Genomic DNA, 113334 nt, shown 5'->3' with positions numbered 1-113334 from the left:
TACGTTGGAAGGGGATTGTAATCGGCGCATCGGAAGGCAGCGAAGTGAAAGCTATCGCCGATGGCCGGGTGATTCTCGCCGACTGGCTGCAGGGTTACGGCCTGGTGGTTGTGGTTGAGCACGGTAAAGGCGACATGAGTCTTTACGGCTACAACCAGAGCGCGCTGGTCAGCGTTGGTACCCAGGTGCGGGCCGGTCAGGCTATCGCCCTTGTGGGCAGCAGTGGCGGTCAGGGCCGCCCGTCACTCTATTTCGAAATTCGTCGCCAGGGTCAGGCGGTCAATCCACAGCCGTGGTTGGGAAGATAAGTTTTGCTTCAATTTCGTCGTATGGTTTTTCCCCTCGTCAGCGCACTGGCGCTGGCGATGCCGGTTTACGCAGGTAAACTCGCTATCGTTATTGATGACTTCGGTTATCGTCCACACACAGAAAATCAGGTCCTGGCGATGCCGTCCGCCGTCTCTGTCGCCGTCCTGCCAAACGCACCTCACGCGCATGAAATGGCCACCAAAGCCCATAACAGCGGGCATGAAGTGTTGATCCATCTGCCGATGGCACCGCTCAGTAAACAGCCGCTGGAAAAGGACACGCTGCGCCCGGAGATGAGCAGCGACGAGATCGACCGCATCATCCGCGAGGCGTACAACAAAGTGCCTTACGCGGTAGGGTTGAACAACCATATGGGCAGCGCCATGACCTCCAGCCTGTTTGGCATGCAGAAGGTGATGCAATCCCTGGCGCGCTATAACCTCTACTTTCTGGACAGCATGACCATCGGCAACAGCCAGGCGATGCGTGCCGCGCAGGGCACCGGCGTGAAGGTGATTAAGCGTAAAGTGTTTCTCGATGACACGCAGAACGAAGCCGATATCCGCTTCCAGTTTAACCGCGCCGTGCAGGTAGCCCGCCGTTCAGGTTCGGCTATCGCTATTGGTCACCCGCATCCGTCCACCGTTCGCGTATTGCAGCAGATGCTGCCATCCCTGCCTGCGGATATCACCCTGGTTCCGGCGAGCAGCCTGCTCAACGAGCCGCAGGTGGATACCTCCCGGCCGGTCAGCCCGCCGCCCGCCGGCGCTGCGCCTGGCACAAAACCGCGCAATCCTTTCCGTGGCGTGACGCTTTGCGCACCTAAACAGCCGCCGGAGCCGGTCTACGTCACCCGCTACTTCTCGGTGATTGGTGAAAGCATCAGCCAGAGCACGCTGGTGAAATATGTTCAGTTGCAGTGGCAGGGATGGGGTAAGAAAAGTTAATCCCACCTCAGGCGGGATGGCTTACTCAATGACGTGGGAGTCCGCGTGCTTTTTTTTGCTCGCGGACGCCTTTTGCTCCTTGTGCTGATACCAGGCTTTGAAATATTTCAGAAAGCTGTAAAAGGTGGCGTAAAGACCGGTCACTACGCCGACTCTCCCCTGGCGCCACGCGCCGCTGAACAGATACCACTTGAAGAACGCACCGATGGCGCTGATTGCACCGCGCGCAATCGACGGCCTGATGGTCTGGTACTTCACCAGGCGAGTGGTGTAGCTGTTGAGCTTGTTGAACACTTCATGCAGGGAATAGAAGGTGTCATGGCGCACGCGGCCCGGGATTTTTACCGACTGGATCGCCCCTTCCACTTTGTCATCCACCGGCCGCTGATTAAAGCGCGCCTGGGTCCGGTTAAACAGCCGTACCGGGAAGTCAGGTGAAGAGATGGGATAAATAGTGCGTACCTCTTCCCCCAGCACGTGCCAGTAGCGGGAGATGCGCCACGCCAGCTGCGGATGAGGTTCCTCGCCCGCCTTCAGCTGCAGGATGAAATCCACGGTTTCCGCATCCAGAATCTCATCGCTGTCCATGCATAACACCCAGTCGTTGCTCGCCAGATCGATGGCGTGATTCATCTGTACGCCATGCATGGCATAAGGGTGATGATGGGTGCTGATGCCGTACTCCTGGCAAATGGCTAACGTGCCGTCGTGACTGCCGGAGTCGAGGACAACGATCTCATCGGCGACCACCATCAACGGAGGTAACACCTCTCGCAGCAGTCGCGCTGAGTTACAGGTCAATAAACAAACGGTGAGCTTGAACATAGGCGCTGTAAAGTTGAGTAAACTTCCAAAGACTCTATAAGCGCAGGGGGAAAAAAGCGAAGAAAAGTTGGTGGCATTCCGGTTGTGGACTAAAAAACGTGAGGCCAGCGAAAAAAAAGCGCCCGCAGGCGCTTTTTTACTTAATTCCAGCTCAGGATAACTTTCCCTGACTGGCCTGAACGCATCGCGTCAAAGCCCTGCTGGAACTCATCGATGGAGAAGCGATGAGTAATGATTGGGGAGAGATCCAGACCAGACTGGATAAGCGCCGCCATCTTGTACCAGGTTTCGAACATCTCGCGGCCGTAAATACCCTTGATGAACAGCCCCTTGAAGATAACTTTGTTCCAGTCGATGGACATATCCGACGGCGGAATACCTAACATTGCAATACGTCCGCCGTGGTTCATGGTGTCGAGCATAGTGCGGAACGCCGGCGGCGCACCGGACATCTCCAGACCGACGTCAAAGCCCTCGGTCATGCCCAGCTCTTCCATCACGTCGTTCAGGTTCTCTTTAGAGACGTCCACCGCACGGGTAACGCCCATTTTGCGCGCCAGCGACAGACGGTATTCGTTCACATCGGTGATCACCACGTTACGCGCACCGACGTGTTTCGCCACGGCTGCTGCCATGATGCCGATTGGGCCTGCACCGGAAACCAGTACGTCTTCGCCCACCAGATCGAACGACAGCGCGGTGTGCACCGCATTACCAAACGGGTCGAAGATGGAGGCCAGATCGTCGGAGATGTTGTCCGGGATTTTGAAGGCGTTGAACGCCGGGATCACCAGGTATTCTGCGAAGCAGCCCGGGCGGTTAACGCCCACGCCGACGGTGTTGCGGCACAGGTGGGTGCGTCCGCCGCGGCAGTTACGGCAGTGGCCGCAGGTGATATGGCCTTCGCCGGAGACGCGATCGCCAATTTTAAAGCCTTTCACTTCCTGACCGATGCCAACCACTTCGCCGACGTATTCGTGACCGACAACCATCGGGACCGGAATGGTTTTCTGCGACCACTGGTCCCAGTTGTAGATATGTACGTCAGTACCGCAGATGGCGGTTTTACGAATTTTAATCAGCAGATCGTTATGACCGACTTCCGGCTCCGGAACGTCGGTCATCCAGATGCCTTCTTCCGCTTTCAGTTTGGATAACGCTTTCATCACACGTCCTCAGGCAATCACGCCCAGTTGTTTACCGATGCGGGTAAAGGCTTCCACCGCACGCTCAATTTGTTCAGGGGAATGCGCCGCAGACATCTGGGTGCGGATACGCGCCTGACCTTTTGGCACCACCGGGAAGAAGAAACCGGTGACGTAAATACCCTCTTTCTGCAGTTCGCGGGCGAAGTTCTGCGCTACCACGGCATCACCCAGCATGACCGGGATAATGGCGTGATCGGCACCGGCCAGCGTAAAGCCTGCGGCGGTCATTTTTTCGCGGAACAGACGGGCGTTGGCCCACAGTTTGTCGCGCAGATCGGCACCCGATTCCACCATCTCCAGCACTTTAATGGAGGCGGAAACAATGGCCGGGGCCAGGGAGTTGGAGAACAGGTACGGACGGGAACGCTGACGCAGCCACTCTACCACCTCTTTGCGCGCCGCGGTATAGCCGCCAGACGCGCCGCCGAGGGCTTTACCCAGGGTGCCGGTGATGATGTCCACGCGGCCCATCACGTCGCAGTATTCGTGGGATCCACGGCCGTTTTCGCCGACAAAGCCGACGGCGTGGGAGTCATCGACCATCACCAGCGCATCGTATTTGTCTGCCAGGTCGCAGACGCCTTTCAGGTTGGCGATCACGCCGTCCATGGAGAACACGCCGTCGGTGGCGATCAGCACGTGACGCGCACCGGCTTCACGGGCCTCTTTCAGACGCGCTTCCAGCTCAACCATGTCGTTATTGGCGTAGCGGAAACGCTTCGCTTTACACAGACGCACGCCGTCGATGATCGACGCGTGGTTCAGGGTATCGGAAATAATCGCATCTTCCGCGCCGAGCAGGGTCTCGAACAGACCGCCGTTGGCGTCAAAGCAGGACGAGTACAGAATGGCGTCTTCCATCCCGAGGAAGGCGGCCAGCTTGCTCTCCAGCGCCTTGTGGCTGTCCTGGGTACCGCAGATGAAACGCACGGAGGCCATGCCAAAACCGTGGGTGTCCATGCCCGCTTTCGCAGCGGCAATCAGCTCAGGGTGATTCGCAAGACCCAGGTAGTTGTTGGCGCAGAAGTTAATCACCTGGCTGCCGTCGGCAACGGTGATATCCGCCTGCTGAGCGGAAGTAATGATTCGCTCTTCTTTGAACAACCCTTCCGCCCGCGCGGTTTCCAGGTCACTGGTTAACTGTTTGTAAAAATCACCACGCATTGCAATTCTCCAGACTCAACAAATTTTGGCACATATTACCCAAAGCTATACGTTGATACGAGATGACGCTTTAACTGTTATCGTTTTTGCAGCATAAATCACGTGTACCCCTGCGCTAAGTCGGTGAATGGCTGAAGGGTGGTCATACTAATGATATGATATGAATATTAGTGCCCGGGATTGTCCCCGGGCTCCACACTTCAAAGGTTACAGTTATGATCATCGTTACCGGCGGCGCGGGCTTTATCGGCAGCAACATTATCAAGGCCCTCAATGACAAAGGCATCACCGACATTCTGGTGGTGGACAACCTGAAAGACGGCACCAAGTTCGTAAACCTGGTGGATCTGAACATTGCCGACTACATGGATAAAGAAGACTTTCTGATCCAGATTATGGCGGGCGAAGAGTTCGGCGATATCGACGCAATCTTCCATGAAGGTGCTTGCTCCTCCACCACCGAGTGGGACGGCAAGTATATGATGGACAACAACTACCAGTACTCTAAAGAGATCCTGCACTACTGCCTGGAGCGCGAAATCCCGTTCCTGTACGCCTCTTCTGCGGCGACCTACGGCGGACGCACCTCTGACTTCATCGAATCCCGCGAATACGAGCAGCCGCTGAACGTGTACGGCTACTCCAAGTTCCTGTTCGACGAATACGTGCGCCAGGTGCTGCCAGAAGCGAACTCCCAGATTGTCGGCTTCCGCTACTTCAACGTCTACGGACCGCGCGAAGGCCACAAAGGCAGCATGGCGAGCGTGGCCTTCCACCTCAATACCCAGCTGAACAATGGCGAAACCCCGAAACTGTTCGAAGGCAGCGATGGCTTCAAGCGTGACTTCGTCTACGTGGGTGACGTGGCAGCGGTAAATCTGTGGTTCTGGGAAAACGGCGTTTCCGGCATTTTCAACCTGGGGACCGGTCGCGCAGAGTCCTTCCAGGCGGTGGCTGACGCAACCCTGGCGTACCACCAGAAAGGCAGCATTGAGTACATCCCGTTCCCGGATAAGCTGAAAGGCCGCTATCAGGCATTTACTCAGGCAGATCTGACCAACCTGCGCGCGGCGGGCTATGACAAGCCGTTCAAGACCGTTGCCGAAGGGGTAACGGAATATATGGCCTGGCTGAACCGCAAGGCGTAAGAAATAAGCATGAAGATACTGGTGATCGGCCCGTCATGGGTGGGCGACATGATGATGTCGCAAAGTCTCTATCGCACGCTCAAGGCGCGCTATCCCCAGGCGATAATTGACGTGATGGCACCCGCGTGGTGCCGTCCGCTGTTATCGCGGATGCCGGAAGTAAATGAGGCGATCCCGATGCCGCTCGGCCACGGGGCGCTGGAGCTCGCCGAGCGGCGCAAGCTTGGCCATAACCTGCGCGACAAACGCTACGACCGCGCCTTCGTGCTGCCTAACTCCTTTAAGTCTGCCCTTGTCCCGTTCTTTGCGGGGGTGCCGCACCGTACCGGCTGGCGCGGCGAGATGCGCTACGGCCTGCTGAATGACGCCCGCGTGCTGGATAAAGAGGCCTGGCCGCTGATGGTGGAGCGCTATGTGGCCCTGGCCTATGACAAAGGGGTGATGCGCAGCGCGAAAGACCTGCCGCAGCCGCTGCTCTGGCCGCAGCTTCAGGTCAACGAGGGTGAGAAATCCCAGACCTGCAACACCTTTGGCCTGCTGGCCGATCGCCCGATGATTGGCTTCTGCCCCGGCGCGGAGTTCGGCCCGGCGAAGCGCTGGCCGCACTATCACTATGCCGAGCTGGCGAAGCAGCTGATCGATGAAGGCTATCAGATTGTCCTGTTCGGCTCGGCGAAAGATCACGAGGCGGGCAATGAAATTCTCGCCGCCCTGAGCATCGAGCAGCAGGCCTGGTGCCGTAACCTGGCCGGGGAGACCCAGCTGGAGCAGGCGGTGATCCTGCTCGCCGCCTGTAAGGCGGTGGTGACAAACGACTCCGGCCTGATGCACGTAGCCGCGGCGCTCAACCGCCCGCTGGTGGCGCTGTACGGCCCGAGCAGCCCGGACTTCACGCCGCCGCTGTCCAGTAAGGCGCGCGTCATTCGTCTGATCACCGGCTACCACAAAGTCCGTAAAGGTGATACCGCCGAAGGCTATCATCAGAGCCTGATCGACATTACCCCGCAGCGGGTCCTCGACGAGCTCAACGAGCTGCTGTTGAGCGAAGAAGGGTAACGGATGCGGGTACTGATCGTTAAAACCTCCTCCATGGGCGATGTGCTGCACACCCTGCCCGCGCTCACTGACGCCATGCAGGCGATTCCGGGCATCCGTTTTGACTGGGTGGTGGAAGAAGGCTTCGCGCAGATCCCCACCTGGCATGCCGCCGTCGACCGGGTGATCCCGGTGGCGATCCGTCGCTGGCGCAAAGCCTGGTTCTCCACCCCGATCAAGGCCGAGCGTAAGGCCTTTCGCGATGCGGTGCAGGCTCAGCGTTACGATGCCATCATCGACGCCCAGGGGCTGGTGAAAAGCGCGGCGCTGGTCACCCGGCTGGCGCACGGCGTGAAGCACGGCATGGACTGGCAGAGCGCCCGCGAACCGCTGGCCAGCCTGTTCTACAACCGCCGTCACGCCATCGCTAAACAGCAGCACGCGGTAGAACGCACCCGGGAGCTGTTCGCCAAAAGCCTCGGCTATGCCAGACCAGAGATGCAGGGCGACTATGCGATTTCGCAGCATTTCCTGCACGATGCAAAACCAGACGCGCCTTATCTCATCTTCCTGCATGCCACCACCCGCGATGATAAACACTGGCCGGAAGCGCACTGGCGTGAGCTTATCGGCCTGCTGGGCAACGCGGGTCTGCACATCCGGCTGCCATGGGGCGCCCCGCACGAAGAGGCGAGGGCGAAACGTCTGGCAGAAGGGTTTGCATACGTGGACGTGCTGCCCCGCATGAAGCTGGATGGCGTCGCGCAGGAGCTGGCGGGGGCAACGGCAGTCGTCTCGGTTGATACCGGACTCAGCCACCTGACGGCGGCGCTGGATCGTCCTAATATTACGCTTTACGGCCCGACGGATCCGGGTCTGATTGGCGGCTACGGCAAAAATCAATATATCTGCCGCCCGGAACATTCATCGCAGCTGAGCGACCTGTCCGCCACTGCGGTATTTGCGCAATTAGAGCCTTTGCTGGCAGCAGAGAGAGCCTATGTCTGATTTTTTCTCAGCGGAGCGCCCACCGAAGCGCGTGCTGATTGTTAAGCTGCGTCATCACGGTGACGTTCTGCTGACCTCGCCGGTCTTCACGGTGTTGAAAACTAACTATCCCAACGTCGAAGTGGATGCCCTGGTGTATGACGACACCCAGGCGATGCTCACCAGCCATCCGTTTATCGACCAGGTGCATACCATCGGGCGTAACTGGCGTAAAAAAGGCTGGTTCGCGCAGTTCCGGCTGTACCGTGCGTTGCTGAACACCCTGAAAGCGCGTGACTACGACGTGCTGATCAACCTGACCGAACACTGGCACGGCGCCCGTCTGGCGCGTCGGCTGAAGCCCCGCGTCTCCGTCGGCTTTAAGCTTGATAAACGTGGCGGGCTGGCGCGTCGTCGCTGGGTGAAATCCTTTACCACCCTCTATCCGGCGATCCAGGATAACAGCCGCCATATGGTGGAGGTGAACCTGGATGCGCTGCGGCGGATCGGCATTCATCCGCAGACCGATGCCGACAAACATACCCTGTTTGTGCCGGGCGACGCGGCAGAAGCGTCGATTGCGGAGAAACTGGCCGGATTCGGGCTGAGCAGCGGCTCTTATATTCTGGTCCATCCCACGTCGCGCTGGATGTTTAAGGCCTGGGATATCAACAAGCTGGCGGCGACCATCGATACGCTGGCGGCCCGCGGCCTGCCCATTATCCTCTCCGCCGCGCCGTCAAAAGAAGAGACAGCCTATATGGATGAGCTGCGCGCTGCGCTCACCCAGCCGGTGTTTGATTTGAGCGGCCAGCTGAACCTGAAAGAGCTGGGTGCGCTGATGAAGCATGCGCGGATCTATTTCGGCGTCGACTCTATGCCGATGCACCTCGCCAGCGCCGTGGGCACCCCGACCGTCGCCATCTTCGGCCCGACCGGGGCGATCAAATGGGCGCCGTGGGGAGTAAACTATCGCGTCATCACTGCAGGATTTACCTGTCAGCCCTGCGGTAAAGCGGGCTGCGGCGACAGCGGCGTCTCCGACTGTATTACGGCCATCACCCCGCAAATGGTGCTGAGCGCCATTGATACCCTGCTGCTGGAAAATCCGGCATGAAGCTGGCTATCGTCCGACAGACCTATAACCCTAACGGCGGCGCGGAGCGCTTCGTCTCCCGCGCGCTGAACGTCCTGGCTCAGGATACGGCCCTGGACGTCACGCTGATCGCCCGCCAGTGGGAAGATGCCGCTGGCTGGAAAACGCTGACCGTTAATCCCTCATTCCGTAACCGCCTTGACCGCGAATCGGGCTTTGCCGACGCCGCGGCGGCGCAGTTTGCGCAGTTCGATATCGTGCAGAGCCACGAGCGCATTCCGGGGGCAACCATCTTCCGGGCCGGTGACGGCGTACACGCCACCTGGCTTGAGCAGTACAACCGCATCCAGTCGCCGCTGGCGCGCTGGGCGCAGTCCCTGAGCCGCTACCATCGCTATATTTTGCGGGCGGAAGCGCAGATGTTTACTCACCCTGCACTGCGCAAAGTGATCTGCAACTCGAAGATGGTGCGGGACGATATTGCCCGCCGCTTTGGCCTGACGGATGACAAGCTGACGGTGATCTACAACGGTGTGGATACCAACCACTTCAGCCCGGCGGTGCGCACGCACTCTCTGCGCGATGCGCAGGGGATCCCACAGAATGCGCCTGTTCTGGCCTATGTGGGTTCCGGCTTCAGCCGTAAAGGGGTGGCGACGGCGCTGCGGGCTATTGTGCCGCATCCTGACGTCTGGCTGCTGATTGCCGGGCGCGACAAGCACGCCCGCAAATTTGAAAAGCTGGCGCAGACGCTCGGTGTGGCATCCCGGGTACGTTTTCTGGGGCCGGTTGCCGAGGTGCGCCAGGTTTACGGCACCGCCGACGCGCTGATCCTGCCGACGCTTTACGATCCCTTCCCGAACGTCTGTGTCGAAGCGCTGGCCTGCGGCCTGCCGCTGCTCACCAGCCATGGCTGCGGTGCGGCAGAGTGGATTGAAGAGGGGGTAAACGGCTGGGTACGCGACGCGCTCGACAGCGACGGTTATCAGCAGACAATCGGACTCTGGCTTGAAGGACGCAGGCAGGGCACTGATTACTCAGCAGCAGCACGCGCGACTGCTGAGCCTTATACCCTGGAGCGAATGGCGAAAGAGCTGCAGGCACTCTATCGCGAACTGCTGCGCTGAGCCGCGGTGGAGAAGACCTTCTCCATCGTCTCCAGCATGCACTCCCGGGTAAAATGGCTGCACAGGTAATCGTAACCCTGCTGCGCCAGCGTTTCGCGCAGCAAAGCGTCCTCATACAGCTTCACAATCGCCTCGCGCAGCGCCGCTTCGTCGCGCTGCGCAATCAACATCCCGGTCTGGCCGTTAATCACCGCATCTGCCGTGCCGCCTGCGTCGGTGGCAATGGTCGCGATCCGCGAGGCCAGCGATTGCAGTACCCCCTGCGGAACGCCCTCCATATCGTGCGAAGGACTGAGCGCGATATCAAACGCCGGGAACCAGCGTTCCGGATCGCTGCGGTGCCCCGCCATCACCACCCGCTCCTGTAGCCCCAGGGCCACGATCTCCTGCTCCAGCGTGGCTTTATGCGGCCCTTCACCGACAATCACCAGCTTAATGTGCGGGTTATCAATGGCGGCGAGAGCGCGTAACAGCACGCTATGGCCTTTGTTTGGGCGCAGATGCGACACCACCCCCAGCCAGAAATCCTCCTGCGACAGACCGCAGTGCGCCCGGGCCTGCTGTTTATCCGCCGGATGAAAACGCCGGGTATCGACGCCGCTGGGCACCGAGGTGCTCTGGGCCATTGGCACGCCAATGTCCGCCATCTGCTGACGCAGCGCCTCCCCGGTGGTCACGATGTGGGCGCAGGCTTTGCGAAACAGCCAGCGGGTGGTCCAGTTATTGCGCGGCACGCCGGAGGCATGACGGGTACGCACCAGCGGGACCGGATTTGACAGGGTGAGATTAGCCAGCGCCACCAGCCAGGTATCGGCAGAATTGTGACTGTTTATAACATCAACAGAGTGGCGGTTCGCTTTCAGCCAGCCGCGCAGCTGCTGCAGGTTATGAAGGTTCTTGCGCCTTAACGGCATGGTGACCACCGTTAACCCGGCATCGCGTGCCAGGGCGTGCAGCGGGGCACTCTCCGGGCAAAGTATGGTTACCTGATGGCCGCGCTGAATCATCCCAAGGGATTCATTAATGATGCGTAACGGCTGGCCGCCCTTACCCCCGTCTGCTTCAGTGTGAACAATATGCATACTTTTCCTGGTTATTGTGCAATAGCTGGCATAACAACAAATTATAACCGTTACGGACCCGGTAATACATAAACTCCCGGTGCCGGAAGGCGCGATAGGGATTATTCTTGCTTACAAACATTGTCCTTCTGTAGGTCAGGTATTTGTGATAGTTTTCTTTGGCTTTTTATTTCCCACTGAAAAACCGTGGAAATCGCTCACTGCATTGTTAATTAGCCGGTAAGAACCGAAAATCCTTAACCAGCCCAAAATATATGACAAATACTCGTAACATTCTGACAGGTCTGTTAGTCCTTGCTGTACTGGCTTTATGTTTTGTCTGGCCTATTCCCAACGATCAGCTGCCGTTTCACCGCAATGGTTTGATTTATCCCATTGTTGCTGTCGCCCTTGGCCTGTTTTTTAGCAAAAGCACTACCAGACAACGGCTGGATTTAAGCAAAATTAAGTTCGTTCTTATTGTTATATGGGCGTTAACTTTCTTTATTCTGATTAATGGTTTTTTTGTCGCGCCAGACATAAAAGAGATGGTTTCTGCCTGGAGCGGCCAGTGGTTACGTCCGGTATTACTGTTCTGTGCGGGCCTGGTACTATTACCGGCGATCCAAAGGACATACCCTTCCGTGACCGCCGCGCGCTACTTTACGCTGGTGATCCTCTTTTTCTGGGGCGTGGTCTGCGTCCATCTGCTTGATACTCTCTGGCTCTACTGGCGTGACGGCTTTATTCACTGGGGCGAAACGCGGATTGTCTATAATCGCACCCGCATGAGCTTCCAGGTCAACATGATCACCGGCTTTATCCTTGCGGAGTTGCTGGCGCGCGGTCTGTTAAAACAACGCTTCCTGCGCCTGAAAACCCCGTTCCTGACGCTGATCCTGTTGAGCAACCTGGTCTGTACCGCGCTGGTGGATACCCGCTGGGGCACCATCGGTCTGGTCGGTAGCCTTTTCTCTACATTTATCCTGCTGAGCCTGCACAGCATGCGCCGCAGCCGGGTTATCGTCACCGGTGGTATTCTGGTTGGCCTTATTGTTGCCTCTGCGCTGCTCGGCTATGCCTCCTGGAAAACTGACCCACGCTGGCAAACCCTTGAAAGTGATGCCATTGCTGGCTGGAATGCTCCTTTCACCAGCTTTTGCTATAACAAAACAGACGGTGCCGTACCGGTAAACAGTCTGGGTGTACCGATGAACCATTCTAATGGCTGTCGGGCCAGCTTCTTCCACCAGGGCTGGATGTTAATTGCCGAACACCCGGCAGGCGTAGGAGCCAAAAAAGAGGCCTTCCGCTATGTGCTGCGCCGGGATACCCAGGATAACCGCATTAACATTCCCCACAGCCACTACGGCCTGATTGAATTCGGTATTCAGAACGGTGTTGTCGGCATCGCGGGCTGGCTGCTCCTGCTGGTGGGCTGCTGGTACATCGGCTGGCGGGAGTTCCGTCGCGGTAAAATGATGGTAGGGATGTTCCTGCTGCTCTTTACCGTCGGCTTCTTCTGCCGAACCATGGTCGACCATAACCTCAAAGATCACTATCTTGAGCAGTATATGTTACTGACCGGCCTGCTGGTTGGCATGTGCGCGCTACGCCCTGCGCCGACTGAAAAGCTAACATCCTGATAATTTATCCGCGCCAGAGGTGTTTAACACTCTGGCGCGGAACGCTTTAGCCTGTCGGCTGTCGAAATGCCGTTGAATGTAATGGTTATACCCTTTTAATTGCTGCGTATTTTTACGGAGAAAGCATGTCTGAAACGCCTCAATTAAGCCTCATCGTTGCCGTTTATAATGGCGAAAAATTCCTGAGCGCTTTTTTTGACAGCATTAAACAGCAGAATTTACCGAGTCTGGAATTGATTATTGTTAATGACGGCTCGACGGATCGCTCAGCTGAAATTATTTCCCGCTATGCCGACGAATTTACCCATTTTCAGGTCATTAACCAGCCTAACGGCGGCGTCTCAGCCGCGCGCAATACCGGCCTTGCCGTGGCTACCGGCGAATACGTTGCTTTCCCGGATATTGATGACGTTATTTACCCTGGCATGTATCCCCGTCTGCTGGAGATAGCCTTTGCGGGCCAGCTGGATGTCGCGACCTGCAACGGCACCTATATTTATGACGATGGCCGCCCATCGAAAAAGATTTTCCCGTCCGACAAACTGGCCTCAACCGGCGTACTGGACGGCCCTGAATGGCTGCAGATGGCGCTGGCCTCGCGCAAATTCCTGCACGTCACCTGGCTGAATATTTATCGCCACGCCTTTATCAAAGCCCAGGGTTTTACCTTCGAGCATGGCCTGCGCCATCAGGATATTCCCTGGACTACAGAAGTGCTGCTTACCGCAAAACGCGTTCAGTATATTGACGAAGTCTATTACGACTATCTGATCCACTCTGCCTCGGTTTCCCATACGCCTGGCACTGACGACACCCGTATGCGTTCGTCACGTCACTATATGAAGATCCTCGAAATGCTGGACGCCATTAATAAGCGCCACCCGGAACAGGTGAAGCGTGTCCCGGCCTGTCAGTGGCAAATCGCCAAAGAGGGTCTGGGTATTCTGCACAGCATTAACAACATCGAAGACAGCGCGAAAAAACGCGAAATCACCCAGGAACTGTTCGATCGCGGCATCTGGTCGATGATCTGGCAAAACGCGCGTGGTTTGCGTCAGCGCTGGCGCCTGGGGCGTCGCTACTTCCGTCTTAAGAAAATCATCGGCTAACGGACATTATGAGCAAACTTAAATTACACGCAGTCTCCCGCGCTGATTTCATCGCTAAAAACTATGCAGATTTCCAGACGCTGCTGGATAACCGCGTAAACCCGGACACCATTCCGGAGCGTTTTTACTGCGGCGGGCGCGGCGGCTGGACTTTCCAGACCACCCTGGCGCTGAAGCACTATTACGGCGACGACATTGAGTGTTCTTTTGGATCAGAGTGTCGCCCGGATGCCATCAACCTGATGCACAACGATGATTTTGGCTCGCGCGTCAAACCCTGGCGTGGCGTGACCGTTGTGGCTCGTGCCGACCGCCCACCGGTGATTGGCGCTGACGTGGTGGTGGATCAGAACCCGGAAGCCGGCAACCGCAGCAACGGCGTTTTCGTCCCCTACTGGCCGCAGCCGGGGGTGAAACCGCGCGAACGTACCGATGAAACCATTAAAACCGTGGCCTTTTTTGGCCGCGTGGACAGCTTCCCGGAGGCGTTCCGCAGCGAGGCTTTCAAACAGCGTCTGGCTGAGCAAGGCATAGACCTGCGTATCTCCTTCGATAACTGGACCAACTACCAGGACGTCGACATCTGTATCAGTTTCCGTAAATCACATGACCACAAACTGGCCCGCAAACCTGCCAGCAAGCTGATTAACAACTGGCTCGGCAAAACGGTGATGATCTGCGACGATGAACCTTCCTATCGCGCTATTCGCGAAAGCGAACTCGATTACCTGATAGCCAAAACGCCTGATGAAGCCTTCGATGCCATCATGCGGCTGAAAAACCACCCTGAACTCTATCGTCAGATGCGTGAGCAGGGTGACAAGCGTCTGCAGGTCTACTCCCGCGAAGCGGTCGCCGCGCGCTGGTTCAGCCTGTTTGAAGATATCTGGCGTAAAGGACTGCATAAACGCCCTACCCTGGTTCGTGCACTGCGTTTTGGTTTCGGTAAAGCCATCCGCCCGCTGACTAAAAAGTTTTGAGTTACTTTGAGTCCATTTATGTTTAAAGCATCCTTACGATCGTCATTGACGCCACGCCGCAATATTCTGCGTACTCTGATATTAACCCTGGTATTCCTGGTGCTGTTTTCACTGTGTGAAATCATCATCCTGCTGAAAGACCATGTGTACCAGCCGAAATCCAGCGACATGTCGCTGTACCTGATTATCTCCCTGCTGGCGGCCGTCAGCGCCCGCTACTTCCTGACCCGGCTCCTGCTGGCGGTCACCTTTATCGTGCAGATATCGGAAGCGGTCTATTACCAGTTCTACGGCCAGTTTTATGGCCCGAGCGAAGTGTGGCTGGCCTTTGTCGAAACCAAAGATATCGCCAGCGGCATTACGGACAGTCTGGGATCGCTTGGGATCTACTTTATCATCATGGCCGTCGCGGTGATCTTCGCGCTGGTCTTTACCCGTCGCCTTGCGCCGCAGTGGCATAAGTGGGTGGCTATGCCGTGCCTGCTGGCTATCGTGGTGATGTTTGCCGGTCAGTTCTACAAAGCCATCGACGGGCAGATGTATAAATTCAACCCGGATCTGCGCCACTCCCTGCTGCGTAACGGTTTGTCGGCCATGAGCTACAGCGCCATTCGCCTGATCCCGGAAGCCCTTTCCGGTGAGAACCAGAACATCGCGCACTATGAGCCCTATGAGGTTAAGCCGGTTGAAGGCAGCCAGGTCGGGAAATACTCCATCATCCTGGCGATTGGCGAGAGCCTGAATCCGCACCACGTCAGCGCGCTGGGCTATGAGCGCGACACCACGCCTGAGCTGAACGCGCTGATGCAGCAGTATCAGGGGACCGGCCGTCTGATCGTGTCGAACGCGGTCTCCACACGTGTGGCGATCCCGATGCTGGTCAACAACCTGCGCGAGCCGGACAACTACGCCGCCTATAAGTCTAAGTCGACCAACATCTTCACCAATGCTAAAAAGCAGGGCTACCAGACGGCGTTTATCTCCGCCCAGGGTCTGGAAGGGCTGAGCAACTGGATTGGTATCCACGATATTGACCTGTGGGAAGATACGCAGATCCGCCCGGCGCCGGACGTGGGTGCCGATGTGGTGCTGACCCCTTCCGTTGAGCAGGCGAAGCTGGACTGGAACAAACCCTTCCTGATGGTGCTGAACAGCCGTGCGCCGCACATCCCTTACGAGCGCAATATCCCGCAGGGCTTTGCCAAATTCTCTACCCCACGCCTGAGTGATGACGTGGCGCAGAAGAAGAACGAGTACGATGATGCCGTGCGCCTGTATGACAAAGAGCTGGCGTCGGCGATCCGTACTGCGATGGCAAAATCCAAACTGCCGGTACTGGTCTTTATTACCTCGGATCACGGCGAACGCGTGGGCGATGGCGGTCTGTTCGGTCACTCCATCGTCGAGATGCCCATTGCCCAGGTGCCGTTCCTCTACTTCAGCAACGACCCGGCGTATACGATGAGCGACATTAGCCCGCAGGTCCCGCTCAACCATTACCAGATGGCGACGCTGATCAACAAGATGCTGGGGTATGCGGTCAGTAACCCGAACCAGAAAGACGACAGCTACTACATCACCGGGGGTGATATTCGGGGACTGTCGGAGCGCGTCACCTATCACCTGAACGAGCTGCCGGAAGCGGAACGTTAAGCAGAAATAATTAAACGGGCAGCTAATGCCCGTTTTTTATCTGTGAACGCACGTAACGCAGGCAAATGGCTGAGCAAAAGCGCCAAAGGGATAGCTTTAAACGGCCTAAATGCTTAGAATTTGCCCGCCGAAACTGAAAAAACGGATAATCGCTTGGAATTGTTGTATACCGCTCTGCTCTATATTATTCAGCCACTGGTGTGGCTACGACTGCTGCTGCGTAGCCGTAAAGCGCCTGCCTACCGTAAACGCTGGGCTGAACGCTATGGTTATTGCCGCAACAAAGTTGCGCCGGACGGTATCCTGCTCCACTCCGTTTCGGTGGGCGAAACGCTGGCCGCTATTCCGCTGGTCCGCGCCCTGCGCCACCGCTATCCGTCTTTGCCGATCACCGTCACCACCATGACGCCAACCGGTTCCGAACGCGCCATGTCCGCCTTTGGCAAAGACGTGCATCACGTCTATCTGCCGTATGATTTACCCTGCGCCATGAACCGTTTCCTCAACACCGTGCGCCCAAAGCTTGTGATCGTGATGGAAACCGAGCTGTGGCCGAATATGATTTCTGCCCTGCACGCCCGCAAAATTCCGCTGGTAGTAGCCAACGCCCGTCTGTCGGAGCGCTCCGCGAAGGGGTATGGCAAGCTGGGTAACTTTATGCGCCGCCTGCTGAGTAAAATCACCCTGATTGCGGCACAAAACGAAGAAGATGGCGCCCGGTTCCTGTCGCTGGGCCTGAAGCGCAACCAGCTGGCAGTCACCGGTAGCCTGAAGTTTGATATTTCGGTTACGCCGGAGCTGGCAGCCCGGGCAGTGACCCTGCGTCGCCAGTGGGCACCGCGCCGCAAAGTGTGGATCGCCACCAGCACCCACGACGGTGAAGAAGAGATTATCCTGCAGGCGCATCGCCAGCTTCTGGAAACCTTCCCGGATCTGCTGTTAATTCTGGTGCCACGTCATCCTGAACGCTTTAAAGACGCCCGCGAGATGGTGCAAAAGGGCGGGTTCAGCTTCACGATGCGCAGCAGCGGTGAAATCCCGTCTGCAAGCACCCAGGTGGTGATTGGCGATACCATGGGTGAACTGATGCTGCTGTACGGTATTGCCGACCTGGCGTTTGTTGGCGGCAGCCTCGTGGAGCGTGGCGGGCATAACCCGCTGGAGCCCGCAGCGCACGCCATTCCGGTGCTGATGGGGCCACATACCTTCAACTTCAAAGATATCTGCGCCAAACTGCAGCAGGCTGACGGGCTGATTACGGTCACCGACGCGAACTCTGTCGTGAAGGAAATTTCCACCCTGCTGACCGACGAAGACTATCGTCTATGGTATGGCCGCCACGCCGTTGAAGTGCTGCATCAGAACCAGGGGGCGTTGACCCGCCTGCTGCAACTGCTGCAGCCTTACCTGCCCGTGCGGAGCCATTGATGCCTGCGCGTCTTTCGGTGGTCATGATCGCCAAAAACGCCGCTGACCTGCTGCCGGACTGCCTTGCCTCCGTGGCATGGGCCGATGAGATTGTCCTGCTTGATTCCGGCAGTACCGACGACACGGTTAACGTCGCCCGCGCCGCCGGTGTACAGGTCCATGTTAATACCGACTGGCAGGGTTATGGCATTCAGCGCCAGCGGGCGCAGCAGTTCGCCACCGGCGATTACGTCCTGATGATCGACACCGACGAGCGCGTCACGCCTGAGCTTCAACAGGCCATCCAGCGCGTACTGGCTGCCCCTCAGCCCGACGCCGTCTACAGCATCGCCCGGCGCAACTATTTCCTTGGCCGCTTTATGCGACACAGCGGCTGGTATCCCGATCGCGTGATGCGCCTTTACCCGCGCACGCGCTATCACTACAACGATAACCTGGTTCATGAATCGCTGGCCTGCGACGGCGCGCCAGTGATTGCCCTCGACGGCGATCTGCTGCATCTCACCTGCCGTGATTTCGCCAGCTTCCAGCGTAAACAGCTTAATTACGCCACGGCGTGGGCCCAGGAGCGTCACCAGCGCGGCAAGAGAACCTCACTGGCAGGAATTTTCAGCCACACCGCAGGGGCGTTTCTGAAGACGCTGGTGCTGCGTGGTGGCGTGCTGGACGGGAAACAGGGCTGGTTACTGGCGGTGGTTAACGCCCAGTATACTTTTAATAAATACACCGAGCTGTGGGCGTTGAGCCGCGGCTACTCAGAGAAAGCGTGAGCCATGAGCACAAAAGCGATTTATCCGGGTACCTTCGATCCCATCACCAACGGCCATATTGATATCGTCACCCGTGCCGCCAGCATGTTTGATACGGTGATCCTGGCGATTGCCGCCAGCCCCAGCAAAAAGCCGCTGTTCGACCTCGATGAGCGCGTTGCGCTGGCAAAAGCCGCAACGGCGCACCTGCCCAATGTTGACGTAGTAGGCTTTAGCGATCTGATGGCGAATTTTGCCCGCGCCCAGCAGGCCAATATCTTAATTCGTGGGCTGCGCGCGGTGGCCGACTTTGAATATGAGATGCAGCTGGCGCACATGAACCGCCACCTGATGCCGGAGCTGGAAAGCGTCTTCCTGATGCCCTCCAAAGAGTGGTCGTTTATCTCTTCGTCCCTGGTGAAAGAGGTAGCGCGCCACGCGGGTGATGTCACCCATTTCTTACCGACAAGCGTGCATCAGGCGCTGATGGATAAGCTGAAATAACTCTTTTTGCCGGGCGGCGCTGCGCTTGCCCGGCTTACATCTGCATCACTTCTGACACTGACGGCAATAGAACGTGGCGCGCTGGGCGTGCTTCGTTGCCACAATCGGCGTACCGCACACCCGGCACGGCTCATCTTTACGGCCATAGACCTGCAGCTCCTGGGCAAAGTAGCCCGGCTTGCCGTCGCTTTGCAGAAAGTCCTTCAGGGTGGTTCCGCCCTGCTCAATCGAGCGCAGCAGCACCGCCTTAATCACCCTTACCAGCAGCTCGCACTCCTGAGCGGAAAGCGATGAGGCTAACCGATCGGGATGGATCCCGGCGGCAAACAGCGATTCGCTGGCGTAGATATTCCCCACGCCGACCACCAGCTTGTTATCCATCAGCCAGGGTTTGATAGGGGTTTTCTTCTTCGCGCACTTTGCCTTCAGGTACTCCGCGTTGAACGCGTCTGAGAGCGGCTCCGGCCCCAGGTGCGCCAGCACGTTATGCCCTTCCAGCTCCTTCGTCCACAGCCAGGCCCCGAAGCGGCGCGGATCCGTATAGCGCAGCACTTTGCCGTTGCTCATCACCAGATCGACGTGGTCGTGCTTTTCAGCAGGCAGCTCTTCGCTGAGGATGCGCAGGCTCCCGGACATCCCCAGGTGAATGATGATCCAGCCGTCGGGCAGCTCCAGCAGCAGGTATTTTGCACGGCGCTGCACGCTAAGGACGGGTTTATCGCTCAGGGCGTGGATCTCATCAGACACCGGCCAGCGCAGACGACCGTTGCGGACAACAGCATGAAGAATGGTCGCACCGACCAGGTGAGGCTCAATGCCACGGCGGCTGGTCTCTACCTCAGGTAATTCAGGCATGGTTCCTCCGTTGGGATGCAGAATGCAAAAAACCCCGCAGATGCGGGGTTTTTCAATACAAGGATTCTAAAATTATTTAATTTTAGCTTCTTTGTACAGTACGTGCTGGCGTACAACTGGATCGAATTTTTTCAGTTCCAGTTTTTCCGGCTTAGTACGTTTGTTCTTCGTGGTGGTGTAGAAGTGACCTGTACCAGCAGAAGAAACCAGCTTGATTTTCTCGCGAATACCTTTAGCCATGATTTATTTCCTCTTTAAGTACTTAGTACTTTTCGCCACGGGCACGCAGTTCGGACAGAACTGTATCGATGCCTTTCTTATCAATAACACGCATACCTTTAGCAGATACACGCAGGGTGACAAAACGCTTCTCGCTCTCAACCCAGAAACGGTGAGAGTGCAGGTTCGGCAGGAAACGGCGTTTAGTCGCGTTCAGTGCGTGGGAACGGTTGTTACCGGTCACCGGACGCTTGCCAGTAACTTGGCAGACTCGGGACATGTCTATTCTCCAAAAATCAAATTAGCTCGAGCTTCGTATGGGGTATCGGCGCCTCGTCAGGCTTTACAGCCCAGTCATCGCGATTCTAAGTGAACCATCGATTGCCAGGCCCAAATGCCAAACCCGAGATTCTCAAAGGTGGCGTAGTATACGCTGACTCGAGGATGTGCTCAAGTCCCGAACAGACAAAGATCCCGATGGATCGCGAGAAATGGCTTAAATCCACCCACGTTCAGCAAACGAAACGTACTCTCCGCGGCCAATGACCAGATGATCAAGAACACGAATGTCCATGAATTGACAGCATTTGATGATGCGTGCAGTCACCTCTCTGTCGGCTTTGCTCGGTTCGGCGCGCCCTGAGGGGTGATTATGCGCGAGGATCACGCCCGCAGCATTCACTTTTATCGCTTCGCGTGCAATTTCCCGTGGATGCACCTCAACATGGCTCAGAGTTCCCGAAAATAAGCGGCTGTGGCTCAGTACCCGGTTTTGGTTATCGAGGAAGATAACCATAAAGATCTCGCGCTCCTCTTCCGCCAGCTGGCTGCGCACAAACTCCCGGGTCATCTGCGGGTCTTTCAGCGGGTTGATGCCTCGTATCCCCGAGCAGTAGTAGCGTTGAGCAAGCTCAGCAATGCCTTTCAGCTGAGCGAATGTCGCCAGACCAATACCCTCTACTCGCCGGAAATCCTTCATCTCTGCGGACAACAAACCATGCAGAGAGCCGAAATGCTGCAAAAGATCTCTGGCAAGGGCAAACACATTTTTACTCCGGGTCCCGGTACGCAGGAACAGCGCCAGCAGCTCTTCGTCCGTCAGCAGCATCGCGCCATCGCGCAGCAGTTTCTCTCGCGGCAACAGCGGGGATAACGTCTCCATACTCTCTCCTCTTCCATGACCAGGCTATGCTGCCACAGACCCCGATGCCTCACGACGACGGATTTCTCGTCTTGCGTAACGCCTCGCAAAGTGGCGGATGGACAACATCACGATGCTTTTCGGATTGTGATAAAATGCCCGCCTCTCAGGTGAACCCAACAGGAAAGAATCATGATGAGCCTGGCCGGTAAAAAAATCGTTCTTGGCGTGAGCGGCGGCATTGCAGCCTACAAAGCGCCAGAACTGGTGCGCCGTTTACGCGAGCGCGGGGCGGACGTGCGGGTGGCAATAACCGAAGGGGGCAAAGCGTTTATTACGCCAATGAGCCTGCAGGCCGTTTCAGGCTACCCGGTCTCGGACAGCCTGCTCGATCCTGCAGCTGAGGCTGCGATGGGCCACATCGAGCTGGGTAAGTGGGCCGATTTAGTCATCCTCGCCCCGGCTACCGCCGATCTCATCGCCCGCGTTGCCGCCGGCATGGCCAACGACCTGGTTTCCACTATCTGCCTGGCCACGCCGGCGCCTGTCGCCGTGGTCCCTGCCATGAACCAGCAGATGTACCGCAACGCCGCAACCCAGCATAACCTGGCGACCCTCGCCTCTCGCGGACTGCTGATTTGGGGGCCGGACAGCGGCAGCCAGGCCTGTGGCGACATCGGCCCGGGCCGCATGCTGGATCCGCTGGCAATTGTGGATCTGGCCGCCAGCCATTTTTCACCTGTCAACGATCTGCAACATCTCAGCATCATGATTACCGCGGGTCCGACGCGTGAACCGCTGGATCCGGTGCGCTATATCACCAACCAGAGCTCCGGCAAGATGGGCTTTGCGATTGCCGCCGCCGCCGCACTGCGCGGGGCAAAGGTCACGCTGGTGAGCGGCCCGGTGTCGCTACCTACACCGCCGGGCGTGCAGCGCATCGACGTTACCACTGCGCTGGAAATGGAAGCCGCAGTGCAGGCCCAGGCGCAACAGCAGCAGATTTTTATTGGCTGTGCCGCCGTGGCGGACTACCGCGCTGCCGCCATAGCGGATGAGAAAATCAAAAAGCAAGGCGATGAAATCACACTGAAAATGGTGAAAAATCCCGATATTGTTGCCGGGGTCGCCGCACTAAAAGATCGTCGCCCTTACGTCGTTGGGTTTGCCGCTGAAACGAATAATGTGGAAGAATATGCCCGGCAAAAACGTACCCGCAAAAACCTCGATTTGATTTGCGCGAACGACGTATCGCTGGCCTCACAAGGATTTAACAGCGACAGCAACGCATTGCACCTTTTCTGGCAGGATGGAGATAAAGTCTTACCGCTTGAGCGCAAGGAACTCCTGGGCCAACAATTACTGGACGAGATCGTTACCCGTTATGATGAAAAAAATCGACGTTAAGATTCTGGACCCGCGTGTTGGTCAGCAATTTCCACTGCCGACCTATGCCACTTCCGGCTCTGCCGGTCTTGACCTGCGTGCCTGCCTCGACGACGCCGTAGAGCTGGCACCGGGCGCCACCACGCTGCTGCCGACCGGCCTTGCGATCCACATTGCCGATGCCTCTCTGGCAGCGGTGATCCTGCCGCGTTCCGGCCTGGGCCATAAGCATGGTATCGTGCTGGGCAACCTGGTGGGGCTTATCGATTCTGACTATCAGGGTCAGCTGATGGTTTCCGTCTGGAACCGTGGCCAGGACAGCTTCACCATTCAACCCGGCGAGCGTGTCGCCCAGATGGTGTTCGTCCCGGTGGTACAGGCTGAATTTAATCTGGTAGAAGAGTTCGACGCGACCGATCGCGGCGAAGGCGGCTTTGGCCATTCCGGGCGTAAATAAACCCGGCTATACGCATTCCACAACGCATAACGTAATAACAAACCGCAAACATCCGTTTGCGGTCGTTGTGTGGATGCCAGCCTGACAGGTGCTTATTTTCAGGGGTATTTTGTAACATGGCAGAAAAACAAACAGCGAAAAGGAATCGTCGCGAAGAAATACTTCAATCTCTGGCTCTGATGCTTGAATCCAGCGATGGTAGTCAACGCATCACCACCGCAAAACTGGCCGCCTCAGTGGGCGTGTCGGAAGCGGCGCTTTACCGTCATTTTCCCAGCAAAACGCGGATGTTCGACAGCCTGATCGAGTTTATCGAAGATAGCCTGATCACGCGTATCAACCTGATCCTGAAGGATGAAAAAGACACCACCGCACGGCTGCGTCTGATTGTCCTGCTGATCCTCGGTTTCGGCGAGCGCAATCCGGGTTTAACCCGTATCCTGACCGGCCACGCGCTGATGTTTGAACAGGACAGGCTGCAGGGGCGTATCAACCAGCTTTTTGAGCGTATTGAAGCGCAGCTGCGCCAGGTATTACGCGAAAAGAAGATGCGCGAAGGCGAAGGTTTCAGCACAGATGAATCGCTGCTTGCCGGACAGGTACTGGCGTTCTGTGAAGGGATGCTCTCTCGCTTTGTGCGCAGCGAATTCAAATATCGTCCGACGGACGATTTCGATGCTCGCTGGCCGTTAGTGGCGGCCCAGCTGCAATAACATTGCAGGCCCGGTAAGCGAAACGCCACCGGGCAATTAACTCAGACGCCGAACTCTTCGCGATACGCACGCACCGCCGTCAGGCTGTCAGCCATCTCCGGCTTCTCCTCCAGATAGGCAATCAGGTCTTTCAGGGTGATGATTGAGGTCACTTTGCAGTTGTAGTCGCGCTCCACTTCCTGGATAGCAGAGATGTCGCCACGTCCGCGCTCCTGGCGGTCCAGCGAGATCAGCACGCCCGCAAGCGTGGCATTGTTGGCCTGAATAATCTCCATGGATTCGCGGATAGCGGTACCGGCGGTGATCACGTCGTCTACCAGCATCACACGGCCCTGCAGCGCGCTACCGACCAGGTTACCGCCTTCACCGTGGGTTTTGGCCTCTTTACGGTTAAAGCAGTACGGCACGTCGCGATCGTGATGCTCCGCCAGCGCCACGGCGGTGGTGGTGGCAATCGGGATGCCCTTATACGCCGGGCCAAACAGCAGGTCGAACTCAATTCCGGAATCCACCAGCGCTTCGGCATAGAAGCGGCCTAACAGTGCCAGATCGCGCCCGGTATTAAACAGCCCGGCGTTAAAGAAATAGGGGCTCTTGCGCCCGGATTTCAGCGTAAATTCGCCAAACTTAAGTACCTGCTTGCTAAGCGCAAACTCAATAAACTGGCGCTGATACGGTTTCATGGATTCGCTCCTCATCTTACTTTCGCTTTTCTACGGACAAAAAAAAGGCGACTCATCAGTCGCCTTTAAAATCAATTTTCTAACGCCGCCTTCTGCGTCGTTACGATAGATTCGATTCCCCCTCGGGCTAGCGCCAGCAGGGAGAGCAGCTCTTCGTGGGTAAACGGCTCACCTTCTGCGGTGCCCTGAACCTCAATGATACGACCGTCTTCGGTCATCACCACGTTCATGTCGGTTTCTGCCGCCGAGTCTTCAACGTATTCCAGATCGCACAGCGCTTCGCCGTTGACGATACCCACAGACACCGCCGCAACCATGCCTTTCATCGGGTTCGCTTTCAGCTTACCGGCTGCAACCAGCTTGTTCAGGGCATCGGCCAGCGCCACACAGGCACCGGTAATAGAGGCAGTTCGGGTGCCGCCGTCCGCCTGGATCACGTCGCAGTCCAGGGTAATGGTAAACTCGCCCAGGGTTTTCAGATCAACCGCGGCGCGCAGGGCTCGGGCGATCAGACGCTGGATCTCCATGGTACGGCCACCCTGCTTACCCTTCGCCGCTTCGCGAGCGTTACGGGTATGGGTGGAGCGCGGCAGCATGCCGTATTCGGCAGTGATCCAGCCCTGGCCCTGGCCTTTCAGAAAGCGCGGCACGCCCTCTTCAATGGAGGCGGTGCACAGCACTTTGGTGTCACCAAATTCAACCAGCACGGAGCCTTCAGCGTGTTTTGTATAGTTACGGGTCAGGGTGACGGGGCGCACCTGATTAGCGCTACGGCCTGATGGACGCATGATGATATCTCCGGCTTGAAACGAATGTGTGGGCGGCATTATACGAATTTCATGGCTAAAAGCCTATGCCAACCCCTGCCGGGCACACACATAATGTCAGTCCAGCGTTTTGCGATAGGATTTCAAGCCTATGGCAATCACACCCACCGCAAGGCCAATCAGCGGCAAAAGATCGGGTAGCAATGCCGCTGCAGAATATCCTTTCAGCATAATGCCCTTAACCAGCCGGATAAAATAGGTCAGCGGTAAACAGGAGCCAATCGCTTTCGCCCAATCCGGCATACTAATAAAGGGGCTGATAAAGCCGGAAAGCATGATTGAAGGGATAAAGTAAAAGGACGACATTTGCAGCGCCTGCAACTGATTTTGCGCCAGGCCAGAAATGCCAATGCCAATGGAAAGGCAAAGAAAAACATAAATCAATAACACCATAAACAGCAGGAAAACGCTGCCGTGAAGAGGGATATCGAACAACAGAACGGCGGCGATCAGTATTAACGTCGCCTGAAAAAGGCCAATGATAACAAACGGCGTTATTTTCCCAACAATCACTTCCAACCCGGTCAACGGAGAGACCAGCAAATTTTCTAACGCGCCGTTTTCTCGTTCACGCGTAATAGACAAGGCTGTCATGAGAATCAATGTCGTGCTGAGTATCGACCCCATAATACCGGGTATGGTATTAAACTGGGTAATTCCTTCTGGGTTAAACATTCGATGTATAACCAGATCGAAATCATCCTCTTTTTGCGCTACGCGCATGTTTCCCGGCAAATCTTGCCGAAATGCCGATTTCGCAACCTGTACCAGCGCGCTTAGCGCATTCCCCGTTGTCATTGGGTCGATAGCATCGCCCTGAATTAACAGTTGAGGCTTGTCGCCGCGGAGCAGGTTACGTGTAAACCCTTCCGGAATAGTCACGATAAAGGTGACGTCTCCCCGGACAAACGCTTTATGCGCAGCCTCTTCAGACTCAACAGGTATCATCGAAAAGTATCCGGTATTTTGCGCACTCGTCACAAAAACCTGGCTCATGCGTTCGGTATCGTAATTTAATAACGCAGTTGGCAAATTATGGGGATCCATATTTATTGCATAGCCAAGGATAATCAGCTGAAAAATAGGCGTAAGGATCACCATGCCGATACTGACTTTATCACGACGCAATTCGTGAATTTCCTTGATAACCACGCCAATCCAGCGGGTTATGGAGAAGTTTATATTAATTTTTTTCACAGTCACTTTTCATTAAATAGGTAAATGCATCTTCCAGATTGGTATCAACCTGGCAGAACTCATAGCCCTTTTGGGTAAATGCAAAAAGCGTGGCTTTTAACTTCGCCTCATCTGTGGAGGTAATATAAAGCTGATTGCCAAAAATAACGGTTTGTTCAATCTCCGGTAGACGCTGCAACTGGCTTTCAAGTGCCGTCAATCCGGCACCGCTGGTCCTCACTGTGATCAGATTCTGCGCCGCGATAATGGAAGGAATAGTCCCATTCGCCAGTAATCGGCCATAAGACAGATAGGCAACCTTATGGCAGCGCTCAGCCTCATCCATATAGTGCGTGCTGACCAGTATCGATATTCCCCTGTCAGATAGCTGATGCAGCATCTGCCAGAACTCGCGTCGCGCCTTTGGATCCACGCCAGCGGTAGGTTCATCCAGAAACAGCAAAACAGGCTCATGCAGCATGCATGCCGCAAGGGCCATTCTCTGCTTCCAGCCGCCAGAAAGGACCTTCGCCAGTTGATGCTGTCGGGAGGTAAGACCTAACTCTGAAAGTGCGCGTTCAACCCGTGCTTTAGGTTGGTCGAGACTATATAACCGGGCGATAAAAAGTAAGTTTTCCCGAATAGTCAAACTTCCCCACATGGAGAAATACTGGGTCATGTAGCCAATATTTCTTTTGATTTCTTCCCGTTGGGTAAAAATGTCCATATCCAGACAAGAGCCTTCTCCTGAATCTGGGGTGATCAAACCGCACATCATCCGGATAGACGTTGTTTTTCCGCTACCGTTTGGGCCGAGGAAACCATAAATTTCCCCTTTTGCCACCTGAAGAGAAAAATCTTTTACGGCATGATGCTCGCCAAAATGCTTATTGAGGTTTTTTACATCAATACAAAGATTATGCATCCGGAATGATTTCCACATCAAACGGTTGACCGATTTTCATACGCGCAGCCTGTTCCCGGGCAGGAATAGCCTCAGCCATGAAAATGAGTTTCTCGCGGCGTTTCGTGCTGTAAATAACGGGGGGCGTAAATTCGGCTTCAGGATTTATATAATTAATTATGCCAGGGATTGCCTCTGAACAGCCATCACATGAAAGCTTAACTTTCGTTCCGACTTTAAATTTACCGAGCATCGCTTCGGGTATAAAGAAGCGTACCTTGATATTATCGGGCGGTAGCAGGCTGATTATTGGGCTGCCCGCAGAAGGGCGTTCCCCGGCTCGATAAATGGTATCAAAGACCCTGGCATTAACCGGAGAAACAATTGTAGTCTGCTGAACATCCCAAAGAGCCTTATCCCGTTCAAGCCTGACGGCTTCTACCTGCGCAAGCTGTTTATTAATCTCATCCTGACGGGCAGGCAGCTGGCGCGCTTTTAACTGGTTAATTAACTCTTCAACCTGTGCGCCTTTTTGCGTTAATTCATCGCTGATATCTTCCCATTCCGCCCGTGATATGGCTTGTTTGGCATAAAGATCACGATAACGTTCAAGCTGGCGCTTAACCTGTGATTCTGAAGATCGTGATTTTTTAATCTGAGCACGTATTATATCTAACTCTTCAGGCCGTTCTCCCGATGCTAAATTTCGCAATAATGCGTTTTCAGCTGACAGCTTTTCCTCAACCTGCAAGAGAGTATTTTGGGCATCAAATGACTCAATCTTAACCAACTCCTGCCCGCTTGTGACTTCATCTCCTTTGTTTACTAACAACCGTTCAATTCTCGCAGTACCAGAATAAGAGAGGTATACAAATTCTCCATGTGAATATCCAGAGAAGATGTTGTCTGGTTTGCTATCACAGCCTGTTATTACCAGTACCGCTATCAGCGCTAAAAATGTCTTTTTTGGCTTTTGCATCATCACACATCCATATGCCTATAATATTTATACAGTGATGTATAATTTAATCCTTAAAATAATGTTTGAAATAAATTTGATTTAGCTTTTCAATATCGCTAAGGTTCAATCCTGCTATGGAGTTAAAAGAGACGTCTTTTGTAAAACATATGACCGCCGATCCTCCAGGCGAAAACCACTTAGCGCACTGCTTGAAAGGCCATGGCAGTTCATAACCTCTTTCTCTCAGGAGATTGTTGAGCATGATCCAGTCATTTTTGAAATCTTTACCGGAGAAATGGTTAGAGAACTGAGGCTCGTCTGCCGTAAACAAATCTACAGGCGTGCAAAATTGATTTGTCGTTGAAAAATATATGTTATAAAAGTTCACGATTAGCTTTTGTATATCTTCTGGAAAAGATCCTGGAATCGTCAAAACACCTAACAAATATTTATAGCCAGGATATTTTTTAACAAAATCAAAAATTCCTCGCCATAAATAATCAAGTGCGATACTTTTTTGATAAGGTCTCTGGATAAATCCACGACCAATTTCCACAGATTTTTCTAAGCAGGCGTAGGCACCTTCGTGATATTCAAACAAGCTATTGCTGTAGAGACCTGTAACTCCCTTACGGGCTAATTGCTCGCCGACGGGTATCACTCGATACGCACCGAGGATTTCTGTGTCAGAGGGGTCCCATAAAATGACATGAAAATAGCTATCATCAAAAATATCGTTATCTTTATCTTTACCAGAACCTGATCCAATATCGCGGTAACAGCGTTCACGTAAGCGCCCTAATTCATTAATAATTGGCGAGTTACCGGCAGTGTTGCGACGATAAATCAGTAACTTTTTACCATCATTAAACTGTCTCAGGATTTCGCACTCATTTATCGCATTGATTAATGCACTTTTGCTTTCGATATGTTCTTGCGGGGAGACAGTATCCAGTAGCGCAGGTCCATTCTTACCGGTGCTCTGGAGATGCATTGAACACGCATTGGCTGCTGCAGAGAGATCTTTGTTATATTTCTCGAAGGACGATAAGCAAATTTGCTGTCCTATTTTAACCTTAATGGTTTTTCCGCGATGGCGTAAAGACTCGCGAATAATCATAAGGTTGGATAACTGTCGCCAGATTGTTGCCATAAAATAATAGGTTTTACTATTCGCACCAGTAATATGAACAGGCACTAGCGCCGCATCATTTCGCATCGCCAACTGTAAAAAACCAGGATTCCATGCATGCTCTTGTAATCCAGAAAGTGACCAACTGGCCAATTTGCCAGCGGGACAAATAATTAATACACCACCATTTTTTAGATGGTCGTTCATCTCTCGGAACTTCTTATGACTCATTTTTCCAGCCATATTTTGAATTCCAATCGTAAGCTCTGATACCTGTGGGAAGATAATAGGTAAAATGTGGTTCGCAACTATTTTTATATCTTTACGGACCCTGGACACAGTATGTATTAAGGACAAACCATCCATAACGGTGGGATGGTTTGAAATAACAACCGCAGCACCATGTCGAGGGATGTTATTGTAATCGCAGATATCCGTTACACAATTTACTTTGAAAAAATCAATAACTGAATTAACCCAGGAGATCCCTTTTTTATTAAAAATTTGATCATCATGAATCAAACGTGAAAACGCTTTATTACAAAATGCTCGTCTGAAAAGCCAATTTTTCCAAAAAGGTAGTTTAGTATCGGGGAAGAATTCCCTGATGACTTTGTTAAAAATAACATCCATCTTAAAATCCTTTTTATAATAACTTTCCTGACAGGGACTATACCCGGTATCCTATCTGCGAGCAATACTACGAAAACTTAAAAAAACCTTATGCAAAATCATACTTATAATTAAACTGATAGTATTCATAAAGGAAATAAAATTAATGCGCGACTTAATTTCACTTGTATGAATAGTTTTGAACAATATATATAAAATGCTTAATGCAAACCCCCATTTCATTTTTCAAGATTATGTTTTGATTGTGAGTAACGAAATATATTTGCAACAAGCATGAATAATAAAATAAAAACATTAAACTGTTATTTAGCATATCAAATATCGCTAAACTTTAAGCAGCTACTTTTAAGCACATTATACCCTTGCGGTAGAAAAGAATTCATATCCAAGTATTTCATCACTATTCCTGTTAAGTCCTCGTTCGCATAGCTATAATCCTCTGCATTCATTATTACGAAAACAGGAACATCTATGATCCGCAGTATGACCGCCTACGCCCGCCGTGAAATCAAGGGTAGCTGGGGCAGCGCTACCTGGGAAATGCGCTCGGTAAACCAACGCTATCTTGAAACCTATTTCCGTATGCCAGAGCAGTTCCGCAGCCTTGAGCCGGTGGTGCGTGAGCGTATTCGCGCTCGCCTGACCCGCGGAAAGATTGAATGCAATCTGCGTTTTGAGCCCGATGCGAGCGCACAAGGGGAACTGATCCTCAACGAGAAGCTGGCTAAACAGCTGGTGAATGCGGCTAACTGGGTCAAAATGCAGAGCGACGAAGGCGAAATCAACCCGGTGGATATTCTGCGCTGGCCTGGCGTGATGGCCGCAGGCGAACAGGATCTGGATGCAATTACCGCCGAGATCCTTAGCGCGCTGGACAGCACGCTGGACGATTTCATCCTCGCCCGTGAAACCGAAGGTCAGGCGTTGAAAACGCTCATTGAGCAGCGTCTGGAAGGCGTTAGCGGCGAAGTGGCGAAAGTCCGCGCCCACATGCCGGAGATCCTTCAGTGGCAGCGCGAGCGACTGGTTGCCAAGCTGGAAGATGCCGAAGTCCAGTTGGAGAACAACCGCCTCGAGCAGGAGCTGGTGTTGATGGCTCAGCGTATCGATGTTGCGGAAGAGCTCGACCGTCTGGAAGCGCACGTCAAAGAGACCTACAACATTCTGAAGAAGAAAGAGGCCGTCGGTCGTCGTCTCGACTTTATGATGCAGGAGTTCAACCGTGAGTCGAACACCCTGGCGTCTAAGTCAATCAATGCCGAAGTAACCAACTCTGCGATTGAACTGAAAGTGCTGATTGAACAAATGCGCGAGCAGATCCAGAACATCGAATAAACCGTAACGTGCGTTATTGTTTTATTAATGGTCCCGCTAAGGGACCATTGTCAATTACTGGCTTGAGTATGTCCTGAATCCCACCTGCGCATCAGAACATAAGAACTCTTTTACTGTTTTTGTTAGAATGCATCCCGCATTCACTATTCTGATCTCTCCCTTCAGGAATCATAATGGCAAACATCAACTTATCCTTAGAGGAAGCCTCAAGCCTCTCAGTTGACCGCGATTTCCGGCAGGACATTAACCTGCTGCGCGGAATAGCCATTCTATCTGTCGTGTTTTACCACTTTACCGCCACGCTGCTGCCCGGCGGCTTCGCTGGCGTGGATGTGTTTTTCGTTATCTCCGGCTTTTTGATGACCAAAATCATCGCTACCGGACTGGAACGAAACAGCTTTAATCTTCTTCAGTTTTATGCCGCTCGCTGCAAAAGAATAATTCCCGCGCTGCTGGCGATGTGCCTGATTGTGGCCGTTACGACGTTTTTCTGGTTACCGACAAATGAGTATCAGAAGCTCGGAAATTACATTGGCTATGCCGCCTTATTTATTTCCAATTTGAAACTGAATAAAGAGTCCGGGGACTATTTTGCCCTCGACTCCCATGAGAACTGGTTTTTACATACCTGGTCTTTGTCCGTTGAATGGCAATTTTATCTGGTATTGCCTTTCATTATGATGGCGCTCTATCCCCTGCGAAAAAAGCTGAACACCGGCTTATGCCTGGCGGTGCTCACCATCGCGGCGTTTATCGTGAGTATTACGCACACGCCCACCAATGCGGCCACCAGCTTTTACCTGATGCCTTATCGCGCCTGGGAGATGCTGTGTGGTGGACTGGTGTGGTACGCCGCTCAGCGCTTTGTCATGCCGTTTATGCTTCGCCCGGTTGCGGCGCTTGCGGGCTACGCACTGATCCTGTTTTCTCTCTTTTTCATCACCGCTGAGCAAGCCTGGCCGGGGCCCCTGACCTTACTGCCCGTCATGGGCGCGATGCTGGTGATCTACAGTGACTACCAGCCGTTGGTGAGTCTGTTTGATCGCAATTTTCGCTGGGCGGGGCTGAGCTCGTATTCCGTCTATTTATGGCACTGGCCTGTCGCGGTGTTTCTGCTCTACTGCGGAAAGCAGCATAACGGGCTGTGGGTCATGAGCGCGATTGCGCTCTCCTTTGCTGCCGGCTGGCTGTCGTGGGTGCTTATCGAGCAACCCGGCAAAAATTACCTTAGCCAGCGTTCAACTCGCGCCTTCTGGCTGATCCTGTTTGCCTGCGTGGGTGTCGCCTGGCTGTTTAGTTATCTGGTGAAAAACCAGATTGTTGTCAGCCAGCCCGACCCGCTGGTGAACAAAATCGCGCTGGAAGCCACCAATAAAAACTACGCTGCCAACCCTAAAACGCACCTGAGCACTTACGGTACAGGTCAGCCTGTGGCCATCATCGTTGGTGACAGCCATGCGGAAGCTACCGCCACCGCGCTGGCAGAAGCAGCAAAAGATAAAGGTTCGGTTATCGGGATCACCGCCTCTGGTTGTCCGACGCTGGCGAGGGGCGAACTGGGAGAGCACAATCGATGCGGGGCATTTAACCGCTCTCTTCCTTCAAGGCTGAAGGATTACCCGCCTGACGTGCCGGTGGTGATTGTGAACCGACTCACGCACTATGCCGAAAAGCGCCTCGTCAACTTCGGTACCGGGTCGCAAAACCAGCAGGACTACCTGCGTCAGTACTCGGATGCGATAGTGGACATGGCATGCTCGCTTAACAGCACGCGCCCCGTTTACTTGGTCAACCCGATCCCGGAAATGGCGCAGAATGTGCCTCGCACGTTATCTCATCGGCTGATGACCGGCAGAACCACGCACGACTTATCCATCCCCACTGCGACTTACACTAAACAAAACGCGGTCATTCTGCAGGCACAGGCACGTGCAGCTAAACAGTGTGGCGTTCAGGTTCTCGATCCCACCGCATGGCTCTGTACGGCGAGCCGCTGTATGGGCAGCAAAAACTTACAGCCGTGGTATTTCGATGATAACCACCTCAGCGAAACCGGTAATAAAGTCCTGGTGCCGATGTTCCGACAGGTTTTTACCCGCCAACGGGATTAAAAGCTAAATAAATCTAATGCGATTTCTGAAGTAAAAACCCCGAATCGCTCTATTCAAGCCAAAGTGTCATTAGATAAAATAAGGCTTAACCGCTCGCACAAGAAAATCTAAATCGTGAGCCAGAGCACAAAACGTTACCCTGACGGCCTTAACTCTGGGGGTAACATGCTGCTGCATATCCTGTATCTAATCGGTATTACCGCTGAAGCCATGACCGGTGCCCTGGCCGCCGGGCGTCGTCGTATGGATACCTTTGGCGTCATTATTATTGCCACCGCCACGGCGCTGGGCGGCGGGTCTGTCCGGGATATCCTGCTGGGCCACTATCCGCTCGGCTGGGTACAACACCCTGAATACGTGATTATCGTGGCCGTCGCCGCCGTGCTGACAACCATAGCCGCCCCGGTTATGCCCCATCTGCGCCGTCTGTTTCTGGTGCTGGATGCCCTCGGTCTGATCGTATTCTCCATTATTGGCGCCCAGGTCGCGCTGGATATGGGTCATGGCCCGGTCATCGCCACTATCGCGGCGGTGATCACCGGCGTATTTGGCGGTGTGCTGCGCGACATGTTCTGCAAGCGTATTCCGCTGGTCTTCCAGAAAGAGCTCTATGCTGGCGTTTCCTTTGCCTCCGCCGTGCTGTACGTCGCACTTCAGCACTACGTGAGCAATCAGGACGTGGTGATCATCTCCACGCTGTTGTTTGGCTTTACCGCCCGCCTGCTGGCGCTGCGTTTGAAGCTGGGATTACCCGTGTTTTATTACACACACGACAGCCACTAAAAACCCTGCACGCCCTGCTCGCCCAGCCAGGACGTCAGGGCATTTACGGTGGGATGATGCACAAACTCCACCAGCCTGCGCGCCTTTTCCGGACCGACGCCCGGAACCTGATGCCAGCGTAACGCATCCCTGCTCTGCAACTGCTGCCAGTGCCGATCGCTGAGCGCGCGCATGGCCATGCGCGGCAGGGGAACGCCCAGCGCATCAAGCCAGCGAGTAAAAGGTTGGCGACGGGCCAGATTGAACTGATGCCAGAGCCGCAGGCCGCGCTGCGACGTTATACCGGGCGTCTGCTGCAACTGTTCCTGACTGAGCGCCAGCCATGAAAAAAGGTGATCAAAATGGTGCGCCTGATGCAGCGACTGCCAGCCAGCCTCACTCAGCCCTTCGATATTCAACACTGACGATGAACTCAACCACGTCAGCCGGGCCATAAACTGCCCGTGACATTCCGGCGTGGCATAAAAACAGGTGAGCGGCGTAAAGCGCGTTTCGGGCGGCACGGGTTTGCGTCGTTCGCTCCCTCGCCAGACGACTTTATCGACGCGCGGTATCCCCTGCCCGGCCAGGCTGACCTGAATCTGATCCCCCGGCGCAATATCCAGCGTCTGCCAGCGCCTCACCGATCCCAGGTTGACGCGTTGCACCCTTTTATCATCAAGCTGCACGGGCTCAAGAGTGGCGACCACCGCAATCCTGCCGGTACGCCCCACGGTAAAATGGATGGCCCGAACCTCAGCAACCCGCGCGACCGGCGCATATTTCCATGCCACCACCCAGCTGCCTTCACCGGGCAGCCAGCGGTTGCCTGCGGGCTCCTGCGCCGCGCGGATCACAATGCCATCGGTCACAAAGGGCAGCGGTGACTTATGCCAGCGGTCACGTAATTTTTCAGCCTCCTCTACCGAACTGACTTTATGCGTCCACTGACCGGTAAGGGTGAAGCCCGCCCGGGTTAACGCCTGCAGACGTTCAGGCATCGAGGCGGGGCCATCCGGCCACGCCCAGATGAAGATACCGATGTTATCCAGCCCTGCGCCGGTGTCGTGTCGCATCATCGTCCCGGCGACTTTTGCCCGGGCATTCATTCCCCCCATCTGTTGCTGGATATGGTTATCGCGCATCAGGAAGAGTTCGCCCTGCAGCACGCTATTTGCGAGCGGGCCTTTTACCTGCCCGGGCACCGAGGCGATACGTTTGACCTTCTCCGTCCAGTCTTCACCTTTCAGGCCGTTACCCCGGCTTGTCGCCTGCACAAGCTGCCCCTGCCGGTAGACCAGCGTCACCGCCACGCCATCCACTTTCGGCTGGATCCACAGGTCACGGCGCGCCTGTATCCACTGCCGGAGTGCCGCTTTATCGGCTATTTTTGGAACCCCGGTATGGCTTACCGGGTGTTTAACCGCGCCTCCTACACCCGCCAGCGCCTCTGACGCCTGCTCATCGCCAAAGCAGTGCCGCCACTGTTTCAGCCTCGCCGCCAGCTGGTCATACACTTCGTCATTCACGTCGCTGACGCCCTGCTGCCAGTACGCCTTATCCCAGCGGGCGATTTGCGCGCTAAGCCTGGCTATCTCCTGTTCTGCCTGCATTGGAGACCAGACCGGGCATACCGCCAGCCCCACGCTGCTCCAGATCCACAACAGCACGCCAACATATCGCCACATCGTTATCCCTCCCTGTTTTACAAGGGATATAACGCGATGCGCCGCCGCAGGCGACACCCAAAACCCGACTTTACGAGGCAACATCAGAATTGAATTTTTGTTGCAGCAAACACTGCAGAAAACAGGAAAAAGGCTCGCAAAAATCAATCAGAGCGTGGAAAAAGTGTGACAAAGGCTACGTCACACAGCGGCGACGTGTATAATAAGCCCGTATGTAGGACTTTCTTCGCTAACACATACAAAAGACTCTCATGGCTCAAGGCACGCTTTATATTGTTTCTGCCCCAAGTGGCGCGGGTAAATCCAGCCTGATTCAGGCGCTGTTAAAAACCCAACCGTTGTATGATACGCAGGTTTCTGTTTCTCACACCACGCGCGCGCCGCGTCCGGGTGAGGTACACGGTGAACATTATTTCTTTGTCGATCACGACGAATTCAGAACGATGATTGGCAGAGACGCGTTTCTTGAACACGCTGAGGTCTTCGGGAACTATTACGGCACCTCGCGTGAAACCATTGAGCAGGTATTATCGACCGGCGTAAACGTGTTCCTTGATATCGACTGGCAGGGCGCACAGCAGATCCGCAAGAAAATGCCTGATTCACGCAGCATCTTTATTTTACCGCCGTCAAAAGATGAGCTGGATCGTCGTCTCCGCGGCCGCGGTCAGGATAGCGAAGAGGTTATCGCAAAACGTATGGCCCAGGCAGTTGCGGAAATGAGCCATTACGCCGAATATGATTACCTGATTGTGAATGATGATTTTGATGCCGCCCTGAGCGATCTCAAAACTATCCTTCGCGCCGAACGTCTGCGCATGTGCCGCCAGAAGCAGCGACATGACGCATTAATCACCAAACTGTTGGCAGACTGAACCCACATTCAGTATCATGCCCAGTCATTTCTTCATCTGTGGAGCATTTTAAGTATGGCACGCGTAACTGTTCAGGACGCTGTAGAGAAAATTGGTAACCGTTTTGACCTGGTGCTGGTCGCCGCGCGTCGCGCTCGTCAGATGCAGTCAGGCGGTAAAGATCCACTGGTACCGGAAGAAAACGATAAAACTACCGTTATCGCACTGCGCGAAATCGAAGAAGGCCTGATCAACAGCCAGATCCTCGATGTTCGTGAGCGCCAGGAGCAGCAAGAGCAGGAAGCCGCAGAACTGCAGGCCGTTACCGCCATTGCTGAAGGTCGTCGTTAATTAAACCTGCGGGTCGCCCTTGTATCTGTTTGAAAGCCTGAATCAACTGATTCAAACCTACCTGCCGGTAGATCAGATTAAACGTCTCCAGCAGGCGTATCTCGTTGCACGTGACGCTCACGAGGGCCAGACACGTTCAAGCGGTGAACCCTATATCACGCACCCGGTAGCGGTGGCCTGTATTCTGGCCGAGATGAAACTCGACTACGAAACGCTGATGGCCGCCCTGCTGCATGACGTGATCGAAGATACCCCTGCCACCTACCAGGATATGGAACAGCTGTTTGGCAAAAGCGTTGCCGAGCTGGTGGAAGGGGTCTCTAAACTTGATAAGCTGAATTTCCGCGACAAGAAAGAGGCGCAGGCCGAAAACTTCCGCAAGATGATCATGGCGATGGTGCAGGATATCCGCGTCATTCTGATCAAACTCGCCGACCGTACCCACAATATGCGCACGCTGGGCTCTCTTCGCCCGGACAAACGTCGTCGCATTGCCCGTGAAACCCTCGAAATCTATAGCCCGCTGGCGCACCGTTTAGGTATTCATCACATTAAAACCGAGCTGGAAGAGCTGGGTTTTGAAGCGTTGTACCCGAACCGCTTCCGCGTGATTAAAGAGGTGGTGAAAGCCGCGCGTGGCAACCGTAAAGAGATGATTCAGAAGATCCTCTCAGAAATCGAGGGACGGTTGCAGGAAGCCGGTATCCCCTGCCGCGTCAGCGGTCGCGAAAAGCATTTGTACTCTATCTACTGCAAAATGGTGCTCAAAGAGCAGCGTTTTCACTCGATCATGGATATCTACGCGTTTCGCGTGATCGTCCACGACTCCGACACCTGCTACCGCGTACTCGGTCAGATGCACAGCCTGTACAAACCGCGTCCAGGTCGGATGAAAGATTACATCGCTATTCCAAAAGCGAACGGATATCAGTCTCTGCACACCTCAATGATTGGCCCGCACGGCGTGCCGGTTGAAGTGCAAATCCGTACCGAAGATATGGATCAGATGGCGGAGATGGGTGTTGCCGCGCACTGGGCCTATAAAGAGCACGGCGAAACCAGCACCACCGCGCAGATCCGCGCCCAGCGCTGGATGCAGAGCCTGCTGGAACTGCAGCAGAGCGCCGGTAGCTCGTTTGAATTTATCGAGAGCGTTAAATCCGATCTCTTCCCGGATGAGATTTACGTTTTCACACCAGAAGGGCGCATTGTTGAACTGCCTGCTGGTGCCACGCCGGTCGACTTCGCCTACGCCGTGCATACCGATATCGGTCATGCCTGCGTAGGGGCACGTGTCGACCGCCAGCCGTACCCGCTGTCACAGCCGCTGACCAGCGGCCAGACGGTAGAAATCATTACAGCGCCTGGCGCACGTCCGAACGCGGCGTGGCTCAACTTTGTTGTGAGCTCAAAAGCTCGCGCCAAGATCCGCCAGCTGCTGAAAAACCTCAAACGCGACGACTCCGTTAGCCTGGGTCGCCGTCTGCTTAACCATGCACTCGGCGGTAGCCGCAAGCTGGCAGAGATCCCGAAAGAGAACGTGCAGCGTGAAATCGAGCGTATGAAGCTCGCCACGCTTGACGATCTGCTGGCAGAGATCGGTCTTGGTAATGCAATGAGCGTCGTGGTGGCGAAGAACCTGCAGCAGGGCGAAACCTCTGTACCGCAGCCTTCGTCCACCAGTCACGGGCATCTGCCGATCAAGGGCGCCGACGGCGTGCTGATCACCTTTGCCAAGTGCTGCCGCCCTATCCCTGGCGACCCGATTATTGCCCACGTCAGCCCGGGTAAAGGTCTGGTTATCCATCACGAATCCTGTCGTAACATTCGCGGCTACCAGAAAGAGCCCGAGAAGTTTATGGCGGTCGAGTGGGATAAAGAGACCGAGCAGGAATTTATCACCGAGATCAAGGTGGATATGTTCAACCACCAGGGCGCACTGGCGAACCTGACGGCGGCAATCAATACCGCCTCTTCCAATATTCATAGCCTGAATACCGAAGAGAAGGATGGCCGTGTGTACAGCGCCTTTATTCGTCTGACGGCGCGGGACCGCGTGCATCTGGCGAATATCATGCGCAAAATCCGCGTGATGGCTGACGTCATTAAAGTCACCCGTAACCGAAACTAGTGTTATGAATGCAACGCGTTATGCACGTATCTGTGAGATGCTCGCCAGGCGTCAGCCCGATCTGACGGTCTGCATGGAGCAGGTCCATAAACCTCATAACGTCGCTGCTATCGTCCGTACCGCAGATGCCGTCGGTGTGCATGAAGTGCACGCCGTCTGGAAGGGGACGCGAATGCGTCCTATGGCCTCGGCTGCCGCAGGCAGCAACAGCTGGGTACAGGTCAAAGCCCACGACACCATTGGCGAAGCTATTTCGCATCTGAAAGGGCGCGGCATGCAGGTACTGGCGACGCATCTTTCCGACAAAGCCGTCGATTTCCGCGAAATTGATTACACCCGCCCGACCTGCATTCTGATGGGTCAGGAGAAAACGGGGATCACCCGGGAAGCGTTAGATCTGGCGGATCAGGACATCATCATTCCGATGATCGGCATGGTGCAGTCCCTGAACGTTTCCGTGGCCTCGGCGCTCATTCTGTATGAAGCCCAGCGTCAGCGACAAAATGCCGGGATGTACGAACGCGAGAACAGCATGCTGCCGGAGGACGAACAGCAGCGCCTGCTGTTTGAAGGCGGTTATCCGGTGCTGGCCAGAGTGGCGAAGCAGAAAAACTTACCCTACCCCCACGTGAATCAGCAGGGCGAAATTGAAGCCGATGCGACGTGGTGGGCCACCATGCAGGCGGCGAAGTAAATCATGCAAGGCCGCCTGCTGGATGCTGTGCCGCTCAATTCCCTGACGGGCGTTGGCGCGGCCCAGAGCAGCAAACTGGCAAAAATTGGCCTGCATACCGTGCAGGATCTCCTCCTGCACCTCCCCCTGCGTTACGAAGACCGCACCCAGCTTTATCAGATTGGCGAACTTCTGCCTGGCATTTACGCCACCGTTGAAGGCGAAGTCCTGAACTGCAACATCACCTTCGGCGGCCGCCGGATGATGACCTGCCAGATCAGCGACGGCTCCGGTATTCTGACGATGCGCTTCTTTAACTTCAGCGCGGCAATGAAAAACAGCCTCGCTACCGGGCGACGGGTGCTGGCCTACGGCGAAGCCAAACGCGGCAAATACGGCGCAGAGATGATCCACCCGGAGTACCGCGTACAGGGCGATCTCAGCACGCCGGAGCTGCAGGAGACGCTGACCCCGGTCTACCCGACGACTGAAGGCGTGAAGCAGGCGACGCTGCGCAAGCTGACCGATCAGGCGCTGGAGCTGCTCGACACCTGCGCCATAGCCGAACTGCTGCCCCCCGAGCTGGCACAGGGGATGATGAGTCTGCCGGACGCGTTGCGCACCCTGCACCGACCACCGCCGACGCTGCAGCTCAGCGATTTAGAGAGCGGGCAGCATCCGGCACAGCGACGTCTTATTCTCGAAGAGCTGCTGGCGCATAACCTGAGCATGCTGGCGTTACGCGCCGGCGCACAGCGTTTTCATGCCCTGCCGCTCCCGGCCCGTAATGATTTAAAAGATAAACTGCTGGCCTCGCTGCCGTTTAAACCCACCGGGGCCCAGGCCCGCGTGACCGCCGAGATCGAGCGCGATATGGCGCTGGATGTGCCGATGATGCGCCTGGTCCAGGGCGATGTGGGCTCGGGTAAAACGCTGGTGGCCGCCCTGGCCGCTCTGCGCGCCATTGCCCACGGCAGACAGGTGGCCCTGATGGCGCCGACCGAACTGCTGGCCGAGCAGCACGCGAACAATTTCCGCAACTGGTTTGCGCCGCTGGGCGTTGAAGTGGGCTGGCTGGCCGGGAAGCAAAAAGGCAAGGCGCGACAGGCGCAGCAGGAGGCGATTGCCAGCGGTCAGGTGCAGATGATTGTCGGCACCCATGCCATCTTCCAGGAGCAGGTGCAGTTTCACGGGCTGGCGCTGGTGATCATTGATGAGCAGCACCGTTTCGGCGTGCATCAACGTCTGGCGCTGTGGGAGAAAGGGCTCCAGCAGGGATACCACCCGCATCAGCTGATCATGACCGCGACGCCAATCCCGCGCACCCTGGCGATGACCGCCTATGCCGATCTCGACACCTCCGTCATCGACGAACTGCCTCCGGGGCGTACGCCGGTAACCACCGTCGCTATCCCGGACACGCGCCGCAGCGACATCATCGAGCGCGTGCGCAACGCCTGTCTGCAGGAAGGCCGTCAGGCTTACTGGGTCTGCACGCTGATTGAGGAGTCCGACCTGCTGGAAGCGCAGGCGGCGGAAGCCACCTGGGAAGAGCTTAAGCTGGCCCTGCCGGAGCTGAACGTCGGGCTGGTGCATGGCCGCATGAAGCCTGCGGAGAAACAGGCGGTAATGCAGGCCTTCAAGCAGGGCGAGCTGCATCTGCTGATCGCCACCACGGTAATTGAAGTGGGCGTAGACGTGCCTAACGCCAGCCTGATGATCATCGAGAACCCGGAGCGTCTGGGTCTGGCCCAGCTGCACCAGTTGCGTGGTCGCGTCGGACGTGGCGCGGTGGCCTCTCACTGCGTGCTGCTCTACAAAGCACCGCTGTCGAAAACGGCACAGAAGCGCCTGCAGGTATTGCGCGACAGCAACGACGGCTTTGTGATTGCGCAACAGGATCTGGAGATCCGCGGGCCGGGTGAGCTACTCGGCACCCGTCAGACCGGGAACGCCGAGTTTAAAGTGGCAGATTTACTGCGCGATCAGGGCATGATCCCTGAAGTTCAGCGTCTGGCACGCCATATTCATGAACGCTACCCCGAACAGGCGGCAGCGTTAATCGACCGCTGGATGCCAGAGACCGGGCGTTACTCGAACGCCTGATCAGCCAAACATCGGCAGCATCAGATAGAGTTTGATGACCAGCGCGTTGACGATATCAATAAAGAACGCCCCCACCATCGGCACCACCAGAAACGCCATATGCGACGGGCCAAAGCGCTCGGTAATGGCCTGCATGTTGGCGATCGCCGTCGGCGTTGCCCCCATACCAAAGCCACAGTGTCCTGCCGCCAGTACTGCCGCATCGTAGTTTTTACCCATCAGTCGCCAGGTGACGAAGACAGCGTAGAGTGCCATAAACAGGGTTTGTACCCCCAGAATCGCCAGCATTGGCAGGGCCAGCGACGCCAGCTCCCACAGCTTGAGACTCATCAGCGCCATCGCCAGGAACAGCGACAGGCAGACGTTACCCAATACCGATACCGCCCGCTCAAAGACGCGATAAAAGCCCAGCAGTGAGAGACTGTTGCTGAGGATCACCCCGACAAAGAGTACACAAACAAAGACCGGCAGCTCCAGCGCGGAACCCGCCAGCAATTGTGCAATCACTTTACCTACCGTCAGGCAGATGGCGATCAGGGCAATGGTTTCAATCAGCACCAGAGAGGTGATCATGCGCCCGACGTCCGGTTTTTCAAATGCCGACGGCACCATTTCGTCATCCGGCCTGCCGTCCGGCGTGGTGGAGTGTTTCACCAGATAGCGAGCCACCGGCCCGCCAATCAGGCCGCCCAGCACCAGCCCGAAGGTGGCGCAGGCCATAGCTACTTCAGTGGCATTCTGGAAGCCGTAGCGTTCAGTAAACAGCTTGCTCCAGGCCGCGCCGGTACCGTGACCGCCCGACAGGGTGATCGAACCGGCCAGCAGACCCATCAGCGGATCCAGTCCCAGCAGCGACGCCATACCGATACCGATGGCGTTCTGCATTACCAGCAGTCCCACCACCACAATTAAGAACACCCCCAGCACCTTACCACCAGATCTCAGGCTGGCAAGGTTGGCGTTCAGGCCGATAGTGGCGAAAAAGGCCAGCATCAGCGGGTCTTTTAAGGTCATATCGAAGTTGATTTCCCAACCCATGCTTTTTTTCAGCACCAGCAGCGCAATGGCGGCCAGTAATCCGCCCGCGACGGGCTCCGGGATGGTGTATTTTTTGAGAAAAGGGACGCTGTGAACCAGTTTACGGCCAAGCAGTAAAACGAGTGTTGCCGCAACGAGGGTCGACAACGTATCGAGATGAATCATAGTGGGCTCCTTTAAAGGCACGTGCTCCATCAACATGCGCGTTTTCCTGTAACGATTGCGCGTTATAACCACAATCGGGAGCAGGAGTGTAATGAACTTTGCCGCCCCGGGACAGAAAAAGGCGTATTTTGCAGTAGAATTTCTCTGCGTTTTTTGTTGGCAATCGTTTGCTTTTCTCATCCACTCGGCTAAAATGCCCGCTTTTCCTCCAGGGGTCGCAGCAGATGTCCGTTAACGCCGTTGAACAGCAGGATGCGCAACCGATTGCGCAGACGCAAAACAGTGAACTGATTTACCGTCTTGAAGACCGTCCGCCGCTGGCGCAGACCTTGTTCGCCGCCTGTCAGCATCTGCTGGCCATGTTTGTGGCCGTGATTACTCCCGCTCTCCTGATCTGCCAGGCGCTCGGTTTACCGGCGCAGGACACGCAACACATCATCAGCATGTCGCTGTTCGCTTCGGGCGTGGCGTCCATCATTCAGATTAAAGCCTGGGGCCCGGTAGGCTCCGGTCTGCTGTCGATTCAGGGCACCAGCTTTAACTTTGTCGCCCCGCTGATCATGGGCGGTACGGCGCTGAAAACCGGCGGCGCGGATGTGCCAACGATGATGGCGGCGCTGTTCGGCACCCTGATGCTGGCGAGCTGCACCGAGATGGTCATCTCCCGCGTTCTGCACCTGGCTCGCCGCATTATTACCCCGCTGGTTTCTGGCGTGGTGGTGATGATTATCGGCCTGTCGCTGATTCAGGTGGGCCTGACCTCCATCGGCGGCGGCTATGCGGCGATGAATGATCACACCTTCGGCGCGCCGAAAAACCTGCTGCTGGCGGGTATCGTGCTGGCGATCATTATTCTGCTCAACCGTCAGCGTAACCCGTACCTGCGCGTCGCGTCGCTGGTGATTGCCATGGCCGCAGGCTACCTGGCAGCCTGGGCGATGGGCATGCTGCCGCAGTCCGGCGCACCGACCGACAGCCCGCTGATCATGGTCCCGACGCCGCTCTACTACGGCCTGGGCATTGACTGGAACCTGCTCCTGCCGCTGATGCTGGTATTCATGATCACCTCGCTGGAAACCATCGGCGACATCACCGCAACGTCTGACGTTTCTGAACAACCGGTCTCTGGCCCGCTGTACATGAAGCGCCTGAAGGGCGGCGTACTGGCAAACGGCCTGAACTCCTTTGTATCCGGCGTGTTCAATACCTTCCCGAACTCCTGCTTCGGCCAGAACAACGGTGTGATCCAGCTGACCGGCGTTGCCAGCCGCTACGTGGGCTTTGTCGTGGCGCTGATGCTGATCGTGCTCGGCCTGTTCCCGGCGGTGAGCGGCTTTGTGCAGCACATCCCTGAGCCGGTCCTGGGCGGCGCAACGCTGGTGATGTTCGGCACCATCGCGGCATCGGGCGTGCGTATCGTCTCCCGCGAGCCGCTGAACCGCCGCGCCATCATGATCATCGCCCTGTCGCTGGCGGTGGGTCTGGGTGTGTCTCAGCAGCCGCTGATCCTGCAGTTCGCCCCGGACTGGGTGAAGAACCTGCTCTCTTCCGGCATCGCCGCCGGTGGGATCACCGCTATCGTCCTGAACCTGATTTTCCCGCCAGAAAAGAACTGATCCCCTTTCACGGCAGCAGGCAACTGCTGCCGTGACACGTAATTACACCATTCCCGCCTTGAGCATTGCGCATAAATCGTGCATAACTCCTTTATGTGCGTTTTACGTGATGGAAGACCATGAAATTTATTGGAAAGCTTCTCGTCGGTATTCTGGCCGTTCTGCTTATTGCGATCCTCGCGCTCTATATCCTTGTCCAGACGCGCTGGGGCGCAGCGCAGGTCAGCAGCTGGATCACGGTAAACACCGATTACGAACTCAACTTCGACCTGATGGATCACCGCTTCTCGTCGCCCACGCACCTGGTACTGAAAAATGTCACCTTCGGGCGCGATGGCCAGCCCGCGACGCTGGTCGCAAAAATGGTCGATATTGGCGTGAGCAGCCGCCAGCTCACCGATCCGCTGCACATGGATACCATCACCCTGTTTGACGGCACGCTGAACCTCTCGCCGCAGACCGCCCCTCTTCCCTTCCAGGCCGATCGCCTGCTGCTGAACAACATGGCGTTCAACAGCCCGAATACCGCGTGGGATCTGAGCGCCCAGAAGGTGACCGGCGGCGTACGTCCCTGGGACCCTGAAGCGGGTAACGTGCTGGGCAAAAAAGCGCAGATCCAGATCAGCGCCGGGTCGCTGACGCTGAACGGCGTGCCGGCCAGCAACGTGCTGATTGAAGGCGAGCTGAGCGATAAAGAGGTGGTGTTGACCACCATCGGCGCAGATATGGCCCGGGGCTCGCTCACCGGCACCGCGCGGCGCGACGCCAACGGTGGCTGGAAGGTGGACAACATGCGCCTGAACGATATCCGCCTGCAGAGCGATAAATCCCTGGCCGACTTCTTTGCCCCCATCACCACCCTGCCGTCGTTACAGATTGGCCGCCTGGACGTGACCGACGCCCGCCTGCAGGGTCCGGACTGGGCGGTAACCGATCTCGATTTAAGCCTGCGCAACCTGACCCTCAGCCAGGGCGACTGGCAGAGCGAGGACGGTCGCCTGTCGATGAACGCCAGCGAATTTATCTACGGTTCCCTGCACCTGTTCGACCCGATCCTGAACGCCGAATTCTCCCCGCAGGGGATCGCCCTGCGTCAGTTCACCTCGCGCTGGGAAGGCGGGATGGTGCGCACTTCCGGCAACTGGTTGCGCAGCGGTAAAGCGCTGGTGCTGGATGATGTCGCCGTCGCCGGGCTGGAATACACCCTGCCGGAAAACTGGAAAACGCAGTGGCTGGATACCCTGCCGGAGTGGCTGAACAGCGTCACGCTGCGCAAGTTTGGCCTGAGCCGTAACCTGGTGATCGACGTCGACACCGTTTTCCCGTGGCAGATCACCGCCCTTGACGGCTACGGCACCAACCTGCAGCTGGCGAAAGATCGCCAGTGGGGCGTATGGGCGGGCACCGCCACGCTGAACGGCGCGGCCGCCACCTTTAACCGCGTGGACGTGCGCCGTCCGTCGCTCTCCTTGTCAGCCAACGCCTCGACAATTTCTATTAATGAACTGAGCGCCTTTACCGAAAAAGGCATTCTGGAGGCAAAAGCGACGGTATCGCAGACCCCGGTGCGCCAGACCACCCTCAACCTGACCGGGCGCGGCGTGCCACTGAACGTGATCCAGCAGTGGGGCTGGCCGGCGTTGCCGATCGCAGGCGATGGCAATATTCAGCTCACCGCCAGCGGCAATGTGCAGAAGGATTCCCCGCTGAAACCGACGGTCAACGGCAGACTTAGCGCAGTAAATATGGATAAACAGCAGGTGACGCAGACGATGACGGGCGGAGCGGTAAGCACGGTTGAGCAGCCGGTTGCTTCACCCTCACCTTGATGGAGAGGGTGCAAACCAGCCGGGTGGCGGCTTCGCCTTACCCGGCCTACAAAACATAACGGTAGGCCCGGTAAGCGTAGCGCCACCGGGCGTTTTACAGGCAACTCAAAGGTGAACCACCACCTCGTTCCCCTCCGCTTTCACCACCACACCCCACTCGCTTCCAGCATGTGACGCCCCTTTCACGCCGCCGATCCGCTGCACATTGCGCAAACAGACCGACCAGCCCCGCGCCTCGCCGCGCCCTTTTAGCGTCAGGGTATCGCCGCTACGCGTTGCGGTAAGCGTAAAGGCGACGGCACCGTTTGCCGCAGGGACTTCACTCACCGCCGTAGCGCCATCGGCCAGGTTAAACAGCTGGAAGGCGGTGCCTTCGTTCCACGCGTAGTCCGGTTTCCGATCGTTGTTGCCCAGCGCCAGCAGGGTGTTGTCCCGCACGTAAACCGGCAAACTCTGGAAATCATGCTGCTGTTTATGCCAGCGGCTGCCCTGGATTTCGTCGTTATGCCACAGGTGCGTCCAGCGCCCTTCCGGCAGGTAAAACTGCACGTCCCCCGCCTCGCTGAACACCGGTGCGACCAGCACTGAATCCCCCAGCATGTACTGGCGGTCGAGGTAGTCGCAGGCCGGATCGTCCGGGAACTCCAGCATCATCGCCCGCAGCATCGGCGTACCGAACTCACGGGCCAGCGCCGCCTGGCGATAGAGGTACGGCATCATCCGGCATTTCAGCTGGGTGAAGTGGCGCACCACGTCGCAGGACTCGTCGTCATACGCCCACGGCACGCGGTAGGATTTGCTCCCGTGCAGACGGCTGTGGCTGGAGAACAGCCCGAACGCGCACCAGCGTTTATAGACGTGCGCCGGGGCGGTGTTCTCGAACCCGCCGATATCGTGGCTCCAGAACCCGAACCCGGAGAGCCCGATCGACAGCCCGCCGCGCAGGCTTTCAGCCATCGACTCATAGTTGGCGTAGCAGTCGCCGCCCCAGTGCACCGGGAACTGTTGCGCACCCACTGACGCCGAACGGGCAAACAGCACCGCCTCTTCCTCACCCACCGTCTCTTTCAGCACGTTCCACACCAGTTCGTTGTAGATGTAGGCGTAGTGGTTGTGCATCTTCTGCGGATCGGAGCCGTCGAACCACTGCACATCCGTCGGGATGCGCTCGCCGAAGTCGGTTTTGAAGCAGTCGACGCCAATATCCACCAGGCCTTTCAGCTTGTCGGCGTACCATTTGCAGGCTTCGGGGTTGGTGAAGTCGTAGATTGCCAGCCCCGGCTGCCATTTATCCCACTGCCACAGGGAGCCGTCCGGACGTTTCAGCAGATAGCCCTTCTCTTTCAGCTCCTTAAAAACTGGCGATTTCTGCCCGATGTACGGGTTGATCCACACGCAGACCTTCAGCCCTTTCTCCTTCAGGCGGCGGATCATCCCTTCCGGGTCCGGGAAGGTCACCGGGTCCCACTCGAAGTCGCACCACTGGAAGGCCTTCATCCAGAAGCAGTCAAAGTGGAAAACGTGCAGGGGCAGGTCGCGCTCGGCCATGCCGTCGATAAAGCTGTTCACCGTCGCTTCGTCGTAGTTGGTGGTGAATGAGGTAGTGAGCCACAGGCCGAACGACCAGGCAGGCGGCAGCGCCGGACGGCCGGTGAACTGCGTATAGCGGTTCAGGACCTCTTTCGGCGTTGGGCCGTCGATGACGAAATACTCCAGGTTCTCGCCCTCGACGCTGAACTGCACCTTCGACACCTTCTCGGAGCCGATTTCAAACGAGACGTTCTCCGGATGGTTCACCAGCACGCCGTAGCCGCGGTTGGTGAGATAGAACGGGATATTCTTGTAGGACTGCTCGGTGCTGGTGCCGCCGTCGCGATTCCAGGTTTCGACCGTCTGGCCGTTGCGCACCAGGGCGGTAAAGCGCTCGCCGAGGCCGTAGACGGTTTCGCCCACGCCCAGATCCAGACGCTCAAACATGTAGTTACGATCGGTGTTGCCGTCCTGCACGTAGCCGTTGTTTTTCAGCTGGCTGCCGGTGATGCGCTGCCCGTCCCTGAAGAAATCCAGCGACCAGAACTCGCCTTTGGTGACGCGCACGCTGACGTTACCGCTTTTCAGCTCAGCCAGTTCCGCGTTGTTTTCAATCTGCACGTTAACGTCTTTCAGAGTGTTGAGCGGGTAGTGCGGGCCGTTATTGAGCGCGCCCTGGAAGTGCTCGATCCGCACCCCGACAATCCCTTCCTGCGGCGAGAACAGGCGCACCGTGAACATCAGGGTATCCAGCTGCCAGGTGCGCTCACGTACGTCGCGCGGGGCGACATAGACCACCAGATCGTTGCCCTGCTGTTCCACATCAAACACCTGAACCGGGTAAGTTACGTTCAAGCCCGGTTGAATGAGCCAGTTTCCGTCACTGATTTTCATGCTTTCGTCCTCTTAGTTCTGCAATTCTTTGCTGACCGGCAGGGTGTTGAACTCCTGCTCATTACGACGCGCGCCCTGCGCCAGATCGCTCATGATTTTGACCAGGAATGGCGTTTTCAGGCTGTAGTAGCGTTTGGCGATCACCGCGCTCAGCAGGTAGCACGCGGCCGGTACCAGGGTAAACAGGGCGATGATGATGCTGATGGTGGCGCTGTTCTGGGTTTTGGCGGCGGCATCGTAGCCGCCGCCTGCCAGCATCCAGCCGATTAACGCCCCGCCCAGCGCCAGGCCCAGCTTGAGCACGAACAGCGTCCCCGCGAAGCTGATGCCGGTGAGGCGTTTGCCGTTGGTCCACTCGCCGTAATCGACGGTATCGGACATCATTACCCACTGGATCGGCGTCACCAGCTGGTGCAGCACGCCAATCACGAAGATAAAGCCGAACATGGTGATGCTGGCCTGCATCGGCACGAAGAACATCGCCACGCTTGCCACCGCCAGCAGGGCGTTGGTCCACCAGAAGACGCTGACTTTGCACTTCCAGTCGGTGAGCGGTTTCGCCAGCGCGGAGCCAATCAGGTTGCCGACGCAGTAGGTGGTGAGGAAGGCGACGAACAGCTCCGGCGAGCCCATGATCCAGGTGACGTAATACATCATCGCGCCGCCGCGCACGCACACCGCCAGAATGTTGAGGATGGTGAGCAGCCCGACGATGCGCCACTGGTCGTTCTGCCAGATGTCGCGCAGATCTTCGCGCATGGAGGTGGTACTCGGCGGCACCTGGATGCGCTCTTTGGTGGTGAAGAAGCAGAACGCCAGCATCAGGAATGCCACCACTGACAGCACCGCGATGCCGCCCTGGAAGCCGAACGCTTTATCCTCGCCGCCAATCATATTCACCAGCGGCATCATCAGCACCGTGGAGAGCATGCCGCCCGCCGTCGCCAGCACAAAGCGCCAGGACTGGAGGGAGATACGCTGCGTCGGGTCGTTGGTGATCACCCCGCCCAGCGCGCAGTAAGGGATGTTGACCACGGTATAGAGCAGGGTCAGCAGGGTGTAGGTGACGGCGGCGTAGATCATTTTGCCGTTCAGGCTGAGGTCCGGCGTGGTGTAGGCCAGCACGCAGACCAGGCCAAACGGGATGGCACCGAACAATATCCACGGGCGGAACTTACCCCAGCGGCTGCGGGTGCGGTCGGCAATCAGCCCCATGCACGGGTCGGAGATGGCATCCAGCGCGCGCGCCAGCAGGAACATGGTGCCGACAAACCCGGCGGGAATACCGAAGATATCGGTGTAGAAGAACATCATGTAGAGCATGACGTTGTCGAAGATGATGTGACTTGCGGCGTCACCCATGCCGTAACCAATTTTCTCTTTGACGGATAAGACTTCGCTTTTCATTATTTTTCCTTCACGCGTAGGGCGCTGAGACCGGTTACATGTTTTGTAAACCATGCCCTGCCCGTCAGGTATTGCGTTTTCTGGTTACGTTTTTACGATTCTTGTTTTTTGTGATCGCGTTAAAAGTGCGTGGAAGGAAAATGTAACCTGAGGATTTTCTTAAGAATTGCCTTAAAAGGGGGGATGCAGGTCAAAAGAGGACTAAAAAATGTGTGCGAAAGGTTGGGGTAAATGATTGAAAGTAGATATAATGCGCCCCGCCTCCATGTAGCAATCGAGGCGCGGAAGATCGTCATCTCCGGTGAGGTGGCTGGACTTCAAATCCAGTTGGGGCCGCCAGCGGTCCTGGGCAGGTTCGACTCCTGTGATCTTCCGCCAATTTCCGCTATCTTCTTTAACTGATATTGTTTAATTAATCTTAAGTATTTCCTCAAAAGCTATTATTACGTTTTTTTAACATATCAAAAAAAGTAAAATCCCTCATTTTCACTTTCTTAATTTTAATAATTTTTATTGCTAGAAAAATTCCATAGGTATAAGATGATTCTGCAACATTCGGGTGTACTTCGCCTGTTGCTGCTCTTTAAAATGTCACTAATGAGAAGGTATCGATGCCGAAAGGCGATCCTTTTAAGGATCATGACCGGTCATGCGGGTATATTAAAAGTTTATGAGCGATCAGCTGATTGCCTCATTTGCTATGTAAAATATAGCCGACAGTTGTCTGGCGTATAGGGTTAGGAGTTGTCAGGTCGACAATATTACCTTCATAAAATGAACTCGGTCTGGGGGTGCAATTTCGCGCCTTAATACGAGGAATTTACAATGTTTAGTATTTCTTTAAGCATGCAAGTGACATTCAAGAAAGTAAAGAGCCCATTTTCAGCGAAAGTAGACATTCCTGAATCTGGTATGCAAGTCGACCGAAACAAAAAAAGCATCACCAAGACTACGTCAGTGGATTGGTGGAAGCTTGTCAAAGTGATTTTTCGTCTCCTGCGAATCGCAGCGTGGCTTATAACTTTGATTAACTCCTAACCTTTATTACGTCACCTTATCAATTGGTGTAGCCATGGACAAGCCTTATTACCCATTCCGACCAATATCTTCAATATCCATTCTCGCAAAAACTTTAGGTATTCATGAAAAATTATTGCTTAATCTAGCAAATAAGATCGATGATTCTTATACAGAATTTCTTGTTAATGTAAAAGATAAGGATAGAACTGTATATGAGCCTAAGCATGATTTAAAGAGATTGCAAAAAAGAATAAATCACAGAATATTTGAGAAAGTATGTTACCCACTTTATTTACAAGGTGGCATAAAAGACACTTCGAATAAAAGAGATTACGTTGAGAATGCTAAAACCCATTGCAAAATAAAACCAAATATAATAATAAACATTGATATCAAATCATTTTACGACAATATAAAAGCTGATTGCGTATACAACGTATATAAAAATTTCTTCAATTTCCCTGATGATGTTTCTATATTATTAACAAAATTAACAACATTCAGAAATAAAGTTCCTCAAGGTGCCTGCACTTCATCCTATTTAGCAAATTTAATATTTTTTAATACTGAATATCATTTAGTCTCAAAGTTCAGAAGTAAAAACATTTGTTACACTCGTCTTCTCGACGATGTAACTCTCAGTTCGAATAAGCAATTAAATGAAGATACCATTTCATCATCAATAAAAGATGTGGTTGCAATGTTTAGAAAATATAACCTCAAACACAATAATAAAAAAACTAAAGTAGAACAGCAAAAAAATGCAAAAAATAGCTTCAAAATTACCGGACTTTGGGTTGGACATGCGAAACCCAAAACAACGCGAGATGATAGAAGATACATCAGGCTATTAGTTAAGATTTGTGAGAACAAATACAAAGAGGAAAAATATTCTTTAGAATATCATGCTCTATGGAATAAAACGTCCGGTTTGATTGCTAAACTCACGCGATTACAACAATCAAATCATCCAGCTCTTCGCGAAAGAATGAGTAATATATTTCCTCTTTATGATGATAAGGAGAAGGAAAAAATTGTTCGTGAGTGTAAAATGATATTAAAGTTCAATAACAAAATCGCATTGACTATCGGTCAAATAGATACTGTAAATAAAGTAATAGGTAAACTTGGTATATTATCGAGAAACAATAAAGCACTTAGCCGGGTTCTGCGAAAGCGCATTAGAAAGCATTGTCATTCGATGCCAACCAAAAGAGATATGTGGTAATGAGCGAAGAAATTAATAAGCATTATGGTGTAGTTAAAACTTTTGATTCTTTTAAAGGCTTCGGTTTTATTACTCGTGACAAAGGTAAGGATGTTTTTTTCTTTTATGGCGAAATAGTGCATGAGGATAAATATCTTACACCTGGCGATAAAGTACATTTCGAAATAAGAAACATGGACAAAGGGCCAAGGGCTTTTGCAATACACAAACTTTAGTATCTGTTACGCCTCTGGTTTTATACCTCTTTTTATCAAAGCTTCTCTCGCCAGCTCCTTCAACCAACTGGCGAGACTTACCCCTTCTTCTTCCGCCACAGCATCCAATTGTTCCTTCAATGCCGGATCAATACGCATTTTAAACTGCGGAGACTGCCCGCCGCCTTTTGGTTTTTTTTCACGCGCTATGATTGACATGGGGCCACCTATCCATCTAATCTGAATCATATAGGAGGCCACCTAAACCTCCAATTTTAACAACGCTCCAGTGTGCTCGAACACACCGGAGCGTCTAACCTCACCAACTATCAAGGAGTTGATTATGGCTGATTCGCATTCTAACCCAGACACCACCACAACCGGAACTGAGCGTACATTAATTGTGGGATATCGCCCGCAAGGTCGCGATCGCAGTACGCCAAACCTAATTCTTTCCGGTAAATGGCTGCGTGCGGCGGGGTTTGATACTGGCGATAAGGTGACGGTAAAAGTCATGGATGGCTGCATCGTCGTGATGGCGCACAACCCGCATGAAAAGATGCTGCTGAGCGAATTAAAACAGGCGCAGCAGAAGCTGAAAGACATTGAAATCGCTATTGCGTAACAAGTGCTTCTCCAACCTGTAAGTAAGACTTACAGGTTCGACAGACATTCAGTTGTTCGGTAAAACCGAACAACTGCCCCCAACCCCGTGCAAAAAATGCATGCTATTAAAACAAGCGCAACAAAAGCTGAAAGGCATTGAAGGAGCGCTGGCTCTGGCTTAATAACCCGATAACGAACTCACAGCAACGAATAAACCACAATAAATCAAAAAACTAACCGCGGCGCCATGGTCCGGCTGAAAATCGCCGAAGCGTTTCCTCCAGGACGGGGCGAGGCGCATGGATGCGCCGAGAGGGCGTGACCTACAGGGATGTAGGATCACGCCCGACCCGAAAGCCGGAGGGAATAAGCTGAGGACAAAATTGCCGGGAGCAATTTTGGACAGCGCTTGCGCTGGCCCCAAAGGGGTGAGCCCCAGGGATGGGGCGAACAATCCGCAAAGCGGCGATTTTCTTTGCCGGGAGCCGGGATTGTAAAGGGGGCGCGATACGCACTGAACCCCATAACCTCCGGTGCGGCATGCTCCCCCTCACCCCATCCCTCTCCCCAAAGAGGAGAGGGAGCCGATCGTGCCAATGCTCAGGCATCCCCCCAGTTATTCCTGATCTAATATTCGGTATTTCCTACACCACCACCAAAAAATATTTAACCTCGTTAATGATGAATCAACCCATCGATATTACCTGTGTATTTCCTCCGTTATATTTCCACTATTAATAATTCGCACACCATGCTTCTTAAATAAATTTAACTCAGCGCACAAAAAGCGACACAAATAGATTATCTGCGGCAAAAGTGTGACGCAGATTATCCATTGCTGTCTGACAACCAGGATAAGATGTCATACAGAAAAAGTTAAATCGTCATCAGATATAAACCAAACGTATATAATTTCAGCATGGAGCACATCATGAAATCACATTTATTCACCCGAACTCTTCTGGGCGCATCTCTGTTTGCACTGCTGGCTACCGGGGCGAGTGCAGCAGAAAAAGTCACGTTAAAACTGGCACATAATCTTGAACGCAGCCACGTCGTTCATCAGGCCTTTGAGCAGATGGCAAAAGAGGTCAAACAACTTTCCAATGGCAATATGACGCTGCGTATTTATCCGAGCAGCCAGATGGGCAGCGCCCGTGAAACCATGGAATTACTGCAAAACGGCGCGCTGGATATGACCAAAGGCTCCGCCAGCGATCTGGAATCATTTGATAATACATATGCCATTTATAATTTACCGTACCTGTTTAAGGATCAGGCGCATTTTAATAAGGTGGTCTTTGGCAGCGTCGGCAAAGAAATTATGGACGCCAGTAAAGATAAAGGCTTCTTTGCGCTTTCCGCCTATGTCGCCGGGACCCGCAGCTTCTATGCTAAAAAACCCATTACCACGCCAGCCGATTTAAAAGGGCTGAAAATTCGCGTTCAGGCAAGCCCAACAACCCTGAAAATGGTTGAGCTGATGGGCGGTTCCCCGACGCCAATCTCGTTCGGCGAAGTCTATACCGCCATGCAGCAGGGCGTGGTGGATGGCGCTGAAAATAACGTCCCGTCCTGGGTGCAGACCCGTCACATTGAAATCGCGAACGTCTTTTCTGAAGACGAGCATGCTTCCATTCCGGACTTCCTGGTTATCTCCACGAAAACCTGGAACAAGCTGACGCCGGAGCAGCAGCAGGTCCTTACTAAAGCCGCGAAGGACTCTGAGGCCTGGCAGCAGAAAGCCTGGGATAAGGTCGAAGCAGAAACGCGTGCGCAGTCCACAGCGATGGGCGGTAAGTTTGTTACCGTCGACAAAGCACCGTTCCGCGCAGCCGTACAGCCGCTGTACGACGACTTCAAAAAAGATCCTAAGCAGGCCGCCCTGCTCGCAAAATTCGAACAAGCCGCTGAATAACGCGCCTCCGGGCCTGCCTGCAGGCCCGCTTCTCCAGGGAATAACCTATGATAATTGACCGCATAAAAACGCTGGTTGATCGCACTATTGCGGCCTTTTCCGTCGCAGTGATGATCGCGCTGGTGGTCTGCGTGGTGTGGCAGGTGTTCAGCCGCTATGTGCTGAACCAGCCAAGCACGATGACCGATGAACTGGCCCGCTACCTGATGATTTGGGTAGGGCTCCTGGGCGCGGCGTACACCGTCGGGGCGCAGCGGCATCTCTCTATCGATCTGTTCGCCATGATGCTGAAAGGCCCAAAGCAGGCGCTTCTGAATATTGTCATTAACGTGCTGATTTTCCTCTTCTCAGGTTTGGTGATCGTTACCGGCGGCCTGAAGCTGATTGATAAAACCCTGGCGACATCCCAGGTCTCCGCCGCCATGCAAATCCCGATGGGTTACGTCTACGTCATCCTGCCCCTGTGCGGCGCGGTAATGATGTTCTACGCCCTGTACTTTATCGCTACCGGCATTCGCGGCCTGTCCCGGCCGCAGGAAGGAGTTCACTGATGGATGGAACGATCGCGCTAACGCTGTTCGGCTGTTTCTTTGTGCTGGTGTTTATCGGCCTGCCTATTTCGTTTTCTATCGGCATTGCCACCTTCGCCTCGATGCTGTTGATGTTCCCGTGGGACATCGCGGTGATCACCGTCTCCCAGCGTCTGGCAAACGGGCTGGATAACTTCGCCCTGCTGGCGATCCCGTTCTTTATTTTCGCCGGGACGCTGATGAACAGTGGGGGAATAGCGATACGGCTGATTAACCTGGCGCAGGTGATGGTCGGCCGCGTGCCGGGTTCGCTGGGCCACGTAAACGTGCTGGCGAATATGATGTTCGGCTCCATCTCAGGTTCAGCCGTTGCCGCCGCGGCGGCAGTGGGCGGGACGCTCAACCCTATCCAGACAAAGCAGGGCTACGATCCGGCATTTTCAACGGCGGTGAACGTCTCCTCCTGTATTACCGGGCTGCTGATCCCACCGTCAAACGTGCTGATTGTCTTCTCGCTGACAGCGGGTGGCGTGTCGGTCGCATCCCTGTTTATGGCGGGCTATCTGCCGGGCATTCTGATGGGGCTGGCCATCATGGTGGTCTGCGCCATCATCGCCAAACGACGCAATTACCCCCTCTCCGAACGCCCGACCTGCGCCCAGGCGGCGAAAGCGCTGCTGGACGCCCTGCCAAGCCTGCTGCTGGTGGTCATCGTGATGGGCGGCATTCTGGGCGGCGTGTTTACCGCCACGGAAGCCTCGGCGATTGCGGTGGTGTATACCTTCATCCTGTCGGTGTTGATCTACCGTGAAGTGAAGTGGCATCAGCTGCCGAAGCTGATTCTGGAATCGGTGGTCACCACGTCCATCGTGTTGTTGCTGATTGGTTTTTCGGTAGGTATGTCATGGGCGATGACCAATGCCGATATCCCGTACATGATCAGCGACACGCTGATGGGGATTTCGGATAACCCGCTGATCATCCTGCTGCTGATTAACATCGTGCTGTTAATTGTCGGCATCTTCATGGATATGACGCCTGCGGTGCTGATCTTCACGCCGATTTTCCTGCCTATTGCTCAGGAGCTGGGGATGGACCCGGTCCACTTCGGCATCATGATGGTGGCGAACCTGTGTATCGGCCTGCTGACGCCGCCGGTGGGCAGCGCCCTGTTCGTCGGCTGTTCGATTTCAGGGGTGAAAATCCAGCACCTGATCAAGCCGCTGCTGCCGTTCTATGCCGCACTGCTGATCGCGCTGATGCTGATCACCTATATCCCGCAGATTTCCCTGTTTATTCCACAGGCGCTGGGGCTGATGTAACCACAATTGACCAGACGTTTTTCATGCCGGGTGGCGATGTCGCCCGGCGTTTATTAATTTCGGCGCATGAAAACTATAATTTTAACAAATATAAACATCACGATTTTATCTAATATGTAAAACTCCCTTTTCAGGCATAAATCACATTCTATGTGGTTAATTAAATGTAGTTTGTTTGTATCTACATAAGGAGGTGGAAATGGCTACACCCGTTTATTTATGGCTTGAGGATGACGCTGGACGTTCTATTAAAGGTTCAGTTGATATAAAGAATCGAGAAGGTTCAATTGAAGTTATTGAGTACATGCATTCTGTAGAACAACCGATTGATAAACTATCAGGAAAAACCACATCCAAACGCATATATAGCTCTTATGCATTTATGAAAGAAATAGATTCATCCTCTCCATGGCTTTATAGAGCTCTCAGTACGGGGCAAACATTAAAGAAAGCAGAATTCATATTCTATAGAATAAATTACAACGGAGTAGAGGAGGCGTACTTTAAAACCACTTTAGAGAACGCAAAAGTGGTACAAATCGAGCCTGTTATGTTTGATATAAAGCATCCTCAGAATGCATATAACACCCATCAGGAATATATCGACCTGACATATGAAAAAATAACATGGCATTACCTTGACGGAAACATCATTCACTCGGATACATGGAAAGAAAGAGGCTAAGGAGGAAATATGTCGTGGGAGTATGATGTAAAAGAACATAAATTTTATCTGGATGGAGTCTATCAGTTCGATGCTGATTACGCAGGTGCTAGCGGTTATAAAAACGAGCCAACGCAGGAGTGCGTTAAAAACAGCGGACCTCTACCTCGGGGAAAATATACTATCGGCGCCCCTTATAACTCTGCCCATACCGGGAAGTATACACTTAGCCTTACGCCATATTCGACAAATGATATGTGCGGGAGAGATGCATTCAAAATTCACGGAAAAAGCAGTCAACATCCAGAAGATTCATCTGAAGGATGTATTATTGCGCCTTTAAGCGCCAGAAGGAGTATATGGAAAAGCAATGATACGGAGCTAATAGTAAAATGATACGCTTATCGATTCTTCTCCTGATGCTGCTCACCACCTGTCAGCACGTTTATGCAACTCAAATGACCGGTTTTGCGAATCAATATTATCAGGAGGACGTCACCATACCGGAAATTGCGTCAGCGCTTCCGCTTACCCCCACAATCACTATCGGCGACGAACTAATCCACCTGGAAAAGTCCTACCTGACGGATATTGTAAATATTCCCGTTCACAAAGATAATTCCGCTAGTTGGTTTTGTCTGCAATCAAAAGAAGGGATAAATCACTGGTTTATTTCCGATAACGAAATGGGAAAAGGCATACTCACTGCCATTGCGATAGCTCAAGACGGCGAGCATAAAGAGTGTATTTCAACGTCGAAATCCATTCGCATATCTGTAGGAAGTATTCCTTTGCTTAATGCGACACCTCAGAATTTAACTCATATGTTCGGGAAAATGCCGGTACTGAAAAATGAAACCGTTCTTTTTTATCAGGACACGCCCGTTCAGAAAGGCTTTACTCAAAGTAATACCCTTACGTATCACTTTGATGGTGGCAAGGTGCGCGGTGTAATCATCGGTCAGATTACGAGTAATTAGCACAGCTATTGAAAATGCATTGATTGTTTATCCCCTCTCCCCAAAGGGGCGAGGGGATAAAATTATTCCACCCGCACCTCTATCACCGCATACACCCCATCCTTTGGCACGATTACCGTGACGTTTTCCGCCGGAATGCCCGCCGCCAGGTGGATATCCTGGAGCTGTTGCAGAGTACGGGGAAATATTGGCGTCCAGCCGATACAGCGCAGGGCAAAATCGATCTGCGGGCTGCTGGTCAGCATGTTCGAGACGATGATCGCCCCGCCGGGTTTCACCAGCCGCAGGACGTGTTTCAGGAAGGTCACCGCCTCGGTGTCGTTGAAATATTCGAAGATCCCCAGCGCATCCACCAGCTCGACGTGGCCTTCGCCCAATTCCTGCACCAGTTTGTCGCTGTGGATCAGGCAATCTTTCAGATCGCGCTGCAATATCGTGACCTGCTCTCCGACGCTCAGCCCCTCGGCGGCGGTCATTTTCTCCGCCCATTTCAGGGAGACGGGATCGTAGTCCACCAGGGTTAGATGCACCTTTTGCCCGTCGAGATGCGCGCCGCGCAGCGCCTCCAGCACCGGAACGGCCGCACCGCTGGCGAGGCTGACCCAGACGTTGTCGATATCGTTACGCAGGTACTGTTCCGCCAGCACGGCCATCACTTTCGCGCGGGAGCGGATACCAATAGCGTCATTGGCGTGAATAAACCACTGGCGGCTGTTGCTGTCCATACGGGTGCCGTCGGGAAGGTGTTCGTCCAGCGGGTTCTGGATGGCGTACAGAGCCAGCGCCGTGGGCACCAGCCGGGTGCGCCAGGCCACAACGGCGGGGCGATTGGTAAAAGCCTTTTCAGACCAGCTGTGCTGGCATTTGAGGGTTTTCTCTCCGCGGGCATCCTTTTCCACGATGGGCGGCATCAGCTGCGGGTCCGCTTTTAACGCCCGATCAACCGCATTCAGCTCGCGCGTCACTTCGTCTTTCATCGGCCAGTTATCGCTGACATCGGGAAACGACGCGCTGTGGATGGTCATGGTGGACGGCGCGGTGCCGCGAAAGGGTTGCCAGTGCATAAGTTCATCTCCCGTTTGCCCATGACGGAAGTCTACTTCCCTGTTCGCTCACCGCCCCAGGAAGAAAGCACGATCTTTAGTGCTTCACCCATACCAGCTGATCGCCCCGGAAGCCCAGGCTGCGCGCGGTGTTCAGGTAATCCTGTTTCACTGCGTCCGGAATGGTTGGCGTACGCGACAGGATCCACAGGTAGTCGCGGTTCGGGCCGCTGACCAGCGCGTACTGGTAGTCGTCGTCCAGCTTGATCACGTTATATCCGCCGTAGAACGGGCCGAAGAACGAGACCTTCAGCGCGGCGGTCGTTGGCGCACCGGTGTAATAGGCTTTCCCCTCGCTCTCATTCCATTTGCGCTTCACCGGATCGTATCCCCGGTTGAGCACGCTGATCCCGCCGTCGCTGCGCTTGCCGTAGGTGGCGGTCACCTGCTCCATCCCACGCTCGAAGCGGTTTTCGAGACGGGCGATTTCATACCATTTGCCGAGATAGCGGCTGGCGTCAAAATTGGTGATCGGCTGCACGCCTTTCGGCGGCGTTGGGGATTTGCAGGCAACCAGAGTCAGCGCAATGGCGACACCGGTCACAACAGGCCATAGTTTCATGAGAACTCCTTTCATTTGCGCGTCTGGAAGTAAAGTGTAGTGCACCGGTCTGGTGCTTCATCCCGCAGGCAAATATTCGTAGTATATTGAGATTATTCCTTCCCTTCGGATGCAGACATGGCCTACTCCATCGGCGAATTCGCCAGACTCAGCGGCATCACCGCCACCACTTTACGGGCGTGGCAGCGCCGCTACGGTTTACTTAAGCCGCAGCGCACCGAGGGCGGCCATCGCCAGTACAGCGAAGAGGACGTCCAGCAGGCGCTGAAGATCCTCGACTGGGTGAAAAAAGGCGTCCCCATTGGTCAGGTGAAGCCGCTGCTGGAGCGCCCTTCCCCGAACCGCACCAACAACTGGCTATCGCTGCAAATGAGCATGCTGCAACGTCTGCAGGAAGGGAAAATCGAATCCCTGCGCCAGATGATTTACGACGCCGGTCGCGAATATCCGCGGCCGGAACTGGTGGCGAAGGTGTTACGCCCCCTGCGCAGCCAGGTCTCGGCCAACGTTGCCGCCGCCATGACCCTGCGCGAGATCCTCGACGGCATCATCATCGCCTACACCTCGTTTTGTCTTGAGGGCGACAGGAAAGCGCCGGGCGATAACCTTCTGCTCAGCGGCTGGCACCTGAACGACCCGTGCGAAATCTGGCTCGAGGCCTTAAGCCGTACCGGTCAGGGCCATCGGATCAACATCCTGCCCATTCCCCCTGCCGCGCTGGCCCCGGAGATTTTCCCGGACCGCCAGTGGCTGCTGGTCACCAGCGGTAAACTCAACGCCGCGCGCAAAAAGCAGGTTGAGCAGTGGCAGCAGCAGGTTTCCCTTGAGGTAATTATCCTCTGACGATTTTCTCCTGTGGGAATCTTCACGAAAAGTTGAATATTTTCCTGCGCGGCAGATGCTAACGTTTTCCTGTGACTTACCACTCCACAGGAACACCCAATGAAAAAGACTACCCCTCTGCTGATTCTTGCCTCTCTGGCCTTCGCCCCTGTCGCCTTTAGTGCCCCTGTCGGCACGCTGAGCGTGCATATTCTTAACCAGCAAACCGGCACGCCGCCGCCGGGCGTCAGCGTCACGCTGGAAAAACAGCAGCAGGACAAATGGACCACCGTCGCCAGCGGTAAAACCGACCAGGACGGCCGCATCAAGTCGCTCTATCCCGAAGATCAGGATATGCAGCCTGGCGTCTATAAAGTGACCTTTAAAACCGCCGACTACTTCCAGGCGAACAAGCTGACCTCGTTCTTCCCGGAGATCCCGGTGCTGTTTACCGTGACCCGCACCAACGAAAAGCTGCACATTCCGCTGCTGCTCAGCCAGTACGGTTATTCGACCTATAAGGGCAGTTAAAAGCCATTGATATTTATCGGTAATAAAAAATAACTCTGCCAATACTTGGACAAAATAGTCAATTTGTGTAACTTTTAGATATCGGCTCTGGAGGTACACACCATGACAGCGAAACCTGTGCTGGGTATTAGCGGATGTTTGACCGGTTCCGCCGTTCGCTTCGACGGCGGGCATAAGCGTATGGGCTTTGTCATGGACGAGCTGGCCCAGTGGGTCACCTTCAGGCCCGTCTGTCCGGAAATGGCCATTGGCCTGCCAACGCCGCGCCCGGCGCTGCGCCTGACGCTGACCGACAGCGGTGAGACGCAGATGCGGTTCAGCAAAGCACCTCATGAAGACGTTACGCAAAAGATGGCCGACTTTGCGGCGGGTTATCTGCCGAAGATCGGCGATCTGGCCGGATTTGTCGTTTGTGCCAAATCCCCAAGCTGCGGCATGGAGCGCGTGCGGCTGTATGATGAAAACGGCAACCGGGGCCGCAAGGAGGGGGTCGGGCTGTTCACCGCCGCCCTTCTTGAAACCTGGCCGTGGCTCCCCGTGGAGGAAGATGGACGCCTGCACGATCCGGTGCTGCGGGAGAACTTCGTGGAGCGCGTCTTCGCCCTTCACGAACTGAATACCTTGCGCGCCCAGGGACTGACGCGCCGCGCGCTACTGGATTTCCACAGCCGTTACAAACTCCAGCTGCTGGCCCACCATCAGGCAGGCTATCGTGAGATTGGCCCGTTTGTCGCCTCGCTGCACGAGTGGGAAGACCTGGACGCGTTCTTCGAGGCGTACCGCGAAAAGCTGATGGCGATCCTGAAGCAGCCCGCCTCGCGGAAAAATCACACCAACGTGCTGATGCATATTCAGGGCTATTTCCGTAATCAGCTGAACAGCCGTCAGCGCGGCGAACTCCGGGACGTGATCCTGCACTATCGCGACGGGCTGCTGCCCATTCTCGCCCCACTCACGCTGCTGAAGCACTACCTGGCGGAATACCCCGACCGCTATCTGATGACGCAAAACTACTTTGATCCCTATCCTGATGATTTGGGTCTGCGTCTGGCCGTGACATGAAGATAAAAATGCGAAGGCCCCGTTGACCCACAGAGGCCCGAACAATACCCCTTTTAGACGACACCCTCACTGTCGTCTTTTTTTTGTAGTTTGCTTAAAATACTGTAACTTTATACAGTTTTCAGACCGCAAAAGGGTACGCTGATGATCAACACCCTGCACATTCAAAATTACCGCTCGATCCGCGACATGTCGCTGGATCTGGAGCAGCTCAACATCGTTTTCGGCCCGAACGGCACCGGAAAATCCAATATCTACAAGGCGATCCACCTGATGCACAGCGCGGCGCAGGGGCAGTTTTCCCAGGCGCTGGCGAACGAAGGCGGCATTCTGAAGGTGTTCTGGGCGGGCAAAACCCGCAGCGACCAGCTGCGGCGCATGAACCTGGCGGTGGAAACCGAGACCTGGGAATACGAACTGCAGGTGGGCTTTGTTGAGAAGCTGCCCTATCCCTCGCAGTTTCAGCTCGATCCGGTGATCAAAGAGGAGTCCATCTGGCTGAGCGGCCACCAGCGCCGCCCCTCTGCTCGCCTGATGCAGCGCAAAAACCAGACGGTGTTTTTGAATAACGTTCACCACGAGAAGGTGACCCACAGCGGCACCCTCTATGAAAACGAATCGGTGTTCGGGCAGCTCGGGGAGCCGCACCTCTACCCGGAGGTGTCGCAGATGCGCGAGTCCCTGCGTAACTGGCGCTTTTATCATGAGTTTTCCGTCGCGTCCGGTTCAGCCATGCGCGCCCCGCAGGTGGGGTTCCGCTCGCCGGTACTGGCAAGCGACGGCGCAAACCTGGCGGCCGCGTTTCAGACCATCGTCGAGATTGGCGACGAGCTGCTGCTGATGCGCATTCTCGACCAGGCATTCCCGGGCTGCGTGTTTTACAGCGACAACACCGGGGGGCGCTTTCGCATGATGATGCAGCGCGAAGGCTTAAGCCGACCGCTGGAGCCTGCGGAGTTTTCCGACGGCACGCTGCGTTTTCTGTGCCTGGCGGTGGCGCTGCTCAGCCCGCGTCCGCCCGCCTTTATCGCCCTCAACGAACCGGAAAACAGCCTGCACCCGCAGATGCTGCCTGCCCTGGCGAGCCTGATTGCCGAGGCCAGCCGCTATTCGCAGATCTGGCTTACCAGCCATTCGCCGGAGCTGGCGAACCTGATCGAGAAGCACCGATCGTTTTCGCTCTATCAGCTCTCGATGGTGGAGGGAGAGACGAAGATGGCGCGGCTGGGGTAAATGCCGGGTGGCGCTACGCTTACCCGGCCTACGATCGCATACGAAAGGTTTTGCGCCACTCCGCCGGGCTGACGCCAAAGCGGGCCTTAAACTGCTGACGCCAGGTCACTGCTGAAAGATATCCCACCTGCTCTGCCACTGCTTCCATCGGCAGATTGCTGCTCTCCAGCAGCAGCTGGCTACGCCGCAGGCGTTCGGCGGTGATCCACTCGATGACGCTCATCCCGGTGGCTTTCATAAAATGGCGGGTCAGCGTGCGGCGGCTCATTGCCACGCTGTCTGCCAGGACATCCAGACTGAGCGGCTGGCTGATATTACGCTGGAGATAGTCGATCAGGTTGTTAATCCGCACATCCCGGGTCGTTTCCGGCACCGGCTGGGCAATAAACTGCGCCTGCCCGCCCTCGCGGTGCGGCGGCACGATCATCCGCCGGGCGATCTGGTTTGCCACCGAGCCGCCAAAGCGCTGACGGATGATATACAGGCAGCAGTCCAGCGCGGCGGCGGTGCCGGCAGAGGTAATGATACGGTCGTCGTCGACGTAAAGGGCGTTGATATCGAGCTGCACGTCCGGGAAAAGCGTCTGAAACTGGCGCTCGAACTCCCAGTGTGTAGCCGCGCGTTTACCGTCGAGAATGCCTGCGTATCCGAGAACAAACGACCCCAGACAGAGCCCGACAATCTCCGCCCCGTTGTCCCTTGCCTGCACCAGGCTGTCGAGCAGCGCCTGCGGCGGACGCTCCAGCACGTGTTGCCAGTAAGGCACCACCACGATATCCGCCCGCCCAATCGCAGAATAATCCTGCGTGGCGTTGAGTGCGAAGCCGTCTGGCGAGGTCAGTAATCCCGGTTTTTCGGCGCAGATCGTGACATTAAAGCGCTTTTCACCCGAAACCGAATCACCAAACAGAATGCAGGGGACGGAGTAGTGGAACGGGCTAAAGCCGTCCACGGCGACAATAGCGACCTTTGTAAGCGGCATTGTTCTCTCCTTTCCCCTGAATGCCTCAGAATATAACGGTTTCGCCGTCCTGGGGAATGGTCAGCACCTCGCTGACCTGATTGTCCTCTGCATACTGGCGCAACGCGCTGCGGGTCAGCAGGCAGTGGTTGATGGCCTCCATGTGGACCGCCACAATTTTCGCCTGCGGTAACAGGAAATGGAGGTTGAGCACATCTTCCTGGCCCATAATGATCGGCCCAAAACCGATGACATGGGCATAACCGGCATTGATTACCACCACATCCGGCTGATGCTTTTGCAGATCGATCGCCACCGCCTCGCGCCAGATGGTATCCCCGGCAATGCAGAGCGTCTTTTCGTCAGGGTGACGAAACACCACACCGCAGGCTTCGCCCAGCCGCTCCGCCAGCTCCGGCACCGCATAGGCGCGATCGGTACCGTGCTGACCGCCGTCGGTTTTACTGAGCTGGATGTCGCCAAACCGGCTGTTGTCCGTCAGCACCGTCAGTTTGGTAAAACCCTGGCTGCGCAGCAGCTGCGCGTCCTCATCGTTCTGCACGAAGATCGGCTTGTCTTTGGCGATCTGCTCAATCGCATACTGATCCCAGTGATCGGGGTGGGTATGGGTCACGATAACGGCATCGACATCCAGCAGGGTCTCAACCGCGCAGGGCAGCTCTACCATCGGGTTGCGAATCTCCTCCCGCGCGGTGCCGGGGAAACCAGGGTATGCGTCTTTGGGTGCCAGCATCGGGTCAATTAAAAAGCGCTTTCCGGCGTAGGTAATGAGCTGTGTCGCGTTACGAATGTGGGTGATGTTCATGGGCTGTTCTCCGGTCTGTGATGCAAAAATAATAGCCGGAGGGCGAACAGCAGGATGTGGGCTAAAGGGCATTAAGCGATGGGATTGGGCCAAACGCTACTGAACTATGTTCATGCTGCGATTCCCGCCAAAGCTATGCTAAATTAATAAAAGTTATTAACTGTTATTAAGTGAGGTCATCATGTCTTCGCATGCTAAACAGACCATCAGCGCCCAAATCCCTGTAGAACTGGCGCTGGCTATCGAAAAGCTGGCTCAGGAGCTGGATCGCTCAAAAAGCTGGATCATCAAAGAGGCGCTGACGTTTATGCTCGCTGAACGGGAACGCCGCCATAACGATATTCTGTCCGGAATGGCCGATGTCGATGCCGGGCGGGTAGTCAGCCACTCAGAAATTCTGGATTTTGCGGCACGCCTGAAAAAAGAGTAATTCATGGAAATATTCTGGACACGGAAAGCTCAGGACGATCTTGAAAGGATTTACCAGTTTGCACTTCAGTACAGTCGTCAACACGCCAATAACGTACTCGACAGGCTTATGGAAGGAACAACGAACCTCGGAGAGTGCCCTGCTATGGGTGTTTATCAACCCCGCTATGCACCGCGTGAAGTCAGAAAAATGCTTTTTGATGAATATGAAGTGCATTATGAAATACAGGGCACTGCACTCTATATTCTCGACCTCTGGCATCGTCGGGAAGATCGCTAGCGCCCTGCATTATTTTATTCCCAGCCCGGCACAGCGCCGCCGTTGAAGATAGTCTCTGCCGCCTTCGCCACCTCAGGTGACTGATACGACTGGATAAACTCCTTCACGTTTTCCGCATCTTTATTGTCTTCCCGCGTCACCACGATGTTCACGTAGGGCGAATTTTTATCTTCGATAAAGACGCTGTCATGCACCGGCGACAGCCCGGTTTGCTGGAGATAGGTGGTGCTGATAATCGCCACATCCACTTTCGGATCGTCCAGCACGCGCGGCAGTTGCGCCCCTTCCAGCTCCATGATTTTGAGATTTTTTGGGTTAGCGGTGATGTCCAGCGCCGTCGGCAGCAGACCTACGTCCGGCTTCAGGGCGATCAGCTTTTTGTTTTGCAGCAGCAACAGCGCCCGGCCCAGGTTGGTGGGGTCGTTGGGGATGGCGATGGTTGCGCCATCTTTGAGCTCAGACACCGATTTTATCTTGCGGGAATAGCCCGCCATCGGGAAGACAAAGGTATTACCGACGGCCACCAGCTTATAACCGTGCGCTTTGTTGTCTTCCGCCAGGAACGGGCGATGCTGGAACACGTTGGCATCCAGCTCGCCGTGGTTGGTCGCGTCGTTTGGCAGCAGCGAGCCGCTAAAGCCCACCAGCTCGACGTCGAGGCCGAACTTCTCTTTCGCCACTTTTTTGGCGACTTCCGCCACGTCCTGCTCGGCGCCGTTAATCACGCCGACTTTAATGTGTTTAGCATCGCTGCTGCTTTGGTCACAGCCCGCCAGCAACAGGCCAGCGAGAAGAAGCGCACCCAATCGAAGTTTCACCGGTCAGTCCTTTTGATAAATGTTTTATCGACTATATCGGCAACCCAGCGGCAGGTTAAAAAACGAAAAGGAATCAATAAGAAGGATAAGTTATATGCAGGTTTTGCCGGGTGACTGCGTGCCGGGGTTTTGTAGGCCCGGTAAGCGTAGCGCCACCGGGCGTGGTACGTCATGCCGCGGTAGTCCAGTCTTCGACTTTCAGTTCCTGCACCATCCCAAAGGCCTGATCGTTAGTCACAATTGTCGTTCCGCGACTGAGCGCATGCGCTGCGATCAACTGATCGAGATCGCCCATGACTTTCCCGCGTTTTTCCATATCGGCACGTAGCTTGCCGTATATTGCCGCGGCGTCACTGTCCCAGTCACAGATGGTGATAGTTTTCAGAAAGGCCGATATGGTTTCATGCAATGCATGGCTTTGCTTTTTGGCAACGCCATAAAGCAGTTCAGCCTCTGTTACGCTTGAAATACACATATCTTCTGGCGCTATTTGAGAATAGTGATTGACCACCCTGGGGTGCTGTCTCACGAGGTGGCTGACTATGTTAGTGTCCAGCATATGCAGCATCTTTTATAACCCTTCAAAAGGATCTCTTGTCGTATAGCTCTGATTGCGCTCCTCCTTGCTCAGGAATGAATCAGGGAAATGAGTCTGTTTCAATAAACGCAAAAAATGCTCTCTGTGGCGTTCTTTCTCTGACATTGCCCTCAAAACAACATTCCCCTCTTCATCCCGCTGGATATAAACACTCTCCGTCTCAAAGGCGAATTCATCAGGCAGGAGCACCGCCTGATTGCGTCCCTTTTTGATCACTTTTGCTTTGCGTTCCATTGCCACCTCTGCTGCTTTATTGACCAGGCCAAAGCATGCGCCAGCACAGGGAAGGAAGACAAGCCGCAGCGTTCAAATTCGGAAAGCGACTCGCAACAAATAACCGAATCGCTAACTCCTTGCTTCTCCCTTGCGTAACGGCGCCTCGCGCAAAAACCACGACAACACAAAGGCCAGCACCATAATCCCGGCAGCCATCAGGAACACCGCATGAATGGCGGAGCCGAAAGCGTCCAGATAGTCCAGGCGCAGGGCATCCGGCAGGTGATGGATGGCAGTCGGGTTCATCTCCCGCGGCAACTCGGTGCCCTCGGGAATGCGCGCCATCAGGCCCGACTGCAACACGTGGGTGAAGACCGCGCCAAACAGCGCCACGCCAATTGCCCCGCCGATGGAGCGGAACAGGGTCACGCCGGACGTCGCCACCCCGTACTGATCCGCAGACACGCTGTTCTGCACCGCCAGCACCAGCACCTGCATCACCAGGCCCAGCCCCGCCCCCAGTACGCCGGTAAACAGGTACAGCTGCCAGACAGGCGACGCAATAGTGATCCGCGTAAGCAAGGCCATGCCCACCACACCCAGCAGGGTCCCGAGGATCGGGAAAAGACGGTATTTCCCGGTGCGGCTGATAATGCGCCCGCTGATAATCGAGGTCAGCAGCAGCCCGCCCATCAGTGGGATCAGCTGTAAACCGGCCTCGGTCGGGGTGGCCTCTTTGACAATCTGCAGATAGAGCGGGAGGAAGGTCACCGAGCCAAACAGCGACATACCGATGATAAAGCCAATCAAGCTGCAGAGCAGGAAGCTGCGATCCCGGAAGAGCGACAGCGGAATAATCGGCTCCCACGCCAGCCGCTCCTCATAGATAAACCCGGCGATCCCCGTCAGGCCAAAGGCCAGGATGCACCACAGCTGCGGGTCGCTCCACTCGCGAACCGTCCCCCCTTCGCTGGTAAACAGGATGATGCACAGCAGCGCCATGCTGAGGTAAATCGCCCCCAGATAGTCGATCTCATGCTTGTTGCGCTTCGCGCTGCCGTGGAATACCGCGCCGATCACCAGCAGGGCAAACAGCCCCAGCGGCAGGTTGATGTAGAAGATCCAGCGCCAGGAGGCATGCTGCACCAGAAAGCCGCCCACCAGCGGGCCGATGACCGTCGCGAGACCAAAGACCCCGCCGAATAAACCCTGATAACGACCACGCTCCGCAGGCGGGATCACGTCGGCCACCGCCGCCATGCTGATCACCATCAGCCCGCCGCCGCCCAGCCCTTGCAGGGCGCGCATCAGCACCAGCTGGGTCATGTTCTGCGCCAGCCCGCACAGGGCTGAGCCCACCAGAAACAGGACAATGGCGATCTGCAGGACAATTTTGCGGCCAAAGAGATCGCCAAACTTGCCGTATAGCGGCACCACTATCGTGGAACTCAGAATATAGGCCGTGACGACCCAGGAGAGCTTATCCAGCCCTCCCAGCTCACCCACAATGGTGGGCAGCGCCGTGGAGACGATGGTCTGATCGAGGGCCGAGAGCAGCATCACCAGCAGCAGCGCGCTGAACAGCAGCCGCACCGAGGGCGCGTTTTTGGTTTGCGTTGTCGAATCGGACACCATGAAACACCGCTTGAAATTAATTAATTGGATAATTAATATTTAATGAAGTTATGAATCAGGTCAAGGGATCCTCCGCGCATGTCAGCACATAAAGATAATTCTGAGCCCACGCCACAGGCCCGCCGCCCCGGTCGTCCGCGCGGGAGCAAACCCACCGCCACCAGCCGGGAACAGCTGCTGGATATCGCCCTGGATCTCTTTGCCCGTCAGGGGATTGCCCGCACGTCACTCAACGCCATTGCCAGAGAGGCCGGTGTGACGCCCGCGATGCTCCACTACTACTTTAACTCCCGGGAGCAACTGCTCGACGCAATGATCGAGGAGCGCTTTTTGCCGCTGCGCAGCGCCATCGCCACGCTTTTCAGCGCCCACCCGGACGATCCGGTGACTGCCCTGACGTTAATGGTTGAAAAGCTGGCCGAACTGGCCGTGGAACACCACTGGTTCGCACCGCTGTGGATGCAGGAGGTGATTGGTGAAATGCCGGTGCTGCGTGCGCATCTGCAGGCCCGGTTTGGCGATGAGAAATATCAGGCGACGCTCGAAACCGTCGCCCGCTGGCAGCAGGAGGGCAAACTGAACCGCGACCTGGCGCCGGAGCTGCTGTTCACCACCCTGTTAAGCCTGGTGCTGGTGCCCTTTTCGCGGATGCGCAATGACGAGAGGTTACGCGCCCTCTCGCCTGAGCAGATCGTGCGTCATGCGCTGGCGGTGATCGGTAGCGGTATTGGCGCTTAAAGCGCCTTCGACAGGTAATGGCGCTGTATTCCCGCGTACGGAAAATCTTCCAGCGTCATGGTCACCTGATAGCCCTGCTTTTCATAAAACGGACGCGCCTGGAAACTGAAGGTATCCACCAGCGCATGCCGGCATCCCTGTTTCCGCGCTTCGTCTTCGGCGACCTGCATCAGTTGGCCCCCAAGCCCGTTGCCGCGTATTTCATCGCTAACCCACAGATATTTAATGTTCAGCCACTCGCCCTGGCGGTTGCCGATCAGCCCCCCGCGCATTTTTCCGTTCTCATCACGGGCATAGACGGCGATATCACTCGCCACGCGGGAGAAACTAATAAACTGGCTGTTATAGATCCGCAGTCCCTGCAGTAACTCTTCCTGTTCATGTTCAGTAATGGTGTCGGTAATACTCAGTTGCATATCATTCCCCCGTTACGTTGCACATCGACTATCGCACACTGAGCCCAGGATACAATCGCTAAATTCTGGCGTTGTGCTGGCAAAAAAATGTAAGTGCAATCAACGTAAAACCCCCTTTGCGAGCAGCATCACCCTTTGTTCGCTGTCCGTCCCCCGCCGTCACAAATTTTTCTTCCGGGCTTGCCTGTACCCCAAATTCTGCGGCTACGCTTAGTCGTACCCCTGCGCAACTATTGGCAAAATTAATACTTTCGGCTTGGGTCGCAAAGGCGGATGTAACGATATATTTCATAAACGTGTGTGTTTTTTTCCGGAGGTTTCCATGAAGTCAGCGCACCTGTTTTGCCTCATCGTCTGCCTGCTTTTCGCCGCCTTCGTTCATGCTCAGGAGATGAACGACCCGGTAAAATTAGAGCAGATGAAACAGGCGGTTTTAAAGGATGTGAAGAAAGCCTGTTCCCCGCAACGCAAGCAAACCGATAAAGAGTGGCAGGCGATTATCATGGCTTCTGAGGCGAATCAGATGCTGGTCAAAAATGCGGTGGTGGCGATGGAGCGGAACAACCAGGAAGGTTACTGGGATGCCGTCAATCAGGTGGACTGCATGGAGGATTACTGATTACGCATAAAGGGGCCATAAAGCCCCCTTAGTTTTTTAGCGCCGCACATCCGGAATAATTAAATCCCCGCGCAGCACATACGACCCGAGCATCTGGGTCTTCTCATTCAGCCAGCTGACGATCCGTGCCGCCATGGCATCCATCGAGTACTCAATTGCCGGAATGGTCGGAATACCCGGCAGATGCAGCGATCCCGCAAGACTGAACACCATGATGTCCCCCGGTACGGACCGGTTGAAAGCCTGCAGCTGCGGGATCACCCGCTGTGCTTCCTGCTCGTCGGCCACCAGTAAGGCGTTGAAATTGACCGTACTGGCGTTGTTGAGCAGCTCCTGCAGGGCCACGGAGGATGATGTGGCGTCCATAAAGACCAGGTTGCGATTAAACGGCAGGAAGTTTTTCTCCAGCCCATGCTTGTAGCCCAGCAGCACCTGATCGGCAAAACCACTGCCGTGCGGGTGGATCAGGGCAATCTGACGGCGCCCCTGGCTGGCGAGAAAGTTACAGGCGGTTTCCGCGGCAAAAGCATGGTCGTACTGGATGCTGTTGACGTTGTTGGTTTCCATGCAGTCCACCAGGATGACGTTCTCCTGATCGATGTGCAGCGGGAAACGGGCACCGATAATCAGAATGTCATCGCATAACCCGCAGGAGAGCTCTTCCAGCGCGTTCATGACCTCGGCTTTGGAGTTGGCGAAGCGAAGCAGCAGGTGCTTCTGGTGCTGGCTGAGATGTTTTTCCAGCGCGTACAGATAACCGGTGGTCTGGTTAATGTTGTCCTGGGCGCAGATCACCCCGATACAGCCGGTTGACTGGCTGAGCAGCGACTGGGCAATCACGTTTGGCCGATAGTTCAACTCTTCCACTGCTTTCAGTACGGCCTGGCGGCTGGCTTCCTTCACGCCGCGCGACCCGCTCAACACCCGTGATACCGTGGCTTTAGACACCCCGGCCAGACGTGATACATCGTTGATTGTAGACATCTTTTTCCCCTGACAGGTCTCTCCTGGCCCCTGTAATTCCCGATCCCACTTCGGCTCATATTATAGCCATTCAGGAGTATATCTGTTTCCGTTTTCCATGGAAACCGATTTTCCGTTTCCACTCTAACTGATGCAAAAGCAGCCAAAATATGTGACCCAAATCCGATTACCAGGCCCCATAAGCAAGGGATCTTGATGGCTGTCACACTTCTGTCTTATATGGATGGAAACCGGTTTCCATATGTTATCCAATCATCTCCGCAATAACTATTTACATTTTGAGGATGGTTGTCGATGTTCAAGATTATGCTGTGCTGTTCTGCCGGGATGTCCACCAGTCTGCTGGTACGGAAAATGGTCGAAGCCGCGGACGAACGCGGTTTACCTGTCAAAATCGATGCTTACGGTGTTGCAGAATTTGATACACAGTTTCCGCAATACCAGGTCGTGCTTCTCGGACCGCAAGTCAAATACATGTTAAAAACGCTCTCAGACAAGGCTGCTACGCAAGGTGTGCCGGTACAAGCCATTGATATGATGGACTACGGTATGCAACGTGGTGATAAGGTGCTGGACTATGCTCTGTCGCTCATTGAAGCGGCACACTAAGAAGGTGTTCTCATGAGTTCGTTATATCAATCTATGGTTGCCGTCATTGAGCAGTCCATCGCGCCGCTGGCGGGCAAGCTGGGCCAGCAGAAGTACGTGATTGCCATCCGCGACGGTTTTACCGCCGCGCTGCCGTTCATGATCATCGGCTCGTTTATGCTGGTGTTCATCTTCCCGCCGTTCTCCGCGGATACCACCAACAGCTTTGCCCGCGGCTGGCTGGATTTTTCTGAGACCTACCGCGAACAGCTGATGCTGCCGTTTAACCTCAGCATGGGCGTGATGACCTTCTTTATCTCCGTGGGCATTGGTGCGAGCCTCGGGCGTCAGTTTAACCTCGATCCGGTGATGTCCGGCCTGCTGGCGTTTATGGCGTTCCTGCTGGTGGCCGCCCCGTATGCCGACGGCAAAATCTCCACCCAGTATCTGTCGGGCCAGGGGATCTTCACCGCGCTAATCACCTCTATCTATGCCACCCGCGTTTACGCGTGGCTGAAGGATCACAAAGTCACCATCCGTCTGCCGAAAGAAGTGCCGACCGGCGTGGCGCGTTCGTTTGAGATCCTGATCCCGGTCGTGGTCATTATCGGTACCCTGCACCCGCTGAACCTGTTTATCGAAGCCCAGACCGGGATGATTATCCCGCAGGCGATTATGCACCTGCTGGAGCCGCTGGTTTCCGCTTCGGATTCCCTGCCCGCTATCCTGCTCTCCGTGCTGCTGTGCCAGATCTTCTGGTTCGCTGGCATCCACGGCGCGCTGATTGTCACCGGCATCATGAACCCGTTCTGGATGGCTAACCTCTCCGCCAACCAGGCCGCGCTGGCTGCCGGCGCTGCACTGCCGCACGTCTATCTGCAGGGCTTCTGGGACCACTACCTGCTGATCGGCGGCGTTGGCTCTACCCTGCCGCTGGCCTTCCTGCTGCTGCGTAGCCGCGTAACGCACCTGCGTACCATTGGTAAAATGGGCGTGGTGCCAAGTTTCTTTAACATCAACGAGCCTATTCTGTTCGGTGCGCCGATCATCATGAACCCGATGCTGTTTATTCCGTTCGTGTTCGTTCCGATGATCAACGCTTGTCTGGCGTATACCGCCACCAAACTCGGCTGGCTGGCACAGGTTGTGTCGCTGACGCCGTGGACGACCCCGGCTCCGATTGGTGCCTCCTGGGCGGCAAACTGGGCCCTGAGTCCGGTGGTGATGTGCGTCATTTGTATGGTGATGTCGGCGCTGATGTATTTACCGTTCCTGCGTGCTTATGAGCGTTCTCTGGTGAAAACCGAAGAGCAGAAAGCGCAGGCGACCGTAGGTGCAGCAGAGACCGTCGGCAATTAAGTCAAAGAGGACGATTTATGAAATATGCATTTCCCGAGAACTTCTGGTGGGGTAGCGCCTGTTCTGCAACTCAAACCGAAGGGGAAAGCCAAAGCAGTGGTAAAGGATTATCCATCTGGGATCACTGGTTTGCCAAAGAGCCGAATCGCTTTCACAACGGGGTGGGGCCGCAGAATACGTCCACGTTTTATCAACACTGGAAAGCCGACATTCAGCTGTTAAAGCAGCTGAACCACAATAGCTTTCGCACCTCGATAAGCTGGGCGCGCCTGATCCCGGACGGCACCGGGGAAGTGAACCAGGAGGCGGTGGCCTTCTACAACCAGGTGATCGACGAACTGATCGCCCAGGGCATCAAGCCGTTTATCACCCTGTTCCACTTCGACATGCCGATGGCGATGCAGGAGATTGGCGGCTGGGAAAACCGGGATGTGGTGGCGGCCTACGGTCGTTACGCAGAAACCTGCTTTAAGCTTTTTGGCGATCGGGTAATGCACTGGTTTACCTTTAACGAGCCGATTGTGCCGGTAGAGGGCGGGTATCTGTATGATTTCCACTACCCGAACGTGGTCGATTTCCGTCGTGCGGCCACGGTGGCTTATCACACCGTACTGGCCCATGCGCAGGCGGTTCGCGCCTTCCGCGCCGGGCATCACCCCGGTGAGATTGGCATCGTGCTGAACCTGACCCCGTCCTATCCGCGTTCACAGAACCCGGCGGACGTGAAAGCCGCGCACCATTGCGATCTGCTGTTTAACCGCAGCTTCCTCGACCCGGTGCTGTGCGGTGAATACCCGGCGGACCTGGTGGCGATGCTGAAAGCGCACGATCAGCTGCCAGCCTGTTTGCCAGAAGACAGCGCGCTGATTGCTGACGGTAAAATCGACCTGCTGGGCATTAACTACTACCAGCCGCGTCGGGTGAAGTGTCGTGATACGGCCATTAATCCGAACGCGCCGTTTATGCCGGAATGGTTCTTCGACAGCTACGAGATGCCGGGACGCAAGATGAACCCGTATCGCGGCTGGGAAATCTACGAGCCGGGTATTTACGATATTCTCATTAACCTGCGCGATAATTACGGCAACCCACGCTGTTTTATTTCTGAAAATGGAATGGGCGTCGAAAACGAGCAGCGTTTTATTGAGAACGGCCAGATTAACGACCAATATCGTATCGACTTTATTTCTGAACATCTTAAATGGCTGCATAAAGGTATTAGCGAAGGCAGTAATTGTCTTGGCTACCATATGTGGACATTTATTGATAACTGGTCGTGGTGCAACGCATATAAAAACCGCTATGGTTTTGTCCAGCTCGATTTAGAGACGCAGCAGCGCACCATTAAAAAGAGCGGAGAATGGTTTGCCCAAACCTCTCTGAATAATAGTTTCGATAAATAGAGTAAGAGATGATGATTGCCTTAGAAGAAGCCGTAATGGAAATCATCGTCAATGCTGGTCAGTCGCGCAGCCTGTGCTTTGAAGCACTGCATGCTGCGCGGCAGGGCAACTTTGACGAAGCGAAAAGCCTGCTGCGCGAAGCCGATGGCTACGCGCGCCAGGCGCACCATATGCAGACCAAACTCATCGAGCAGGACGCGGGCGAAGCCCGTCAGCCGATGACCTTAATTATGGTGCACGCCCAGGATCATTTAATGAACTCGCTGCTGGCCCGTGAATTATCCGAAGAGATTATTCATTTATATCAGCGCTAATATTTAAATATCAGTAATGGAGATAGTCTTACGATAATAGTGTAAAGCCTCTGTACCCATAAAATAAAAATCAACTTGTTCTGATGATAGCGACATATTCTGTCAATCCGGAACGGGGTGGTTATTGTCTGAATAAAATTTAAATATATTGAGATAACCATGAATATGATTAAAAAACTTCCATTAACAATGGCGGTTATCGCCGCGCTTTGCCCGATTTCTGTATTCGCCCAAGAATTTACGCAGGAGCAAATCGACGCCATTGTGGCCAAAGCGGTGGATAAAGCCCTGGCAGAACGCCAGGCGAAAATGGATGCCGCGGTGGCGAAAAAAGCCGACGTTATTAACGAGCCGCAGAGCGCCGCCCAGTCCCCGGATATGGCTATCCCGTTCGGGATTAAATTTACCGGCTATGCCCGTTACGGGGCGCACTTCCAGGCTGCGGATCAGAAGTATGTGGCGGTGGACGGCTCCTACAACGGAGCCTCGGCAATCGGTCGTCTGGGTAACGAAGGCAACGGCGGCGAGTTCCAGCTCTCCAAGGCCTTCAAGGGCGAGAACGGCGCCATCTGGGACGTCAACGTGATGATCGACCACTGGGGCGACGAAGTTAACCTGAAAAAAGCCTACGCGGGGGTGACCAACATTCTGGAATCCAACCCGAACGCCTATATCTGGGCGGGTCGTGACTTCCACCAGCGTCCGCAGCAGGGCATCAACGACTACTTCTGGATGAACCACGACGGCCAGGGCGCCGGGGTGAAGAACTTCGACATCGGCGGCGTGCAGTTTGACGTGGCCACCGTGGCGGCGGTCGAATCCTGCAGCCCGGAAGTGATGGACGATGAGGCCAACCCGTCGCGCATCACCTGTACCGGTGGCTCCGGCACCGGGGACAAGGGCAACTACGCGGCCACCTCCAAAATTCACGGCATGAAGCTCGGCCCGATCGACCTCGAGCTGTACGCCAACTACGGCTTTGACTCGAAGGCCATCGACACCGAAGAGCGGACCAACGCCTGGCAGGGCGGCGTGGTGCTGAGCCACACCAACGACAGCGGCGTGAACAAGGTGATCGCCCGCTACTCCGATAATTCGGACAACAGCGTGTTCAACAAAACCGAGGATCTGACCACGGTGTACGCCAGCTTCGAAGGGCTGCACAAGTTCACCCAGGCGACCCAGGTGGAGTACATTCTGGCCTTCCACGACTTTGATAACAGCCGCGACAAGACCGACAACCGCAAGAACTACAACGCCATCGTGCGCCCGATGCACTGGTGGAACGACGTGCACTCCACCTGGCTGGAAGCGGGCTGGCAGCATGTTGATTACGACAACGGCGGCGACAACAAGGGCTGGAAGCTGACCCTGTCGCAGAACATGTCCATCGCCATGGGCCCGGAATTCCGCCCGATGCTGCGCTTCTACGTCACCGGCGGCAAGGTGGATAACGAACGCACCGCCCGGGTGAACAACACCAAAGACGAAACCCTCGACGACTTCAACGTCGGCGCGATGTGGGAGGCGTGGTTCTGAGGTAAAAGCAAAACGGCGGCGCTGCGCTTGCACGGGCCTACTAAATTCGTAGGCCGGGTAAGCGTAGCGCCACCCGGCAAGACCCGTGTTATGCTGCTGGCCTTTGAAAAGCCAATATTGCAGGGGAGAACATGGGTGCCACAAAAAAAGGGATGCTGAACGTCCTGATCGCCGCCATTTTATGGGGCAGCTCGGGGGTTTGCGCGCAGTACATCATGGAGAAAAGTCAGATCCCTTCGCCGTATCTGACCATGATCCGCCTGCTGTTTGCCGGCGTGATCCTGCTGACACTCTCATTCGTCCACGGTGACAAGATTTTCACGGTCATCAAAAATCGCAAAGACGCCCTCAGCCTGCTGATTTTTTCCCTGTTCGGGGCGCTGATCGTCCAGCTCACCTTCCTGGTGACGATTGAAAAATCCAACGCCGCTACCGCCACCGTGCTGCAGTTCCTGTCGCCGACCATTATCGTGGCGTGGTTCGCGCTGGCGCGCAAAAAGCGACCGGGCATCTTTGTGCTGGCGGCGATCATGACCTCGCTTATCGGCACCTTTTTACTGGTCACCCACGGCGATCCCACCTCGCTGACCATCTCTCCGGCCGCGCTGGCCTGGGGTATCGCCTCCGCCTTCGCCGCAGCGTTTTACACCACCTACCCGTCCACGCTGATCGCCCGCTACGGCACGCTGCCGATTGTCGGCTGGAGTATGCTGCTGGCCGGATTAATGCTGACGCCGTTCTACGCCGGGCGCGGCACCACCTTCGTCATCGACGGCAGCATACTGCTGGCGTTCTTCTATCTGGTGGTGATCGGCACGGCGGTGACCTTCAGCCTGTATCTGAAAGGCGCCCAGATGATTGGCGGGCCGAAGGCGAGCATTCTGAGCTGCGCCGAGCCGCTGAGCAGCGCTCTGCTGTCGGTAATTTTACTGGGCGTGGCGTTTACCCTGCCGGACTGGCTGGGCACGCTGCTGATTGTGTCGTCGGTGGTGCTGATTTCGATGGATTCACGCAGACATGGGCGGACATCAGCGTAGCTGGATGCCCTTACCCAAAAATCGTTCTCTTATACATAATCCCCTGCATTTATCGCTGGGGATTTTTTTATTCTGTTTGTCCCTGAATACCCCAGCTAGTAGCACAAGAAATTGAACCGAAAAGCATCAATCATGGGTAATACAAAGGTTCACAAGCGAACAATAACAAAGCGAAAGTAAGTTGATTTTGGTTAAGTTGTAAGTGTCGATATTGTGAGCTAATGCTTTTCACCACCAGGAATATCAGGCATTTATTACATGGATGACTACAAAAGCGATAACCGATCTTATCATCGGCCCTTATGGGATGAAAACGGTCAGGTTCATTACAAAATAACCCCTCAGGCAAAAGAAAAAAATTACGTGGCAGTCTGCCTCATGCCCCCCGTGAAGGTGATCCCCGTGATTTTTATTCCGGGAGTTATGGGGTCAAACCTGAAGAGCGGAGATAAAGAAGTCTGGCGGTTCAGCGCTTCGTCGCTAAAAAAATGGCCTACAGCTGGCCCGGATAAAAGAAAGCAGCTTCTGGATCCAAAGACCACGACGGTTGATGACTCGGGGGAAATTTTAAATGACGGCGCGGATGGCAATAAATTCCCGTCCCGGCGGGTGCGTGGATGGGGAAGCGCCTTCTACAAGAGCTACGGGGAGGCACTCGACCGACTGCAATACCTGCTCAGCGACGACGACATTCTGCTGGATAACTATTTCAGGGAAGCGCAGATGCAGACGGCACGGCAGCGTTTTACCGGCGTCAGGATAGGCGACGAGCCGGCAGAACAAGTGCTGACGGAAGCAGAAACGGCGCACGGCCATCAGTTTTTATACCCGCTGCATGTGTTTGGTTACAACTGGCTGCAGTCCAATGCGGACTCAGCGATACGGCTGGGTGCGTATATCCGCAAGGTGCTGGGGGATTATCACGGCCGTCTGGCGGTGAACAAAGTCATTCTGGTCACCCATTCCATGGGAGGGCTGGTTGCCCGGCACTACTCGGAAAACATGGACGGACAGAAAAACATTCTGGGGATTGTGCACGGGGTAATGCCCGACCTCGGCTCACCAGCGGCGTACCGGCGGATGAAAACCGGTGAGCGGGGCGTGATCGGGATGATTATCGGGGATAATGCAGAAAAGCTGATGCCGGTACTGGCCCAGTCCCCTGGTCCCCTCCAGCTATTGCCAGGCATCGCCTATGGTCCGGGCTGGCTGAGAATCGAGGGAAGCAATACCAAAATGTCCCTGCCGGTTGATGATCCGTATAAGGATATTTACCTGAACAAAACCGCCTGGTGGCGGCTGTGTGAGCAGGATTTGCTGCTGGGGGATACGGAAAAAGAGTGGGGTACATATCAGGATCGGATAAAAGTCGATGTTAAAAAATTCATTGAAAAATTGAACGGTAAATACCACCCGCAGACCTGGCTCTTTTACGGTGCCAGTGCGGACAATCCGTCTGATGCGTTCTTGACGTGGAAAGAACGTCTCCCTCAGCGAGTAAGGGAGGCGCAGAGGGTCCGGGAGGACGCCGGCGAACGTCTTGAACTTTCCTCGTTGAGAACTCATGCGCTAATTTCCGGCGGGACACCCGGCGATGGCACGGTGCCTGTGACGGCCGTCCGGACCGTCTCTCCCCATATTCGTGGTGTACTGGCGACCGACGTTGACCATGAAGGTGCCTATGCCGTTGCTCCAGTGGATCGCTCCCGTTCGGTTTACAGCGACCTGTCTGATGCCCTGGTGTTCACGGTCCGCTCGGTGATGAAAATCGTGCAGCAGGTGCCGGCACCATGAAAAAATTCCCTCTTCCCTGGCTTATCCCGCTGGCGATGGTACTGCTGGCGGCAGGATTCTATATTCACAACTATGTGACGTTTGTGCATACGCCACCGGCGTTAACGGACAAGGAAAAACGTATGGTCGATACTCTGTTTGCCACCACCAAAGTCCAGTGCGTGGGGCGCTATGTATTTGAGGTTCCCGCCTCTTTTGAAAACACCCTGACGGACCGCGCCCGCATTAATGAGGTGAGCATCAGCAGCAAGCGGCTCTACCGTCCCGCGTTTGCGCAGCGTATCCGGCTGCGGGAGGAAGAGCTGCAGAACAGCCGCACGGTTGATCCAATAGATCAGCCTTTTCTCAAGCAGGTGTACCGGGTCAGTGAGAATGCGGTGATATTTGACCGTAATAAAAATGAGAGTGCTGCGGGGTTTGGTCGTGTTTTGGAAGGGCATCTGTACGTTGACGGGGTGGCGTTCATTGTTTCTTCGGAGATAAGAGATGTATCCGACCTAAAATATAAGCAGGAGCGAACCGAGTATTTGAATGGAGGAATGGCTGAATATCAACTTAACACCAAACCCCAGAAACTTGCGGAGCTACAGGACTTAATGTCCCGCCTGAGCGGGCGAAAAAATGATGAAATTCCGACACAGCCAGGAACCTGTATTTCAGAAGGTTTTATCCGCGACGGGAAAGAGAAACCAAAGGAAGATATTACCTTTATTTATCCGCACAGTTCGGTCTTTTCTTTTTCTGTATGGAGCAATAACGCCCTTAAAGAAAGCACAACAATGCTGGAGCGAAGCGGCGAAATTCAGCAGTATATCAACAGCATAAACGGACGGACGTTGCGAAAAGGTGAAACATCGATTGCCGGTTTTTATGCCACTGAATGGCTGATCACTGCCCCACCGGAAAAATCATCCGATAACCCGTCAGCTCAGTTAATGTTTACCGCTGTAGCCAATGAGAAAAATGCGGACTACAGCCACCCCAATCTTGACCTGACGCTGAGCAACGAGATTTTGCCCGCAGGCAGCGATGCCATGCCCCCACCTTCCTACAGCGATGCCGAACTGGTGGAAATCTGGGATCGCATCACCCGTTCTTTCCGACTCAGGAATAATGCGTTCTGATGGCTGACATACCTGTGAAGTCTGTGCGCACGCGTGCAGGTCAAATACGAAGAGTGCAGATGGCCGATGTTGACCTTGAAGGGGCCTGTGCCGTTGACCCTATTGACCGCTCCCGCTCAGTGGTGAAAATCGCACAGCAGGTGCCGGCACCATGAAAAAATTCCCTCTTCCCTGGCTTATCCCGCTGGCGATGGTACTGCTGGCGGCAGGATTCTATATTCACAACTATGTGACGTTTGTGCATACGCCACCGGCGTTAACGGACAAGGAAAAACGTATGGTCGACACCCTGTTTGCCACCACCAAAGTCCAGTGCGTGGGGCGCTATGTATTTGAGGTTCCCGCCTCTTTTGAAAACACCCTGACGGACCGCGCCCGCATTAATGAGGTGAACATCAGCAGCAAGCGGCTCTACCGTCCGGCGTTTGCGCAGCGTATCCGGCTGCGGGAGGAAGAGCTGCAGAACAGCCGCACGGTGAGGAAAATGGATCAGCCTTTTCTCAAGCAGGTGTACCGGGTCAGTGAGAATGCGGTGATATTTGACCGTAATACAAGTGAAAGTGAGGGCGGATATGGTCGCACTCTGGAGGGGCATCTTTACGTAAACGGGGTGGCATTTATCCTTACTCAGGAAATCATCGATTTATCTGATCCTAAATATCAAAAAGATAAGGAGGGTTTTATCAAAGCCGGTGTCAGTGTTGGCCATCTTAACACCAAACCCCAGAAACTTGCGGAGCTACAGGACTTAATGTCCCGCCTGAGCGGGCGAAAAAATGATGAAATTCCGACACAGCCAGGAACCTGTATTGCTGAGGGTTTTATCCGCGACGGGCAAGAGAAACCAAAGGAAGATATAACCTTCATTTATCGGCACAATCCGGTCTTTTCCCTGTCGGTTTCCACAAACACTTTTCTTGGCGATCCAAAGAGCATGCTGGAACGGAGCCATGAAATTCAGCCTTATCTGACAGAGGTTAAGGCGAATACGCTGCGGAAGGGTAAAACACAGATAGCCGGCTTTGAAGCAGATGAATGGCTTAACACCGCCCCGTCAGAAAAATTTCCTGATAATCCAACCGGGCAGCTACTTTTTAACGTCATCGCTAATGAAAAAATAGTGGATTTCCGGCATCCGATTATTGATCTGAAATTACGTAACCATGCCCTGCCCCCACCTTCCTACAGCGATGCCGAACTGGTGGAAATCTGGGATCGCATCACCCGTTCTTTCCGCATTCGGAACGGGGCATTCTGAGGTGAATTTCATGCCTGCAATAGTAACCCCGCCTTATGGCGGGGTTATCTCAGAGTCAGGGAGGCTGGTACGTCAAATATAAACCAGCATAAAAAGCAGGCTCCGCTATTGCGCCTTCACTTTCCCCGCCACCAGCAGGGCCGTCAGCAGCATCAGCGTACCGGAAATCACCAGCGGTGATGTCAGCCCCAAATTATCCAGCGCGATACCGCCCACCGCCGCGCCGCAGGTGTTCGCCAGCTGGATCACCGCCACCTGAATGGAACCGGCTTTTTCGGCCTGATCGGCAAGGGAACGGGTGATCCACGTCGACCAGCCCACCGGGATCAGCGCAAAGGCAAAGCCCCAGATAATGGCAATCGCCGAGGCAACCCACTTGTCACTCCCCCACAGGATCAGCACGGCAGCGCTAATGGCCAGTACCAGCGGTGCGCCCGCCAGTGCCACTTTCAGGGAGCGTTTCAGGAACTGCGCCGAGAGCGAAGTGCCGACAAAGCTGGCGATACCGAAGCTTAAAAGCACCAACGTCAGGCCGTCGACGTTAAATCCGGCCAGGGTCGTAAACACCGGACGGATATAGGTAAAGAAGGCGAACTGCCCGGCGAAGGCCATAAAGATGGCGGTCATCCCCGCCAGTACGCCGGGGCGTTTCAGCAGGCTGAACATGTTCTGCTTGTGATGCGCGGCTTCGCCCGGCAGCGACGGCAGCGCTTTCCACACCCACAGAATACAGAGCACGCCCATCACCGCCGCGCCGTTAAAGACGTTGCGCCAGCCGATGATGCCCCCGAGGAAACTGCCCAGCGGCGCGGCAATCACCAGCGCGATGGAGACAGCACCGAAGATCACCGACAGCGCTTTTGGCACGGTACGCGCCGGCACCAGGCGCATGGTGAGCGAGGCGGACATCGCCCAGAACCCACCGAGTCCCAGCCCGAGGCAGGCACGCCCTAACAGCAGCAGGGTGAAGTTATCGGCAAACGAGACCAGCAGACAGGAGAGCGTCAGCAGGACAGAAAAGAGGATCACCACCTTGCGGCGATCGGTGGTGCCAATCGCCTGAGTGATGAACAGGCTGGCAAACATGGCGACAAACGCGGTAACGGTGACGGACTGACCCGCCAACCCTTCGGAAATGCCCAGATCCTGCGCCATCGGCGTCAGCAGGCTGACCGGCAAAAACTCCACGGTAATCAGGCAGGCGACGCAAAACGCCACGGAAAAAACCGCCGACCAGTTTGGGCGGGAGACCGCTTTGGCATGGGGCGAAGGGGCGGATTGGATCTGTTCTGTCATGGCATCACCTGAGGAGAAAACGAGCGGGAAAGCCGTGCAGTTTAACAGTTAAAGTGTGATCTATTTAACGTTTAGACAACTTTTGGCACTTTTTGCCGGGCGGCGCTGCGCTTGCACCGGCCTACAGGTCTCGTAGGCCCGGTAAGCGTAGCGCCACCGGGCAAAAAATTACCCTCGCGCCGCCTTCGCCAGCCCGACAATCCACTCCTGATGGCCGTTGATCATCGGATTCGGCACGGTGCGCGCCAACTCCTGCGCCGGAACGCCTTTCTGCGACTCCTGGGTCAGGATGCGTACCCGGTTGCCGGGCAAGTCTTCAAACAGCCAGGCGTGGATAACGTCGAGGCGCGAATTCGCATCCCCTTCCACCCAGCCGTGCCAGGCAATACGCGCGGCCTGCCCTGCCACCGGCGGCACGTATTCAGTGATCTGCGCTTCTACCGGGAAGCCAAAGGTAGTGAAGCGAAAGCGGGCGTTGGCGCTTAACGCCGGGCCGCTGCCGTCGTGAAAGCGAATGTCTTCGGCATTGCTGTAGTATCCCGGCCACCGGGAGGTGTCATTGAGCTGATCCCAGACTGCCTGGGCGGTCAGCCCGGCGACGATGATTTCGTTGGATGCAAAGTTGTCGGTCGTGCCTGGCAGGAAGTCCTGCGGCCAGATAATGGCTGATTGTTTCATGGTTCACCTCATCCTGTTGTTGATGAGGCAATGGTGCGCCGGGCAGTGGTATAAATCTAATGACGATGATTTATAATCCTCATCACGGTTGGTGATATCAGTGCAGGAAAAAGACCCCCTCTTCCGGCAGGAAGAGCTGGTTATAGCGCAGCTGGAAGGCGTTAAGGTCGTACGGATCGGGCTCCATTTCGCGCATAAAGCCGAGCGCCAGGCGAACCTGGGCATCGGTGATGGGGGCGGCGAGACGCGCCTTGCGCAGCAGGCGATACCAGGTAAGAAGATTATTTTCGCTGCTGTCGACAATGCACACCTGCCAGATCAGCAGCACCTGGGCGGCATTTTGCAGATGCGCTTCGTCGGGGCGTTCAAGGTAGCGGATAAACTCATTGCCGGCGCTTTTGCCAAACTGGTCGATCATCGACTCCAGCGGCACAGGGGTGATCCCCAGCCGTTCGCTGAGACGGCGAATGGCGCGCCGGGAACCCGACGTCATTACGCGAAAGCCCACCACAAACACCACGGCAAGCGTAGCCAGCATTATCCAGACCATGCACTCTCCTTACGATTAGGCGAGCATAATATCGGGAAACGCAGCGCGTCGACAGCGTACAAAGTCGTATTAATGCGCACAAAACAGGTGGTACAAGGCGATGAAAACGGATATCCGCACCCTGGATTTGAATCTTTTAAAAACCCTGGATGCCCTGCTGGATGAGCGCAGCGTCACCCATGCGGCAGCGCGCCTGTCGCTGACCCAGCCCGCGGTCAGCGGCATGCTCAATCGACTGCGCGATTACTTTGACGATCCGCTGTTCATCCGCGTGCCGCACGGCATCGTACCGACCACCCGCGCAGAAGCGCTGGCCGCGCCGGTGAAACGTATCCTGGCGGATATCGACGTCCTGCTGCAGCCCACCGAGTTCGATCCCCTCAGCGCCAGCCTGACCTTTACCGTCGCCGCCACCGATTACGCATTGCGGGCGGTGGTTGTGCCCTTTATTGCTGCGCTTAAGGTATGGGCACCAGCCATCCGCGTGCGCGTGGTACCCGTTGAGTCCGACCGCCTGGTCAGCCAGCTTGAGCGGGGCAGCGTTGACGTGGCGCTGATCACCCCGCACACCACACCGGCCGAATTGCACAGCCGCGCACTTTATGATGAACGGTACGTTTGCATGATGCGTGCCGACCATCCGAACGCGGGCAAACCGCTCTCCCTGGCGCGATTTTGCGCCCTGGAGCATGTGCTGGTCTCTTATGAGGGCGAAAGTTTTCGTGGGGTCACGGATGGTGCGCTGGAAAAAATCGGTCTGACGCGGCACGTGGGCCTCTCGGTAAGCAACTTCTTAGTGCTGCCGGACGTGCTGGCCATCAGCGATATGATTGCCGCCGTGCCGTCACGGATAGCGGAAAATCAGACGGGGATGTTTGTCTGCGAGACACCCGTCCCCGTTCCCGGCTTTACCAAAAGCATGGCCTGGCACGGAAGAACGCACCGTAATCCCGCGCAGGCGTGGCTGCGCGGGTTGCTGCTGGAGACCAGTCAGCGCGTCTGAAGCCCCTTCAGCAGCGCCTCGTGGAAACGCGCAGGATCCTGCATCTGCGGGGCGTGGCCCATATCGTTAAACTCGACAAGCGTGGCCTGTGGGATCCGCTTCGCCGTCTCTTTGCCCAGCACCGCGTAGTTGCCAAGGGTTTTGCGGATCTCAGGCGGGGCGAGATCTTTTCCGATGGCGGTGTTGTCCTTCGTGCCGATCATCAATAATACCGGCATCTTCAGCTCGCTGAATTCATAGATAACCGGCTGGGTATAGATCATGTCGTAGAGCAGCGCCGAGTTCCAGGCCACGCGCTCTTTGCCCGGCCCGTTATTCAGCCCGGCGAGCATAGTGACCCAGCGTTCATATTCCGGCTTCCACTCCCCGGCGTAGTAGGTGTTTTTCTCGTACTGGCGGATGCCGTCGGCGCTGGTTTTCAGCTCGCGCTGATACCACTGGTCAACGGTGATATGCGGCACGCCGCGCGCCTTCCAGTCCTCAAGGCCAATCGGGTTGACCATCACCAGTTGCTCTACCTGCTGCGGCCACATCAGCGCATAGCGGGTGGCCAGCATGCCGCCAGTGGAGTGCCCGATGACGGTGACACGATCGATACCCAGCTCTTTCAGCAAGGCATGGGTGTTATCCGCCAACTGCTGGAAAGTGTACTGATACCGCTCGGGCTTGGTGGATTTGCAAAAACCGATCTGATCGGGAGCCACTACGCGGTAGCCGCTGGCGGTAAGGGCCCGGATGGTGGCATCCCAGGTACCGGCGCAGAAGTTTTTACCGTGCATCAGCACTACGGTGCGGCTGTTGGCTTTTTCCGGCTTCACGTCCAGATAAGCCATATCCAGAGACTGGTTTTGCGAGGTAAAGGTGAAGTGTTTCACCGGCCAGGCGTAGTCAAAACCTTCCAGCTTCTCGCCGTAGGCGGGGGTATCCGCAGCCATCGCGGGTGAGGCAAGCGCCACCAGCAGCGCCAGGCAGGACAATCGTCGGGTCAACATGCAAGCTCTCCATTAGCAAAGGGGCTAAGGCTGCGCGAAAGGCGGCAGCGAAATAAAACTGTAGAGCATGAGGCAGGGCGGGTGTGTAAAGCGGGGTAAAGCCAGGGCAAGGGTGTGAAAGCGCCGGATGGCGGCGTAACGCCATCCGGCACTGTCGCCGTCAGAGGATCCCGGTTGTCACCGTAAAACGGCGGGTTTCAGCCGGAGCCAGTTCAATCAGGCTGCCGCTACGCCGGGCCGCGAGGAACCCTTCCGGACGACAGGTGGCGGGGAGCACGAAGGCCGCCACCTGCTGGTCGCCGTTGTAGAGGATCCAGCGGGTGGCGTAATTCAGCTCCGCGCTGGCAAAGCGGGTCACGAACGTGACGCCATCCGGGGCGATCATGCGAAACTCCGGTTGTGCGGTGTAGCGATCGAGCCTGTCGGCAAAAAAGACGATTTCCGGATCGTAATAGTGCGGCTCGTCCAGCGCCTTCAGGGAGGCTTCGCCCTGCTGCAAACGCTGATTGAACGCCAGCCACTGTTCTGTGGGCTTCACGTGTGCCGGAATCGACTCCCGCAGCGCGATCGCCTCATCCGGCACGTTCTGGCTGAAGGTCGCCCCCGCCACGTAGGCATAGTTCATGTGGCACATGTACTGGAGCGGCATCGGCACCGACGCCAGGTTGGTTACTGACATGGCGATATCGAACAGGGCGCTGTCCTTGCGCAGCGTGACGGCGGGCTGCGCCTGGTAGTGATGACCAAATCCCATCACATACTCATAGCGCCCGGTCACCGTCAGGCTGTCGTCGGTCAGCACCAGCCAGGCTTCATCCATGGCCGCACAGGGCATTTCGCCGTGCAGCGGATGGCTGTCCTCCGGCGACGGGCAGCCATTCGCCAGCAGGCCAGAGTGGAAGGCGAAGCAGCCATAGGTTTCGACCACCTCTTTTGCCGCTTTAGGCTGGCTGAACATATTGCGCATCGTCAGGTCGTGGCCGTCGAACTCCGCATCCCAGATCATCTGCCCCAGCCAGGGCAGGATCACCAGATGACCGCGGCGGTTTTGCACCCGCAGCCCCTCCACGCCATTGGCGTAGCGAAACGCCGTTACCGTGAAGTCATCGTTTTGCAGCAGGGTGCGCGGCTGTTCGGTAAAGAGCGCGCGCCACAGGGGAAGTTGCGTCATGGTGATCCTCCTCAGGAAGCGGTGGCTTCGGTCAGCTCGCGGCGCACTTTGCTCTCACGCCAGAAGTAGAAGCCCACATAAACAAAGCACAGCATCGATACCAGGAACGAGGCCTGCAGGGAGTGGAACAGATCGGCCACATAGCCCTGCACCGCTGGCACTACCGCCGCGCCGACAATCGCCATTACGATCACCGCCCCGGCCATTTCAGTATGCTCGTTGTCCACGGTATCCAGGGTCCCAGCGTAGATGGTTGCCCAGCATGGCCCGAAGAGAATGCTCACCAGCACCGCGACATAGACCGCGCTGAAGCTCGGGGCCAGCGCCACGTAAGCCAGGAACAGCGCGCCGATCACCGAGTACATGATCAGCACCTTCGCCGGGTTAAAGCGGGTCATCAGAATGTTGGCGACAAACTTGCCGATGAAGAAGCAGGCAAAGCTGTAGACCATGAAGTTAGAGGCATCGCGCTCGTTAATATCGCCCAGCTCCAGCGCCAGACGGATGGTGAACGACCACACCGCCACCTGCATGCCCACATAGAGGAACTGCGCCACAATACCGCGACGGAAGCGGGCATTGGTGGCGAGGTAGCGCAGGGTATCCATCGCCGACGGCCGTTTATGCTCCGCGGTTTGCGCCACTTTGCAGGTCGGGAAGCGGGTTAACAGGAACAGCACCATCACCACCACCAGGACCATAATCATGTACCTGTAGGGCTCCAGGGTGTTCTCCAGCATCAAAATCTTAAAGTTGTGGATCTGCTCGGCGTTCATGCCCGCCATCTGTTTTTCCAGGCTGTCGCCTTCGGAAAAGACCAGATATTTACCCAGCAGGATGCCGGCGGCAGCGCCAATCGGGTAGAAGGTCTGGCTGACGTTCAGGCGCAGCGTGGCGTAGGCTTTCGGGCCGATCATCGAGCTGTAGGTGTTAGCCGCCGTTTCGAGGAAGCTCAGACCGATAGCGATGGCAAAGATCGCCGCCAGGAACATGGTGTAGGTTGCCATGTGCGAGGCGGGGAAAAAGAGCGTGCAGCCCACAATATAAAGCGTTAAGCCGATTAAGATCGCCACTTTATAGCTGGTCTTTTTAATGACCAGCGAGGCAGGAATAGCAATAAGGAAATAGCCGCCATAAAACGCGCTTTGCACCAGCGCCGAAGCAAAATTACTCAGTGCAAAGACGCTTTTAAATTGCGTAATTAAAATATCATTTAAAGCAGCAGCGCATCCCCATAACGGGAATAAGCAGGATAACAAAATAAACTGGAACAGAGGGGTTTTATTCAGATAGCCGTCAGGCATCTGAATGATGTTTTTATCGTTCATAGTGCTACCTTTTATTTCGCAGGGTTTTATTATTCGTTCAATGCCAGGAACTCATTGAATTGTTCAATGCTGGGGTAAGACGACTGAGTGCCTTTCCCGGTGACGCTGAACGCGGCAAAGAGAGCTGCTTTTTTCATGGCGGCTTCGACGTTGCCGCTCTGGACGTAATAGTGGGCAAAACAGCCAATAAAGGCATCGCCCGCTCCGCTGGTGTCGACGGCATTCACTTTAAAGGCCGGGACCACGACTTCTTTATCACGGGTGAGCCACAGCGCCCCTTTTTCACCCATGGTGACGATAATATTGTTCAGCCCTTTATCCACCAGCGAGCGGGCAGCCAGGCAAATATTCTCGTAAGTGTTTACCGGCATACCGGTCAGAATTTCCAGCTCGGTTTCATTCGGCACAAAGAAATCACATTTACAGGCGTAGGACATGTCTAATTCACGCAGCGCCGGGGCCGGATTTAATAACACCTGAATACCATGCTTTTTACCAAACTCAATGGCGTGATAAACCGTCTCAAGCTGCACTTCGAGCTGCAGGACAATAAGCTGACACTTTTTCAGATCGTCTGCCGCGCGGTCGATATCTTCCGGCGAGAGGAATTTATTGGCACCCTTCACAATCAGAATGCTGTTGCTGGAGTTGGCGTTCACAAAGATGGGCGCCACGCCGCTGCTGGTGCACGGCACTTTTTCCACATAGGTGGTATTGATGCCCCAGGATTCCAGGTTACGGATGGTGTTATCGGCAAAGATATCGTCACCGACTTTGGTGAGCATCATCACTTTTGAGTTGAGCTTGGCTGCTGCCACCGCCTGATTCGCCCCTTTGCCGCCACAGCCAATCTTAAAGGCCGGGGCTTCGAGGGTTTCGCCCTCTTTCGGCATCTGATTAATGTAGGTGATGAGATCCACCATGTTGGAGCCGATAACCGCGATATCCATGTTTACTACCTCTCTGAAACAATCACATAACAATGATATTATCGCAACATTATCATGTTATTTCCGTATCATTTGTGACTGCGATCGCGATTAGCAGATCCATTAACGCTGTTTAATGATTAATCAACTCGCGGAGTGGAAAGTGAGATGTAACGACGGGAATTCCAAATTAAACCATTAATTACAATAGATTGAGTGGTAAACGCAGTTTGAGAAGTGACTTTTCTTTCCGGCCGGGCGGCAGTATAGTATGACGCAACAAAAATGTTCCTGACGCATCATCAATGTGTTTTAAGGAACATCACACCGTGCGGAGAGGGTGAATGGAGACGAAGCAAAAAGAACGAATCCGGCGTCTGGTTGAGCTGTTAAAGAAAACCGACCGCATTCACCTGAAAGATGCCGCCCGGATGCTGGAAGTCTCCGTCATGACCATCCGACGCGATCTCAGCCCGGACAACCATGATACCGTCCTGCCCCTCACCCTGCTGGGCGGCTATATCGTGATGGTCAATAAACCGGCCACCGCCCCCGCAGCACCCGTGGTGCGCAGCCAGACGCATCATCCCGACGACCTGCCGATCGCCATTCTGGCGGCTGGCATGGTGGCGGAAAACGATTTAGTGTTTTTCGATAATGGCCCGGAAATGCCGCTGGTCATCAGCATGATCCCCGACGACATCACCTTTACCGGCATCTGCTATTCCCATCGCGTGTTTATGGCGCTCAATGAGAAACCGAACGCCACCGCGATCCTGTGCGGCGGCACCTACCGGGCAAAAAGCGATGCGTTTTACGACACCAGCAACCCGTCGGTGCTGGACTCCCTCAACCCGCGCAAGGTGTTTATCTCGGCCAGCGGCGTGCATGAGCACTACGGCGTGACCTGGTTTAACCTTGACGACCTGGCCACCAAGCGCAAAGCCATTCAGCACGGTATCCGTAAGATCCTGCTGGCCCGCTACGCCCTGTTTGATGAAGTGGCGCCCGCCAGCATCGGGCCGCTGTCGGCGTTTGACGTGCTGATCAGCGACCGCCCGCTTCCGGCAGACTATCCGGCCCACTGCCGGAACGGTTTTGTGAAGATTATTACCCCGGACGCCGCCGGGGAGTAAGTTACTCGAAGAACACCGCAATTTTGTTAAACATAGTCGGATCGGACTGGTTACGTACCACTTTCACCACGTCTTCCAGCTTGTCGATCTGGGCCATCATCTGCTCCAGACGCTGATCGTCATTCACCAGCAGCCAGATGCGGCTGTGCTCGCTGCCCTGAATGGGCAAACAAAGAATGCCTTCCACGTTGAACGCCCGGCGGGCAAACAGCCCGCACACGTGGGTCATGACGCCAGGGTGGTTGCGGACGGTGAGTTCCAGAATGACGTTATCATTTTGCTTCTGCATGGCTTATTCCCCCACCATTTCTGTATTGGCCGCACCCGGCGGTACCATCGGATAAACTTTTTGTTGTGGATCGATACGCACGTGGATCAGGGCCGGACCCGGACGTGAAATCGCCTCCTGCAGCGCGGCCTGCGCATCCGCTTCGGCGTTCAGATCGCAGGTGTAAAGGCCAAACCCGGCGGCAATCTGCATAAAGTTGATCGTGCCCGGATAGGTGGCGGCAAACACCCCCTGCTTGTAGAACAGGCTCTGCTGCTGATGCACCAGGCCCAGCGCCTCGTTATTCATCAGGATGATTTTCACATCCAGCTGGTTTTCCGCCGCGGTGGCCATCTCCTGAATGTTCATCATCAGGCTGCCGTCGCCGGAGAAGCAGATCACCTTGCGATCCGGGTTCGCCAGCGCAGCACCCACCGCCGCAGGCAGGCCAAAGCCCATGGTGCCCAGCCCGCCGGAGGTCAGCCACTGGCGCGGACGGTTCAGCGGATAGGCCTGGGCAGTCCACATCTGATGCTGGCCCACATCGGTGGTGATGATGGCGCTGTCGTCCACGCAGGCGGCTACGGCGTTAATCAGCCCGTAGTGGCTCAGCGGATCGCCTTCAGTCGGGATGGCCCCCGGGAACTCCTGCTGCAGGCCGCTCACCTGCTCACGCCACGCGGTGCGCGGGGTGGCATCAATGTGCGGCAGCAGCTGCGCCAGCACCTCGTTAACATCGCCCTGAATCGCCACGTGCGGCTGCTTGATTTTACCCAGCTCCGCGCGGTCGATATCCACGTGAATGATTTTGGCGTTCGGGCAGAACTGCTCGGTTTTGCCAATCGCCCGGTCATCAAAACGCGCCCCGAGAACGATCAGCAGATCGGCTTCCTGCAGAATAAAGTTGGTGCTGCGCGCGCCGTGCATCCCGAGCATGCCCAGCGACAGCGGGTGCGCTTTTGGCAGCATGCCCAGCGCCATCAGGGTCATGGTGGTCGGCAGATTCGCTTTTTCAGCCAGGCTGCGCACCGCGTCAGGCGCATCAATCACCCCGCCGCCCAGATAGAGCACCGGGCGCTGCGCGGCGTTAATCATGGCTGCGGCTTCGCGCACGCTGTCAGCGCTGAATGCCGGCGATGGCGCGCGGGTGCCCGGCTCAGGCAGCACGTCGATCTCAATTTCAGCGGTCTGCACATCCTTAGGAATGTCTATCCACACCGGACCCGGACGACCGGACTGGGCGATGCGGAACGCATCGCTGATAACCTGCGGTAATTCGCTGATATCACGCACTAAGTAGTTGTGCTTGGTGATGGGGATAGAGATGCCGTAGGTGTCTACTTCCTGAAATGCGTCGGTGCCGATCATCGAGGCGGGCACCTGGCCGGTAATGCAGACTAACGGGATGGAGTCGAGGCGCGCATCGGCGATGGCGGTCACCAGGTTGGTGGCCCCCGGCCCGCTACAGGCCATACAGACCGCCGGTTTGCCCTGCGTACGCGCCATGCCCTGGGCGATAAAGCCTGCGCCCTGCTCGTGTCGCGCCAGCACGTGGCGGATCTGCGTGCTCTGGCTTAAGGCGTCATACAGCGGGAGTACCGTCCCGCCAGGAATACCCGCAACCGTGGTAATGCCCTGACGTTCCAGCAGATGAACGATTAACTGCGCGCCTGTGAAACGCGTCTTGTGTGATGTTGTGCCCGAACTTGCCATGCTCCAGTCCTTCTTATGGGCCGACTTTCCGGGAGGCTTTAAACAAAAACCCCGCCGGTTTGCGCCGGCGGGGTTTGGAATCGTGTGTTGATCCAGTCCCTACGGCGCATTGCCGACGACGACCACCACACGCACGACGACCACTGCGGCTGGGTGCGCAGTTTTTAGTAGGGTCGAGGTCAGCATGGAAGAGGTCATTAGGAACCTGTCTCTGGAATCATTGAGTGGATTTATACAAGCACAGGTTTACAGACGAGACAATGGAATTATTTTCATCTGCCTGAAAATGCGTCAGGGATCACGTTTCAGTACGTTGCTCGCTCATTCCATGCGTCACTATAGATGACATTGCCATCGCAATGCTTCCAGGTGATTTTTTCATAGCGCATCAGAACCGTTTCAAGGTGTGTTCCGGTGTTTGCGCCTGGATACAGATCTGGTGTGATTGAGGTTATTTTTACATTCTCCAGGAGGATATTAAAATACTCGTGTTCTAAACCTGCCTCATTAATCTGGTACATCTTAATCGTGGCTGACTGTAGCGTTTTCCCTGTACTTAACGCCCGAAATAAAATCGGGGTTACACGATCAAATTCCTTCTGAAACATGACGGGCATATGTATGCGCGTGCCCGTCAACTTCCCGGTATTCCCGTCGACTGGGATATTAACATTATGAGTGAACGATTTGAGCTCAATAGCACCTTCACGCCCTGAAACAAAGCAAGAGCCAACCATTTGAGAACCATTTTCATCGGTTAGAAATAAATAAGCCGGGTTTGACATAAAAACTCCTTTTTATAAAATTCAATCATACTTATCAAATCGTCCGAAAATTATCGGATGAACAATGACAAATACTACGATTGCAATGAAGGTTAGTAATACCCAGTGGTTAGGTACCAACCACAGGAACAAAGAGGCGCATGCAAAAATATAAACGGGGAATAAAAAATCTGAAAATAGAATCGAGAGCAGGCTCTTAAACATGTCTCTTGTCCTTTAAATCGTTATAAATTTCATCAAAATTCTTATAGAATCCCATTTTCACCTTCTTAATAATTTCAGAAAGGAAAGGATCAATAAAGTAGTAAAGCATCTCCAGTTGTGCAGCATAGAGGGTCGCGTAATAATTAGGGTCCAATGTTTTCAGGCGACGGGCAGCAAGAGCGCATTTCTGTTCCGTGCCAATAAGTTGAAGAGCCATAACAACGTTAGGTATGCGTCGAGCCAGTCGTTCAACGACGATTTCTGAGAGTAGGCCGGATTCGGAAAGAGATTTTGCCAGTCCCCATGCTATTGCTAGGCGCGTTGCCTTGCTTGTCGATATAATTGTAACAAGCCCGGTTACTTTTGAATCCATTTGACGAACGCGATTTTGTTCGTTTTCCTTTTGAGAATCGGTTATAACGCTTGCAAAATAAAGATAGAGCATATGAGCTATTACATCGCGATAGCGATAAAGAGATACAATGGACAGGTACATCCTCTTTTCTTCTGAGAGAAGCTCATCACACACATCGTGATAGCTGGGGATTACGCATGATGAGTACCAACTTACACGCTCAATTCCTGAGTAAATATCAGTGCCAATCCCCTTTAATGCTTTCCATGTTCCTGCAACGCCTTGCTGGCCATAAATAGCCAATTGCCTGTCGCTCTGGAACTTCATCTTTAAATAATCGGATGCTTTCATAACGTATACGCACAATATGTAAGGTTATGGAAACATACATTGAAAAGAAGAGTGATTCAAACAATTGAGATTTATTTTAATATATATTCATGTCAAAAATGATTTGAGCCAATGTTATTTATTACTGTTATACGCGATACAGCATGAATTTATGATAGGTATTAGTAGTTTATTTTGCATCTTATAATCATGTTAAATAAATAATATCTATGTAGAAATTATCAAATGAATAATTAAAGAATAACGCATACCAACCGCATCCATTTCCAATAAGTCTACAGGCATTTTTTTAGGTAGGCCAAAAACAAAAAACCCCGCCGGAGCGAGGTTTTTTTTACAGCGTTTGCGGCTGGTAACCGCAGAGCACACTGTGTTACGTCAACGCACGAAGTATACGCGATCGCACAGGAACGCGCAATTTTCGGCACGAATTTTGACGCATTTGAGTATGGATCGCGCTTCAGATTTTGTCCATAAATTACTGTTCATATATACAGTATTTATCTATACTGGGTGTGTTCACAGGGTGTGAGGGGAGCCGCTCGTAGTACACCGGCGCAACGAAGTCCTGGCTGAAACGGGTGGTGCCGTCAGCGCCTCCACTCCCCACCTGAGCACACTGTGTTACGTCAACAAAGGTGCTGGTCACAGGCGGCGGAAAGGTACGCCAGCATCGTGCTCCTTAACCAGAGGAGACGCGTATGAGCGTAGTGGATATGGTTGTACTTATCCTCAAACTCATTGTTGCAGCACTGCAACTGCTTGATGCTGTCCTGAAATACGTTAAGTGATTCAGGTTCAAGCCGCACCGAAGAGGGGCGGGAAACCGCCCCTCTTTAATAACGAAGGAATGCGCTATGTTGCGTTTGTTAATTGAGCCTGTCACGCCGGATGAACCGGGGTATATCGCGCTGAAAACCGAGAGCACCGCGCTCAACTTCAATATGCTGCGCAGGCTCGAAGAGAACTGGGAACGGGGTGAAAATCGCTTTAACGCCCCGGGTGAAAAGCTGCTGGGGGCGTTTCTGAACGGCAAACTGGTGGGAATTTGCGGGCTAAACCGCGATCCGTTCAGCCAGCAGCCGCGGGCTGGTCGTATCCGCCATCTCTATATCAGCGAAAGCTGCCGGGGACTGGGTATCGGCAAACAGCTGCTCGCCGTGGTGATGGCCGATGCCAGCGTCTGGTTCGATTTTCTCAATACCCATGCGCCCCAGACCGCCTGGACCTTCTACCAGCGGGCTGGCTTTACGCTGGTCGTGGGTGAGCCGCGCGTGACGCACCGCCTGTTCTGCGCGGTGTAACTGGCTGGCACACCTCAGCCATGAATGTTAAGTTCTGGTGACAATACATCACCAGACACGCCATGACCCTGACCGTTTTCTGCATTCTGCTTTTTGCCGCGCTGCTGCACGCCAGCTGGAACGCCATCGTCAAAGCCGGGACGGACAAACTCTACTCCGCCATCAGTGTGAGCGGCTTCGCAACGCTTATCGCCCTGATCTGCCTCCCTTTCTCTCCCCAGCCCTCAATGGCCAGCTGGCCTTATTTGATCGTCTCCTGTGCACTGCAGGTGGTCTACACGGTGCTGGTGGCGAAGACCTATCAGGTCTCCGATATGAGCCAGACCTACCCGCTGATGCGCGGCACCGCGCCGCTGCTGGTGGCCTTGATTAGCGTGTTCACCCTGGGCGATACGTTATCCGGGCTGGCATGGACCGGCATCGTCGTTATCTGTCTGTCGATTCTGGTGATGGCGATAAACGGCCGAATGCAATCGCGCAAGGGGATCTGGCTGGCGCAGATTAACGCCTGCTTTATCGCCGGGTATACCCTGGTGGACGGCACCGGAGTACGGTTATCGAATACCGCCCTGGGCTACACGTTCTGGACCTTCTTTATGAACGGCTTCTGCCTGCTGTGCTGGGCGATGGTGACGCACCGCCGGGAGGCGTCCGGCTACCTGCGCCTGCACTGGAAAAAGGGGCTGCTCGGCGGCGTGGCCACCATGGGCTCCTACGGGCTGGCGCTCTGGGCGATGACTCAGGCACCGCTGGCGGTAGTGGCGGCCTTGCGTGAAACCTCAATCCTTTTTGGCGCGCTTATCGCTTTTATACTTTTAAAAGAGCGGGTTGCCGCACTGCGCATCGCGGCCGCGGTGGGCATTGCCGCTGGCGCAATGCTGCTGCGCCTGGCCTGATCCGCTGGCAACATTAGTTGCCGTTCTTGTTTACTTATCCTGCCTTTCTGCCCTCCTCCATTCACCACCGCAAGGCTTAACTTGTCATCTCACTGTGGTAGATTCCTCGCGCATTTATGGGAATGTGCAGTCACTTATTCTTTATTTCTCACTTTTGGCAAAAGTATTCAGCGACATGAAAAGGCAGCGGAACGTTAATTTACTCTTGATGTTGATCTTGCTGGTGGCCGTCGGTCAGATGGCGCAAACCATCTATATCCCGGCCATTGCGGACATGGCGAAGGAACTCCAGGTGCGTGAAGGGGCGGTCCAGAGCGTGATGGGCGCCTATCTGCTGACCTATGGCGTGTCGCAGCTCTTTTACGGCCCGCTCTCGGATCGCGTCGGCCGCCGTCCGGTGATCCTGGTCGGGATGACCATTTTTATGGTAGCTACGGTCATCGCCATGACCACCCACAGCCTGAGCGTGCTGATTGCCGCCAGCGCGCTGCAGGGCGTTGGCACCGGCGTCGGCGGCGTGATGGCGCGCACCCTGCCGCGCGATCTCTATGAAGGCAGCCAGCTGCGTCATGCCAACAGCCTGCTGAACATGGGCATCCTGGTCAGCCCGCTGCTGGCCCCGCTGATTGGCGGCCTGCTCGATACCGCCTGGTCCTGGCGCGCCTGCTATGGTTTTCTGCTGGTGCTGTGCGTCATCGTCACCTTCAGCATGGCGCGCTGGATGCCGGAAACCCGGCCCGCCGAAGCGCCGCGCACAAAGCTTCTCACCAGCTACAAAATCCTCTTCGGTAACGGGGCGTTTAACTGCTACGTGCTGATGCTGGTGGGGGGTCTGGCGGGTATCGCAGTATTCGAAGCCAGTTCGGGCGTGCTGCTGGGTGCCGGGCTCGGCCTCAGCAGTATGGTGGTGAGTGTTCTGTTTATCCTGCCGATCCCGGCGGCGTTTTTCGGCGCCTGGTTTGCCGGTCGCGCCAACAAAAGGTTCTCCACCCTGATGTGGCAGTCGGTGCTGAGCTGCCTGCTGGCGGGGCTGATGATGTGGATCCCGGGGCTGTTCGGGGTAATGAACGTCTGGACCCTGCTGATCCCGGCCGCGCTGTTCTTCTTTGGCGCGGGGATGCTGTTCCCGCTGGCGACCAGCGGCGCGATGGAGCCGTTCCCGTACCTCGCCGGCACCGCCGGGGCGCTGGTGGGGGGTTTGCAGAATATCGGCTCCGGCGCGCTGGCCTGGCTCTCGGCGATGATGCCGCAAAACGGCCAGGCGAGCCTGGGGCTGCTAATGTTGCTTATGGGCCTGCTGATTGTGCTCTGCTGGCTACCGCTGGCCTCCCGCGCCTCGCACCACGAGCAGGCGGTGTGATCAGCCAGCTTTTTCCTTGAGCCAGTGGATAAAGGCATCAATCTTTGGCCACTGGCGCCCGGGGAGCGTGGAGACGTAATAGTGCTGGTGGCATTTCAGCGTCTTCTCGCCAAAGGGCGCAATCAGTTCCCCGCGCTCAAGAAGCTTTTGCACCAGCCGCTTGCGCCCCATCGCCACCCCGACGTGATTTATCGCCGCGCTGACTGCCAAATCGGAACGATCGAAACCCATCCCCGATGATGGCGGCAAATTCACCGCATAATGACGCGCCCAGCTACACCACTCGTCCGTACCGGAATCGTTGCTCCATGCCTGTCGGTCATGCAGCAGAGTGCAGTGAAGCAGATTATCCAGGCTGTCGAGCAGCTGATGCTCCCGGGCATATTCCGGTGAGCAAACCGGCAGGATCTCCTCGTCCATCAAAAAGTGATGGGAGAGCTGGTTTGGCGGCATATCGTCGAAATAAATCGCCAGATCGACCCCGGTTCGCTGCATATTGACGTAATCATTGCCGGTCAACAGCGTGAGAGAGATCGACGGATAGCGGCGGGTGAAGTCTCCCAGCATGGGCACCAGCCAGCACTGGGCGAATGACGGACGTGAGTAGACGGTCAGGCTGCCGGACAGGGCCTGGTTTTTGATGTCGAGGATCTCCTGATTCAGCGTATCCAGCGACGATTTCAGGGTCCAGTAAATGCGTTTTCCCTCCTGGGTCAGCTCCACTTTGCGGTGCAAGCGAATAAACAACGCAATCCCCAACTCCTCTTCCAGCAGGTTGATTCGGTGGCTTACCGCGCTCGGGCTGAGGGAAAGCTCTTCCGCCGCCAGCGCGAACGACTCATGGCGTGCCGCCACCTCAAAAGTATGCATCTTCGACAGCTGCCAGCCGTTCAGTAAGCGATTCTTCGCCTCTCTCCCCTCGTTAACCACGCCGCCCTCCTTCCTCTCTGTATTGTGCCCAGAATAGCGGTTCAGGGTGAAAAAATGTGACTCAGAGACGATAAAAATACATTTTCTATCGCGGTGTTATCCTTTTGATTCAATCTGGCTCATGTGAACCGCCATTAATATCGTTTGTCTTCCCGGTGCCATTGGCTGCACGATCCTGCTTTCATTTTCTGGCGCGAAGAGATCTCGTATGGAAAACGCAAACATCACCACCTTAATCGCACAGTATCCTCTGGTTGAGGATCTGATCGCCCTGAAAGAGACCACCTGGCTTAACCCGAAAGCCACCACCCTGGCCGAAGGGCTGCCGCATGTCGGCCTGACCCAGGCCGATGTGGATGATGCCCACGCGCGCCTGGCGCGCTTTGCGCCGTATCTGGCGAAGGCGTTCCCGGAAACGGCGGCCACCCACGGGATTATTGAGTCTGAACTGGTGGCTATCCCGGCAATGCATAAACGGCTGGAGGCGGAGTTCGATATCCTCCTTCCCGGCACGCTGCTGCTGAAAAAAGACAGCCATCTGCCGATCTCCGGCTCCATCAAAGCTCGCGGTGGGATTTATGAAGTGCTGACCCACGCGGAGAAACTGGCCCTGGCCGCCGGGTTGCTCAGCGTCGATGACGACTACAGCATTCTGCTGGAGCCGCGCTTTAAAGACTTCTTCAGCCAGTACAGCATCGCCGTAGGCTCCACCGGTAACCTGGGGATGTCCATCGGCATTATGAGCGCCCGCCTCGGCTTTAAGGTGACGGTGCATATGTCCGCCGACGCCCGGGAATGGAAAAAGGCCAAACTGCGCAGCCACGGCGTGACGGTGGTGGAGTATGAGCAAGATTACGGCGTAGCGGTGGAGCAAGGACGCAAAGCGGCAGAGAGCGATGCCAACTGCTTCTTCATTGACGATGAAAACTCCCGCACCCTGTTTTTAGGCTATGCCGTGGCAGGCGCACGACTGAAAGCGCAGTTTGCAGCGCAGGGCCGCGTGGTGGATGCGGATCATCCCCTGTTTGTTTACCTGCCGTGCGGCGTGGGCGGCGGCCCTGGCGGGGTGGCGTTTGGGCTGAAGCTGGCCTTTGGCGACCACGTCCACTGCTTCTTTGCCGAACCGACCCACTCGCCGTGCATGCTGCTGGGGGTCTATACCGGGCTGCATGACCAGATTGCGGTTCAGGATCTCGGCATTGATAACGTGACGGCAGCGGATGGCCTGGCGGTTGGCCGTGCGTCTGGCTTTGTCGGCCGCGCCATGGAGCGCCTGCTCGACGGGTTCTACACCCTCTCGGATCGGAGCATGTACGACATGCTGGGCTGGCTGGCGCAGGAGGAGAATATCCGTCTTGAACCGTCCGCGCTGGCGGGCATGGCCGGGCCGGTACGCCTCGCCGCATCCGGACACTATGCGCTGGATAACGCCACCCACCTCGTATGGGCGACCGGCGGCGGCATGGTGCCGGAAGAGGAGATGGCGACGTATCTGGCGAAGGGGCGGTAACTTACTGGCTCTGGCGTAACAGGGCCATGAGTTCCATGGGCGAGCGGTGATGGCTAAGCAGATCGCGCATCACCCGCATATGCGGGGCTGAGTGGCGGAAAAATGCCTGATACCCCGCACAGAGCGCGCTTTTGCCTTCTTCAGCCGTTGAGCCGTCGCCGCAGCACAGATACCGCACCGGGCAGGCCCGGCATTCGTCAGGCGGGGAGAAATCATCCGGCTGTGGTGGCTGGCCTCGCCATATTCCCAGCGTCGAATCAAAGGGTTGCACAAAGACGCGGCCAATATCTTCCCGCACCCAGACATCAAACACGCCCGTGAGAAAATCGCCCCACTGCCGATCGGTGATCGATTCCGGGTTATCGCCCGCCTGTAACGGAATAAAATGCAGGTACGGCGTGCCCAGATCGCGCAGATAGCGGTACATCTGCTCCGGCTGATGACAGTTATGGCGGTTAATAACCGTGACGAGCACTCTGGCCTGACATCCGATCATGCAATATCCCTGATAAAGATAATGAGATGGTGAACATGACTGGCAGCAAACAGTAATGCGAGGGATAACACTGCGAGGGAGATCATAAATTTAATACGTACGGGTCGGGATGCTGAAAAATCGTACAGCGAGACGTCCATCTTTGCGCGGCTGCGGGTGTAATGCCAGAGCAGTAGCGCCACCGTCGCCAGTACGCCCAGCGCCACCCAGAACAGCGGGCCCGCCTGCTGCCAGTTATGCCTGACCGCCAGCACCATCAGCGCACCGTAGCCCAGCAACGTGCGCAGCCAGGCCAGCGAAGTGCGTTCCGGCTGTAGCCCCGGATCGGCCAGACGGCGGGCTTTACGGCTATCCGCCATACAGCACCAGGCCCATCGCAACCCCCGCGACCACCATCAGGATCAGGCTGATAATCAGCAGGCTGCGGGTATAGGGCAGATCTTCCTTCAGGCGCATCGCCTTTTCGTTACGCAGCCAGCGCAGGTAGCCGTAAATTGCCAGCCCACCGGAAAAGAGACACAGCAGCAGCGCCAGCAGCTGGCGGATCACAGGCGTTGCGAAATCGGGGGCCAGTTGGTCAAGACCCACGCCGGCCGCCAGGAAACCCAGCGCGGTGCGGATCCACGCCAGGAAGGTACGCTCGTTTGCCAGCGAGAAGCGATAATCCGGCGCTTCGCCGAGGCGGGAAATTTTCATGACTACTCCTGTCTGGCTAACATCGTACAAAACTCCGGCAATGTTAACGCATCCAGGCGCGTAATGCCTGCCCTAACCCATCCCCCAGAACAGCACCGCCAGCAGTTGCGGGGTGATAATGCGCATAAACATCACCAGCGGATAGACCGTGGCGTAGGAGAGCGCCGCCGCGCCGCTGGTGGCATGCAGGTTGTTGGCGAAGGCCAGCGCCGGGGGATCGGTCATCGAGCCGGCCAGCATGCCGCACAGGGTCAGGTAGTTCATCTTCGCGAGCAGCCGCGCCAGAAGCCCCATGGTGATCAGCGGAACGGCGGTTATGAGGATGCCGTAGCCAATCCAGCTCATCCCATCGCCGCGGACCAGCGTCTCGACAAAATCCCCACCCGATTTTAGCCCCACCACCGCCAGAAACAGCACAATCCCCAGCTCGCGCAGGGCGAGGTTGGCGCTCGGGGGCATAAACCAGTAGAGCTTACCCACGCAGCCGATACGTCCGAGGATCAGCGCCATAATCAGCGGTCCGCCAGCCAGCCCCAGCTTGAGCGCCACCGGGAATCCGGGTACGTACAGCGGGATGGAGCCGAGCAGGACGCCGAGCCCGATGCCGATAAACACCGGCAGCATCTGCACCTGCTGCAGTTTTTGTTGCGCGTTGCCCACCATATTGGCGACGGCGTCGATGGAGGCCGGGCGTCCGACGAGGTTGAGAATGTCGCCAAACTGCAGGCTGGCATCCGGGCTGGCCACCAGCTCGATCCCGGCGCGGTTCAGGCGGGAGATCACCACGTCATAACGCTCTTTTACCTGCAGTTCGCGGATTTTCTTGCCTAAAACCTTCTCATTGGTGACCACTACGCGCTCGACGCGCATATCGGTGCCGCGGGTGGAAAGCGAGGTATCGACCTCCTGGCCAATCACCAGCTGTGCGTTGTGCAGGTCTGCCGGCTGCCCGACCAGATGCAGCAGGTCCCCCGTCTGGATCACCGTGCCGGGCAGGGGCACCATCAGCGTCTCCTCCCGCTTCAGCCGCGAGCAGATAATGTTGGCGCTGTTGAGGATCGGCACATCCTGGATCGGCATGTTGTTCAGATTGGGGTTTTCAACGCGGATGTTGATGGTCTTAATCAGCGCCTGTCCCTGGGTGAGAGTAGAGTCGTGTTCCCGGGCTTCCTGCTCGACGTCCACGCAAAAGAAGATGCGCATCAGCCACATGGTGAGCAGGATGCCGCAGATGCCGAACGGGTAGGCCATGGCGTAGCTCATGCCCATCTGATCCACGATGTCGGGCGCGATGCCCAGATCGCGCAGGATTTGCTGCCCGGCACCCAGCGCGGGCGTGTTGGTTACCGCCCCGGAGAAGATGCCAAGCACCACCGGGAGCGGGATGGCGAAGAGTTTATGCAGCAGGGCGGTGACCAGCCCGCCCATCACCACAATGCCCATTGCAAAAAGATTCAGGCGCAGGCCGGAGACGCGAAGCGAGGCGAAAAAGCCGGGCCCGACCTGAATGCCGATGGTGTAAACGAAGAGGATCAGGCCAAATTCCTGAATGAAGTGCAGCATTTCCGCGCTGAGCGTGATGCCCAACTGGTCGGCAAAGTGGCCGACAAAAATTCCGCCAAACAGCACGCCGCCAATGCCAAAGCCGACGCCCCGGATTTTGACATTGCCTATCCACAACCCGACCACCGCAACCAACGCCAGAATACTGACCGTTAACGCTATATCACTCATGACGGCATCCCTGTGAATAACATTATTATTAGCAGGGATTCTCGCAGAGCACAGGCGGGTTGTATGGGCGATGGCGCACAAAAAAGCCCGAGGTAAAAGCAAAACGGCCACCCGAAGGTGGCCGTTTTTGGTGTTTGCGCCCTCTCCCTGTGGGAGAGGGTTGGGGTGAGGGCATCAGGCCGCACAAACCCAAATTAACTGTTCAACGCCGGGCGTTCGCTGATGGCGATCCGCTGCGGAGCAACCTCATCCGGCACGTTACGGGTGATATCGATATGCAGCAGCCCGTTGGTGAAGGTGGCGCCCGTCACCTCCATATGTTCAGCAAGGGTAAAGCTCAGGCTGAACGGCTGGGTCACCAGCCCCTGATGCAGCCATTTGGTTTCGGTTTCCGGTTTTTCCGGAGTGCCTTTCACCGTCAGGCGCGTGCCTTCCAGCTGAATATCGAGGTTCTGCTGGCTGAAGCCGGCCACCGCGAGCGTAATGCGATAGTGGTTATCGTCGCTCTTTTCAATGTTATACGGCGGGAAGGTCTGGCTTTCGGTGGTGCTTTGCAGCGCGGAGGCCAGTTTGTCAAAACCGATCCACTGACGCAGCAGCGGGGATAAATCGTAATTACGCATACTAAATCTCCTTCTGAGAAGCGAGTTCCGTACAATTTATTTTTGTACGCAGTTGTTCCTGCAAATCCGAATGGATTCACATATGCTCCCGATATCGGCAAGCATTCCTGTTTGGGCCGCAGCGGCGACCCGGATAATTAATTAATTTCGATACGGCGCGGTTTTTTCGCTTCCGGAATCACACGTTCCAGATCGATATACAGCAGGCCGTTAACCAGGTTCGCGCCGTGAACGTGAATGTTCTCAGCTAACTGGAACTTACGTTCAAAGTTACGTTCCGCGATGCCCTGATACAGGTAGGTACGTTCTTTCTGCTCGCCCGCATGCGCGCCTTTCACCACCAGCAGGTTGTCCTGGGCGGTGATCTCCAGTTCGCTTTCCGCGAAACCGGCCACGGCAATCGCAATGCGGTAGTGGTTTTCATCAACCAGCTCAACATTGTATGGAGGGTAGCCATTGCTCTGGCTTTGGTTGTTTTCTAAATGACTGAACAGACGGTCGAAACCAATGGCTGAACGATAAAGCGGAGAAAGATCAAAGTTACGCATACAGTTAAAACTCCTGAAATCAGCAAGAATTGTCGCCTTCCACCGTGGACAGGCTGGGGTATCACAAACGCCCCTCAGGCACGCTTGTTCATCGATACACTTTTAAAATGGGTCCGCTTGCGGCCTTTTCAAGCGTGCCGATGCGAGATTTTTTTGCACTTTGCGGGTACTGGAATAGACTGAGTCCACAGCACGTAAGGTTAAATTGCGATAGGTGCCACAGAGCGGTACTTTTCAACTATTCATTTTAAGAATGGCCCGTTATAAACCGGGTTGCAGGTCTTACTGCCATTAATGATGACTGACTAATGATGAAAAATGTTCTGATAAAGCTGACGACGTTCAGTACGGTGGTTTTACTTTGCGGGTGTTCGAGCGTGATGTCTCACACCGGCGGTAAAGAAGGAACCTATCCCGGGACGCGAGCCAGCGCGAACATGCTGGCCGATGACGACACCAACTGGGGCACCAAATCCCTGGTAGTGCTGGATATGCCGTTTACGGCGGTTGTTGATACCCTGCTGCTGCCGTGGGACTTCTTCCGTACCGATAGTTCCGTTCGTTCCCGCGTGGAGCAGAGCGAGCAGGAGACGCTGGCGACCAACGCCGTGATCCCGCCCGCCGGAATGCCCGCGCGCTGATTAGCGTCCGGTCTCTGTTACCCACAGCTGCCGGAAACCGTCTGTCTCTTCCATCCAGGCAATGGTGTGCCCGTCCGGGGAGTAAACCACCGCATCGCCCGACGGCGGATTGCCGTGATCGGACGTCAAAAACGTCACCGCGCCGGACGCCGCATCACAGGTCGCAATGCGATCTTCCAGCACAAACCCCAGCGAATGACCCGCCGGATGCCAGTTAAAGGCCGACTGGATATCACTTGCGTTATGGGTGAGCTGACGGGGCTCTCCCCCTTCTGGCGCAATCAGCCACAGCTGCACCACGCCGTTATCATCCCGCATCAGAAACGCGATTTGCGTCGCCTGCGTATTGCTGCGCACCCAGTGGCGCGGCACGTTCACCAGCCCCGGATAGCGGCTGTCGTGGGTAAAGGTTAACCGGCGCTGCATCACCCCGGCAGGGGGAGCGGGCATACGATCCGCTGTGCCCTGAAGCGGTGTCTCGCCCGCCTGTTTCCAGCCCTGCTCGTCTTTTGGCAGATCGACGATAAACAGCTCCGGCACTTTGTCGCCGCTGGCGGAAAGGGTATCGCCGATAAAGGCCAGACGGCTGTTACCCACCCAGCCCTCCTCATAGGCGCGGTTTATCTCATCGCTGCCCGGCTGCGGCACAGGCGTGGTACGGCTGACCAGCACGCTCCAGTGCGTTCCGGCATATTCTCGCGGATGGTGGCCCGCAGGCGTCACCGGACCAAAAGGCGCGGCCACCCCCACGTTGCGTAAATCGAGCTTAGGATCGCGCTCATGCAGCACATGGTCGTTATAGGTAAAGCTGACGAACTGCCCGTCCGGGCTGTACACGTGGACATGGCTGCCGCCGCGCAGCGCGCCGGGAGTGAAGGGCGCGGTGATATCCATCGCATCGAGATTGCTCACCTGCCCTCGCGCTGCAATCACCCCCTGGCGGTGGTGAAAATCGTACTGCCAGTGGGCATCGGGGTACTGGGGGCCGTGGATGAAAACATACTTATCGTCCGTTGGATGGACAGTGACAACCCCCACATGGGCGCCGTTGCTGGCGCGATAGATCACCTCGACTTCGCCGGTTTTAACATTAACCCGCTCAATGGTTTCGCCGGTAAACGACGCCCCGGAAGGACGAACGTCAAAGGCCAGCCACTGGCTGTCTGCACTCCAGGTGCGGGTGTTGGTGAGCTGATGGTTGCGGGGTGCGAAAGTGATTTGTTTCATGGGGATACCCTGATGCGCGGATGTCGCATCAGGGTATAGCATTGCCGGGGATTAGCCTACCCGTTTCACGTCGCCCACCAGCAGGATGTAGGAGAGCGCGCCGATCAGGGCCACCGCAGAGATATAGACCAGCGCCGGACCGAAACCGTAGTCCTGCGCCAGATAGCCAATCACCAGCGGAACGGTGATCCCGCCCAGGCCGCCAACGAAGTTAAACACGCCACCGGTCAGGCCGATCAGACGCATCGGCGCCAGGGACGACACCAGCGACCAGGTAATAGAGGCAAAGCCATTACCAAAGAAGGCAACCGCCATCAGGGTCATAATCCACACCGGATCGTTGGTGTAGTTTGCGCCCATGATGCAGGTGGAGATCAGCAGCCCGCAGATGATCGGCGTTTTACGCGCCACGCCGAGGGAGTAACCTTTTTTCACCAGCTTGTCCGCCAGCCAGCCGGAGAGCAGCACGCCAAAGAAGGCTGCCAGGAACGGCACGGTGGTCATGAAGCCCGCCTTCAGCGCGGTGATGCCTTTCTCCTGCGTCAGGTAGTTCGGGAACCAGGTGAGGAAGAACCACAGCGTCGAGGTCACGGCAAACTGGCCCAGGTACACGCCCACCAGCTTACGGTGGAACACCAGCTTCCAGTCAGCTTTGGTCAGCGGCTGACGCGCCTCTTTTTTCACCGGCGCATCGCCATCCACCAGGCCGCCGCCGTCGCGGATGTAATCCAGCTCGGCTTTGCTGATGCTTTTGGTCAGACGCGGCGGCTGATAGACCTTAATCCAGATAAACGACCAGATGATGCCGATCCCACCGGTGACGATAAACACCCAGTGCCAGCTCAGCAGCTCCTGGATCCAGATCAGCAGCGGGGTCAGGAACGCGAGGCCCACAAACTGGCCGGAGGTATAGAACCCGACGGCAGAGGCGCGCTCATGTTCCGGGAACCAGCTGGTCACCATGCGGTTATTGGTCGGGAACGCCGGTGCCTCAAAAATCCCGGTGATGGCGCGCAGGCCAATCAGCGACATTAAGCCGGTAGCAAACCCCTGGAACAGGGTCGCCACGGACCAGCCGAAAATGGCGATAAAGTAGGTCAGGCGCGAGCCGACGCGGTCGAGGAACCAGCCGCCCGGGATCTGGCACAGCGTATAGAGCCAGGCAAACGCCGAGAAGACGTAGCCCATCTCCGCTTTGGTAATACCGAACTCTTCCTGAATATGGGCCGATGCCACGGCGAGGTTGGCACGGTCGACATAGCAGATGACCACGGTAATAAAGATCATAATCAGCGTCAGGTAACGGCGACGCCCGGTTTTGGTAGCTGTAACTGGAATATCCATCGCAATCTGTCTCCAGATTTTGGGCATAGCGAAGCCGCTCACCATGCCCTGTAATTTACAGAGGGTGTGTTTGATTTTTTTTAATTAAAAACGTAACCGGAATGCGCTAAATAATTCGTGTCGGGGGAAGGCGGCAAGTTTTCGCATCCCCGGGAGCATACAAAAGTATGTGACCGGGGTAAGAAAACGCAGCCAACGCACCACCGGCGCGAAGTATGACGCGCATTACCACTCGGCTACGGAGCCGTCTTCATGACGCCATAAAGGATTACGCCAGTCCGGCGCATTTTTACTCAGCTCAATGACTTTGGCTTCGTCGATGTCCACGCCAAGGCCCGGCTTCGTTAACGGTTTAAAGAAACCGCCTTCCATGTTGAAATCTTCTTTGTTCTTCACAAAGTCGAGCAGCTCCGCGCCCTTGTTGTAGTGAATGCCCATGCTCTGCTCCTGGAACACCGCGTTGCGCGAGACAAAGTCCACGTGCAGACAGGCTGCCAGCGCAATCGGGCCCAGCGGGCAGTGCGGCGCCAGCGCCACGTCATAGGCTTCTGCCATCCCGGCAATTTTGTAGCATTCGGTGATGCCGCCCGCATGGGAGAGATCCGGCTGCAGGATGGCAATCCCGCCCGCTTCCAGCACGCGTTTGAACTCGAAGCGCGAGAACATACGTTCACCCGCTGCGATAGGAATATGGGTCTGTTCCGCCAGTTTCGGATAGTACTCGGCCTGCTCGGCCAGCACCGGCTCCTCGATAAACAGCGGACGATACTGCTCCAGCTCTTTGATCAGCACTTTCGCCATCGGCGCGCTGACGCGACCGTGGAAATCGAGTCCAAACTCAATCTCATTGCCGAAGGCTTCGCGGATTTGCGCTACGGTATTCACCGCCCGATCCACCGCCCGCGAATTGTCGATAACGCCCATCTCTTCGCAGCCGTTGAGCTTGAAGGTGTCGAAACCGATGCCGCGCAGCTTGTTGATACCGTCGATCACCTCTGCCGGACGGTCACCGCCCACCCAGCTGTAGGCTTTAATCTTGTCGCGTACCAGGCCACCCATCAGCTGCCAGACCGGGGCATTCAGCACTTTGCCTTTGATGTCCCACAGCGCCTGGTCGATACCGGCGATGGCGCTCATCAGGATCGGGCCGCCGCGGTAGAAGCCCGCACGGTACATCACCTGCCACAGGTCGTTAATGCGCGCCGGATCCTGACCAATCAGGTATTCGCCCAGCTCATGCACCGCCGCTTCCACGGTGCGCGCACGGCCCTCAATCACCGGCTCGCCCCAGCCAACCACCCCTTCGTCGGTTTCGATTTTCAGGAACATCCAACGCGGCGGTAAACGGTAGGTGGTGAGTTTGGTTATTTTCATTGCATTGCCTCTCGATACGCTTTTACAAATGCTGCCGCCTGCTGCGCGGTACGTTCAACGGACTGCCCGGCACGATAGAGATCGCTGCCGAGGCCCGCGCCCACACAGCCAGCTTTCATCCACTGGGCCAGGTTCTCTGGCGTGACGCCGCCCACGGCAAAGACTGGTACGCTGGCGGGTAACACCGCTTTCAGCGCTTTGATGTAATCCGGGCCAAAGGCCGACGACGGGAAAATTTTCAGCGACTGCGCGCCCGCATCAAGGGCAGTAAAGGCCTCTGTCGCCGTGGCGCATCCCGGGCAGACGGTCATGCCGTAGCCCACCGCGCGGCGGATCACCTCAGGGTTGATATTAGGCGTGACGATAAGCCTGCAGCCCATCTTCGCCAGGCGGTCCACCTGCTCCGGTTTCAGCACGGTGCCCGCGCCGATCAGCGCTCTGTCGCCATACGCGTCCACAACCGCCGGAATGCTTTTTTCCCACTCCGGGGAGTTGAGCGGGATTTCCACCGCGTCGAAGCCGGCGTCGATCACCGCGCCAACGTGGGCTAAGGCCTCGTCCGGGGTGATGCCGCGCAGGATCGCGATAAGGGGAAGATTAGTTTGCCACTGCATGAGCGATGCTCCTTATACCAGCCTGAAATGCCGTGTCGCCCTCCACCGCCTGCACGTCCCGGCCGATGGCGTGGAACGCCTGGCGGTAGCGTGCGGTCAGCGATGAACCCGCGACGAGGGTGATGGCCTGCTGCCCGGCGAACTGCTCGCTCAGGGTGGCGACTTCTGCGCCAATCAGCAGGCCCGATAAAAATTCGCTCACCTGCTCGCGGGGAAGGTTTCCCAGCACGTGCGAGGCGCGAACCTCAAAAAGCTGCGGCAAAACGGCAGGGGAAGCGATCCCGCGCTCAAGCCCGGCGGCAAATGCTTCCGGTGAGGCTGACTGCTCCGGCAGACCGGCACCCACCAGCGAGTGCTTAAGCAGCAAATGGTGCAGTTCGCCGGTCATCACGGTGCGAAAATCAACGATCTGCTCAGTATCGGCCTGCACCCATTTACAGTGTGTACCGGGCATGACGTAGACAGAAGAAGGAGAGAGCGTGCGTGCGCCGAGCAGCTGGGTCTCTTCGCCGCGCATCACGTTGTGGTTATCGTCGCGGGAGACGCAAAGACCTGGAACGATCCAGATATTGTCGCCAACGGACGTTAACTGTTCGCCAATGGCAGAGAAATGGGCAGGAACCGGCAGATAAGGGGCAACTTTCCAGCCCACGTTGCTGCCGACCATCCCCGCCATCACCACCGGCGTGGCGCTGTCGCGCCAGTTTTGTGTCACCTCTGCTAACACCGCTTCAGGAGATCTGCCGTTCAGGCGCGTGACGCCTGCTTCTGATTGCCTGCTCTCCAGGCACTGCTCGCCCTGGTACAGCCAGGCGCGCAGATTGGTCGATCCCCAGTCAATTGCGATGTAGCGAGATGTCATGTGATTTCCTTCAACCTTCGTGTCGAGCTGGCGATCATGGTGAGCGCCGCCTGCTCTGCCGCATCGCTGTCCTGATGGCGTATCGCATCGAACAGCGCTTTATGTTCCTGGAGCGTCTTCGGCATGTTGGCCTCATCACCCATCCAGGTTCGTTCAAATACTGCTCGCTGTAGCGAGCTGATCGCCACGCTAAGCTGCTGTAACACCGGGTTATGCACCGACTGCAGCACCGCTTCGTGGTAGCGGATATCCGCCTCGTTAAAGGCATCCCGGTCCTGGTTGTTGGCGATCATGTCGTTCAGGGCCGACTCAATCTGCGCCAGGTCGCCTGAGGTGGCGCGTTCCGCCGCCCAGCGGGCTATCGCGGGCTCTACCAGGTTTCGCACCTCGCTCATGGCGCCAATCAGTCGCGGGTCGTAGTCGTTTTCCAGCACCCACTGCAGGACGTCGGTATCGAGGTAGTTCCACTGGTTACGCGGGGCGACAAAGGCACCGCGATAACGCTTCATTTCAATCAGCCGCTTCGCCATCAGCGAGCGGAACACTTCCCGGATGATGTTGCGCGAGGTTTCAAACTCTTCGCACAGCTCGGCCTCTGCGGGCAGCGGTGACCCGGGAACGTACTTGCCACCCACAATTTGGGTGCCCAGCGTGATGACGATGCGATCGGTTTTATTGAGAGTCATGGAGAGTCCTTGTGCTCTGTAGGTCCACCACTACTTTACCGCGACCGCTGAATTTCGCCTCAATTTTGCAGTACAAACGTGATGCCATTCGTCATTGCCGTGGTCGTAATGTAGTACAATCACATTGTGTTGTACTACAATCTGGATCACAAAAAGAACAATCAGTGAAAGGAATGTTAAAGAAAGGTTCCTGCGGGGATAAAAAAACCCGCAACGGGTGCGGGTTATGGGACGCGCATTTTGCGGGGTCTTAATTCAGGACAAACTTCTCAATGGCATACGCCACGCCGTCCTCGAGGTTAGATTTGGTAACGAAGTTAGCCACCTCTTTCACCGACGGGATCGCGTTTTCCATCGCCACGCCTAAGCCAGCATATTCCAGCATCGCAATGTCGTTTTCCTGATCGCCCAGGGTCATGATCTCTTCCGGCTTGATCCCCAGCGTTTCGGCCAGCGACTTCACGCC

116 protein-coding genes and 1 tRNA gene (2 of these 117 running past the window's edge) are annotated in these 113334 nt (G+C 55.5%); 62 read left to right on the top strand and 55 right to left on the bottom strand.

What is annotated here, in order from left to right; genetic code table 11:
- Both envC and ACOYA6_RS19920 read left to right on the top strand, forming a co-directional pair.
- Positions 1–308 carry the end of a murein hydrolase activator EnvC gene (gene envC / locus ACOYA6_RS19925; RefSeq protein ID WP_422655292.1) on the top strand. It extends 952 nt beyond the left edge of the window, so only the last 308 of its 1260 coding nucleotides appear in the window; its start codon lies beyond the left edge, outside the window; its stop codon occupies positions 306–308.
- A gap of 3 nt (positions 309–311) precedes the next feature.
- Entirely contained in the window at positions 312–1256 is a 945-nt protein-coding gene (locus ACOYA6_RS19920) for a divergent polysaccharide deacetylase family protein (protein ID WP_039030150.1), read from the top strand.
- Positions 1257–1277: 21 nt separating this feature from the next.
- Here ACOYA6_RS19920 and ACOYA6_RS19915 read toward each other — a convergent pair whose 3' ends face one another.
- The 3 genes from ACOYA6_RS19915 to kbl form a co-directional block, all read right to left on the bottom strand.
- A complete protein-coding gene (locus ACOYA6_RS19915; RefSeq protein ID WP_139563933.1) occupies positions 1278–2081 on the bottom strand; it encodes a glycosyltransferase family 2 protein in 804 nt (267 codons plus the stop codon).
- 140 nt (positions 2082–2221) lie between these two features.
- On the bottom strand, positions 2222–3247 hold the full coding sequence (gene tdh / locus ACOYA6_RS19910; protein ID WP_039030152.1) for an L-threonine 3-dehydrogenase: 1026 nt from the start codon (positions 3245–3247) through the stop codon (positions 2222–2224).
- A gap of 9 nt (positions 3248–3256) precedes the next feature.
- Entirely contained in the window at positions 3257–4453 is a 1197-nt protein-coding gene (kbl, locus tag ACOYA6_RS19905) for a glycine C-acetyltransferase (RefSeq protein WP_422655269.1), read from the bottom strand.
- A gap of 215 nt (positions 4454–4668) precedes the next feature.
- Here kbl and rfaD point away from each other — a divergent pair, with 215 nt between their 5' ends.
- The 5 genes from rfaD to ACOYA6_RS19880 are packed head-to-tail and all read left to right on the top strand — an operon-like array spanning position 4669 to position 9846.
- Positions 4669–5601 carry an ADP-glyceromanno-heptose 6-epimerase gene (rfaD, locus tag ACOYA6_RS19900; RefSeq protein ID WP_039030154.1) on the top strand — a complete coding sequence of 311 codons (933 nt, stop codon included), beginning with the start codon at positions 4669–4671 and terminating at the stop codon, positions 5599–5601.
- Positions 5602–5610: 9 nt separating this feature from the next.
- Positions 5611–6657, top strand: coding sequence for an ADP-heptose--LPS heptosyltransferase RfaF (gene rfaF / locus ACOYA6_RS19895; protein ID WP_422655268.1), 1047 nt, complete (start codon positions 5611–5613; stop codon positions 6655–6657).
- Between the two features lie 3 nt (positions 6658–6660).
- Positions 6661–7644: a lipopolysaccharide heptosyltransferase RfaC gene (rfaC, locus tag ACOYA6_RS19890; RefSeq protein ID WP_422655267.1), complete on the top strand. Its 984-nt coding sequence runs from the start codon at positions 6661–6663 to the stop codon at positions 7642–7644.
- Positions 7637–8740 carry a putative lipopolysaccharide heptosyltransferase III gene (gene rfaQ / locus ACOYA6_RS19885; RefSeq protein ID WP_422655266.1) on the top strand — a complete coding sequence of 368 codons (1104 nt, stop codon included), beginning with the start codon at positions 7637–7639 and terminating at the stop codon, positions 8738–8740. Before rfaC ends, rfaQ begins: the two co-directional genes overlap by 8 nt.
- Complete coding sequence (locus ACOYA6_RS19880; RefSeq protein ID WP_422655265.1) at positions 8737–9846, top strand: glycosyltransferase family 4 protein; 1110 nt, start codon at positions 8737–8739, stop codon at positions 9844–9846. The genes rfaQ and ACOYA6_RS19880 overlap by 4 nt, the downstream gene beginning before the upstream one ends.
- On the opposite strand, the gene ACOYA6_RS19875 is transcribed toward ACOYA6_RS19880, so the two are convergent.
- Positions 9825–10928, bottom strand: coding sequence for a glycosyltransferase family 4 protein (locus ACOYA6_RS19875; protein WP_422655264.1), 1104 nt, complete (start codon positions 10926–10928; stop codon positions 9825–9827). The genes ACOYA6_RS19880 and ACOYA6_RS19875 overlap by 22 nt on opposite strands.
- A 254-nt stretch (positions 10929–11182) precedes the next feature.
- On the opposite strand from ACOYA6_RS19875, the gene ACOYA6_RS19870 reads away from it, so the two are divergent.
- The 7 genes from ACOYA6_RS19870 to coaD all read left to right on the top strand — a co-directional run bounded on the left by ACOYA6_RS19870 (position 11183) and on the right by coaD (position 18976).
- On the top strand, positions 11183–12553 hold the full coding sequence (locus ACOYA6_RS19870; protein WP_422655263.1) for an O-antigen ligase family protein: 1371 nt from the start codon (positions 11183–11185) through the stop codon (positions 12551–12553).
- 125 nt (positions 12554–12678) lie between these two features.
- Positions 12679–13662 (top strand): glycosyltransferase, encoded by a 984-nt coding sequence (locus ACOYA6_RS19865; protein WP_139563928.1) that lies wholly within the window; start codon positions 12679–12681, stop codon positions 13660–13662.
- Between the two features lie 8 nt (positions 13663–13670).
- Positions 13671–14642 carry a glycosyltransferase gene (locus ACOYA6_RS19860; protein WP_422655262.1) on the top strand — a complete coding sequence of 324 codons (972 nt, stop codon included), beginning with the start codon at positions 13671–13673 and terminating at the stop codon, positions 14640–14642.
- Positions 14643–14660: 18 nt separating this feature from the next.
- On the top strand, positions 14661–16295 hold the full coding sequence (locus ACOYA6_RS19855) for a sulfatase-like hydrolase/transferase (RefSeq protein WP_138370822.1): 1635 nt from the start codon (positions 14661–14663) through the stop codon (positions 16293–16295).
- Between the two features lie 153 nt (positions 16296–16448).
- Positions 16449–17723, top strand: a complete 1275-nt coding sequence (waaA, locus tag ACOYA6_RS19850) for a lipid IV(A) 3-deoxy-D-manno-octulosonic acid transferase (protein WP_039030212.1) — start codon at positions 16449–16451, stop codon at positions 17721–17723.
- On the top strand, positions 17723–18493 hold the full coding sequence (locus ACOYA6_RS19845; protein WP_422655261.1) for a glycosyltransferase family 2 protein: 771 nt from the start codon (positions 17723–17725) through the stop codon (positions 18491–18493). Before waaA ends, ACOYA6_RS19845 begins: the two co-directional genes overlap by 1 nt.
- A gap of 3 nt (positions 18494–18496) precedes the next feature.
- Positions 18497–18976: a pantetheine-phosphate adenylyltransferase gene (gene coaD / locus ACOYA6_RS19840; protein WP_422655260.1), complete on the top strand. Its 480-nt coding sequence runs from the start codon at positions 18497–18499 to the stop codon at positions 18974–18976.
- 45 nt (positions 18977–19021) lie between these two features.
- Here the strand turns inward: coaD and mutM are convergent, their stop codons facing one another.
- The 4 genes from mutM to radC form a co-directional block, all read right to left on the bottom strand.
- Entirely contained in the window at positions 19022–19831 is an 810-nt protein-coding gene (gene mutM / locus ACOYA6_RS19835; protein ID WP_138370819.1) for a bifunctional DNA-formamidopyrimidine glycosylase/DNA-(apurinic or apyrimidinic site) lyase, read from the bottom strand.
- Between the two features lie 72 nt (positions 19832–19903).
- Positions 19904–20071, bottom strand: coding sequence for a 50S ribosomal protein L33 (gene rpmG, locus ACOYA6_RS19830; RefSeq protein WP_003024094.1), 168 nt, complete (start codon positions 20069–20071; stop codon positions 19904–19906).
- Between the two features lie 22 nt (positions 20072–20093).
- Entirely contained in the window at positions 20094–20330 is a 237-nt protein-coding gene (rpmB, locus tag ACOYA6_RS19825; protein ID WP_002436699.1) for a 50S ribosomal protein L28, read from the bottom strand.
- Positions 20331–20546: 216 nt separating this feature from the next.
- Positions 20547–21212, bottom strand: a complete 666-nt coding sequence (gene radC / locus ACOYA6_RS19820; protein ID WP_422655259.1) for a RadC family protein — start codon at positions 21210–21212, stop codon at positions 20547–20549.
- Positions 21213–21386: 174 nt separating this feature from the next.
- On the opposite strand from radC, the gene coaBC reads away from it, so the two are divergent.
- The 3 genes from coaBC (at position 21387) to slmA (ending at position 23747) form a co-directional block, all read left to right on the top strand.
- On the top strand, positions 21387–22598 hold the full coding sequence (coaBC, locus tag ACOYA6_RS19815; protein WP_139565435.1) for a bifunctional phosphopantothenoylcysteine decarboxylase/phosphopantothenate--cysteine ligase CoaBC: 1212 nt from the start codon (positions 21387–21389) through the stop codon (positions 22596–22598).
- Positions 22576–23034 (top strand): dUTP diphosphatase, encoded by a 459-nt coding sequence (gene dut / locus ACOYA6_RS19810; RefSeq protein ID WP_039030168.1) that lies wholly within the window; start codon positions 22576–22578, stop codon positions 23032–23034. The genes coaBC and dut overlap by 23 nt, the downstream gene beginning before the upstream one ends.
- 116 nt (positions 23035–23150) lie before the next feature.
- Positions 23151–23747 carry a nucleoid occlusion factor SlmA gene (gene slmA, locus ACOYA6_RS19805; RefSeq protein WP_039030169.1) on the top strand — a complete coding sequence of 199 codons (597 nt, stop codon included), beginning with the start codon at positions 23151–23153 and terminating at the stop codon, positions 23745–23747.
- A gap of 41 nt (positions 23748–23788) precedes the next feature.
- Here the strand turns inward: slmA and pyrE are convergent, their stop codons facing one another.
- From pyrE to ACOYA6_RS19775, 6 genes are all read right to left on the bottom strand, one after another.
- A complete protein-coding gene (pyrE, locus tag ACOYA6_RS19800) occupies positions 23789–24430 on the bottom strand; it encodes an orotate phosphoribosyltransferase (RefSeq protein ID WP_138370817.1) in 642 nt (213 codons plus the stop codon).
- A gap of 71 nt (positions 24431–24501) precedes the next feature.
- Positions 24502–25218: a ribonuclease PH gene (rph, locus tag ACOYA6_RS19795; protein ID WP_039030171.1), complete on the bottom strand. Its 717-nt coding sequence runs from the start codon at positions 25216–25218 to the stop codon at positions 24502–24504.
- A 96-nt stretch (positions 25219–25314) separates the two neighbouring features.
- Entirely contained in the window at positions 25315–26454 is a 1140-nt protein-coding gene (locus ACOYA6_RS19790; RefSeq protein WP_138370816.1) for an ABC transporter permease, read from the bottom strand.
- Positions 26441–27358, bottom strand: a complete 918-nt coding sequence (locus ACOYA6_RS19785; RefSeq protein ID WP_138370815.1) for an ABC transporter ATP-binding protein — start codon at positions 27356–27358, stop codon at positions 26441–26443. Before ACOYA6_RS19785 ends, ACOYA6_RS19790 begins: the two co-directional genes overlap by 14 nt.
- Positions 27351–28316 carry an HlyD family secretion protein gene (locus ACOYA6_RS19780; RefSeq protein ID WP_138370867.1) on the bottom strand — a complete coding sequence of 322 codons (966 nt, stop codon included), beginning with the start codon at positions 28314–28316 and terminating at the stop codon, positions 27351–27353. Before ACOYA6_RS19780 ends, ACOYA6_RS19785 begins: the two co-directional genes overlap by 8 nt.
- 46 nt (positions 28317–28362) lie before the next feature.
- Positions 28363–30063 carry a lysophospholipid acyltransferase family protein gene (locus ACOYA6_RS19775; protein WP_422655258.1) on the bottom strand — a complete coding sequence of 567 codons (1701 nt, stop codon included), beginning with the start codon at positions 30061–30063 and terminating at the stop codon, positions 28363–28365.
- Positions 30064–30534: 471 nt separating this feature from the next.
- Here ACOYA6_RS19775 and ACOYA6_RS19770 point away from each other — a divergent pair, with 471 nt between their 5' ends.
- The 3 genes from ACOYA6_RS19770 (at position 30535) to ACOYA6_RS19760 (ending at position 34292) form a co-directional block, all read left to right on the top strand.
- Complete coding sequence (locus tag ACOYA6_RS19770; RefSeq protein ID WP_139563923.1) at positions 30535–31398, top strand: YicC/YloC family endoribonuclease; 864 nt, start codon at positions 30535–30537, stop codon at positions 31396–31398.
- 173 nt (positions 31399–31571) lie between these two features.
- Positions 31572–33509: an acyltransferase family protein gene (locus ACOYA6_RS19765; protein ID WP_422655257.1), complete on the top strand. Its 1938-nt coding sequence runs from the start codon at positions 31572–31574 to the stop codon at positions 33507–33509.
- Between the two features lie 165 nt (positions 33510–33674).
- The gene (locus ACOYA6_RS19760) at positions 33675–34292 is read left to right on the top strand and encodes a trimeric intracellular cation channel family protein (RefSeq protein ID WP_039030176.1); all 618 of its coding nucleotides are present in this window, start codon (positions 33675–33677) and stop codon (positions 34290–34292) included.
- Here the strand turns inward: ACOYA6_RS19760 and ligB are convergent.
- Positions 34289–35959 (bottom strand): NAD-dependent DNA ligase LigB, encoded by a 1671-nt coding sequence (ligB, locus tag ACOYA6_RS19755; RefSeq protein ID WP_139563918.1) that lies wholly within the window; start codon positions 35957–35959, stop codon positions 34289–34291. The two genes, ACOYA6_RS19760 and ligB, sit on opposite strands and share 4 nt — an antisense overlap.
- Positions 35960–36210: 251 nt before the next feature.
- Between ligB and gmk the strand changes: the two genes are divergently transcribed.
- From gmk to recG, 5 genes are read left to right on the top strand one after another with little or no spacing between them, the layout of a single operon-like run.
- Positions 36211–36834, top strand: coding sequence for a guanylate kinase (gene gmk / locus ACOYA6_RS19750; protein WP_039030178.1), 624 nt, complete (start codon positions 36211–36213; stop codon positions 36832–36834).
- 54 nt (positions 36835–36888) lie between these two features.
- Positions 36889–37164: a DNA-directed RNA polymerase subunit omega gene (rpoZ, locus tag ACOYA6_RS19745; RefSeq protein ID WP_039030179.1), complete on the top strand. Its 276-nt coding sequence runs from the start codon at positions 36889–36891 to the stop codon at positions 37162–37164.
- A 19-nt stretch (positions 37165–37183) separates the two neighbouring features.
- Positions 37184–39295, top strand: a complete 2112-nt coding sequence (gene spoT / locus ACOYA6_RS19740; RefSeq protein WP_039030180.1) for a bifunctional GTP diphosphokinase/guanosine-3',5'-bis pyrophosphate 3'-pyrophosphohydrolase — start codon at positions 37184–37186, stop codon at positions 39293–39295.
- A 4-nt stretch (positions 39296–39299) separates the two neighbouring features.
- Positions 39300–39989, top strand: coding sequence for a tRNA (guanosine(18)-2'-O)-methyltransferase TrmH (gene trmH / locus ACOYA6_RS19735; protein ID WP_223075502.1), 690 nt, complete (start codon positions 39300–39302; stop codon positions 39987–39989).
- A 3-nt stretch (positions 39990–39992) separates the two neighbouring features.
- Entirely contained in the window at positions 39993–42074 is a 2082-nt protein-coding gene (recG, locus tag ACOYA6_RS19730) for an ATP-dependent DNA helicase RecG (protein ID WP_138370810.1), read from the top strand.
- Here recG and gltS read toward each other — a convergent pair whose 3' ends face one another.
- The gene (gene gltS, locus ACOYA6_RS19725) at positions 42075–43277 is read right to left on the bottom strand and encodes a sodium/glutamate symporter (protein WP_039030183.1); all 1203 of its coding nucleotides are present in this window, start codon (positions 43275–43277) and stop codon (positions 42075–42077) included.
- 224 nt (positions 43278–43501) lie between these two features.
- On the opposite strand from gltS, the gene ACOYA6_RS19720 reads away from it, so the two are divergent.
- Together ACOYA6_RS19720 and ACOYA6_RS19715 are read left to right on the top strand one after the other, a co-directional pair.
- Positions 43502–44893 (top strand): nucleobase:cation symporter-2 family protein, encoded by a 1392-nt coding sequence (locus ACOYA6_RS19720; RefSeq protein WP_138370809.1) that lies wholly within the window; start codon positions 43502–43504, stop codon positions 44891–44893.
- Positions 44894–45012: 119 nt separating this feature from the next.
- Entirely contained in the window at positions 45013–46722 is a 1710-nt protein-coding gene (locus ACOYA6_RS19715) for an AsmA family protein (protein ID WP_422655256.1), read from the top strand.
- Positions 46723–46827: 105 nt separating this feature from the next.
- On the opposite strand, the gene yicI is transcribed toward ACOYA6_RS19715, so the two are convergent.
- Positions 46828–49146 (bottom strand): alpha-xylosidase, encoded by a 2319-nt coding sequence (gene yicI / locus ACOYA6_RS19710; RefSeq protein ID WP_422655255.1) that lies wholly within the window; start codon positions 49144–49146, stop codon positions 46828–46830.
- Positions 49147–49158: 12 nt separating this feature from the next.
- The gene (locus ACOYA6_RS19705; protein ID WP_422655254.1) at positions 49159–50553 is read right to left on the bottom strand and encodes a glycoside-pentoside-hexuronide family transporter; all 1395 of its coding nucleotides are present in this window, start codon (positions 50551–50553) and stop codon (positions 49159–49161) included.
- Positions 50554–50836: 283 nt separating this feature from the next.
- Here ACOYA6_RS19705 and ACOYA6_RS19700 point away from each other — a divergent pair.
- The 3 genes from ACOYA6_RS19700 to ACOYA6_RS19690 all read left to right on the top strand — a co-directional run bounded on the left by ACOYA6_RS19700 (position 50837) and on the right by ACOYA6_RS19690 (position 53016).
- Positions 50837–50931 (top strand) — tRNA-Sec (locus ACOYA6_RS19700).
- Positions 50932–51625: 694 nt separating this feature from the next.
- Positions 51626–52801: a reverse transcriptase family protein gene (locus ACOYA6_RS19695; RefSeq protein WP_422655253.1), complete on the top strand. Its 1176-nt coding sequence runs from the start codon at positions 51626–51628 to the stop codon at positions 52799–52801.
- On the top strand, positions 52801–53016 hold the full coding sequence (locus ACOYA6_RS19690; protein WP_422655252.1) for a retron Se72 family effector protein: 216 nt from the start codon (positions 52801–52803) through the stop codon (positions 53014–53016). Before ACOYA6_RS19695 ends, ACOYA6_RS19690 begins: the two co-directional genes overlap by 1 nt.
- Before the next feature lie 6 nt (positions 53017–53022).
- Here the strand turns inward: ACOYA6_RS19690 and ACOYA6_RS19685 are convergent, their stop codons facing one another.
- On the bottom strand, positions 53023–53214 hold the full coding sequence (locus tag ACOYA6_RS19685; protein ID WP_422655251.1) for a toxin-antitoxin system HicB family antitoxin: 192 nt from the start codon (positions 53212–53214) through the stop codon (positions 53023–53025).
- Positions 53215–53338: 124 nt separating this feature from the next.
- Here ACOYA6_RS19685 and ACOYA6_RS19680 point away from each other — a divergent pair, with 124 nt between their 5' ends.
- The 7 genes from ACOYA6_RS19680 (at position 53339) to ACOYA6_RS19650 (ending at position 59015) form a co-directional block, all read left to right on the top strand.
- Positions 53339–53620, top strand: a complete 282-nt coding sequence (locus ACOYA6_RS19680; protein WP_422655250.1) for a SymE family type I addiction module toxin — start codon at positions 53339–53341, stop codon at positions 53618–53620.
- A 912-nt stretch (positions 53621–54532) separates the two neighbouring features.
- On the top strand, positions 54533–55519 hold the full coding sequence (locus ACOYA6_RS19675; RefSeq protein ID WP_422655249.1) for a TRAP transporter substrate-binding protein: 987 nt from the start codon (positions 54533–54535) through the stop codon (positions 55517–55519).
- 47 nt (positions 55520–55566) lie between these two features.
- Entirely contained in the window at positions 55567–56070 is a 504-nt protein-coding gene (locus tag ACOYA6_RS19670; protein ID WP_138370802.1) for a TRAP transporter small permease, read from the top strand.
- Complete coding sequence (locus ACOYA6_RS19665) at positions 56070–57371, top strand: TRAP transporter large permease (RefSeq protein ID WP_422655248.1); 1302 nt, start codon at positions 56070–56072, stop codon at positions 57369–57371. Before ACOYA6_RS19670 ends, ACOYA6_RS19665 begins: the two co-directional genes overlap by 1 nt.
- 199 nt (positions 57372–57570) lie before the next feature.
- A complete protein-coding gene (tssD, locus tag ACOYA6_RS19660; RefSeq protein ID WP_422655247.1) occupies positions 57571–58056 on the top strand; it encodes a type VI secretion system tube protein TssD in 486 nt (161 codons plus the stop codon).
- Between the two features lie 9 nt (positions 58057–58065).
- Positions 58066–58431 (top strand): tlde1 domain-containing protein, encoded by a 366-nt coding sequence (locus ACOYA6_RS19655; RefSeq protein ID WP_422655246.1) that lies wholly within the window; start codon positions 58066–58068, stop codon positions 58429–58431.
- A complete protein-coding gene (locus ACOYA6_RS19650) occupies positions 58428–59015 on the top strand; it encodes a hypothetical protein (RefSeq protein ID WP_422655245.1) in 588 nt (195 codons plus the stop codon). Before ACOYA6_RS19655 ends, ACOYA6_RS19650 begins: the two co-directional genes overlap by 4 nt.
- 62 nt (positions 59016–59077) lie before the next feature.
- Here ACOYA6_RS19650 and ACOYA6_RS19645 read toward each other — a convergent pair whose 3' ends face one another.
- Complete coding sequence (locus tag ACOYA6_RS19645; RefSeq protein WP_422655244.1) at positions 59078–60079, bottom strand: class I SAM-dependent methyltransferase; 1002 nt, start codon at positions 60077–60079, stop codon at positions 59078–59080.
- 76 nt (positions 60080–60155) lie between these two features.
- Entirely contained in the window at positions 60156–60680 is a 525-nt protein-coding gene (locus tag ACOYA6_RS19640) for a lipocalin family protein (RefSeq protein WP_422655243.1), read from the bottom strand.
- A gap of 117 nt (positions 60681–60797) precedes the next feature.
- On the opposite strand from ACOYA6_RS19640, the gene ACOYA6_RS19635 reads away from it, so the two are divergent.
- From ACOYA6_RS19635 to ACOYA6_RS19620, 4 genes are all read left to right on the top strand, one after another.
- Entirely contained in the window at positions 60798–61523 is a 726-nt protein-coding gene (locus ACOYA6_RS19635; protein WP_422655242.1) for a MerR family transcriptional regulator, read from the top strand.
- 99 nt (positions 61524–61622) lie between these two features.
- Positions 61623–62033 carry a hydroxyisourate hydrolase gene (gene uraH / locus ACOYA6_RS19630; RefSeq protein WP_422655241.1) on the top strand — a complete coding sequence of 137 codons (411 nt, stop codon included), beginning with the start codon at positions 61623–61625 and terminating at the stop codon, positions 62031–62033.
- A gap of 102 nt (positions 62034–62135) precedes the next feature.
- The gene (locus tag ACOYA6_RS19625) at positions 62136–63095 is read left to right on the top strand and encodes a YbgA family protein (protein ID WP_422655240.1); all 960 of its coding nucleotides are present in this window, start codon (positions 62136–62138) and stop codon (positions 63093–63095) included.
- Positions 63096–63239: 144 nt separating this feature from the next.
- Positions 63240–64328: an AAA family ATPase gene (locus ACOYA6_RS19620; RefSeq protein WP_139563907.1), complete on the top strand. Its 1089-nt coding sequence runs from the start codon at positions 63240–63242 to the stop codon at positions 64326–64328.
- A 28-nt stretch (positions 64329–64356) separates the two neighbouring features.
- On the opposite strand, the gene ACOYA6_RS19615 is transcribed toward ACOYA6_RS19620, so the two are convergent.
- Together ACOYA6_RS19615 and ACOYA6_RS19610 are read right to left on the bottom strand one after the other, a co-directional pair.
- Positions 64357–65310 (bottom strand): GlxA family transcriptional regulator, encoded by a 954-nt coding sequence (locus tag ACOYA6_RS19615; RefSeq protein WP_422655239.1) that lies wholly within the window; start codon positions 65308–65310, stop codon positions 64357–64359.
- Between the two features lie 25 nt (positions 65311–65335).
- Positions 65336–66115 (bottom strand): MBL fold metallo-hydrolase, encoded by a 780-nt coding sequence (locus ACOYA6_RS19610; protein ID WP_039030199.1) that lies wholly within the window; start codon positions 66113–66115, stop codon positions 65336–65338.
- 181 nt (positions 66116–66296) lie between these two features.
- Here ACOYA6_RS19610 and ACOYA6_RS19605 point away from each other — a divergent pair, with 181 nt between their 5' ends.
- Positions 66297–66545: a CopG family ribbon-helix-helix protein gene (locus ACOYA6_RS19605; protein ID WP_422655238.1), complete on the top strand. Its 249-nt coding sequence runs from the start codon at positions 66297–66299 to the stop codon at positions 66543–66545.
- A gap of 3 nt (positions 66546–66548) precedes the next feature.
- A complete protein-coding gene (locus tag ACOYA6_RS19600) occupies positions 66549–66824 on the top strand; it encodes a type II toxin-antitoxin system RelE/ParE family toxin (protein WP_138370791.1) in 276 nt (91 codons plus the stop codon).
- A 14-nt stretch (positions 66825–66838) separates the two neighbouring features.
- Here ACOYA6_RS19600 and nlpA read toward each other — a convergent pair whose 3' ends face one another.
- The 4 genes from nlpA to ACOYA6_RS19580 form a co-directional block, all read right to left on the bottom strand.
- Positions 66839–67642: a lipoprotein NlpA gene (gene nlpA / locus ACOYA6_RS19595; protein ID WP_422655237.1), complete on the bottom strand. Its 804-nt coding sequence runs from the start codon at positions 67640–67642 to the stop codon at positions 66839–66841.
- A gap of 169 nt (positions 67643–67811) precedes the next feature.
- Positions 67812–68210, bottom strand: coding sequence for a type II toxin-antitoxin system VapC family toxin (locus tag ACOYA6_RS19590; RefSeq protein WP_422655236.1), 399 nt, complete (start codon positions 68208–68210; stop codon positions 67812–67814).
- 3 nt (positions 68211–68213) lie between these two features.
- Complete coding sequence (locus ACOYA6_RS19585; protein ID WP_422655235.1) at positions 68214–68474, bottom strand: antitoxin; 261 nt, start codon at positions 68472–68474, stop codon at positions 68214–68216.
- 111 nt (positions 68475–68585) lie between these two features.
- On the bottom strand, positions 68586–70091 hold the full coding sequence (locus ACOYA6_RS19580; RefSeq protein WP_139563902.1) for an MDR family MFS transporter: 1506 nt from the start codon (positions 70089–70091) through the stop codon (positions 68586–68588).
- Between the two features lie 78 nt (positions 70092–70169).
- On the opposite strand from ACOYA6_RS19580, the gene ACOYA6_RS19575 reads away from it, so the two are divergent.
- Entirely contained in the window at positions 70170–70829 is a 660-nt protein-coding gene (locus ACOYA6_RS19575; protein WP_039030202.1) for a TetR/AcrR family transcriptional regulator, read from the top strand.
- On the opposite strand, the gene ACOYA6_RS19570 is transcribed toward ACOYA6_RS19575, so the two are convergent.
- Positions 70826–71245, bottom strand: coding sequence for a GNAT family N-acetyltransferase (locus tag ACOYA6_RS19570; protein WP_039030203.1), 420 nt, complete (start codon positions 71243–71245; stop codon positions 70826–70828). The genes ACOYA6_RS19575 and ACOYA6_RS19570 overlap by 4 nt on opposite strands.
- A gap of 322 nt (positions 71246–71567) precedes the next feature.
- On the opposite strand from ACOYA6_RS19570, the gene ACOYA6_RS19565 reads away from it, so the two are divergent.
- Positions 71568–71864: a YicS family protein gene (locus tag ACOYA6_RS19565; RefSeq protein ID WP_422655234.1), complete on the top strand. Its 297-nt coding sequence runs from the start codon at positions 71568–71570 to the stop codon at positions 71862–71864.
- Positions 71865–71900: 36 nt separating this feature from the next.
- Here the strand turns inward: ACOYA6_RS19565 and ACOYA6_RS19560 are convergent, their stop codons facing one another.
- Positions 71901–72848 carry a LacI family DNA-binding transcriptional regulator gene (locus ACOYA6_RS19560; RefSeq protein ID WP_223075489.1) on the bottom strand — a complete coding sequence of 316 codons (948 nt, stop codon included), beginning with the start codon at positions 72846–72848 and terminating at the stop codon, positions 71901–71903.
- Between the two features lie 294 nt (positions 72849–73142).
- On the opposite strand from ACOYA6_RS19560, the gene ACOYA6_RS19555 reads away from it, so the two are divergent.
- From ACOYA6_RS19555 to ACOYA6_RS19515, 9 genes are all read left to right on the top strand, one after another.
- Entirely contained in the window at positions 73143–73457 is a 315-nt protein-coding gene (locus ACOYA6_RS19555) for a PTS sugar transporter subunit IIB (protein WP_039030206.1), read from the top strand.
- Between the two features lie 12 nt (positions 73458–73469).
- Positions 73470–74795, top strand: a complete 1326-nt coding sequence (locus ACOYA6_RS19550) for a PTS sugar transporter subunit IIC (RefSeq protein WP_039030207.1) — start codon at positions 73470–73472, stop codon at positions 74793–74795.
- 17 nt (positions 74796–74812) lie between these two features.
- On the top strand, positions 74813–76198 hold the full coding sequence (locus tag ACOYA6_RS19545; RefSeq protein ID WP_422655233.1) for a glycoside hydrolase family 1 protein: 1386 nt from the start codon (positions 74813–74815) through the stop codon (positions 76196–76198).
- An 11-nt stretch (positions 76199–76209) separates the two neighbouring features.
- Positions 76210–76512 carry a PTS lactose/cellobiose transporter subunit IIA gene (locus ACOYA6_RS19540; protein ID WP_072250852.1) on the top strand — a complete coding sequence of 101 codons (303 nt, stop codon included), beginning with the start codon at positions 76210–76212 and terminating at the stop codon, positions 76510–76512.
- Positions 76513–76671: 159 nt separating this feature from the next.
- Positions 76672–78051 carry a carbohydrate porin gene (locus ACOYA6_RS19535; RefSeq protein WP_422655232.1) on the top strand — a complete coding sequence of 460 codons (1380 nt, stop codon included), beginning with the start codon at positions 76672–76674 and terminating at the stop codon, positions 78049–78051.
- A 131-nt stretch (positions 78052–78182) separates the two neighbouring features.
- Entirely contained in the window at positions 78183–79088 is a 906-nt protein-coding gene (locus ACOYA6_RS19530) for a DMT family transporter (RefSeq protein WP_138370919.1), read from the top strand.
- Positions 79089–79346: 258 nt separating this feature from the next.
- Positions 79347–80882, top strand: a complete 1536-nt coding sequence (locus ACOYA6_RS19525) for an esterase/lipase family protein (protein WP_422655231.1) — start codon at positions 79347–79349, stop codon at positions 80880–80882.
- On the top strand, positions 80879–82006 hold the full coding sequence (locus ACOYA6_RS19520) for a T6SS immunity protein Tli4 family protein (RefSeq protein WP_422655230.1): 1128 nt from the start codon (positions 80879–80881) through the stop codon (positions 82004–82006). The genes ACOYA6_RS19525 and ACOYA6_RS19520 overlap by 4 nt, the downstream gene beginning before the upstream one ends.
- Positions 82007–82157: 151 nt before the next feature.
- On the top strand, positions 82158–83264 hold the full coding sequence (locus ACOYA6_RS19515; protein ID WP_422655229.1) for a T6SS immunity protein Tli4 family protein: 1107 nt from the start codon (positions 82158–82160) through the stop codon (positions 83262–83264).
- 105 nt (positions 83265–83369) lie between these two features.
- On the opposite strand, the gene nepI is transcribed toward ACOYA6_RS19515, so the two are convergent.
- From nepI to ACOYA6_RS19500, 3 genes are all read right to left on the bottom strand, one after another.
- Positions 83370–84560, bottom strand: coding sequence for a purine ribonucleoside efflux pump NepI (nepI, locus tag ACOYA6_RS19510; protein ID WP_039032268.1), 1191 nt, complete (start codon positions 84558–84560; stop codon positions 83370–83372).
- A 168-nt stretch (positions 84561–84728) separates the two neighbouring features.
- Positions 84729–85238, bottom strand: coding sequence for an SRPBCC domain-containing protein (locus ACOYA6_RS19505; protein WP_039032267.1), 510 nt, complete (start codon positions 85236–85238; stop codon positions 84729–84731).
- A 97-nt stretch (positions 85239–85335) separates the two neighbouring features.
- Positions 85336–85788 (bottom strand): DUF1198 domain-containing protein, encoded by a 453-nt coding sequence (locus ACOYA6_RS19500; RefSeq protein WP_039032266.1) that lies wholly within the window; start codon positions 85786–85788, stop codon positions 85336–85338.
- A gap of 100 nt (positions 85789–85888) precedes the next feature.
- Here ACOYA6_RS19500 and ACOYA6_RS19495 point away from each other — a divergent pair, with 100 nt between their 5' ends.
- The gene (locus ACOYA6_RS19495; RefSeq protein ID WP_422655228.1) at positions 85889–86791 is read left to right on the top strand and encodes a LysR family transcriptional regulator; all 903 of its coding nucleotides are present in this window, start codon (positions 85889–85891) and stop codon (positions 86789–86791) included.
- Here the strand turns inward: ACOYA6_RS19495 and ACOYA6_RS19490 are convergent.
- The 4 genes from ACOYA6_RS19490 to rbsK form a co-directional block, all read right to left on the bottom strand.
- Positions 86779–87783: an alpha/beta fold hydrolase gene (locus tag ACOYA6_RS19490; protein ID WP_422655227.1), complete on the bottom strand. Its 1005-nt coding sequence runs from the start codon at positions 87781–87783 to the stop codon at positions 86779–86781. The two genes, ACOYA6_RS19495 and ACOYA6_RS19490, sit on opposite strands and share 13 nt — an antisense overlap.
- Before the next feature lie 160 nt (positions 87784–87943).
- On the bottom strand, positions 87944–88954 hold the full coding sequence (locus ACOYA6_RS19485; RefSeq protein WP_422655226.1) for an aldose 1-epimerase family protein: 1011 nt from the start codon (positions 88952–88954) through the stop codon (positions 87944–87946).
- A gap of 11 nt (positions 88955–88965) precedes the next feature.
- Positions 88966–90282 carry an L-fucose:H+ symporter permease gene (fucP, locus tag ACOYA6_RS19480; RefSeq protein ID WP_039032262.1) on the bottom strand — a complete coding sequence of 439 codons (1317 nt, stop codon included), beginning with the start codon at positions 90280–90282 and terminating at the stop codon, positions 88966–88968.
- A 29-nt stretch (positions 90283–90311) separates the two neighbouring features.
- Positions 90312–91232, bottom strand: a complete 921-nt coding sequence (gene rbsK, locus ACOYA6_RS19475) for a ribokinase (RefSeq protein WP_039032261.1) — start codon at positions 91230–91232, stop codon at positions 90312–90314.
- Between the two features lie 323 nt (positions 91233–91555).
- Between rbsK and ACOYA6_RS19470 the strand changes: the two genes are divergently transcribed.
- The gene (locus ACOYA6_RS19470) at positions 91556–92347 is read left to right on the top strand and encodes a DeoR family transcriptional regulator (protein ID WP_223075656.1); all 792 of its coding nucleotides are present in this window, start codon (positions 91556–91558) and stop codon (positions 92345–92347) included.
- A gap of 1 nt (position 92348) precedes the next feature.
- Here the strand turns inward: ACOYA6_RS19470 and ilvN are convergent, their stop codons facing one another.
- The 5 genes from ilvN to ACOYA6_RS19445 all read right to left on the bottom strand — a co-directional run bounded on the left by ilvN (position 92349) and on the right by ACOYA6_RS19445 (position 96023).
- Positions 92349–92636: an acetolactate synthase small subunit gene (ilvN, locus tag ACOYA6_RS19465; RefSeq protein WP_039032259.1), complete on the bottom strand. Its 288-nt coding sequence runs from the start codon at positions 92634–92636 to the stop codon at positions 92349–92351.
- 3 nt (positions 92637–92639) lie between these two features.
- Positions 92640–94328: an acetolactate synthase large subunit gene (gene ilvB / locus ACOYA6_RS19460; RefSeq protein WP_039032258.1), complete on the bottom strand. Its 1689-nt coding sequence runs from the start codon at positions 94326–94328 to the stop codon at positions 92640–92642.
- Between the two features lie 99 nt (positions 94329–94427).
- The gene (gene ivbL / locus ACOYA6_RS19455) at positions 94428–94526 is read right to left on the bottom strand and encodes an ilvB operon leader peptide IvbL (RefSeq protein ID WP_138370925.1); all 99 of its coding nucleotides are present in this window, start codon (positions 94524–94526) and stop codon (positions 94428–94430) included.
- A 107-nt stretch (positions 94527–94633) separates the two neighbouring features.
- A complete protein-coding gene (locus ACOYA6_RS19450; protein WP_138370926.1) occupies positions 94634–95113 on the bottom strand; it encodes an Hcp family type VI secretion system effector in 480 nt (159 codons plus the stop codon).
- A 196-nt stretch (positions 95114–95309) separates the two neighbouring features.
- Positions 95310–96023: a hypothetical protein gene (locus ACOYA6_RS19445; protein WP_138370928.1), complete on the bottom strand. Its 714-nt coding sequence runs from the start codon at positions 96021–96023 to the stop codon at positions 95310–95312.
- Positions 96024–96724: 701 nt separating this feature from the next.
- On the opposite strand from ACOYA6_RS19445, the gene tisB reads away from it, so the two are divergent.
- From tisB to emrD, 4 genes are all read left to right on the top strand, one after another.
- Entirely contained in the window at positions 96725–96814 is a 90-nt protein-coding gene (gene tisB, locus ACOYA6_RS19440) for a type I toxin-antitoxin system toxin TisB (protein ID WP_039032257.1), read from the top strand.
- Positions 96815–96880: 66 nt separating this feature from the next.
- Entirely contained in the window at positions 96881–97327 is a 447-nt protein-coding gene (locus ACOYA6_RS19435) for a GNAT family N-acetyltransferase (protein ID WP_422655225.1), read from the top strand.
- A gap of 62 nt (positions 97328–97389) precedes the next feature.
- Positions 97390–98223, top strand: a complete 834-nt coding sequence (locus ACOYA6_RS19430) for an EamA family transporter (RefSeq protein WP_422655224.1) — start codon at positions 97390–97392, stop codon at positions 98221–98223.
- Between the two features lie 175 nt (positions 98224–98398).
- Positions 98399–99583: a multidrug efflux MFS transporter EmrD gene (gene emrD, locus ACOYA6_RS19425; RefSeq protein ID WP_039032271.1), complete on the top strand. Its 1185-nt coding sequence runs from the start codon at positions 98399–98401 to the stop codon at positions 99581–99583.
- Here emrD and dsdC read toward each other — a convergent pair whose 3' ends face one another.
- The gene (gene dsdC / locus ACOYA6_RS19420; RefSeq protein WP_422655223.1) at positions 99584–100513 is read right to left on the bottom strand and encodes a DNA-binding transcriptional regulator DsdC; all 930 of its coding nucleotides are present in this window, start codon (positions 100511–100513) and stop codon (positions 99584–99586) included.
- Positions 100514–100721: 208 nt separating this feature from the next.
- Between dsdC and dsdA the strand changes: the two genes are divergently transcribed.
- On the top strand, positions 100722–102023 hold the full coding sequence (gene dsdA / locus ACOYA6_RS19415) for a D-serine ammonia-lyase (RefSeq protein ID WP_422655222.1): 1302 nt from the start codon (positions 100722–100724) through the stop codon (positions 102021–102023).
- A gap of 1 nt (position 102024) precedes the next feature.
- Here the strand turns inward: dsdA and ACOYA6_RS19410 are convergent, their stop codons facing one another.
- From ACOYA6_RS19410 to ibpA, 6 genes are all read right to left on the bottom strand, one after another.
- Positions 102025–102519 carry a radical SAM protein gene (locus tag ACOYA6_RS19410; RefSeq protein WP_039032252.1) on the bottom strand — a complete coding sequence of 165 codons (495 nt, stop codon included), beginning with the start codon at positions 102517–102519 and terminating at the stop codon, positions 102025–102027.
- A complete protein-coding gene (locus tag ACOYA6_RS19405) occupies positions 102516–102878 on the bottom strand; it encodes a DUF202 domain-containing protein (protein WP_039032251.1) in 363 nt (120 codons plus the stop codon). Before ACOYA6_RS19405 ends, ACOYA6_RS19410 begins: the two co-directional genes overlap by 4 nt.
- On the bottom strand, positions 102868–103215 hold the full coding sequence (locus ACOYA6_RS19400; protein WP_039032250.1) for a YidH family protein: 348 nt from the start codon (positions 103213–103215) through the stop codon (positions 102868–102870). The genes ACOYA6_RS19405 and ACOYA6_RS19400 overlap by 11 nt, the downstream gene beginning before the upstream one ends.
- Positions 103216–103287: 72 nt before the next feature.
- A complete protein-coding gene (locus tag ACOYA6_RS19395; protein ID WP_422655221.1) occupies positions 103288–104949 on the bottom strand; it encodes a putative transporter in 1662 nt (553 codons plus the stop codon).
- Positions 104950–105143: 194 nt separating this feature from the next.
- Positions 105144–105572, bottom strand: a complete 429-nt coding sequence (gene ibpB / locus ACOYA6_RS19390; protein WP_039032248.1) for a small heat shock chaperone IbpB — start codon at positions 105570–105572, stop codon at positions 105144–105146.
- Between the two features lie 137 nt (positions 105573–105709).
- Positions 105710–106120 (bottom strand): small heat shock chaperone IbpA, encoded by a 411-nt coding sequence (ibpA, locus tag ACOYA6_RS19385; protein WP_039032247.1) that lies wholly within the window; start codon positions 106118–106120, stop codon positions 105710–105712.
- Between the two features lie 308 nt (positions 106121–106428).
- Between ibpA and ACOYA6_RS19380 the strand changes: the two genes are divergently transcribed.
- Positions 106429–106761: a YceK/YidQ family lipoprotein gene (locus ACOYA6_RS19380; protein WP_039032246.1), complete on the top strand. Its 333-nt coding sequence runs from the start codon at positions 106429–106431 to the stop codon at positions 106759–106761.
- Here the strand turns inward: ACOYA6_RS19380 and ACOYA6_RS19375 are convergent, their stop codons facing one another.
- The 7 genes from ACOYA6_RS19375 to yidA all read right to left on the bottom strand — a co-directional run.
- Positions 106762–107988 carry a YidR family protein gene (locus ACOYA6_RS19375; protein ID WP_422655220.1) on the bottom strand — a complete coding sequence of 409 codons (1227 nt, stop codon included), beginning with the start codon at positions 107986–107988 and terminating at the stop codon, positions 106762–106764. It lies immediately after the preceding gene.
- Positions 107989–108039: 51 nt separating this feature from the next.
- A complete protein-coding gene (locus ACOYA6_RS19370; RefSeq protein ID WP_039032244.1) occupies positions 108040–109377 on the bottom strand; it encodes an MFS transporter in 1338 nt (445 codons plus the stop codon).
- Between the two features lie 180 nt (positions 109378–109557).
- Positions 109558–110706, bottom strand: a complete 1149-nt coding sequence (dgoD, locus tag ACOYA6_RS19365; RefSeq protein ID WP_039032243.1) for a galactonate dehydratase — start codon at positions 110704–110706, stop codon at positions 109558–109560.
- Positions 110703–111320, bottom strand: coding sequence for a 2-dehydro-3-deoxy-6-phosphogalactonate aldolase (locus ACOYA6_RS19360; RefSeq protein WP_039032242.1), 618 nt, complete (start codon positions 111318–111320; stop codon positions 110703–110705). Before ACOYA6_RS19360 ends, dgoD begins: the two co-directional genes overlap by 4 nt.
- Positions 111304–112182 carry a 2-dehydro-3-deoxygalactonokinase gene (locus tag ACOYA6_RS19355; protein ID WP_139563888.1) on the bottom strand — a complete coding sequence of 293 codons (879 nt, stop codon included), beginning with the start codon at positions 112180–112182 and terminating at the stop codon, positions 111304–111306. Before ACOYA6_RS19355 ends, ACOYA6_RS19360 begins: the two co-directional genes overlap by 17 nt.
- Entirely contained in the window at positions 112179–112868 is a 690-nt protein-coding gene (gene dgoR, locus ACOYA6_RS19350) for a D-galactonate utilization transcriptional regulator DgoR (RefSeq protein ID WP_064324218.1), read from the bottom strand. Before dgoR ends, ACOYA6_RS19355 begins: the two co-directional genes overlap by 4 nt.
- A 250-nt stretch (positions 112869–113118) precedes the next feature.
- Positions 113119–113334 carry the end of a sugar-phosphatase gene (gene yidA / locus ACOYA6_RS19345; RefSeq protein WP_422655219.1) on the bottom strand. Its footprint extends 597 nt past the window's final position, so only the last 216 of its 813 coding nucleotides appear in the window; its start codon lies beyond the right edge, outside the window; the stop codon is at positions 113119–113121.

Source organism: Leclercia barmai, from assembly GCF_049312895.1.
GTDB lineage: Bacteria > Pseudomonadota > Gammaproteobacteria > Enterobacterales > Enterobacteriaceae > Enterobacter > Enterobacter barmai.
Note: the sequence above shows the minus strand (reverse complement) of the source record. Positions and strands in the feature narration are given on the sequence as shown.

Coding starts and splice junctions, on each gene's coding strand:
- ACOYA6_RS19915 (WP_139563933.1), bottom strand. CDS start 2,081: ATGTTCAAGCTCACCGTTTGTTTATTGACCTGTAACTCAGCGCGACTG.
- tdh (WP_039030152.1), bottom strand. CDS start 3,247: ATGAAAGCGTTATCCAAACTGAAAGCGGAAGAAGGCATCTGGATGACC.
- kbl (WP_422655269.1), bottom strand. CDS start 4,453: ATGCGTGGTGATTTTTACAAACAGTTAACCAGTGACCTGGAAACCGCG.
- rfaD (WP_039030154.1), top strand. CDS start 4,669: ATGATCATCGTTACCGGCGGCGCGGGCTTTATCGGCAGCAACATTATC.
- rfaF (WP_422655268.1), top strand. CDS start 5,611: ATGAAGATACTGGTGATCGGCCCGTCATGGGTGGGCGACATGATGATG.
- rfaC (WP_422655267.1), top strand. CDS start 6,661: ATGCGGGTACTGATCGTTAAAACCTCCTCCATGGGCGATGTGCTGCAC.
- rfaQ (WP_422655266.1), top strand. CDS start 7,637: ATGTCTGATTTTTTCTCAGCGGAGCGCCCACCGAAGCGCGTGCTGATT.
- ACOYA6_RS19880 (WP_422655265.1), top strand. CDS start 8,737: ATGAAGCTGGCTATCGTCCGACAGACCTATAACCCTAACGGCGGCGCG.
- ACOYA6_RS19875 (WP_422655264.1), bottom strand. CDS start 10,928: ATGCATATTGTTCACACTGAAGCAGACGGGGGTAAGGGCGGCCAGCCG.
- ACOYA6_RS19870 (WP_422655263.1), top strand. CDS start 11,183: ATGACAAATACTCGTAACATTCTGACAGGTCTGTTAGTCCTTGCTGTA.
- ACOYA6_RS19865 (WP_139563928.1), top strand. CDS start 12,679: ATGTCTGAAACGCCTCAATTAAGCCTCATCGTTGCCGTTTATAATGGC.
- ACOYA6_RS19860 (WP_422655262.1), top strand. CDS start 13,671: ATGAGCAAACTTAAATTACACGCAGTCTCCCGCGCTGATTTCATCGCT.
- ACOYA6_RS19855 (WP_138370822.1), top strand. CDS start 14,661: ATGTTTAAAGCATCCTTACGATCGTCATTGACGCCACGCCGCAATATT.
- ACOYA6_RS19845 (WP_422655261.1), top strand. CDS start 17,723: ATGCCTGCGCGTCTTTCGGTGGTCATGATCGCCAAAAACGCCGCTGAC.
- coaD (WP_422655260.1), top strand. CDS start 18,497: ATGAGCACAAAAGCGATTTATCCGGGTACCTTCGATCCCATCACCAAC.
- mutM (WP_138370819.1), bottom strand. CDS start 19,831: ATGCCTGAATTACCTGAGGTAGAGACCAGCCGCCGTGGCATTGAGCCT.
- rpmG (WP_003024094.1), bottom strand. CDS start 20,071: ATGGCTAAAGGTATTCGCGAGAAAATCAAGCTGGTTTCTTCTGCTGGT.
- rpmB (WP_002436699.1), bottom strand. CDS start 20,330: ATGTCCCGAGTCTGCCAAGTTACTGGCAAGCGTCCGGTGACCGGTAAC.
- radC (WP_422655259.1), bottom strand. CDS start 21,212: ATGGAGACGTTATCCCCGCTGTTGCCGCGAGAGAAACTGCTGCGCGAT.
- coaBC (WP_139565435.1), top strand. CDS start 21,387: ATGAGCCTGGCCGGTAAAAAAATCGTTCTTGGCGTGAGCGGCGGCATT.
- dut (WP_039030168.1), top strand. CDS start 22,576: ATGATGAAAAAAATCGACGTTAAGATTCTGGACCCGCGTGTTGGTCAG.
- slmA (WP_039030169.1), top strand. CDS start 23,151: ATGGCAGAAAAACAAACAGCGAAAAGGAATCGTCGCGAAGAAATACTT.
- pyrE (WP_138370817.1), bottom strand. CDS start 24,430: ATGAAACCGTATCAGCGCCAGTTTATTGAGTTTGCGCTTAGCAAGCAG.
- rph (WP_039030171.1), bottom strand. CDS start 25,218: ATGCGTCCATCAGGCCGTAGCGCTAATCAGGTGCGCCCCGTCACCCTG.
- ACOYA6_RS19785 (WP_138370815.1), bottom strand. CDS start 27,358: ATGCATAATCTTTGTATTGATGTAAAAAACCTCAATAAGCATTTTGGC.
- ACOYA6_RS19780 (WP_138370867.1), bottom strand. CDS start 28,316: ATGCAAAAGCCAAAAAAGACATTTTTAGCGCTGATAGCGGTACTGGTA.
- ACOYA6_RS19775 (WP_422655258.1), bottom strand. CDS start 30,063: ATGGATGTTATTTTTAACAAAGTCATCAGGGAATTCTTCCCCGATACT.
- ACOYA6_RS19770 (WP_139563923.1), top strand. CDS start 30,535: ATGATCCGCAGTATGACCGCCTACGCCCGCCGTGAAATCAAGGGTAGC.
- ACOYA6_RS19765 (WP_422655257.1), top strand. CDS start 31,572: ATGGCAAACATCAACTTATCCTTAGAGGAAGCCTCAAGCCTCTCAGTT.
- ACOYA6_RS19760 (WP_039030176.1), top strand. CDS start 33,675: ATGCTGCTGCATATCCTGTATCTAATCGGTATTACCGCTGAAGCCATG.
- ligB (WP_139563918.1), bottom strand. CDS start 35,959: ATGTGGCGATATGTTGGCGTGCTGTTGTGGATCTGGAGCAGCGTGGGG.
- gmk (WP_039030178.1), top strand. CDS start 36,211: ATGGCTCAAGGCACGCTTTATATTGTTTCTGCCCCAAGTGGCGCGGGT.
- rpoZ (WP_039030179.1), top strand. CDS start 36,889: ATGGCACGCGTAACTGTTCAGGACGCTGTAGAGAAAATTGGTAACCGT.
- trmH (WP_223075502.1), top strand. CDS start 39,300: ATGAATGCAACGCGTTATGCACGTATCTGTGAGATGCTCGCCAGGCGT.
- recG (WP_138370810.1), top strand. CDS start 39,993: ATGCAAGGCCGCCTGCTGGATGCTGTGCCGCTCAATTCCCTGACGGGC.
- gltS (WP_039030183.1), bottom strand. CDS start 43,277: ATGATTCATCTCGATACGTTGTCGACCCTCGTTGCGGCAACACTCGTT.
- ACOYA6_RS19720 (WP_138370809.1), top strand. CDS start 43,502: ATGTCCGTTAACGCCGTTGAACAGCAGGATGCGCAACCGATTGCGCAG.
- ACOYA6_RS19715 (WP_422655256.1), top strand. CDS start 45,013: ATGAAATTTATTGGAAAGCTTCTCGTCGGTATTCTGGCCGTTCTGCTT.
- yicI (WP_422655255.1), bottom strand. CDS start 49,146: ATGAAAATCAGTGACGGAAACTGGCTCATTCAACCGGGCTTGAACGTA.
- ACOYA6_RS19705 (WP_422655254.1), bottom strand. CDS start 50,553: ATGAAAAGCGAAGTCTTATCCGTCAAAGAGAAAATTGGTTACGGCATG.
- ACOYA6_RS19695 (WP_422655253.1), top strand. CDS start 51,626: ATGGACAAGCCTTATTACCCATTCCGACCAATATCTTCAATATCCATT.
- ACOYA6_RS19690 (WP_422655252.1), top strand. CDS start 52,801: ATGAGCGAAGAAATTAATAAGCATTATGGTGTAGTTAAAACTTTTGAT.
- ACOYA6_RS19685 (WP_422655251.1), bottom strand. CDS start 53,214: ATGTCAATCATAGCGCGTGAAAAAAAACCAAAAGGCGGCGGGCAGTCT.
- ACOYA6_RS19680 (WP_422655250.1), top strand. CDS start 53,339: ATGGCTGATTCGCATTCTAACCCAGACACCACCACAACCGGAACTGAG.
- ACOYA6_RS19675 (WP_422655249.1), top strand. CDS start 54,533: ATGAAATCACATTTATTCACCCGAACTCTTCTGGGCGCATCTCTGTTT.
- ACOYA6_RS19670 (WP_138370802.1), top strand. CDS start 55,567: ATGATAATTGACCGCATAAAAACGCTGGTTGATCGCACTATTGCGGCC.
- ACOYA6_RS19665 (WP_422655248.1), top strand. CDS start 56,070: ATGGATGGAACGATCGCGCTAACGCTGTTCGGCTGTTTCTTTGTGCTG.
- tssD (WP_422655247.1), top strand. CDS start 57,571: ATGGCTACACCCGTTTATTTATGGCTTGAGGATGACGCTGGACGTTCT.
- ACOYA6_RS19655 (WP_422655246.1), top strand. CDS start 58,066: ATGTCGTGGGAGTATGATGTAAAAGAACATAAATTTTATCTGGATGGA.
- ACOYA6_RS19650 (WP_422655245.1), top strand. CDS start 58,428: ATGATACGCTTATCGATTCTTCTCCTGATGCTGCTCACCACCTGTCAG.
- ACOYA6_RS19645 (WP_422655244.1), bottom strand. CDS start 60,079: ATGCACTGGCAACCCTTTCGCGGCACCGCGCCGTCCACCATGACCATC.
- ACOYA6_RS19640 (WP_422655243.1), bottom strand. CDS start 60,680: ATGAAACTATGGCCTGTTGTGACCGGTGTCGCCATTGCGCTGACTCTG.
- ACOYA6_RS19635 (WP_422655242.1), top strand. CDS start 60,798: ATGGCCTACTCCATCGGCGAATTCGCCAGACTCAGCGGCATCACCGCC.
- uraH (WP_422655241.1), top strand. CDS start 61,623: ATGAAAAAGACTACCCCTCTGCTGATTCTTGCCTCTCTGGCCTTCGCC.
- ACOYA6_RS19625 (WP_422655240.1), top strand. CDS start 62,136: ATGACAGCGAAACCTGTGCTGGGTATTAGCGGATGTTTGACCGGTTCC.
- ACOYA6_RS19620 (WP_139563907.1), top strand. CDS start 63,240: ATGATCAACACCCTGCACATTCAAAATTACCGCTCGATCCGCGACATG.
- ACOYA6_RS19615 (WP_422655239.1), bottom strand. CDS start 65,310: ATGCCGCTTACAAAGGTCGCTATTGTCGCCGTGGACGGCTTTAGCCCG.
- ACOYA6_RS19610 (WP_039030199.1), bottom strand. CDS start 66,115: ATGAACATCACCCACATTCGTAACGCGACACAGCTCATTACCTACGCC.
- ACOYA6_RS19605 (WP_422655238.1), top strand. CDS start 66,297: ATGTCTTCGCATGCTAAACAGACCATCAGCGCCCAAATCCCTGTAGAA.
- ACOYA6_RS19600 (WP_138370791.1), top strand. CDS start 66,549: ATGGAAATATTCTGGACACGGAAAGCTCAGGACGATCTTGAAAGGATT.
- ACOYA6_RS19590 (WP_422655236.1), bottom strand. CDS start 68,210: ATGCTGCATATGCTGGACACTAACATAGTCAGCCACCTCGTGAGACAG.
- ACOYA6_RS19585 (WP_422655235.1), bottom strand. CDS start 68,474: ATGGAACGCAAAGCAAAAGTGATCAAAAAGGGACGCAATCAGGCGGTG.
- ACOYA6_RS19580 (WP_139563902.1), bottom strand. CDS start 70,091: ATGGTGTCCGATTCGACAACGCAAACCAAAAACGCGCCCTCGGTGCGG.
- ACOYA6_RS19575 (WP_039030202.1), top strand. CDS start 70,170: ATGTCAGCACATAAAGATAATTCTGAGCCCACGCCACAGGCCCGCCGC.
- ACOYA6_RS19570 (WP_039030203.1), bottom strand. CDS start 71,245: ATGCAACTGAGTATTACCGACACCATTACTGAACATGAACAGGAAGAG.
- ACOYA6_RS19565 (WP_422655234.1), top strand. CDS start 71,568: ATGAAGTCAGCGCACCTGTTTTGCCTCATCGTCTGCCTGCTTTTCGCC.
- ACOYA6_RS19560 (WP_223075489.1), bottom strand. CDS start 72,848: ATGTCTACAATCAACGATGTATCACGTCTGGCCGGGGTGTCTAAAGCC.
- ACOYA6_RS19555 (WP_039030206.1), top strand. CDS start 73,143: ATGTTCAAGATTATGCTGTGCTGTTCTGCCGGGATGTCCACCAGTCTG.
- ACOYA6_RS19550 (WP_039030207.1), top strand. CDS start 73,470: ATGAGTTCGTTATATCAATCTATGGTTGCCGTCATTGAGCAGTCCATC.
- ACOYA6_RS19545 (WP_422655233.1), top strand. CDS start 74,813: ATGAAATATGCATTTCCCGAGAACTTCTGGTGGGGTAGCGCCTGTTCT.
- ACOYA6_RS19540 (WP_072250852.1), top strand. CDS start 76,210: ATGATTGCCTTAGAAGAAGCCGTAATGGAAATCATCGTCAATGCTGGT.
- ACOYA6_RS19535 (WP_422655232.1), top strand. CDS start 76,672: ATGAATATGATTAAAAAACTTCCATTAACAATGGCGGTTATCGCCGCG.
- ACOYA6_RS19530 (WP_138370919.1), top strand. CDS start 78,183: ATGGGTGCCACAAAAAAAGGGATGCTGAACGTCCTGATCGCCGCCATT.
- ACOYA6_RS19525 (WP_422655231.1), top strand. CDS start 79,347: ATGGATGACTACAAAAGCGATAACCGATCTTATCATCGGCCCTTATGG.
- ACOYA6_RS19520 (WP_422655230.1), top strand. CDS start 80,879: ATGAAAAAATTCCCTCTTCCCTGGCTTATCCCGCTGGCGATGGTACTG.
- ACOYA6_RS19515 (WP_422655229.1), top strand. CDS start 82,158: ATGAAAAAATTCCCTCTTCCCTGGCTTATCCCGCTGGCGATGGTACTG.
- nepI (WP_039032268.1), bottom strand. CDS start 84,560: ATGACAGAACAGATCCAATCCGCCCCTTCGCCCCATGCCAAAGCGGTC.
- ACOYA6_RS19505 (WP_039032267.1), bottom strand. CDS start 85,238: ATGAAACAATCAGCCATTATCTGGCCGCAGGACTTCCTGCCAGGCACG.
- ACOYA6_RS19500 (WP_039032266.1), bottom strand. CDS start 85,788: ATGGTCTGGATAATGCTGGCTACGCTTGCCGTGGTGTTTGTGGTGGGC.
- ACOYA6_RS19495 (WP_422655228.1), top strand. CDS start 85,889: ATGAAAACGGATATCCGCACCCTGGATTTGAATCTTTTAAAAACCCTG.
- ACOYA6_RS19490 (WP_422655227.1), bottom strand. CDS start 87,783: ATGTTGACCCGACGATTGTCCTGCCTGGCGCTGCTGGTGGCGCTTGCC.
- ACOYA6_RS19485 (WP_422655226.1), bottom strand. CDS start 88,954: ATGACGCAACTTCCCCTGTGGCGCGCGCTCTTTACCGAACAGCCGCGC.
- fucP (WP_039032262.1), bottom strand. CDS start 90,282: ATGAACGATAAAAACATCATTCAGATGCCTGACGGCTATCTGAATAAA.
- rbsK (WP_039032261.1), bottom strand. CDS start 91,232: ATGGATATCGCGGTTATCGGCTCCAACATGGTGGATCTCATCACCTAC.
- ACOYA6_RS19470 (WP_223075656.1), top strand. CDS start 91,556: ATGGAGACGAAGCAAAAAGAACGAATCCGGCGTCTGGTTGAGCTGTTA.
- ilvN (WP_039032259.1), bottom strand. CDS start 92,636: ATGCAGAAGCAAAATGATAACGTCATTCTGGAACTCACCGTCCGCAAC.
- ilvB (WP_039032258.1), bottom strand. CDS start 94,328: ATGGCAAGTTCGGGCACAACATCACACAAGACGCGTTTCACAGGCGCG.
- ivbL (WP_138370925.1), bottom strand. CDS start 94,526: ATGACCTCTTCCATGCTGACCTCGACCCTACTAAAAACTGCGCACCCA.
- ACOYA6_RS19450 (WP_138370926.1), bottom strand. CDS start 95,113: ATGTCAAACCCGGCTTATTTATTTCTAACCGATGAAAATGGTTCTCAA.
- ACOYA6_RS19445 (WP_138370928.1), bottom strand. CDS start 96,023: ATGAAAGCATCCGATTATTTAAAGATGAAGTTCCAGAGCGACAGGCAA.
- tisB (WP_039032257.1), top strand. CDS start 96,725: ATGAGCGTAGTGGATATGGTTGTACTTATCCTCAAACTCATTGTTGCA.
- ACOYA6_RS19435 (WP_422655225.1), top strand. CDS start 96,881: ATGTTGCGTTTGTTAATTGAGCCTGTCACGCCGGATGAACCGGGGTAT.
- ACOYA6_RS19430 (WP_422655224.1), top strand. CDS start 97,390: ATGACCCTGACCGTTTTCTGCATTCTGCTTTTTGCCGCGCTGCTGCAC.
- emrD (WP_039032271.1), top strand. CDS start 98,399: ATGAAAAGGCAGCGGAACGTTAATTTACTCTTGATGTTGATCTTGCTG.
- dsdA (WP_422655222.1), top strand. CDS start 100,722: ATGGAAAACGCAAACATCACCACCTTAATCGCACAGTATCCTCTGGTT.
- ACOYA6_RS19410 (WP_039032252.1), bottom strand. CDS start 102,519: ATGATCGGATGTCAGGCCAGAGTGCTCGTCACGGTTATTAACCGCCAT.
- ACOYA6_RS19405 (WP_039032251.1), bottom strand. CDS start 102,878: ATGGCGGATAGCCGTAAAGCCCGCCGTCTGGCCGATCCGGGGCTACAG.
- ACOYA6_RS19400 (WP_039032250.1), bottom strand. CDS start 103,215: ATGAAAATTTCCCGCCTCGGCGAAGCGCCGGATTATCGCTTCTCGCTG.
- ACOYA6_RS19395 (WP_422655221.1), bottom strand. CDS start 104,949: ATGAGTGATATAGCGTTAACGGTCAGTATTCTGGCGTTGGTTGCGGTG.
- ibpB (WP_039032248.1), bottom strand. CDS start 105,572: ATGCGTAATTACGATTTATCCCCGCTGCTGCGTCAGTGGATCGGTTTT.
- ibpA (WP_039032247.1), bottom strand. CDS start 106,120: ATGCGTAACTTTGATCTTTCTCCGCTTTATCGTTCAGCCATTGGTTTC.
- ACOYA6_RS19380 (WP_039032246.1), top strand. CDS start 106,429: ATGATGAAAAATGTTCTGATAAAGCTGACGACGTTCAGTACGGTGGTT.
- ACOYA6_RS19375 (WP_422655220.1), bottom strand. CDS start 107,988: ATGAAACAAATCACTTTCGCACCCCGCAACCATCAGCTCACCAACACC.
- ACOYA6_RS19370 (WP_039032244.1), bottom strand. CDS start 109,377: ATGGTGAGCGGCTTCGCTATGCCCAAAATCTGGAGACAGATTGCGATG.
- dgoD (WP_039032243.1), bottom strand. CDS start 110,706: ATGAAAATAACCAAACTCACCACCTACCGTTTACCGCCGCGTTGGATG.
- ACOYA6_RS19360 (WP_039032242.1), bottom strand. CDS start 111,320: ATGCAGTGGCAAACTAATCTTCCCCTTATCGCGATCCTGCGCGGCATC.
- ACOYA6_RS19355 (WP_139563888.1), bottom strand. CDS start 112,182: ATGACATCTCGCTACATCGCAATTGACTGGGGATCGACCAATCTGCGC.
- dgoR (WP_064324218.1), bottom strand. CDS start 112,868: ATGACTCTCAATAAAACCGATCGCATCGTCATCACGCTGGGCACCCAA.